The organism is Actinomadura flavalba DSM 45200 (assembly GCF_000374305.1).
Taxonomy (GTDB): Bacteria; Actinomycetota; Actinomycetes; order Streptosporangiales; family Streptosporangiaceae; genus Spirillospora; species Spirillospora flavalba.
In genome coordinates this window covers 339,379-453,476 of record NZ_KB894094.1, presented here as the reverse complement: position 1 = coordinate 453,476, position 114,098 = coordinate 339,379, and the positions used below count along the sequence as shown (strand labels likewise).

At 74.3% G+C, this 114,098-nt stretch carries 109 protein-coding genes (2 of these 109 only partly in view); 64 read left to right on the top strand and 45 right to left on the bottom strand.

The genetic code is table 11. From position 1 onward, the window contains the following. Positions 1-192, top strand: partial view of a hypothetical protein gene (locus C229_RS0111600; RefSeq protein ID WP_018655247.1) — the final stretch only. Its footprint begins 411 nt before the window's first position; 192 of the gene's 603 nt are visible here — the last part of the coding sequence; the start codon falls outside the window, past its left edge; it ends in the stop codon at positions 190-192. Here C229_RS0111600 and C229_RS0111595 read toward each other — a convergent pair. From C229_RS0111595 to C229_RS0111565, 7 genes are all read right to left on the bottom strand, one after another. Beyond that, positions 147-1,298: a hypothetical protein gene (locus C229_RS0111595; RefSeq protein WP_018655246.1), complete on the bottom strand. Its 1,152-nt coding sequence runs from the start codon at positions 1,296-1,298 to the stop codon at positions 147-149. The genes C229_RS0111600 and C229_RS0111595 overlap by 46 nt on opposite strands. Positions 1,299-1,421: 123 nt before the next feature. Beyond that, positions 1,422-2,264 (bottom strand): glutamate ABC transporter substrate-binding protein, encoded by an 843-nt coding sequence (locus C229_RS0111590; protein WP_018655245.1) that lies wholly within the window; start codon positions 2,262-2,264, stop codon positions 1,422-1,424. After that, complete coding sequence (locus C229_RS0111585; RefSeq protein ID WP_018655244.1) at positions 2,261-3,664, bottom strand: hypothetical protein; 1,404 nt, start codon at positions 3,662-3,664, stop codon at positions 2,261-2,263. Before C229_RS0111585 ends, C229_RS0111590 begins: the two co-directional genes overlap by 4 nt. Positions 3,665-3,669: 5 nt before the next feature. Beyond that, entirely contained in the window at positions 3,670-4,278 is a 609-nt protein-coding gene (locus tag C229_RS0111580; RefSeq protein ID WP_018655243.1) for an FHA domain-containing protein, read from the bottom strand. Between the two features lies 1 nt (position 4,279). Beyond that, positions 4,280-5,584: a vWA domain-containing protein gene (locus C229_RS0111575; protein WP_018655242.1), complete on the bottom strand. Its 1,305-nt coding sequence runs from the start codon at positions 5,582-5,584 to the stop codon at positions 4,280-4,282. Continuing rightward, entirely contained in the window at positions 5,581-6,627 is a 1,047-nt protein-coding gene (locus C229_RS0111570; protein WP_018655241.1) for a protein phosphatase 2C domain-containing protein, read from the bottom strand. The genes C229_RS0111575 and C229_RS0111570 overlap by 4 nt, the downstream gene beginning before the upstream one ends. A 14-nt stretch (positions 6,628-6,641) precedes the next feature. Next, positions 6,642-8,651 (bottom strand): serine/threonine-protein kinase, encoded by a 2,010-nt coding sequence (locus C229_RS0111565; protein ID WP_018655240.1) that lies wholly within the window; start codon positions 8,649-8,651, stop codon positions 6,642-6,644. A gap of 37 nt (positions 8,652-8,688) precedes the next feature. Here C229_RS0111565 and C229_RS35320 point away from each other — a divergent pair, with 37 nt between their 5' ends. From C229_RS35320 to C229_RS0111535, 5 genes are all read left to right on the top strand, one after another. Further along, a complete protein-coding gene (locus C229_RS35320; RefSeq protein ID WP_018655239.1) occupies positions 8,689-8,940 on the top strand; it encodes a hypothetical protein in 252 nt (83 codons plus the stop codon). Positions 8,941-9,561: 621 nt separating this feature from the next. Continuing rightward, complete coding sequence (locus C229_RS0111550; protein ID WP_051108938.1) at positions 9,562-10,059, top strand: helix-turn-helix transcriptional regulator; 498 nt, start codon at positions 9,562-9,564, stop codon at positions 10,057-10,059. Between the two features lie 151 nt (positions 10,060-10,210). Beyond that, positions 10,211-11,041: a TrmB family transcriptional regulator gene (locus C229_RS0111545; RefSeq protein WP_018655236.1), complete on the top strand. Its 831-nt coding sequence runs from the start codon at positions 10,211-10,213 to the stop codon at positions 11,039-11,041. Positions 11,042-11,342: 301 nt separating this feature from the next. Continuing rightward, positions 11,343-11,729, top strand: a complete 387-nt coding sequence (locus C229_RS0111540) for a hypothetical protein (RefSeq protein ID WP_018655235.1) — start codon at positions 11,343-11,345, stop codon at positions 11,727-11,729. 283 nt (positions 11,730-12,012) lie between these two features. Then, positions 12,013-13,212 (top strand): extracellular solute-binding protein, encoded by a 1,200-nt coding sequence (locus C229_RS0111535; RefSeq protein ID WP_155884765.1) that lies wholly within the window; start codon positions 12,013-12,015, stop codon positions 13,210-13,212. Positions 13,213-13,446: 234 nt separating this feature from the next. Here C229_RS0111535 and C229_RS30260 read toward each other — a convergent pair whose 3' ends face one another. Further along, a complete protein-coding gene (locus tag C229_RS30260; protein ID WP_018655233.1) occupies positions 13,447-13,716 on the bottom strand; it encodes a hypothetical protein in 270 nt (89 codons plus the stop codon). A gap of 183 nt (positions 13,717-13,899) precedes the next feature. Here C229_RS30260 and dxr point away from each other — a divergent pair, with 183 nt between their 5' ends. The 8 genes from dxr to C229_RS0111490 all read left to right on the top strand — a co-directional run bounded on the left by dxr (position 13,900) and on the right by C229_RS0111490 (position 23,977). Then, complete coding sequence (dxr, locus tag C229_RS0111525; RefSeq protein ID WP_018655232.1) at positions 13,900-15,114, top strand: 1-deoxy-D-xylulose-5-phosphate reductoisomerase; 1,215 nt, start codon at positions 13,900-13,902, stop codon at positions 15,112-15,114. A 13-nt stretch (positions 15,115-15,127) separates the two neighbouring features. Then, positions 15,128-16,306 (top strand): M50 family metallopeptidase, encoded by a 1,179-nt coding sequence (locus C229_RS0111520; RefSeq protein WP_018655231.1) that lies wholly within the window; start codon positions 15,128-15,130, stop codon positions 16,304-16,306. Between the two features lie 119 nt (positions 16,307-16,425). After that, entirely contained in the window at positions 16,426-17,616 is a 1,191-nt protein-coding gene (gene ispG / locus C229_RS0111515; protein WP_018655230.1) for a flavodoxin-dependent (E)-4-hydroxy-3-methylbut-2-enyl-diphosphate synthase, read from the top strand. A gap of 300 nt (positions 17,617-17,916) precedes the next feature. Next, positions 17,917-19,482, top strand: coding sequence for an alpha/beta hydrolase (locus tag C229_RS0111510; protein WP_240487212.1), 1,566 nt, complete (start codon positions 17,917-17,919; stop codon positions 19,480-19,482). A 132-nt stretch (positions 19,483-19,614) separates the two neighbouring features. Further along, positions 19,615-21,150 (top strand): alpha/beta hydrolase, encoded by a 1,536-nt coding sequence (locus C229_RS0111505; RefSeq protein WP_018655228.1) that lies wholly within the window; start codon positions 19,615-19,617, stop codon positions 21,148-21,150. An 89-nt stretch (positions 21,151-21,239) separates the two neighbouring features. Then, positions 21,240-22,082, top strand: a complete 843-nt coding sequence (locus tag C229_RS0111500; protein ID WP_018655227.1) for a GNAT family N-acetyltransferase — start codon at positions 21,240-21,242, stop codon at positions 22,080-22,082. Between the two features lie 35 nt (positions 22,083-22,117). Further along, positions 22,118-22,948 (top strand): hypothetical protein, encoded by an 831-nt coding sequence (locus tag C229_RS30255; RefSeq protein ID WP_018655226.1) that lies wholly within the window; start codon positions 22,118-22,120, stop codon positions 22,946-22,948. A 132-nt stretch (positions 22,949-23,080) separates the two neighbouring features. Continuing rightward, positions 23,081-23,977 carry a hypothetical protein gene (locus tag C229_RS0111490; protein ID WP_155884764.1) on the top strand — a complete coding sequence of 299 codons (897 nt, stop codon included), beginning with the start codon at positions 23,081-23,083 and terminating at the stop codon, positions 23,975-23,977. 1 nt (position 23,978) lies between these two features. Here C229_RS0111490 and C229_RS0111485 read toward each other — a convergent pair whose 3' ends face one another. Further along, the gene (locus tag C229_RS0111485; protein WP_018655224.1) at positions 23,979-24,386 is read right to left on the bottom strand and encodes a DUF3037 domain-containing protein; all 408 of its coding nucleotides are present in this window, start codon (positions 24,384-24,386) and stop codon (positions 23,979-23,981) included. A 34-nt stretch (positions 24,387-24,420) separates the two neighbouring features. Further along, positions 24,421-25,245: a HipA family kinase gene (locus C229_RS0111480; RefSeq protein WP_026313677.1), complete on the bottom strand. Its 825-nt coding sequence runs from the start codon at positions 25,243-25,245 to the stop codon at positions 24,421-24,423. Here C229_RS0111480 and C229_RS0111475 point away from each other — a divergent pair, their 5' ends adjacent. Both C229_RS0111475 and C229_RS0111470 read left to right on the top strand, forming a co-directional pair. After that, a complete protein-coding gene (locus tag C229_RS0111475; protein ID WP_026313676.1) occupies positions 25,246-25,926 on the top strand; it encodes a cyclase family protein in 681 nt (226 codons plus the stop codon). It abuts the gene before it with no gap. 47 nt (positions 25,927-25,973) lie between these two features. Beyond that, complete coding sequence (locus tag C229_RS0111470; protein WP_018655221.1) at positions 25,974-27,023, top strand: beta propeller repeat protein; 1,050 nt, start codon at positions 25,974-25,976, stop codon at positions 27,021-27,023. Here C229_RS0111470 and C229_RS0111465 read toward each other — a convergent pair. Genes C229_RS0111465 through C229_RS0111455 form a run of 3 tightly spaced genes read right to left on the bottom strand, consistent with a single transcriptional unit; the run spans position 27,010 to position 29,986 of the window. Further along, positions 27,010-27,894 carry a TIGR03619 family F420-dependent LLM class oxidoreductase gene (locus tag C229_RS0111465; RefSeq protein WP_018655220.1) on the bottom strand — a complete coding sequence of 295 codons (885 nt, stop codon included), beginning with the start codon at positions 27,892-27,894 and terminating at the stop codon, positions 27,010-27,012. The two genes, C229_RS0111470 and C229_RS0111465, sit on opposite strands and share 14 nt — an antisense overlap. 8 nt (positions 27,895-27,902) lie before the next feature. Further along, entirely contained in the window at positions 27,903-29,153 is a 1,251-nt protein-coding gene (locus C229_RS0111460; protein ID WP_018655219.1) for an LLM class flavin-dependent oxidoreductase, read from the bottom strand. After that, on the bottom strand, positions 29,150-29,986 hold the full coding sequence (locus tag C229_RS0111455) for an alpha/beta fold hydrolase (RefSeq protein WP_018655218.1): 837 nt from the start codon (positions 29,984-29,986) through the stop codon (positions 29,150-29,152). The genes C229_RS0111460 and C229_RS0111455 overlap by 4 nt, the downstream gene beginning before the upstream one ends. Before the next feature lie 92 nt (positions 29,987-30,078). Here C229_RS0111455 and C229_RS0111450 point away from each other — a divergent pair, with 92 nt between their 5' ends. Then, entirely contained in the window at positions 30,079-30,906 is an 828-nt protein-coding gene (locus C229_RS0111450; protein ID WP_018655217.1) for a TIGR03619 family F420-dependent LLM class oxidoreductase, read from the top strand. Here C229_RS0111450 and C229_RS0111445 read toward each other — a convergent pair. Both C229_RS0111445 and C229_RS0111440 read right to left on the bottom strand, forming a co-directional pair. After that, on the bottom strand, positions 30,903-31,475 hold the full coding sequence (locus C229_RS0111445; RefSeq protein ID WP_018655216.1) for a DUF4870 domain-containing protein: 573 nt from the start codon (positions 31,473-31,475) through the stop codon (positions 30,903-30,905). The genes C229_RS0111450 and C229_RS0111445 overlap by 4 nt on opposite strands. A 73-nt stretch (positions 31,476-31,548) precedes the next feature. Continuing rightward, complete coding sequence (locus C229_RS0111440; protein WP_033424301.1) at positions 31,549-32,646, bottom strand: alcohol dehydrogenase catalytic domain-containing protein; 1,098 nt, start codon at positions 32,644-32,646, stop codon at positions 31,549-31,551. Between the two features lie 160 nt (positions 32,647-32,806). Here C229_RS0111440 and C229_RS32785 point away from each other — a divergent pair, with 160 nt between their 5' ends. Beyond that, positions 32,807-33,760, top strand: a complete 954-nt coding sequence (locus tag C229_RS32785) for a DUF6891 domain-containing protein (RefSeq protein WP_018655214.1) — start codon at positions 32,807-32,809, stop codon at positions 33,758-33,760. 91 nt (positions 33,761-33,851) lie between these two features. Beyond that, complete coding sequence (locus C229_RS0111430; RefSeq protein ID WP_018655213.1) at positions 33,852-34,694, top strand: TIGR03619 family F420-dependent LLM class oxidoreductase; 843 nt, start codon at positions 33,852-33,854, stop codon at positions 34,692-34,694. On the opposite strand, the gene C229_RS30245 is transcribed toward C229_RS0111430, so the two are convergent. Continuing rightward, positions 34,682-35,077 (bottom strand): hypothetical protein, encoded by a 396-nt coding sequence (locus C229_RS30245; RefSeq protein ID WP_081639833.1) that lies wholly within the window; start codon positions 35,075-35,077, stop codon positions 34,682-34,684. The genes C229_RS0111430 and C229_RS30245 overlap by 13 nt on opposite strands. A 27-nt stretch (positions 35,078-35,104) precedes the next feature. On the opposite strand from C229_RS30245, the gene C229_RS0111420 reads away from it, so the two are divergent. Next, positions 35,105-35,785 (top strand): response regulator transcription factor, encoded by a 681-nt coding sequence (locus C229_RS0111420; protein WP_018655211.1) that lies wholly within the window; start codon positions 35,105-35,107, stop codon positions 35,783-35,785. Further along, positions 35,782-37,122 carry a sensor histidine kinase gene (locus tag C229_RS30240; RefSeq protein ID WP_018655210.1) on the top strand — a complete coding sequence of 447 codons (1,341 nt, stop codon included), beginning with the start codon at positions 35,782-35,784 and terminating at the stop codon, positions 37,120-37,122. Before C229_RS0111420 ends, C229_RS30240 begins: the two co-directional genes overlap by 4 nt. Here C229_RS30240 and C229_RS32300 read toward each other — a convergent pair. Beyond that, positions 37,112-38,398 (bottom strand): threonine/serine exporter family protein, encoded by a 1,287-nt coding sequence (locus tag C229_RS32300; RefSeq protein WP_018655209.1) that lies wholly within the window; start codon positions 38,396-38,398, stop codon positions 37,112-37,114. The genes C229_RS30240 and C229_RS32300 overlap by 11 nt on opposite strands. A 102-nt stretch (positions 38,399-38,500) precedes the next feature. Between C229_RS32300 and C229_RS0111405 the strand changes: the two genes are divergently transcribed. The 6 genes from C229_RS0111405 to C229_RS0111380 all read left to right on the top strand — a co-directional run bounded on the left by C229_RS0111405 (position 38,501) and on the right by C229_RS0111380 (position 44,339). Beyond that, positions 38,501-39,331 carry an NAD(P)-dependent oxidoreductase gene (locus tag C229_RS0111405; protein WP_018655208.1) on the top strand — a complete coding sequence of 277 codons (831 nt, stop codon included), beginning with the start codon at positions 38,501-38,503 and terminating at the stop codon, positions 39,329-39,331. A gap of 41 nt (positions 39,332-39,372) precedes the next feature. Beyond that, positions 39,373-39,918 carry a hypothetical protein gene (locus C229_RS0111400; protein ID WP_240487209.1) on the top strand — a complete coding sequence of 182 codons (546 nt, stop codon included), beginning with the start codon at positions 39,373-39,375 and terminating at the stop codon, positions 39,916-39,918. Beyond that, positions 39,915-40,895 (top strand): PrsW family intramembrane metalloprotease, encoded by a 981-nt coding sequence (locus C229_RS0111395; protein ID WP_018655206.1) that lies wholly within the window; start codon positions 39,915-39,917, stop codon positions 40,893-40,895. The genes C229_RS0111400 and C229_RS0111395 overlap by 4 nt, the downstream gene beginning before the upstream one ends. A gap of 108 nt (positions 40,896-41,003) precedes the next feature. Then, entirely contained in the window at positions 41,004-41,708 is a 705-nt protein-coding gene (locus C229_RS30230; RefSeq protein ID WP_018655205.1) for a helix-turn-helix domain-containing protein, read from the top strand. A 7-nt stretch (positions 41,709-41,715) separates the two neighbouring features. Beyond that, a complete protein-coding gene (locus tag C229_RS0111385) occupies positions 41,716-42,111 on the top strand; it encodes a VOC family protein (protein ID WP_018655204.1) in 396 nt (131 codons plus the stop codon). Between the two features lie 47 nt (positions 42,112-42,158). Continuing rightward, the gene (locus C229_RS0111380; protein WP_205624463.1) at positions 42,159-44,339 is read left to right on the top strand and encodes an AIPR family protein; all 2,181 of its coding nucleotides are present in this window, start codon (positions 42,159-42,161) and stop codon (positions 44,337-44,339) included. A 1,022-nt stretch (positions 44,340-45,361) separates the two neighbouring features. Here the strand turns inward: C229_RS0111380 and C229_RS30225 are convergent. Beyond that, entirely contained in the window at positions 45,362-45,949 is a 588-nt protein-coding gene (locus C229_RS30225) for a TetR/AcrR family transcriptional regulator (RefSeq protein ID WP_018655202.1), read from the bottom strand. A 75-nt stretch (positions 45,950-46,024) separates the two neighbouring features. Here C229_RS30225 and C229_RS0111370 point away from each other — a divergent pair, with 75 nt between their 5' ends. Next, a complete protein-coding gene (locus tag C229_RS0111370; protein ID WP_033424296.1) occupies positions 46,025-47,416 on the top strand; it encodes an amidase in 1,392 nt (463 codons plus the stop codon). Here the strand turns inward: C229_RS0111370 and C229_RS0111365 are convergent. Genes C229_RS0111365 through nfi form a run of 6 tightly spaced genes read right to left on the bottom strand, consistent with a single transcriptional unit; the run spans position 47,410 to position 53,353 of the window. Continuing rightward, on the bottom strand, positions 47,410-48,171 hold the full coding sequence (locus C229_RS0111365; RefSeq protein WP_018655200.1) for a glucose 1-dehydrogenase: 762 nt from the start codon (positions 48,169-48,171) through the stop codon (positions 47,410-47,412). The genes C229_RS0111370 and C229_RS0111365 overlap by 7 nt on opposite strands. Continuing rightward, positions 48,158-50,248: an acetate--CoA ligase family protein gene (locus C229_RS0111360; RefSeq protein WP_018655199.1), complete on the bottom strand. Its 2,091-nt coding sequence runs from the start codon at positions 50,246-50,248 to the stop codon at positions 48,158-48,160. Before C229_RS0111360 ends, C229_RS0111365 begins: the two co-directional genes overlap by 14 nt. Before the next feature lie 4 nt (positions 50,249-50,252). After that, on the bottom strand, positions 50,253-51,821 hold the full coding sequence (locus tag C229_RS0111355) for a class I adenylate-forming enzyme family protein (RefSeq protein WP_018655198.1): 1,569 nt from the start codon (positions 51,819-51,821) through the stop codon (positions 50,253-50,255). A gap of 25 nt (positions 51,822-51,846) precedes the next feature. Beyond that, positions 51,847-52,188, bottom strand: coding sequence for a VOC family protein (locus C229_RS0111350; protein WP_018655197.1), 342 nt, complete (start codon positions 52,186-52,188; stop codon positions 51,847-51,849). Beyond that, entirely contained in the window at positions 52,185-52,574 is a 390-nt protein-coding gene (locus tag C229_RS0111345; RefSeq protein WP_018655196.1) for a Zn-ribbon domain-containing OB-fold protein, read from the bottom strand. Before C229_RS0111345 ends, C229_RS0111350 begins: the two co-directional genes overlap by 4 nt. A gap of 26 nt (positions 52,575-52,600) precedes the next feature. Beyond that, positions 52,601-53,353, bottom strand: coding sequence for a deoxyribonuclease V (gene nfi, locus C229_RS0111340; RefSeq protein ID WP_018655195.1), 753 nt, complete (start codon positions 53,351-53,353; stop codon positions 52,601-52,603). Between the two features lie 59 nt (positions 53,354-53,412). On the opposite strand from nfi, the gene C229_RS0111335 reads away from it, so the two are divergent. Together C229_RS0111335 and C229_RS0111330 are read left to right on the top strand one after the other, a co-directional pair. Continuing rightward, positions 53,413-54,039: a cysteine hydrolase family protein gene (locus C229_RS0111335; protein WP_018655194.1), complete on the top strand. Its 627-nt coding sequence runs from the start codon at positions 53,413-53,415 to the stop codon at positions 54,037-54,039. An 82-nt stretch (positions 54,040-54,121) separates the two neighbouring features. Continuing rightward, positions 54,122-54,856, top strand: a complete 735-nt coding sequence (locus tag C229_RS0111330; RefSeq protein WP_018655193.1) for an SDR family NAD(P)-dependent oxidoreductase — start codon at positions 54,122-54,124, stop codon at positions 54,854-54,856. 2 nt (positions 54,857-54,858) lie between these two features. On the opposite strand, the gene C229_RS0111325 is transcribed toward C229_RS0111330, so the two are convergent. Then, the gene (locus C229_RS0111325; RefSeq protein ID WP_018655192.1) at positions 54,859-56,025 is read right to left on the bottom strand and encodes a serine hydrolase domain-containing protein; all 1,167 of its coding nucleotides are present in this window, start codon (positions 56,023-56,025) and stop codon (positions 54,859-54,861) included. A 35-nt stretch (positions 56,026-56,060) separates the two neighbouring features. Here C229_RS0111325 and C229_RS0111320 point away from each other — a divergent pair, with 35 nt between their 5' ends. Continuing rightward, positions 56,061-56,972 carry a cyclase family protein gene (locus tag C229_RS0111320; RefSeq protein WP_018655191.1) on the top strand — a complete coding sequence of 304 codons (912 nt, stop codon included), beginning with the start codon at positions 56,061-56,063 and terminating at the stop codon, positions 56,970-56,972. A gap of 4 nt (positions 56,973-56,976) precedes the next feature. Here the strand turns inward: C229_RS0111320 and C229_RS0111315 are convergent, their stop codons facing one another. Beyond that, positions 56,977-58,476, bottom strand: coding sequence for an AMP-binding protein (locus tag C229_RS0111315; RefSeq protein ID WP_018655190.1), 1,500 nt, complete (start codon positions 58,474-58,476; stop codon positions 56,977-56,979). Between the two features lie 32 nt (positions 58,477-58,508). Beyond that, positions 58,509-59,567 carry an LLM class flavin-dependent oxidoreductase gene (locus C229_RS0111310; RefSeq protein WP_018655189.1) on the bottom strand — a complete coding sequence of 353 codons (1,059 nt, stop codon included), beginning with the start codon at positions 59,565-59,567 and terminating at the stop codon, positions 58,509-58,511. Positions 59,568-59,701: 134 nt separating this feature from the next. Here C229_RS0111310 and C229_RS0111305 point away from each other — a divergent pair, with 134 nt between their 5' ends. Together C229_RS0111305 and C229_RS0111300 are read left to right on the top strand one after the other, a co-directional pair. Continuing rightward, positions 59,702-60,004: a Dabb family protein gene (locus C229_RS0111305; protein ID WP_033424232.1), complete on the top strand. Its 303-nt coding sequence runs from the start codon at positions 59,702-59,704 to the stop codon at positions 60,002-60,004. Between the two features lie 119 nt (positions 60,005-60,123). Then, positions 60,124-61,254, top strand: coding sequence for a thiolase C-terminal domain-containing protein (locus C229_RS0111300; RefSeq protein WP_018655187.1), 1,131 nt, complete (start codon positions 60,124-60,126; stop codon positions 61,252-61,254). 7 nt (positions 61,255-61,261) lie between these two features. Here the strand turns inward: C229_RS0111300 and C229_RS0111295 are convergent, their stop codons facing one another. After that, the gene (locus C229_RS0111295; RefSeq protein ID WP_018655186.1) at positions 61,262-61,489 is read right to left on the bottom strand and encodes a hypothetical protein; all 228 of its coding nucleotides are present in this window, start codon (positions 61,487-61,489) and stop codon (positions 61,262-61,264) included. Positions 61,490-61,739: 250 nt separating this feature from the next. Between C229_RS0111295 and C229_RS0111290 the strand changes: the two genes are divergently transcribed. Further along, a complete protein-coding gene (locus C229_RS0111290) occupies positions 61,740-63,884 on the top strand; it encodes an MMPL family transporter (protein WP_018655185.1) in 2,145 nt (714 codons plus the stop codon). Positions 63,885-63,932: 48 nt separating this feature from the next. Here the strand turns inward: C229_RS0111290 and C229_RS0111285 are convergent, their stop codons facing one another. Further along, positions 63,933-64,601 (bottom strand): TetR/AcrR family transcriptional regulator, encoded by a 669-nt coding sequence (locus C229_RS0111285; protein WP_018655184.1) that lies wholly within the window; start codon positions 64,599-64,601, stop codon positions 63,933-63,935. A 601-nt stretch (positions 64,602-65,202) separates the two neighbouring features. Here C229_RS0111285 and C229_RS0111280 point away from each other — a divergent pair. Continuing rightward, positions 65,203-66,510, top strand: a complete 1,308-nt coding sequence (locus C229_RS0111280; RefSeq protein ID WP_018655183.1) for a serine hydroxymethyltransferase — start codon at positions 65,203-65,205, stop codon at positions 66,508-66,510. Between the two features lie 6 nt (positions 66,511-66,516). Here C229_RS0111280 and C229_RS0111275 read toward each other — a convergent pair whose 3' ends face one another. Next, positions 66,517-67,599: a hypothetical protein gene (locus C229_RS0111275; protein WP_018655182.1), complete on the bottom strand. Its 1,083-nt coding sequence runs from the start codon at positions 67,597-67,599 to the stop codon at positions 66,517-66,519. Between the two features lie 140 nt (positions 67,600-67,739). Between C229_RS0111275 and C229_RS0111270 the strand changes: the two genes are divergently transcribed. After that, positions 67,740-68,411 (top strand): aminoacyl-tRNA hydrolase, encoded by a 672-nt coding sequence (locus C229_RS0111270; RefSeq protein ID WP_018655181.1) that lies wholly within the window; start codon positions 67,740-67,742, stop codon positions 68,409-68,411. 13 nt (positions 68,412-68,424) lie between these two features. Here C229_RS0111270 and C229_RS0111265 read toward each other — a convergent pair whose 3' ends face one another. Then, complete coding sequence (locus C229_RS0111265) at positions 68,425-69,435, bottom strand: hypothetical protein (protein WP_018655180.1); 1,011 nt, start codon at positions 69,433-69,435, stop codon at positions 68,425-68,427. Positions 69,436-69,644: 209 nt separating this feature from the next. Between C229_RS0111265 and C229_RS0111260 the strand changes: the two genes are divergently transcribed. The 6 genes from C229_RS0111260 (at position 69,645) to C229_RS0111235 (ending at position 75,673) form a co-directional block, all read left to right on the top strand. Then, positions 69,645-69,938 (top strand): hypothetical protein, encoded by a 294-nt coding sequence (locus tag C229_RS0111260; RefSeq protein ID WP_051108934.1) that lies wholly within the window; start codon positions 69,645-69,647, stop codon positions 69,936-69,938. A 364-nt stretch (positions 69,939-70,302) separates the two neighbouring features. Then, complete coding sequence (locus tag C229_RS0111255) at positions 70,303-71,376, top strand: sugar ABC transporter substrate-binding protein (protein ID WP_018655178.1); 1,074 nt, start codon at positions 70,303-70,305, stop codon at positions 71,374-71,376. Between the two features lie 101 nt (positions 71,377-71,477). After that, positions 71,478-72,299, top strand: a complete 822-nt coding sequence (locus C229_RS0111250) for an ATP-binding cassette domain-containing protein (protein WP_018655177.1) — start codon at positions 71,478-71,480, stop codon at positions 72,297-72,299. Positions 72,300-72,310: 11 nt separating this feature from the next. Next, on the top strand, positions 72,311-73,591 hold the full coding sequence (locus tag C229_RS0111245; RefSeq protein WP_018655176.1) for a sugar ABC transporter permease: 1,281 nt from the start codon (positions 72,311-72,313) through the stop codon (positions 73,589-73,591). 94 nt (positions 73,592-73,685) lie between these two features. Next, a complete protein-coding gene (locus C229_RS0111240) occupies positions 73,686-74,444 on the top strand; it encodes an ATP-binding cassette domain-containing protein (RefSeq protein ID WP_033424230.1) in 759 nt (252 codons plus the stop codon). Next, complete coding sequence (locus C229_RS0111235; RefSeq protein WP_018655174.1) at positions 74,441-75,673, top strand: ROK family transcriptional regulator; 1,233 nt, start codon at positions 74,441-74,443, stop codon at positions 75,671-75,673. The genes C229_RS0111240 and C229_RS0111235 overlap by 4 nt, the downstream gene beginning before the upstream one ends. 4 nt (positions 75,674-75,677) lie before the next feature. Here C229_RS0111235 and C229_RS0111230 read toward each other — a convergent pair whose 3' ends face one another. Then, positions 75,678-76,202, bottom strand: coding sequence for a flavin reductase family protein (locus C229_RS0111230; RefSeq protein ID WP_018655173.1), 525 nt, complete (start codon positions 76,200-76,202; stop codon positions 75,678-75,680). Positions 76,203-76,549: 347 nt separating this feature from the next. Between C229_RS0111230 and C229_RS0111225 the strand changes: the two genes are divergently transcribed. Both C229_RS0111225 and C229_RS0111220 read left to right on the top strand, forming a co-directional pair. Next, complete coding sequence (locus tag C229_RS0111225) at positions 76,550-77,725, top strand: thiolase C-terminal domain-containing protein (protein ID WP_018655172.1); 1,176 nt, start codon at positions 76,550-76,552, stop codon at positions 77,723-77,725. After that, positions 77,722-78,153, top strand: coding sequence for a Zn-ribbon domain-containing OB-fold protein (locus C229_RS0111220; RefSeq protein ID WP_018655171.1), 432 nt, complete (start codon positions 77,722-77,724; stop codon positions 78,151-78,153). Before C229_RS0111225 ends, C229_RS0111220 begins: the two co-directional genes overlap by 4 nt. On the opposite strand, the gene C229_RS0111215 is transcribed toward C229_RS0111220, so the two are convergent. The 5 genes from C229_RS0111215 to C229_RS0111195 all read right to left on the bottom strand — a co-directional run bounded on the left by C229_RS0111215 (position 78,150) and on the right by C229_RS0111195 (position 84,759). Continuing rightward, a complete protein-coding gene (locus C229_RS0111215) occupies positions 78,150-79,739 on the bottom strand; it encodes an AMP-binding protein (protein WP_018655170.1) in 1,590 nt (529 codons plus the stop codon). The genes C229_RS0111220 and C229_RS0111215 overlap by 4 nt on opposite strands. 9 nt (positions 79,740-79,748) lie before the next feature. Continuing rightward, positions 79,749-80,816 (bottom strand): hypothetical protein, encoded by a 1,068-nt coding sequence (locus tag C229_RS0111210; RefSeq protein ID WP_018655169.1) that lies wholly within the window; start codon positions 80,814-80,816, stop codon positions 79,749-79,751. Beyond that, positions 80,813-81,880: an LLM class flavin-dependent oxidoreductase gene (locus tag C229_RS0111205; RefSeq protein WP_018655168.1), complete on the bottom strand. Its 1,068-nt coding sequence runs from the start codon at positions 81,878-81,880 to the stop codon at positions 80,813-80,815. The genes C229_RS0111210 and C229_RS0111205 overlap by 4 nt, the downstream gene beginning before the upstream one ends. A gap of 92 nt (positions 81,881-81,972) precedes the next feature. Next, positions 81,973-83,106, bottom strand: coding sequence for a lysylphosphatidylglycerol synthase transmembrane domain-containing protein (locus C229_RS32780; protein ID WP_018655167.1), 1,134 nt, complete (start codon positions 83,104-83,106; stop codon positions 81,973-81,975). A gap of 102 nt (positions 83,107-83,208) precedes the next feature. After that, positions 83,209-84,759, bottom strand: coding sequence for a hypothetical protein (locus C229_RS0111195; protein ID WP_018655166.1), 1,551 nt, complete (start codon positions 84,757-84,759; stop codon positions 83,209-83,211). Between the two features lie 147 nt (positions 84,760-84,906). Between C229_RS0111195 and C229_RS0111190 the strand changes: the two genes are divergently transcribed. The 3 genes from C229_RS0111190 (at position 84,907) to C229_RS0111180 (ending at position 88,847) form a co-directional block, all read left to right on the top strand. After that, entirely contained in the window at positions 84,907-85,611 is a 705-nt protein-coding gene (locus C229_RS0111190) for an HAD family hydrolase (protein ID WP_018655165.1), read from the top strand. A 34-nt stretch (positions 85,612-85,645) separates the two neighbouring features. Further along, positions 85,646-86,908 (top strand): alpha/beta fold hydrolase, encoded by a 1,263-nt coding sequence (locus C229_RS0111185; protein WP_018655164.1) that lies wholly within the window; start codon positions 85,646-85,648, stop codon positions 86,906-86,908. A 148-nt stretch (positions 86,909-87,056) separates the two neighbouring features. Next, positions 87,057-88,847, top strand: a complete 1,791-nt coding sequence (locus tag C229_RS0111180; protein ID WP_018655163.1) for a TerD family protein — start codon at positions 87,057-87,059, stop codon at positions 88,845-88,847. A 9-nt stretch (positions 88,848-88,856) separates the two neighbouring features. On the opposite strand, the gene C229_RS34185 is transcribed toward C229_RS0111180, so the two are convergent. From C229_RS34185 to C229_RS0111160, 4 genes are all read right to left on the bottom strand, one after another. Further along, complete coding sequence (locus C229_RS34185; protein ID WP_018655162.1) at positions 88,857-89,315, bottom strand: DUF3237 domain-containing protein; 459 nt, start codon at positions 89,313-89,315, stop codon at positions 88,857-88,859. Next, positions 89,303-90,478 carry a flavin-dependent oxidoreductase gene (locus C229_RS0111170; protein WP_018655161.1) on the bottom strand — a complete coding sequence of 392 codons (1,176 nt, stop codon included), beginning with the start codon at positions 90,476-90,478 and terminating at the stop codon, positions 89,303-89,305. The genes C229_RS34185 and C229_RS0111170 overlap by 13 nt, the downstream gene beginning before the upstream one ends. Positions 90,479-90,565: 87 nt before the next feature. After that, positions 90,566-91,027 (bottom strand): DUF4439 domain-containing protein, encoded by a 462-nt coding sequence (locus C229_RS0111165; RefSeq protein ID WP_018655160.1) that lies wholly within the window; start codon positions 91,025-91,027, stop codon positions 90,566-90,568. Continuing rightward, positions 91,024-91,542 (bottom strand): hypothetical protein, encoded by a 519-nt coding sequence (locus C229_RS0111160; RefSeq protein ID WP_018655159.1) that lies wholly within the window; start codon positions 91,540-91,542, stop codon positions 91,024-91,026. The genes C229_RS0111165 and C229_RS0111160 overlap by 4 nt, the downstream gene beginning before the upstream one ends. Positions 91,543-91,738: 196 nt before the next feature. On the opposite strand from C229_RS0111160, the gene rimP reads away from it, so the two are divergent. The 16 genes from rimP (at position 91,739) to C229_RS0111080 (ending at position 107,975) form a co-directional block, all read left to right on the top strand. Next, positions 91,739-92,311: a ribosome maturation factor RimP gene (rimP, locus tag C229_RS0111155; RefSeq protein WP_018655158.1), complete on the top strand. Its 573-nt coding sequence runs from the start codon at positions 91,739-91,741 to the stop codon at positions 92,309-92,311. A gap of 23 nt (positions 92,312-92,334) precedes the next feature. Continuing rightward, entirely contained in the window at positions 92,335-93,366 is a 1,032-nt protein-coding gene (nusA, locus tag C229_RS0111150; protein ID WP_051108954.1) for a transcription termination factor NusA, read from the top strand. Positions 93,367-93,377: 11 nt separating this feature from the next. Then, positions 93,378-93,746, top strand: a complete 369-nt coding sequence (locus C229_RS0111145) for a YlxR family protein (RefSeq protein WP_081639831.1) — start codon at positions 93,378-93,380, stop codon at positions 93,744-93,746. A gap of 108 nt (positions 93,747-93,854) precedes the next feature. After that, the gene (gene infB, locus C229_RS32775; RefSeq protein ID WP_018655155.1) at positions 93,855-96,872 is read left to right on the top strand and encodes a translation initiation factor IF-2; all 3,018 of its coding nucleotides are present in this window, start codon (positions 93,855-93,857) and stop codon (positions 96,870-96,872) included. A gap of 180 nt (positions 96,873-97,052) precedes the next feature. Continuing rightward, a complete protein-coding gene (locus C229_RS0111135) occupies positions 97,053-97,361 on the top strand; it encodes a DUF503 domain-containing protein (protein ID WP_018655154.1) in 309 nt (102 codons plus the stop codon). 32 nt (positions 97,362-97,393) lie between these two features. Beyond that, positions 97,394-97,900 (top strand): 30S ribosome-binding factor RbfA, encoded by a 507-nt coding sequence (rbfA, locus tag C229_RS0111130; protein ID WP_018655153.1) that lies wholly within the window; start codon positions 97,394-97,396, stop codon positions 97,898-97,900. Next, complete coding sequence (locus C229_RS0111125) at positions 97,900-99,012, top strand: DHH family phosphoesterase (protein ID WP_018655152.1); 1,113 nt, start codon at positions 97,900-97,902, stop codon at positions 99,010-99,012. The genes rbfA and C229_RS0111125 overlap by 1 nt, the downstream gene beginning before the upstream one ends. After that, a complete protein-coding gene (gene truB / locus C229_RS0111120; RefSeq protein WP_018655151.1) occupies positions 99,009-99,893 on the top strand; it encodes a tRNA pseudouridine(55) synthase TruB in 885 nt (294 codons plus the stop codon). The genes C229_RS0111125 and truB overlap by 4 nt, the downstream gene beginning before the upstream one ends. A gap of 82 nt (positions 99,894-99,975) precedes the next feature. Then, on the top strand, positions 99,976-100,917 hold the full coding sequence (locus C229_RS0111115) for a bifunctional riboflavin kinase/FAD synthetase (protein WP_026313672.1): 942 nt from the start codon (positions 99,976-99,978) through the stop codon (positions 100,915-100,917). Positions 100,918-101,118: 201 nt separating this feature from the next. After that, positions 101,119-101,388, top strand: coding sequence for a 30S ribosomal protein S15 (gene rpsO / locus C229_RS0111110; protein WP_018655149.1), 270 nt, complete (start codon positions 101,119-101,121; stop codon positions 101,386-101,388). Positions 101,389-101,632: 244 nt separating this feature from the next. Beyond that, positions 101,633-103,951: a polyribonucleotide nucleotidyltransferase gene (locus tag C229_RS0111105; RefSeq protein WP_026313671.1), complete on the top strand. Its 2,319-nt coding sequence runs from the start codon at positions 101,633-101,635 to the stop codon at positions 103,949-103,951. 89 nt (positions 103,952-104,040) lie between these two features. Next, positions 104,041-105,369, top strand: coding sequence for a M16 family metallopeptidase (locus C229_RS0111100; protein WP_018655147.1), 1,329 nt, complete (start codon positions 104,041-104,043; stop codon positions 105,367-105,369). A 38-nt stretch (positions 105,370-105,407) separates the two neighbouring features. Continuing rightward, on the top strand, positions 105,408-105,779 hold the full coding sequence (locus C229_RS0111095) for a phage holin family protein (RefSeq protein ID WP_026313670.1): 372 nt from the start codon (positions 105,408-105,410) through the stop codon (positions 105,777-105,779). 51 nt (positions 105,780-105,830) lie between these two features. Beyond that, positions 105,831-106,571 carry a 4-hydroxy-tetrahydrodipicolinate reductase gene (dapB, locus tag C229_RS0111090; RefSeq protein ID WP_018655145.1) on the top strand — a complete coding sequence of 247 codons (741 nt, stop codon included), beginning with the start codon at positions 105,831-105,833 and terminating at the stop codon, positions 106,569-106,571. Then, the gene (locus tag C229_RS0111085; RefSeq protein WP_018655144.1) at positions 106,568-107,128 is read left to right on the top strand and encodes a transglutaminase-like domain-containing protein; all 561 of its coding nucleotides are present in this window, start codon (positions 106,568-106,570) and stop codon (positions 107,126-107,128) included. The genes dapB and C229_RS0111085 overlap by 4 nt, the downstream gene beginning before the upstream one ends. Positions 107,129-107,156: 28 nt before the next feature. Continuing rightward, on the top strand, positions 107,157-107,975 hold the full coding sequence (locus tag C229_RS0111080) for an SCO6745 family protein (RefSeq protein WP_018655143.1): 819 nt from the start codon (positions 107,157-107,159) through the stop codon (positions 107,973-107,975). Between the two features lie 13 nt (positions 107,976-107,988). On the opposite strand, the gene ftsH is transcribed toward C229_RS0111080, so the two are convergent. Together ftsH and C229_RS0111070 are read right to left on the bottom strand one after the other, a co-directional pair. Continuing rightward, entirely contained in the window at positions 107,989-109,980 is a 1,992-nt protein-coding gene (ftsH, locus tag C229_RS0111075) for an ATP-dependent zinc metalloprotease FtsH (RefSeq protein ID WP_018655142.1), read from the bottom strand. 93 nt (positions 109,981-110,073) lie between these two features. Next, positions 110,074-110,847 (bottom strand): substrate-binding domain-containing protein, encoded by a 774-nt coding sequence (locus C229_RS0111070; RefSeq protein WP_018655141.1) that lies wholly within the window; start codon positions 110,845-110,847, stop codon positions 110,074-110,076. A gap of 76 nt (positions 110,848-110,923) precedes the next feature. On the opposite strand from C229_RS0111070, the gene C229_RS0111065 reads away from it, so the two are divergent. Continuing rightward, positions 110,924-111,616: a uracil-DNA glycosylase gene (locus C229_RS0111065; protein WP_018655140.1), complete on the top strand. Its 693-nt coding sequence runs from the start codon at positions 110,924-110,926 to the stop codon at positions 111,614-111,616. Positions 111,617-111,757: 141 nt separating this feature from the next. Here the strand turns inward: C229_RS0111065 and C229_RS0111060 are convergent, their stop codons facing one another. After that, entirely contained in the window at positions 111,758-112,624 is an 867-nt protein-coding gene (locus C229_RS0111060; protein WP_018655139.1) for a 1,4-dihydroxy-2-naphthoate polyprenyltransferase, read from the bottom strand. 35 nt (positions 112,625-112,659) lie between these two features. Continuing rightward, positions 112,660-114,098, bottom strand: partial view of an MFS transporter gene (locus tag C229_RS0111055; RefSeq protein ID WP_240487208.1) — the 3' portion only. 229 nt of this gene lie beyond the right edge of the window; the window shows 1,439 of its 1,668 coding nt (coding positions 230-1,668); its start codon lies beyond the right edge, outside the window — the gene reads right to left on this strand; it ends in the stop codon at positions 112,660-112,662.

Below are 114,098 nucleotides of genomic sequence, written 5' to 3'. Positions count from 1 at the left end.
CGGGCGGCGCGGTCGGTGCGCAACGTCGTGCTGCTGGACCGCGCGGCGGGCGTGGGCCTGTGCGCCGAGGCCGACCCCGGCACCGGGACGGTGACGTCGCCGGTGTTCGTCCGCCTCGGACCGCCGCACGAGCGGACGGTCCGCGCCTACGCGCCCGATCCGGCACCCCAGGCCGTCAGGTCCCAGAACTGATGCGGCGGGAGCCGCCGCAGCCGCAGCGCGGCGGCGGACGGGTCCCAGAAGACCTCGTCGCTCTCCAGTTCCAGGGCCTGGTCGGGCGTCAGGACGGCGCACAGCAGCTCGTCGCGGGTCCGGACGGTCAGCAGCGGCCCGATCTGCGCGACGGCGCCGCTGGTCTCGTGCAGGGTGCGCAGCAGTGACTTGAGGGCGGCCTCGTCCTCGGGGGCGCGCACGGGTGCGACGCCGGGCGGCAGCGGGGCGCGGGCGAGGCCGCGTCCGCCGGAGGCCAGGTCGGTGCCGGTGGAGATGAGCAGGGCGGTGAACGCGCCGCCGAGGTCCTCGACGCGGCGTCCGCCGAGGAAGTAGCGGTGCCGGTCGGGTCCGTCGCCGGTGCGGAACCGGATGTCGAGGCGGCTGGCGCGGACGGCGCGTTCGTAGACCTCGGGGAGGACGTCCGCGAGCTGGTCGTCGCGCGTCCACAGCCGCCCGACGGCGCGGACGGCGGGGCCCTCGCCGGGTGGACGCCCGGCGAGCGCGGTGGCGACGGCGCCGTCGAGGTCGCCCTCCGCGAGGCGGAGCAGTTCCCCGACGACGTCCTCGACGTCCTCCAGCGTGCGGGTGAGGGCGCGCTGGAGTTCGAGCATCTCGGCGCCGCTGCGCTCCAGGTCGGTGAGGCGGCCGAGGGCGTCGTCGACCTTGCCCTCGGTGACGGCGGCGGCGGCGGAGTCGGACGCGCGGACCGTTCCCTCGATCTCGGCGAGCTTGCGGCGCAGCGCGGCGAGCGTGACGCGCTGCTGTTCGAGGTCGTGCAGCCGCCCGGCCTGGGCGCGGACGTACTCGTCGGCGCGGTGCACGACGGTGGCCAGCTCGTCGACGTGCCCGGTGGTGTCGCGCATCCGCGCGTCGAGTGCGGGCAGGACGTCCTGCTTGACGCGCGACAGCTCGGCGGTGAGCTGTTCCCCGACGGTGACGAGGACGTTGTTCTGCCGGACGACCTGATCGTTCAGTTCGTCGATGCGGCGCACGAACGCGCGCTGCTGTGCCCGGCTGCGCCGGCCCGCGTACAGTTCGAGCGCCCCGACCGCGACGCACATCACCACCAGGATGACGGTCGTCATGCCACTCCCTCGCCGCGAGTTCTGGTCGCGACCATAACTTACGATCACCGGAGCGGACCGGTACTTACGTAACCGCCTGAAATCAGTGACCACCCGGTCCGATAAGGCGTTGTTCCCGAAAAATCAGTCACATCCCTCGAACTGGGGAACGGTCGTGGTGACCTTCAGGCCGACCGGCCCGAACCAGGTGCGGAGCAGCTTCGCGGCGGTGCCGTCCTGGTACATCGTCGTGATGGCCTTGTTGACGGCTTCGCAGCCCGCCACGTCGTCGCGGGCGATGCCGACGCCGTAGGGCTCGTCGGAGATCGGCGCGTTGACGATCCGCAGCGGCTCGCCGCCCTTCTTCGCGGCCTCGGCCGCGAGCCCGGCCAGGATGAGGTCGTCGGTGGAGACCGCGTCCAGCTCGCCGCCCTGGAGCTTGGCCAGGCACCCCGCGTACCCGTCGGCCTTCACCGACTGCGCCGCGACGCCGCGCTCGCGGGTGACGCGCGGGAACGACACCGACCCCGGCACCTCGCAGAGCCGCTTGCCGCGCAGGTCGCGCACGTTCCGCACGGAGGTGTCCGCGCGGCGCACCAGGATGTCCTGGTGCGCGACGTAGTACGGCCCGGCGAACGCCACCCGCGTCTTGCGCTCGGGGGTGATCGAGTAGCTGGCGACGATGAGGTCGACGGCGCCGGACGTCAGCCGGTCCTCGCGCGTCGCCGAGGTGATCGGCTCGAACCGCACCCGGTCCGCCGCGACGCCGAGCCGCCGGGCGATCTCCTTGGCGATCTCGACGTCGAAGCCCGCGTAGGTGCCGCCGGTCCGCAGCGCGAGGCCCGGCTGGTCGCGGTTGACGCCGATGACCAGTTCGTCCTTGCCGGTGACGGAAGCGGCGTCGGCGCCCGCGATGCCGCACCCGGCGGCGCCGAGGGCGGCCGCCGCGAGGACGGCGGCGAGACGGCGGGGGATCGAGGGGTTCACCGGTACTCCGCGAGTCGGGGGCGTACGCCCAGCAGGACGAGGACGATCACGGCCAGGCCGGCGGCGGGCAGCCCGTACTCCCAGTACCGGCTGCCGTCCTCGCCGTCGCGGATCGCGTCGTCGAAGACGTCCTGGTGCAGCGCCGCGAGCCGGACGAGCGAGGCGTCGTAGGCGGCGAAGCCGCGCGCCTCACCGAGCCGGGCGGCGACGGCGCGGCCCCGCTCGCCCGCGCCGGTGAGCTGCCGGAGCCGCCGGTCGTCGGCCTGGAAGGCGCGGTAGCCGACGACGACCCGCGCCAGCGCCGCCCGCTGCCCGGGGATGCCCTGGCGGCCCGCCTCGACGCCGAGGAAGCCGAGGTAGCGGCCGTTGCCGGACTGCCGCTGCACAGCGTCGTTATAGGCGGCGAGGTTCCCGGCCCGCAGGTACAGCACCGACTGGGACTTGCTGAAGAACACCTGCTCGTAGGTGTCGGCGCGGCCGGGGTCGAGCAGGTAGCGGGTCTGGTCGGCGTACGCGCTGTTGCTGATGGCCCGGGTGCGCGACAGCGCGAGGATGGAGTCGAACCCGTCCTCCTTGGCGGTGCGCAGCCGTTCGGCCTGGCCGAGCAGCATGACGGTCGACAGCCCCGTCAGCCCGACGACGAGCAGCGTCGCCAGGGCCAGCGCCGGGTTGAGCAGGCGCCGGAACCGGACGGTCAGGAACACCTGCAACGCGACGAGCAGCGCCAGCAGCAGCACGCCGGTGACGACGACCGCGACCGTCCCGGCCCGCACCGCCGACCGCCGGTCCTCGTAGGTGTGCCGCACGAGCGTGCCGTTGTCGAGCGTCAGGTTGTACGCCTTGGGCAGCAGGTCCAGCTTCATCAGGTCGGTGGCCTGCCGGTACACGGCGGTGACGCGCGCGGACGGCGGCCCGGCGGCGTGCGCGTCCTGCTGGTCGAGCAGCAGAGCCTGGGAGGCGAGCCGCTCGTAGCGGCCGAGGCCGCTGAGCAGGTCGCGGGCGGTCTCCTCCTCCGAGCGCTCGTCGGCGAGCCGCGCGGCCGTCAGAAGCGCCGCCCCGGCGCGGGCCCGGTTGGCGTCGTAGCGGGCGATCGCGTCGGCGCGGCGGACGCCGAGGTCTTCGGCGCGGCCGATGAGCAGGGCGCTGGCGAGCTGGGCGTCCATGTCGGTGAGCTGGAAGTACAGGTCGCCGGTCGCGACGACCTGCGGGCCCGCGTCACGGCCGATGACGCGGACGCCGTCGCGGGCGTCCGCGACGGCCGCCCAGGTGACGGCGAGCGTGGCGGCGAGCGCGACGACGACGGCGGCGGCCAGCGCGCGGACCCGTCCGGCGGCCGTGCGCGGCAGCGCCCGCCGCACGCCGCGCCGCCCGGGTGCGGGCGGGGCGGGGGCCTGCTGCATGACGGTCAACGGTCCTCCCGCAGCGTGATCGTGGTCCAGGCGCCGACGTGGATGCGGTCGCCGTCGCCGACGGGCGTCTCCACGTTGGGCGCGATCGGGTCGGCGGCGCCGTTCAGGCAGGTGCCGTTGGTGGAGCCGGGGTCGACGAGCGCCCAGCCGTCCGCGCGGGGGAGCAGGACGGCGTGCAGCCCGGAGACGCCGGGGTCGCCGGGCGGATCGCGCAGGTCGATCTCGGGCGGGTCGCCGGCCGATCCGCGCCGCCCGATCCGGACCTGCGCACCGGACAGCCGGACCTCGCGGCGCGGCGCGTCCGGCGGGAAGGCCAGGCCGCCCGCGTCGGGGCCGTTCCCGGCGACGACGGTGGCGAAGTAGTCGCGGTCGGCGGCGATGACGGCGACCCAGCCGCCGGACGGCGCGGCCTGCGGGGTGGGGCGCCCGCCGCCGGTGGCGAAGTCGTAGCCGCACTCCTCGCAGAACCGGTCGTGCGCGGGCGTGCCGCAGTCGGGGCAGGACCGCTCGGCGGGCGCCGCGGGCGCGGCGGCGCCGATCTGCTCACCGCACACGTCGCAGTAGTCGGAGGTGCCGGACGTGTGCCCGGCGGGACAGGTCGGCATGTCAGCCCTCGCGCCGGCGGGTCCGGACGGTCTTGGTCGACCGGGTGTCGAGCGACATCTCGTCGGCCTTGGCCACGTCGCGGCGCAGCCGGACGGTGCCGGTGGCGGCGTCCTCGACGTCGACGACCTTGCGCAGCAGCGCGGTGATCGGGTCGTTGCCCGCCTCGTCCGCGAGCTGCACGGCGCGGCCGAGGCGCGCGGTGGCGGCGTCCAGGTCGCCGTCCTTGCGCGCCTGGAGACCCTGCTGGATCGCGTCGGCCAGCTCGGCCTGCCCGGTGTAGTGGGCGACGCGGGCGTTGATGCGGGTGGACCGCGCCTCGTCGTCGGTCCACGCCGCCAGGACGTTCGCGGTGGCGAGCACCCGCTCCTCCTCGCCCGCCGCGCCGGGCACGACGAGCTTCACCCACGCCGCGCGCAGCTCCTTGCCGACACCGGCGGACGGCACCTCGACGCACAGGTGGTAGTCGCGGCTCTCCGCGCCCCACGCGCCGAGCGGGTAGTCGCCCGCCTGCGGGCCGCCCTCGGCGCGGCGGCCGGTGAGGTCCTGCACCGCCGGCGCGACCTGCTTGACGAACCGCACCGTCGCGTTCTGCGGCGTCCACACGCGCAGCGCCACGTCCGCGACCGCCTTGCCCATCGCCGCCTCGGTCATCGCCCGGAAGTCGGTGACCAGGTCCTCGGGGTCGGCGACGATGTCGACGCCGCCGAGCAGCGCCGTCGACACCTTGCGCAGCTCGGCGACGTCCCAGTCGGTGCCGACGCCCCGGCAGTCCGCGACGAACCGGCCCGCGCAGCGGAACAGGACGGCGTCCAGCTCCTCGTCGGTCTCGTGCTGGTTCTTGCCGTCGGTGAGCACGATCGCGTGCCGGATGCCGTCCTGGTGGGCGTCGAACAGCTCGTCGGCCAGCCGCAGCCACGACCCGATCGCGGTGCCGCCCGCCGCCTGCACCTTGAGCAGCGCCGCCTTGGCGGCGGCGCGGTGCTCGGCGTCGGCCGGGACGAGCCGCTTGTCGCGCGGGTAGACCATCCGGGCCGTGTTGGCTCCGGCGACGATCGCGAAGTGCACCCCGTCGCGGAGCGTGTCCACGGCCGTCTGCGCGGCCGTGACCGCCGAGCGCAGCTTGCTCTCGGGGTAGGTCATCGACCCCGACGCGTCGAGGACGATCACCTCGGCGGCCGCCGCGGGCGCCGCCGCGACCGGCGCGCCGGTCGCCTCCACCGAGACGATCGCGTGCACCAGCGTCCCGTCCTCGGGCAGGTACTTGTTCTGGTCGACGCCCAGCGTGAACCGGGGCTCCTCGGTCATGGCCGCACTCCGTTCGTGGCGGTGACGGGCAGCAGCGTCACGGTGATGTTGTCGCGGCCGCCGGCCTCCAGGGCGTGCCCGACCAGGGCACGGGCGGCGTCCAGCGGCGTCGCGGGCGACCCGGCGGCGGCGCGCAGCGCGGCGGCGTCGGGCAGGTAGTTCCACAGGCCGTCGCTGCACACCACGACCGTGCCGGGACGGTCCACGCTGAACGTGCGGACGTGCGGCTCGACCTCGTCGGCGTCGGCGCCGAGCCACGCCGTGATGACGTGCGCGTTCGGGTGCGCCTCGGCCTCGGCCTCGCTCAGCGCGCCGCGCGCGACCATCAGCGCCGCCCACGAGTCGTCGTCGGTGAGCTGCCGGGAACCGGTCAGCGCGCTGGTGTCCTCGGTGTCCTCCGGGTCGCGCGGCGGCGGCTCGGACGCGGCGACCCAGTAGACGCGGCTGTCCCCGACCCAGCCCACCGTCACCTGGCCGGGCGACGCCACCGCCGACACGTACGTGCACGACGGCGCGTCCGCCGGGGACGGCGCCAGCGCCGCGACGGCGCGGGCCGCGTGCAGCGCCGCCGCGCGGGTCGCGGCGGCCGGGTCGTCCCCGGCGGCCAGGCGGTCGCGCAGCGCGGCCGCCCCGGCCTCGGCGGCGGCGCGGGACGCGGCGTCCGGATGCGGCGACGAGCCGACGCCGTCGCACACGACCCCGATCAGGTGCGGGGAGCAGGCCGCCAGCGCCAGATAGTCCTCGTTGCGGGGATAGCGGCGGCCCCGGTCGCTGACGCCGACGGCGGCCTGGCCGGGCAGCTCGATCTCCAGGTGGTCGCGCTCGGCGGGCTGCTTGAGGCCGCAGTGGCCGCAGTAGCCCTCGTCGTCCACGGCGGGCTCGCCGCAGTGCGCGCACGCCCGTGCGGGCGGCCCGGCGGCGGGCGGCGGGGCGGGCGGGGAGTCGCCGAGCCGGTGCCCGCACGCCTCGCAGAAGTCCTCGCCGGGGTACACGACCTCGCCGCAGGCGGGACAGGCCGCCTCGGCCGTCTGCACGGTGCTCATCCTCGTGTCTCCCGTCACAGCAGGGTCCTCGGGCGGACCGCGTTGGCGGCGTCGATGAGACGCCGCCGGTCCTCCCGGTCCCGGGCGTGCCGGGCCAGCGACCGGTAGGTGGCTTCGAGCCGGGCGCGCAGCGGGCCCTCGTCGAGGGGGACGCCGAACAGCGCGCCGCCGTTCGCGCCCGCGCCGCCGTGGCGCACCCAGCCGAGCGCGGCCTCCAGCACCTCGGCGGCCAGCCGGTCGCGGCGGCGCTCGTCCACGTCTAGGCGGGACAGCCGCTCCCCGGCGGCGAGCAGGTCGGCGGCGACCAGGTCGCCGCCGGGACGGCCGCGCACGGCGGTCGCGACGGCGGCGGCCTGCGCGGGCACGCGGCGCACCGACGCGGGCGGGACGGCGTCCAGCACCGCGATGGCCGACGAGCGGTCGCCCGCCGCCGCGTACACGCGGGCCAGGCCGAACGCCGCGTTGATGTGGCCGGGATCGGTGCGCCACACCAGGTCGTACAGGCGGGCCGCGTCGCGCGGCGCGGTCTGCTCCCGGCAGTACGCGAGCGCCAGCTTGGGGGCGGCCTCGCCGGGCAGCAGCCCGTAGAGCCGGTCGAAGCGGGCGTCGGCGTCGGCGACGCGGCCATCGGACAGCAGCGCGACGGCGCGGAACCACTCGACGCGCCAGTCGCCGGGCAGCTCGGCCTCGACCTCGTCCAGCAGCGTCCACGCCGACGCCGGGTCGCCCAGCTCGATCCGGACGCGGGCCAGCGTCAGCCGCGACTCGGGCGTCTGCCGGGGCAGGCCCGCGACGGCGCCCGCGATCTGCTCGGGCGGCAGCGAGGTCAGGCCCGCGAGGAACCCGGCGGCCGGGTCGGCGCCGTCGGCGAGCGGGACGGGCAGCGCGGCGGCGGCGTCGGCGGGGGCGACCGGGGGCAGCACCGGGCCCTTGTCCTCGTCGTCGGCGCCCTGCGTGCCCGGCGCGGACCGCTCGGGGCCGAACAGGCCCGAGGGGGAGGGGCGGGGGCGTCCGTCCTCGGCCGACAGGACCTCGCGCAGCACGCCGGTGAGCTGCTCGGCCATCTCGGCGGCGTCCTGGAAGCGGACGGCCGGGTCGCGGTGGGTGGCGCGGCGCAGGAACCGGTCGAACGACTCGTGCCGCGCCAGCACGGGGATCTCCTCGCGCGGCGGCAGGTCGGTCGCGTAGCGGCCGGTGTAGCCCCGGAACGGGAAGCTCAGCACGGCCAGCGTGCGGCCGACCGTGTACAGGTCGGAGGTGACAGACGGGCCCAGTTCGGAGATCTCGGGCGCCTGGTAGCCGACCGTGCCGTAGATCGCGGAGTCGTGGTCGTCGGTGCGGCGCACGCCGCCGAGGTCGATGAGCTGGAGCTGCTCCTCGGACTGGATGACGTTGTCGGGCTTGAAGTCGCAGTACAGCAGGCCCTGCGCGTGCAGGTAGCCGAACGCCTGGAGGACCTCCAGCGCGTAGGCGATCGACTGGGCGAGCGGCAGCGCCTCGGCGCCCGTCTCGCGGGCCGCCGACAGGATCTCTTTCAGCGACCGGCCGCCGACGTACTCCATGACGATGTAGCCGTCGCCGGTGTGCTGCACGAAGTTGTAGATCTTGACGATGTTGGGGTGCGACACCTCTGCGAGGAACGCGCGCTCGGCCGCGGCGGCGGCCATCGCGTCGGCGTCGCCGGTGTCCAGCAGGCCCTTGAGGACCACCCAGCGGTCGCTGACGTTGCGGTCCTTGGCGAGGTAGATCCAGCCGAGCCCGCCGTGCGCGAGGCAGCCGAGCACCTCGTACTGGCCGCCGACCAGGTCGCCCGCCGCGAGCTTGGGCGTGAACGAGAACGCGGTGCCGCAGCGCGGGCAGTACCCCTCGGTGCGGCCGGGACGGTCACCGCGCCCGCGTCCCACCTTCTCGCCGCATTTCGAGCAGAACCGCTTGTTCTCGGCGACCTTCGCGTCGGGCAGCAGCGCCGTCGACGGGTCGCGGTAGGGGACGCGCGGCACCTCGACCAGGCCCGCGCCGAGCATCCCGCGCCGCCCGGAGGACCGCGCCGAGCCGGTCCGCGTGCTCCCCGTCCGGACGCTGCCGGTCGCGTGGCTGCCGTACGAGCCGCCGCGCCCGGACACCACTGTCGCGGCGGCCGGGTGGCTGCGCGGCGCGGGCGTCCGCGTCGTCGGCGGCGCCCCCGCCCCGGGCGGCATCCCGCACCGGTCGCAGTACCCGTCGTGGACGTGCCCGCCGCACCCGGGCTGCGTGCACCGCGCGGGGACCGGCGGTGCGGCCGGGCCGGACGCCCCCTGCGGCGCGGACGGCTGAGGCGCGGACTGCGGGGCGGAGGGCGGCATGCCGCAGATGTCGCAGTAACCCTCGCGGACGTGGCCGCCGCAGCCGGGGCGGGTGCAGCGTGGCGGGCCGGACGGTGCGGAGCGGGTCGTCGGCGGGGCGGCGGGCGTCGACGGCGCGGTGAACGGGGTCGACGGGGGCATGCCGCACAGGTCGCAGTAGCCGTCGCGGACCGTGCCGGAGCAGCCGGGCCGGGCGCAGCGTGGCGGGCCGGACGGGGCGGAGCGCGTCGTGGGGGGAACGGCGGGCGGCATGCCGCATACGACGCAGTACCCGGCCTGGACGGTTCCGGAGCAGCCCGGGGCGGTACAGCGGATCAACGGTCCGGTCCTTTCGGGCGCGCGGCGCGGGCCTGCCGGTTCAGGGCCGCCCCGCAGCGGGCGTCGGACCGTCCGCGCGGCCCCGTGCGGCCGGGCAGGGCACGGGCGTCACACAACGGCACACCCCCGGTCGGCCTGGCAGTCGAGATCATTTCCCCTGGTTCAGGGAGTTTAGGGGGATCAGTCTCGCGCAGGGGGACCGGTCCGCTCAAGAGGCCGATGACCTGCCCGCAACCCCCTCGAAAATGTCAGTGTTCGAACATACAATCGAACCATGGCGAACGTTGCGATGCACCCCGACCGCGCCACCGACTCCGCGCTCACCGCCGCCGAGATCGCCTCGCTGGCGCTCTCGCTGGCCCACCTCGGCGCCGGCCCGCAGGCCGCGACCGCGCGCCGCGCCCTGAAGTCCCTGCTCGACGTCGAGGTCCACGACGACGTCGTCGCCGGCACCCTCGCCACCCTCACCGAGTCCCTCGACGCCGCCACCGCCGACCGCGCCCGCGTCGTCGCGGCGGCCATCACCGAGCACCGCGTCGTCCGGCTCTGCTACGGCGACGCCGCCGCCAACGTCACGATCCGCGAGGTCGAGCCCGTCACGTGCCTGGTCCACCGCGACCACTGGTACCTGGTCGGCTGGTGCCGGATGCGGCGCGGCGTCCGCGCCTTCCGGTTCGACCGCATCCTCGCCGTCGAGTCCACCGGCCTCCCGGCGCGGCCCCGCCGCGCCGACCGTTACCTCCCCTTCCAACGCCGCACGAAGGCGGCCTAAGAGCGGCGCCCCCGCCGGTCGCTCAGGGGAAGGAGCGGCGCAGGCGGCGGGTGCCCGTCGTCAGGCCCCGGCCGAGCCGCCCCAGCGGTGTCCGGCCGGGGTCGGACGACCGCCGTGGGCCGCGTCGTGGGCCGCCGTAGGATGACGCGTGATGAGCCGCACCGAGGACGTTCTCGCGCATCTCCAGCGGCTCGGCATGTCCGGCTACGAGGCCAAGGCGTACGTCGCGCTCGTGGCGGCGGGGCGGCCCGTCAACGGGTACGAGGTCGCCAAGCGGTCGGGGGTGCCGCGCAGCACCGTCTACGAGACGCTGGGCAAGCTCGTCACACGCGGGGCCGCGTTCGAGCTGCGCGGCGCGGGCGACGCCACCGACTACCTGCCGCTGCCGCCGGACGCGCTGCTCGACCGGCTGCGCCGCGAGTTCGACGGCTCGGTCGGCGTGCTGCGCGAGGCGCTGCCCGCCGTCGCCGCCGCCCCCGAACCGCACATGATCCACAACCTGCGCGACGGCGCCGCGCTGCTCGCCCGCGCGGGCGACGTCCTGGCCGGGGCGCGCCGCGACCTGTTCCTGTCGCTGTGGCCGCAGGAGGCCGGGCGGCTCGGCGCCGACGTGCGCGCCGCCGCCGGACGCGGCGTGGACGTCTCGCTCATGACGTTCGGCGCGGGCGGCGGCGACCTGCCCGGCGACGTCCACGAGCACCGGTACTCGGCGCCCGAGGCCGTCCTCCAGGACCTCGGCTACCGGTTGATCGTCGTGGTGGGGGACCGGCGCGAGGCGGTCGTCGGCGGGTTCGGCGACGACGGCGTCGCGTGGGGCATCTACACGGCCGACCCGGCGGTGGCGCTGATGGCGGCGGAGTACGTCCGGCAGGACATCGCGCTCCAGATCCTCGCCGAGCGGGTCGGCGCGGCGGAGCTGAACCGGCTGTTCGCGACCGACCCGGGTCTGCTGCGCCTGCTCGGCCGGCGCCCGGCGCAGTGACCGCTGCGCCGGATGTGTTCCTGCGTGGCGGCTGTTGTGAATGTTGCACCCGGGTGATGCTCTTCGTCCGAATCGAGACCGGTGACGCAGCGTGAGAATGGGCCGCTGAGCTGGGCGTGTGAGTTTCCGTCGGCGGAATGTTTTCGTCGTCAATCGGCGCCCCATGGGTATCGACAAATAGTAGCCACAGCGGTTGACTCGGTCTGTGGCGAACGACACAATCTGACGTGTCGCAATTAATTGCGACGCAATTACTCAAGGGGTCACGCCGGGCTCGCGACCCGCAGCAGGGAGCCGTGCAATGACTGCTGACGACCACGCCGCGGAGGTGGACGCGCTCCGCCGCCGCTTCCCCGGCTGGGCGGTGTGGTTCGGCCGCTCCACCCGGCACTGGTGGGCGCTGCCGCCGCGCGGGCGCGGCCCCGCCGACTTCGTCGAGGCCGACACCGCCCAGCGCCTCATCGCCCGGATCGAGGCGATCCGGGCGGGCGCCGAGACCCCCGCGCACGCCACGTCCGCGCAGGTCGGGACGGTGCCGCGCGCCGTGGCACCCGACGGCAGACCGCCGCCCCACGATCCCCGGGACGACACGCGACGCCCCTCGAATCTCCTCCGTATCGAGGGAACCACACCGTCGCCGTCGCACCGGGTCCCGATGGTCGCCTGGCCGGGCAGCACCGCGAGGTGATCCGCCGTTCCCACCAGGCCGCGGCCCTCGGGCCGGCGTGGCCCGGGACCGAACGGCGCCCGCCGCACCTCCTCTCCAGCACCCGCGTGCGGCGCGGACGCCGGTACCCACCGCCCTCCCGGGCCACGCCGGCGCTCATTAGCGAAACGCTCGAAATTGAGCCGGAACATCCACTGAAATTTGCGCGCGACGCTGTTGCATTTCGGCGGTTCCGTGCTCCCCGGTAAAGCGCGGCCGTCGCGCGGCGCCTCCCGCGCCCCGCGGAAGCCGCTACGCTGCGGCGATGGGCAGGATGCGGTGGAAGGTCACGCTGGCGGTCGCGACGGCGGCCGTCACGGTGCTGACCGGCTGTAGCGGGGGAGGCGCGGAGCCCACCGAGGCGGCCCGCGCCGGTGACCTGACCGGGCAGGGCGAGGGCGCGCTCAACCTGCTGACGCTCGCCGGGGACGTCGAGAACGGCAGCTCCGCCCCCCGCGTCGACTGGGTCACCCCCTTCGAGGAGCGCACGGGCTGCCGGGTGAGCTGGCGGGTCGCCCGCAGCACCCAGGACATGACCGCGATGATGAGCAACCCCGACCGGCGCTACGACGGCGTCGCCGCGCCGCCGGAGGTGTCGGGACGGCTGATCGCGGGCAGGCACGCGGCCCCCGTCCGGACCAGCGCCGTCGAAGGGTACAAGCGGCTCGACCCCAAGCTCCGCACCGTGCTCCGGCAGGAGGACGAGACGTACGGCGTCCCCTACCTGTGGGACGCCTCCCTCCTGCTGTACGACGTCAACGCGGTGCCGCAGCCGAACGGGTGGGAGGCCCTGTTCGAGCCGGGGCAGGCGCGCCGGCACGCCGGGCGCGTCGTCGTGCGCGACACGCCGCTGAGCATCGCCGAGGTCGCGCTGTACCTGAAGCGCGCGCAGCCGGGGCTGCGCATCGACGATCCGTACTCGCTCACGCCCAAGCAGCTCGCGGCGGTCCGCAAGGTGCTGGAGCGGCAGCGGCCGAGCGTCCAGACGTACTGGGCGGCACAGGCCGAGGCCGTCGCCGCGTTCGCGGGCGGCGAGGCGCGGCTCGGCGCGGGCACGCCGTACCAGGCCGACGTGCTGAGCCGCGCGGGGCGCGGCGTCCGCGCGGCCGTCCCCGCCGAGGGGGTGACCGGGCGGCTGACGTCGTGGATGGTCGGCGCCCGCGCGGTGAACCCGAACTGCATGTACAAGTGGCTGGGCTGGACGGCCTCCGCCGAGGTGCAGCGCCAGGCCGCCGTCTGGAACGGCACGGCCCCCGCCAACCCCGCCGCCTGCTCCGACGACCGCGCCACCGCCGCCCTCTGCGCGGCCTACCGCGTCGGCGACCGCACCGCCCTCGACGGCGTCACCTTCGCCCGCACTCCCGCCAAGCTCTGCCCGGCGGGCAAGAACCGGGGCGAGCGCACCTGCACGGACTACGTCGAGTGGTCCCGCATCTGGATCGAGACGACCAAGCTCGACCGCTGACCGGCACCGCATCTGAGCGTTCGCACTCGTCCCAAGAAGACAGACGCGTGTCGGCCGCCGACCGCGCGGTCCGTGCGCGCTCGGTCGTACGCGGCCGCAGTGCCGTGCGCCGGGGGTGAAGCTCTCCGGTGCGCCCGACCGCCCCCAGTCGGGCGCACCTCGCGGGGTGGTCCCGGGTCTCCCCCCGAAGCCCGGGTCACCCGTCTTCCTGGAGAGCTCGTTCGGGTGGCGGCCTTACCTGCGGGCCGCCACCTGGGCCGGGACCGGGACGGCGCCCGATCCACCGGCGTACGCGGGAGCCTCCTCGGAGCGCGTGCCCTCACGGGGGACGGGCAGGATCACCGCGCACTCGTCGCACGCGAAGACGCCACCGCCGCCCGGCACGTGGCCGACGCGCACCCGCGGACGCGGCCACTTCTTCCGGCAGACGACGCAGGCGTCGCCGTGGCGCTGGTCCGCGTTGAGCGGGCCGGGATCGAAGGCCAGCTCGTTCGCGTCGGTCATGTCGCCCCTCCTTCCGAAGGAGTCGCTCGCACGTGCCTCCTTTATATGTCGCCTTTCGTGTTGACTCGGATGCGGAAAGTGAAAGCGCGGGCAAAGGCTCGCCACCGCAGCCGTGCCGGGTCGCCTCCAAGATCGTCAAGTGCCGGGGCGGGCGCCGCGCGCGCCATACAGGACAATGACCCCGTGACTCCTGACTCCTCCGCGTCCGGCCGCGCCGTCGCCGTCCTCGGCTCGACCGGGTCCATCGGCACCCAGGCCCTCGACGTCGTCCGCCGCAACCCCGGCCGGTTCCGCGTCGCCGCGCTCGCCGCCGGGGGCGGACGCGTCGACCTGCTCGCCGCCCAGGCGATCGAGTTCCGCCCCGAGGTCGTCGCCGTCGCGCGGGCGTCGGCCGCGCAGGACCTCCAGCTCGCCCTGTACGCCGAGGCGCAGCGCCGCGGCTACGCCACCGGCGACCACGCCCTCCCCAAGATCCTCGCGGGCCCGGACGCGGTCGCCGAGGTCGCCGCGTGGCCGTGCGACGTCGTGCTCAACGGCGTCACCGGCGCGCTCGGCCTGGCGTCCACGCTGGCCGCGCTCGACGCCGGGCGCACCCTCGCGCTCGCCAACAAGGAGTCGCTGATCGTCGGCGGCCCGCTGGTGAAGGAGCGCGCCCGCCCCGGGCAGATCGTCCCCGTCGACTCCGAGCACTCCGCGCTCGCGCAGGCGCTGCGCGGCGGACGCGAGGACGAGGTGCGGCGGCTCGTCCTCACCGCGTCCGGCGGCCCGTTCCGCGGCCGCACCCGCGCCGAACTGGCCGACGTGACCCCCGAGCAGGCGCTGAACCACCCCACGTGGGACATGGGCCCCGTCGTCACGATCAACTCGGCGACGCTCGTCAACAAGGGCCTGGAGGTCATCGAGGCGCACCTGCTGTTCGACGTCCCGATGGACCGCATCGAGGTCATGGTGCACCCCCAGTCGGTGATCCACTCGATGGTGGAGTTCACCGACGGCTCCACCCTCGCCCAGGCGAGCCCGCCCGACATGCGGCTCCCCATCGCGCTCGGCATGGACTGGCCCGACCGCGTCCCGGACGCCGCCCCCGGCCTGGACTGGACGCGCGCCCACACCTGGGAGCTGTTCCCGCTGGACGACGCCGCCTTCCCCGCCGTCGCGCTCGCCCGCCGCGCCGGGACGCTCGGCGGCACGTTCCCGGCCGTCTACAACGCCTCCAACGAGGAGTGCGTGGAGGCGTTCCGGCAGGGACGGCTGCCCTTCACCGGGATAGTCGACACGATCACGCGGGTAGTGGACGAGCACGAGGCCGCGGGACCGGGCCGCGCCGCCACGCTCGACGACGTGCTCGCCGCCGACGCGTGGGCGCGCACCCGCGCCCGGGAGCTGACCATGGGCTGAGGGGGGACGCGAGGTGGCCTTCGCGCTCGGCGCGGCGGCGTTCGTCGTCGCGCTGCTGGTGTCGGTGATGCTGCACGAGGCGGGCCATCTCGTCACGGCCCGGCGGTTCGGGATGAAGGCCGCCGAGTACTTCGTCGGGTTCGGCCCGACGCTGTGGTCGCGGCGGCGCGGCGAGACCGAGTACGGCGTGAAGGCGATCCCGCTCGGCGGATACGTCCGGATCGTCGGTTACACGCCGCTGGAGGACGTGCCCGAGGCCGACCGCGACCGCGCCTTCTACCGGCAGCCCGCCGGGAGGCGCGCGGTGGTCATCGGGGCGGGCGTCGTGGTGAACCTCGTGTTCGCGTTCGTGCTGCTGGTGCTGATGGCGACGGCGCTGGGCGTGCCGCGGCCCGGCACCGCGACCACGACGATCGCGCGCGTCGCGCCGTGCGTGCCGGGCACGTGCGGCGAGGGCGCCGCGCCGTCCCCGGCGCGGGCGGCCGGACTGCGCCCGGGGGACCGGGTCGTCGCGTTCGGCGGGCGGCCCGTGCGGGACTGGGCGGAGCTGCGCGCCGCCATCGACGCCGCCCGTCCCGGCCGGGACGTCCCGGTGGAGATCGACCGGGACGGCGTCCGCTCGACCGTCCGGGTGCGCCCGGCCGACCTTGGGGGCGAGCCGTTCCTGGGGGTGACCTCCCGCGTCACCGGCGCCGGATACGACCGGCTCGGCCCCGTCGACGCCGCCGTGTTCGCGGGCCGCGCCATGGGCCGGACGATCGCCGGGATCGGCGGCGCCGTCGCCGACCTGCCCGCCGCCGTCCCGCGCCTGTTCTCGCCGGACCGCGCCGAGTCGCCGGGCGGCCAGGTCGGCAGCGTCGTCGGCGCCACCGGCATCTCCGGGCAGATCTTCGCGGGGGAGAGCTCGTGGCGCGACAAGGCCGTCCTGTATCTGTCGCTGGTCGTCTCGGTGAACATCTTCCTGGGCGTGCTCAACGTCGTGCCGTTGCTGCCGCTGGACGGCGGGCACCTGGCGGTGCTCGCCTACGAACGCGTCCGCGCCCGGGTGGCCCGCGCGCGGGGCCGCCCCGATCCGGGCCCGGTGAACATGGCGAAACTGATGCCGCTGACGTACCTGGTGGTCCTTCTCCTGGTGGGATTCGGCACACTGCTGATCGTCGCCGACCTGCTCAACCCGCTGGAGCTGCCCTGATGCCCCGCGCCCGGGGCGGCCACGTAACGTCACCGGACGGTCACGTAGTTCCTCCCTCGTTGTCGTCCTGACCGCCTCCCGGGGCACTTAGGCTGAGAGGGGCGAGGTAAGGGAGAGGGATGAGCGTTTCACTGGGTATACCGACGATCCGCGGCACCGGGGGCGAGACGGCGAAGGCATCGGTCGCGCCGCGCCGCGCGTCCCGGCAGATCATGGTCGGGAACGTGCCGGTCGGCGGCGATGCGCCGGTGTCCGTCCAGTCCATGACCACCACGCTGACCTCCGACGTGAACTCCACGCTCCAGCAGATCGCGGAGCTGACCGCTTCGGGCTGCCAGATCGTGCGGGTGGCGTGCCCCTCGCAGGACGACGCGGACGCCCTCCCGGCCATCGCCAGGAAGTCCCCGATCCCGGTCATCGCCGACATCCACTTCCAGCCCAAGTACGTCTTCGCCGCGATCGACGCCGGGTGCGCGGCCGTCCGCGTGAACCCGGGCAACATCAAGAAGTTCGACGACAAGGTCGGTGAGATCGCCCGCGCCGCCAAGGACGCCGGCGTCCCGATCCGCATCGGCGTCAACGCGGGCTCGCTCGACAAGCGGCTGCTGGAGAAGTACGGCAAGGCCACGCCCGAGGCGCTGGTGGAGTCGGCGCTGTGGGAGTGCTCGCTGTTCGAGGAGCACGACTTCCGCGACATCAAGATCTCCGTCAAGCACAACGACCCCGTCGTGATGATCGAGGCGTACCGGCAGCTCGCCGCCGCCTGCGACTATCCGCTGCACCTCGGCGTCACCGAGGCCGGGCCCGCGTTCCAGGGCACGATCAAGTCGGCCGTCGCGTTCGGCGCGCTGCTGTCGCAGGGCATCGGTGACACGATCCGCGTCTCGCTGTCGGCGCCTCCCGTCGAGGAGGTCAAGGTCGGCGCGCAGATCCTGGAGTCGCTCGGCCTGCGCGAGCGCGGCCTGGAGATCGTGTCGTGCCCGTCGTGCGGACGCGCCCAGGTGGACGTCTACACGCTGGCCGAGCAGGTCACCGCCGGGCTGAAGGACTTCCCCGTCCCGCTGCGCGTCGCCGTCATGGGCTGCGTCGTGAACGGCCCCGGTGAGGCCCGCGAGGCCGACCTCGGCGTCGCGTCCGGCAACGGCAAGGGCCAGATCTTCGTCAAGGGCGAGGTCATCAAGACCGTCCCCGAGTCGCAGATCGTCGAGACCCTGATCGAGGAGGCGATGCGCATCGCCGAGGAGATGGGCATCGAGGTCGGTGAGGACGGCTCGGTCTCCGGCCCCGGCGCCGAGGTCACGGTCGGCTAGGCGTTCCCCGGCACGGGACCGGTCCACGCGTGATCGCTCCGGCAGGTCACGAACGCGTCTCGCACGCGTCGCGTCCCGGTGACACTCGCCGGTGCGGTCGGGCCTGCGATCGGGCGCGGACGGCTCCGTCCTGATCACGTCGCGCAGCAGGACGTTCGGGCTGATCGCAACGCGCGGCATGTGGCGTGAGTTCCGGGCCGATGGTCACGATCGTGCATCCTCTCCGCCCGAGGGCTGCCGCGGCGTGTGCTGATAGTAGAAAAATCCCCACCGTTTGTGACATCTCACGGAGGGGGTCTGGTGAAGAGGCTCGTAGTGATCGCGGCCGCGCTGGCCGTCGGGGCGGGCGGCGTCGCCGCCACCACCGGCAGCGCCGCCGCAGCTCCGGCGCAGCCGGTCGCGCGCATCGCCTGGGGCGCGTGCCCCGCGGACGACCCCTACCTGGAGAACGCCGAGTGCGGGAAGCTCCAGGTGCCGCTGGACCACGCCAAGCCCGGCGGGCGCAAGATCTCCGTCGCCGTGTCGCGCGTCAAGCACACCGACACCAAGAACTACCGGGGCGTCCTGCTCGCCAACCCGGGCGGTCCCGGCGGCTCCGGCCTGTACCTGTCGGGCGGGCTGTCGTCCTGGCTGCCGCCCGAGGTCGCCGCCAAGTACGACGTCATCGGGTTCGACCCGCGCGGCGTCGGGGCGAGCGAGCCCGCGCTGACGTGCGACCCGAACTACGAGGCCCCGGTCCGCCCGGAGTACGAGCCGCGCTCGATCAAGGACGAGGCCGTCTGGCTCGCCAAGTCCAAGCGGTACGCCGACGCGTGCGCCAAGAAGTTCGGCTGGGTGCTGCCGTACATGCGCACCACCGACGCCGCCCGCGATGTCGACGCGATCCGCGCCGCGCTCGGCGCCGACAAGATCAACTACTACGGGTTCTCGTACGGCACCTACCTCGGCGCCACCTACGCGACCCTCTTCCCGAACCGCGTGAAGCGCATGGTCTGGGACGGCAACGTCGACAGCCGCGACGTCTGGTACAAGGGCCAGCTCTCGCAGAACGTCGCGTTCGAGCGGAACTTCAAGCTGTGGACGGCGTGGGTCGCCAAGTACGACTCGGTGTACCACCTCGGCGCGACGGCCAAGGCCGTCGAGGCGAAGTACTACGCGGTGCGCGCCGCCGCCCGCAAGGCCCCGATCGGCGGCAAGGTCGGCCCGTCCGAGCTGACGGACATCGTGCTCAACGCGGGCTACCACACCGGCTACTACCCGATCGTCGCGGGCGCGCTCGCCGCGTGGGTGAACGACAAGAACCCCACCCCGCTCGCGAGCCGGGTGAACCCCGGCGGTGACGACAACGGCTTCGCGGTCTACAACGCCGTGCAGGCCGTGGACGCGCCGTGGCCGTCGAGCTGGCGGACCTGGCACCGCGACGCGAGCCGCCAGTACGCCTCGGGCTCCGCGAAGTTCCTCGCGTGGAGCAACGTCTGGTTCAACGCGCCGATCCACTTCTGGCACGCCAAGGACCCGCGCAAGGCGTTCCCGATCGGTTCGGCCAAGGCCCCGGCGATCCTGCTGGTGCAGTCCACGCTCGACGCCGCGACCCCCTACGACGGCGGCCCGCAGATGCGGGCGCTGTTCCCGAAGGCGCGGCTCATCGCCGAGCAGGGCGGCAAGACGCACTCCAACACGCTGAACGGCAACGCCTGCCTGGACGACCGCGTCGCGGCGTACCTGGACTCCGGCGCGCTGCCGGCCCGCAAGCCCGGCCGCACGGCCGACGTGACGTGCCAGGCCCTGCCCGACCCGGTGCCCTCCGGCGCCACGGCCAAGTCGACGCAGAACCGGACGAAGGACCTGCCGGTCGGCCGCTGGTAGACCCCGTCCCCGAACCAGGACCGGCCGTGGCGATCCCTTCCGTCACGGCCGGTCCGTTCCTGTTCCGCCCGGAAACGCGGCGGATCTCCCGATGCCGGGGGAGAGGCGGGGGACAGCGATAGAAAGCGGAGCGTGCTGACCCTCGCAGGCAAGGGCGCCCTCGCGGGCGCCGCCGCACTCGCCGTCCTGGCCGCCGGGCTCGCCCCGGCCGCCGCCGCCCCGTCGATCACCTGGCGGGCGTGCCCCGACACCGACCCCGTCGAGGGCACGGCCCTCAAGGGGCTGGAGTGCGGCGACCTGAAGGTCCCGCTCGACCACGCGAACCCCGGCGGGCCGACCGTCACGCTCGCGCTGACCCGCGCCAAGCACACGGCGCGGCGCTCGCAGGGCGTCGTCCTGCTCAACCGGGGCGGTCCCGGCGCGCACGGCCGCGACCTGGCGGGCGGCTTCCAGCGCGGCATGCCCGACGACGTGGGCGCCGCCTACGACTGGATCGGCTTCGACCCGCGCGGCGTCGGCGCGAGCCGTCCCGCGCTGACGTGCGACACGTCCTACCAGGAGCCCGGCCGCCCCCGCGCCGACACCGTGCCCGCCGACGCCGCCGCCGAGGAGGCGTGGAAGGAGCGGGCCAAGCGGTTCGCCGACGACTGCGGACGCCGCTACGGGCGCCTGCTGCCGCACATGGGCACCGCCGCGTGGATCGAGGACATGGAGGCCATCCGCCGGGCGCTGGACGCGGATCGGCTCAACTACTTCGGCTACTCCTACGGCACCTACCTCGGCGCCGCGTACGCGACCCGCTACCCGCACCGGGTGCGGCGGATGGTGCTGGACAGCGTCGTCCGGCCGACCGGCGTCTGGTATCCGAGCCAGCTCGACCAGAACGTCGCGTTCGAACACCGCATCCGCGCCTACTTCGACTGGATCGCCCGCAACGACGCCCGCTACCGGCTCGGCACGTCCCGCGCGGCCGTCCAGCGCTCCTACGACCGGGCCCGCGCGAAGCTCGCGAAGACGCCGATCGACAAGCGGATTGGCGCGTCAGAACTCGACGACGTCTTCCTCGGCGACGGCTACGGCACCCGCACCTGGCCCGCGCACGCCAAGGCCCTCGCCGACTACCTGCGACGCCGCGACCCCGCCGGGCTGCGCGCCGCCTGGCAGAAGCCGGACGCGGTCGAGCAGAACACGTTCACGATGTACAACGCGGTCCAGTGCCGCGACGCCGTCTGGCCGCGCGACTGGTCGCGGTGGCACCGCGACGCCACACGCCAGTGGCGCGCGGGCTACCGCTTCGAGACCTGGGGCAACGTCTGGTACAACGCGCCGTGCGCGTTCTGGTCCGTGCCCGGCGGCACCCCGCCGGAGGTCGGCGGGGTCGCCGCGCCGCTGCTGATCCAGGCCACCGAGGACGCGGCCACCCCCTACGCCGGAGCGGTCGAGACGCACGGGCGGTTCCCCGCGTCGCGCCTCGTGGTGCAGCGGGGCGGCGGCGACCACGGCGTCACCTTCGGCGGCGACGCGTGCGTGGACGGCGCCGTCGCCGCCTATCTGCGCGACGGCACGATGCCGGAGAGCCGTCCCGGCCCGGACACCACCTGCACCGCGCCGCCCCCGCCCACCGCGCGGCAGGCGGCCTCGCCGCTCGCCGACGCGGCGTCACCGTGAGGATCACCGACGGCTTAGGCTGTGACCGTGGCAGGAACAGCGCCGTGGCCGCTCCGGACCCCGTGGGCAGGGGGCCGTTGACGATGCGCATGCTCGGCTCGCTGCCGGTCCGCGTCCTGGACGACCGGTACCGCGACGACGCCCTCGCCCTGCTCGACGCCGACCCGGTGACGAACGTCTTCGTGGGCTCGCGCGTGCACGCGTCCGGGCTCGATCCGCGCCGCCTCGGCGCCCAGATGTGGGGATATCTGCGCGACGGCCGCCTCGCCGCGCTGTGCTACGCGGGCGCCAACCTCATCCCCGTCGGCGCCGACGACGCGGCCGTCCGGGCGTTCGCCGAGCGGGCGCAGGCGCAGGGGCGCCGGTGCTCCTCCATCGTCGGGCCGGTCGGCGCGGTGAGCGGGATGTGGTCGTTCCTCGCGCCGTACTGGGGCCCGCCGCGCGCCGTGCGGGCCGCGCAGCCGGTGATGTGGACGGGGTCGCCCGCGCGGGTGCCCGCCGACCCGGCCGTCCGGCGCGTCACCATGGAGGACTTCGACCTGATCTATCCCGCCTGCGTGCAGATGTTCACCGAGGAGGTCGGCGTCTCGCCGAACACCGGCGACGGCGGCGTCCTGTACCGGGCGCGGGTCGCCGAGCTGATCCAGGCGGGCCGCGCGTTCGCCCGCATCGAGGACGGGCGCGTCATGTTCAAGGCGGAGATCGGCGCGGTCACGCCGCACGCCTGCCAGGTCCAGGGCGTGTGGGTGCCGCCGGACCTGCGGGGGCGCAGCCTGTCGGTCGGCGGCATGGCGGCGGTCGTGTCCGAGTCGCTGCGCGGGATCGCGCCGGTCGTCTCGCTGTACGTCAACGACTTCAACTCCCGGGCCCGCGCGACGTATCGGCGCGTCGGATTCACCGAGTCCACCGTGTTCATGTCCGTCCTGTTCTAGGCGGGAAGTCGCCGCTATGCCTTAGCATCCGGGCCGTGGAGTTCGCCGGTGCGCTGCGGAACGCGGTCCAGGAGTCGGGACTGACGCTGGAGCGCATCCGGCACCGTCTCGCGGGCCGCGGCCTGGCGGTGTCGGTCGCGACGCTCAGCTACTGGCAGCGCGGGCGGAGCCGGCCCCGCTCGCGGCCCGTCGTCGCGGCGCTGGAGGAGATCCTGGCACTGCCGCCCGGGACGCTCACGTCGCTGCTCGACGACGCCGCGCCCGGCACCCCCCGGCTCTGGCACGACATGGCCGGATACGCCCGGCTCGTCGGGCAGTTCGACCGGTCCGGCGACCACCGGCTCGAATGGCTCTCGGTGCACGACGTGTATGCGCTCGGGCCCGCCCGCCGGTCCGCCGGGCTCGCCGTCCGGACCGTCCTGCGGGCCGGGGCGGGCGGCATCGACCGCGTCATCTGCGTGCACGACGTCGGGCCCGGCCCCGGCGCCGAGCTGACCCGCACGCGGTACAGCCGGCCCGGCCGCGTCCGCACCGAGGGGCGGCTGCTCGGCTTCGAGCTGGTCTTCGACCGCGTCCTGGCGGCCGGGGACTGCGCCGTCGTCGAGTACGAGCTGACGCCGCGCGGCCCGCTCGGCGCCGTCGACCGGTACGCGCGGCCGTTCGCGCGGCCCGCCCGTGACTACGTCGCGGTCGTCCAGTTCGACGCGGCGACGCTGCCCGCCCGCTGCTACGGCTTCTCCGCCGGAACGGCCACCGCGCCCCGGCAGCGGCTCGGCGAACTGTGGGTGGGGACGTCGGGCAGCGCGCACCTCGCCGTGCCCGACGTGCGCGGCGGGATCGTCGGCGTCGAGTGGGAGTGGGACTGATCACCCCGGCGCCGGTGTCTTGGCATCGCGGCGCGCTCGCCTTACAGTGAGCGCGGGAGAAGCAAGCACGGTTGTCAGGGCCGTCACGGGGGCCGGCCGGAGTAGATCCGGAGGCCGAGAACGATGCTCGACGTGACCGACCACGACCTCGATCAGACGTTGCGCAAGGGCCCTTTCGACGTCGCCCTGCACGCCGCCATCCGCGCGCGCGGGCTGAGCCTGGAGACGCTGCGGCGGCGGCTGGCCGCGCAGGGCGTCGCCGTGAGCCTGTCCACGCTCAGCTACTGGCAGCGTGGCCGCACCCGGCCGGAACGGTCCGGCTCACTGCACGCCGTCCGCGGCCTGGAGGAGATCCTCGACCTGCCGCGCCACTCGCTGGTGACGCTGCTGCGGCCCGCGTCCGAGCGGACCGGCCCCTGGCGGACCCTGCCCGAACTCTGCCCCGAACCGGGCATCCGGGAGCTGCTGGACGAGATCGGCGGGCACGGCGACCGCCGCGTCACCGGTCTGTCCCTGCACGACCAGTACACGATCGGGCCGCGCCGGAGCATCGTCGAGACCCACACCCGGGCCGTGTACCAGGCGCAGCAACCCGGTGTGGACCGGTGGATCGTCGTCTACCACCATCCGCACGGCCTGCTGCCGTCGGCGCGGTCGGCGCGCGGCTGCCGGTTCGGCCGGGTCCGGACGGACGCGGCCAGCGGTCTCGTCGCGGCCGAGCTGCTGTTCGACCGCGCGCTGGACCGGGGCGAGACGTACCTGCTGGAGTACGGGTTCGCGTTCGACGAGTCGGGCGCGCCCGCCTGCGAGGAGGGGCGCGGCTTCCACACCCCGCAGCACGAGTACCTCATCGAGATCCGCTTCCACCCGTCGGCGCTTCCGGCGCGCTGCTACCGCACCTGGCGCCCGGACGCGCAGACGCGGCTGCGCGACACCGGCGACCTGCGGCTGTCGAGCTACCGCAGCGCGCACTTCATCGAGTTCGGCATGCCCGCCGGGTATCACGGCATCCGCTGGGAGTGGGACTGACTCACCCCCGTCCGCCGGGGACGAGCAGCGCCAGCAACCGATCGAGTTCGGCGGCCGGGTCGGTGGTGAGCCCGGCGTGCACGACACCGGGCTGCACGATGGTGCTGCGCGGCGCCGTCAGCCAGCGGAACCGCGCGCCCGGCGCCTCGGCGGCGGCCGGTCCGGCGGCGTCGCCCCCGGCGCACAGGGCCCGGACGCCCCCGAGCGCGGACCGCACGCCGCCGAGGTCGAGCGCCGGGTCGAGGGCGTGCAGGCGGGCTTCGTCCAGATGGGTGCGGCACCCGAGGTAGTCGAGGGCACGGCAGTAGACGACGACCCCGACGTTCATGCACTCACCCCGCTCAAGACTCGGCACGACCCGCAGCGCGGCGTACTCGAACACGGTCGAGGTGATGGCCCGGGCGCTCACGCGCGACCTCCGGACCCGAGGACGGGGCGGTGGGTCATGTGGGGCCTCCGAGCCAGTCGGGGCGGTTCTCGCCGCGGCGGGAGGCGGTGTCGGGGCGGGCGCGGACGTCGAGGGCGGGGAGCCAGGTACGGGGCTTGCCCGCGCGGGTGAGGAGGATGTCGACGTAGGCGGCGCGGACGGCGTCGGGATCGGCGAAGCCGGGCTCGCCTTCCAGCCAGGCGTCGGGGACCAGTGCGACGACCTCGCGCAGCGCCGCCTCGGTGATCTTCGGGGCGAACTCGGCCTCGGCGGCGGGCAGCTCGGTGGCGTACGGGGTGAGGACGTGGTCGTCCACGTCGTAGGGGCCGCTGAACAGCCGGGCGGCGTTGGCCCACGCGTGGTGGAAGATGAGGCTGGCGCCGTGGTCGATGAGCCAGACGTCGCCGTGCCAGACGAGCATGTTCGGGTTGCGCCACGACCGGTCGACGTTGCCGATGAACGCGTCGAACCACAGCACCCGCGACGCGAACGCGGCGTCGGCCTCCCACCCGAGCGGGTCGAACCCGAACGAACCCGGCAGGTAGTCGACGCCGAGGTTGGTGCCGGTGCTGGCCTTGAGGAGGTCCTGGACGTCGGGGTCGGGTTCGTGCCGTCCGATCAGGGGGTCGAGGTCCATGACGACCAGTTCGGGCGTGCGCAGGCCGAGCCGCCGTGCCAGCTCCCCGGCGATCACCTCGGCCACGAGCGCCTTGCGCCCCTGCCCGGCCCCGTGGAACTTCATGACGTACGTGCCGAGATCGTCGCCCTCGACGATCCCGGGCAACGACCCGCCCTCGCGCAACGGCGTCACATACCTGATCGCCTTCACCTCTGACAGCACGTGAGCACGCTATCGTGCGGCGACGTGCACCTGATCGACCTCACGCACCCTGTGGAAAACGCGATGCCCGTCTATCCGGGCGACCCGGAGGCGCTGATCGTCCCGGCCCTCACGGCGGCGTCCGACGGCGTCAACGTCCAGCGCCTCCACCTGGGCACCCACACCGGCACCCACGTCGACGCCCCCTTCCACGTGAACGACGCCTGGCCGCGCCTGCACGAACTCCCGCTGACCCGCTTCACCGGACCGGCCGTGATCCTCGACGCCCGCGACCTCCCGCCCCGCGCCCCGATCCCGCCGGACGCCGTCCCGGCGGGCCTGCGCGAGGGCGACGTCCTCCTGGTCATGACGGGCTGGTCGGTCCACTGGAACACCGACACCTACCTGGCCCATCCGTACCTCCCCGAGGAGACGGCGGCGGCGATCGTCGCGACGGGCGTCCGCACCGTCGCGATCGACGCGTTGAGCGTGGACCGCACCCCCGCGCCGGACGAGACGTCCTTCACCCTGGCCGCCCACCGCACCCTCTGCGGCGCGGGCGCCGTCATCGCCGAGAACCTGACCGCCCTCCACGAAGTCCACGAGGCCCGCACCGCCGGTCACCAGGTGGAGACCTCCCTCTTCCCCCTGGCCCTCACCGCCGACGGCGCCCCCATCCGCGCCATCGCGCGCGTCGGCTGAGTACGCGTACTCATGCGGCGGCCGGGCCGCCTTCCTAGATTGCGATCATGCTTCTGAGATCGGCCGCCGCGGCCACCGCGCTCACCCTCGCGCTCTGCCTCTGGTGGGCGGCGCCCCGGGCCCATGGGAACGACCGCTGGGAACTCGTCGCGGACGAGAAATCGGTCGCCTACGGTCGGGTCGTCGCCACGGGGGAGCGCGAGGCGTGGGCGTTCGGATGGAAAACCGTTGGCGTGGGCGCCTGGCTGCCGATGGCGGACGGCCCGCACCGGCCCACGGCCTTCCACTGGACGGGCGGTCGCTGGACGGAGCGCGACCTGCCGGTCGGACGGGGCCATATCGGGGCGGTCGCCGCGTCCGGCCCGTCGAACGTCTGGGCGCTGACCGGCGCGTCCGTCCTGCGCTGGGACGGACGCGCCTGGACGGTCATGCGCGAGCAGCCCGCCACGGCGGGCGGCCTCGCCGTGATCGCCGCCGACGACGTATGGATCTTCGGTGCCCGGAGGGCCTGGCACTACGACGGCAGGACCTGGTCCGAACGCCCCGTCCCCTTCACCGCCTTCCGCGTCAGCGCCCGCTCGTCGTCCGACATCTGGGCCCTCGACGACGTCCACCCGTGGGTCCACCACTTCGACGGCGGAACGTGGACCCGGACCGACCTGTCCGGGGTGCTCCCGAAGGCACCGCCCGCCTCCGGCGAGGCCCCGCCCGGCCCCCTGCACGCCGGGCTCGGCGCCATCACCGCCGACGCGTCCGGCGTCTGGATCACCGGCGAGATCGGGGCGTCATCGTTCCTCCTTCATGGCACGGGGTCCGGCTGGCGCAGTGAGAACACCTCCGCCACGGCGGGCCGCATGACCCGCGACGCCGCACCCCTCCCCGACGGCAGCGGCGGCCACTGGTTCCTCGGCTCCACCGACCCCAACGGCGACGCCTCCGCCCTGGCCCACCGCACCGCCACCGGCCACTGGACCCGAATCCCCACCGGCGGCGAACTCACCTCCCTCTCCACCACCCCGGGCGGCCCCCTCTTCGCCACCGGCACCATCGGCCGGGCGAGGGGTGTCTTCCGCAGCCTCGCGCTCACATCTTGGTGATGACCTCTTCGGCGAAGCGTTCCATCGTGGCGAGGCGCAGGGCGGGGGAGCGGCGGCCGTGTCGCTCTTTCTCAGCGGGGGTGGCGAGCCACCACGGGGCGGCCAGGGTGGCGTCGACGCCTTGGCCGTGCCATCTGCGGTAGAGGTCGGGGGTGGGGAGGGCGGCGATGGGGGCGACGATGTCCAGGTCGGCCAGGGTGCGGCCGTTCTGCCGGAGGAGGCCCTTCAGGCGGGACAGGAGGTCGGTGAGCTGGTCCTCGGTGTAGACGCGGTTGCCGATCCAGCCGTCGGCCAGGCGGGCGGCGCGGGTCAGGGCGGCGTCGCTGTCGCCGCCGATGTAGACGGGGATCGGCTCTGCCGGGGTCGGGGCGATGCTCAGGGGGCCGAAGTCGTAGTGGTCGCCGTGGTGTTCGACCGTGCCGCCCTGCCAGAGGGTGCGGAGGGCGGGGATCATCTCGTCCAGGCGGCGGCCCCTCGTGTGGAAGTCCTGGCCGGTCTGGAGGAACTCGTCCTTGCACCAGCCGACGCCCGTGCCGAGCGTCACGCGGTCGCCCGACAGGGCCGCCGCCGTCGAGACGGCCTTCGCCACCGTGAAGAGGTCCCGCGCCGGGGCGATGTAGACGTTCGTCGCGAAGCGGACGCGGGTCGTCGCCGCCGCCATCGCGCCGATCGTGACCCACGGATCGGGCCAGTGCGTGTCGGGACGGTACGGCGGAGCCCCGGTCTCGGAGTACGGGTACTCCGCAGCGTAGTCGGCGTAGAAGATGTGGTCCGAGACGGCGACGGTGTCGTAGCCGAGGGCGTCGGCCGCCCGGGCCAGCGGGACGAACTCGGCGGTGTCGACGAACGCGGCGCCCAGCCAGAAACGCATCGGCGGCCTCAGTCCTGGAACTCGGGGATGACCTTGGTGGCGAACATCTCCAGATTGCGCTTGACCGTGTCGAGCGGCAGGACACCCTGCTGGCCCTGCATGAACAGCCCGAACCACTCCAGGTCGGGCATGCGGTCGAGCATGCGCTGGATGCCGCGCTTGACGTCGTCGGGGGTGCCGAGCAGCGCCATCTCGACCTCGTTCATGCGCTTGAAGTCGCCCTTCTCCGGCGAGATCGGCTGATGCCGGTCGTCCTCCTTCTTGCGGAGCACCTCCAGGTAGCCGAACGGGCCGAAGAACGACGCGAAGTCCTTCTGCATGCCCGTGCCGTAGGTGGCGATGGCCTCCTCACGCGTGTCCGCCATGCCGACGATCTTGAGGATGCCGGTGTGCTCGCCGAGCTTGTAGTCCTTGCCCTGACGCGCGCACTCCTCCTGGTAGAGCTTGGCCTTGGCGGCGTGGTCGTCGGGGTTCGGGGTGAACATCCACGGCAGGATGCCCTCCTGCGCCGCGCGGACGACCGACCGGTCCGAGACGGTGAACGGCTGCCACAGCTCGGGGTGCGGGTTCTGGTACGGCTTGGGGCAGACCGAGACGGACCGGATGACGCCGTCGTCGTCGATCTCGCCGGGGGCGCCGAACGTCTTGGTCCACTCCTGCGCGGGCCAGCCCTCGATGCCGGAGAAGGGCGCGGGGACGGAGTAGTCCAGCACGTCGCTCTCGTAGCGGAGCGTGTCGTTCTCCCACGCCATCTTCATGATCTTCAGGATTTCGCCGAACACGTCGAAGTTGCGGTTGTCCGACGACGAGCCGTCCGACCGGGCCGCCGCCGCGTCCCAGCGCTGCCCGAGGACGTTCGCCCACCGCGCCTGGTAGCCGCGCGCGACGCCGAGCCGCAGCCGTCCCTTGCTGAAGTGGTCGAGCAGCGCGACGTCCTCGGCGGCCCGGATCGGGTCCCAGGCGGGCAGGACGAGCCCGAGCGGGGCGAGCAGGATGCGTTCGGTGCGGGCGGCGAGGTCGGTGAGGAACATCAGCGGGTTGACCGAGAACTCGAACCCCTCCGAGTGGAAGTGGTGCTCGGTCATCATCAGGGCGTCGAAGCCGATCCGGTCGGCGTGCACGGCGATCTCGCGGACCTCGTGCAGGAGCTTCTGGTACGACTCGACGTCACGGCCGATCGGCCGCCGGGCCTTGGCGTTCTCCTCGGCGGACCAGCCCGACCCGGGGATCTGCGGGTTGAGGAAGATCGAGAACTTCACGGGGACGTCTCCTTGTCGCGTGCGTCGAGCCAGGTCGTGAGGGTCAGCAGGAACTCGGCGGGACGTTCGGCGTGCAGGCGGTGCCCCGAGCCCGGCCACACCTGCGCGCGGGACGCCGGGTGCGTGAACACGCCGCGTTCCCAGTCGGCGGAGCCGGCCTGGGCGGCCGACCAGCAGGACAGGACGGGGCAGGCGCGCCGCGCGAGGTACGTCTCGGCGGCGGCGCGCAGGCCGAACTGGTCGGGCCCGTCGTAGAGGGCGGGGAACGCCTGGGCGAGCGCCTGCGGCGCGGTGGCGAGGATCTTGCGGGCGTGCCAGCCGCGCAGCCACGGCGGGGACGCGGGCGTGTAGCACCAGGCGTCGTTGGCGAGGGCGGTCGCGTACGGGTCGGGGCCGCGCAGCGCCGCGTACATGGGCGGGAACGCGGCGGCGACGGCGTCGGGCTGCCCGTAGCCGGGGTCGACGCAGACCAGCGACCGGACGCGTCCGGGGTGCTCGACGGCGAGGGCGCTAACGACGAGCGCGCCGAGCGAGTGCCCGACGGCGTCGACGGCGGGGACGCCGAGTGCGTCGAGCAGCCCGGCGAGGTCGGCGGCCAGGTCGCGCGGCGCGTAGCCGGACGGCGGCGCGGACGAGTGCCCGTGCCCGCGCAGGTCGGGGGCGAGGACGCGGCGGCGTTCGGTGAGCCCGGGGAGCTGGAAGATCCAGTCGTCGGAGTCGGCGCCGTAGCCGTGCACGAGCAGGACGGGCGGTCCGGCGGGGCGGGCGGGGGCGTCGTCGGTGTGGAACAGGCGCACGTCGCCGTGCGGTGAGGCGACGTCGGTGAACGGCATGCGGCACCCCCTGCGACCGGTGGACCGAACAAGCGCACGCTACATCAAAGCCACAATCCCTAGCAATCGCTTGGTCGGTTACGCTGACCGCCATGCGCCTCGGACTCACGATCTTCGCCACCGACCGCGTCATCGCCCCGCACGAGCTGGCCGTCGCCGCCGAGGAACGCGGCTTCGCCTCGCTCTACCTCCCCGAGCACACCCACATCCCGGTCGCGCGCGTCACCCCGCCGCCCACCGGCGACGCCACGCTGCCGGAGGAGTACGCCCGCACGCTCGATCCGCTGGTCGCGCTGGCGGCGGCGGCAGCGGTCACGAGCCGCATCACGCTCGGCACCGGCGTCAGCCTCGTCGCCCAGCGCGACCCGATCGTCACCGCGAAGGCGATCGCCACGCTCGACCGGCTGTCCGGCGGCCGGTTCGCCTACGGCATCGGCTTCGGCTGGAACCGCGAGGAGGGGGAGGCGCACGGCGTGCCGTGGCGCAAGCGGCGGGCGCTGGCCCGCGAGCACGTGCTGGCGATGCGGGCGCTGTGGGAGGACGAGCGGGCGTCCTACGCGGGCGAGTACGTGCGGCTGGCGCCGTCGTGGTCGTGGCCCAAGCCCGCCGGGCGCGTGCCGGTCCTGCTCGGCGGCGCGGCCGGACCGGCGCTGTTCGAGCACATCGCGGAGTACGGCGACGGCTGGCTGCCGATCGGCGGGGCGGGCGTGCGGGCCGCGCTGCCCGCGCTGGCCGGGGCGTGCGCGCGGCGGGGGCGTCCGCCGGTGCCGGTGATCCCGTTCGGGACGCTCCCGGACCCGGCGAAGCTGGCGTACTACGCCGATCTCGGCGTCGAGGAGGTCGTGCTCCGCGTCCCGGCCGGTGACCGGGACGCGGTCCTGCCGGTGCTGGACGACTACGCCCGCGCCCCCAGGGGCTAGCGGATCATCCGGAAGGAGAAGACCTTCGGGAACTCGTAGTACTCGCCCTTACCGGACTTCACGGCGCCGAGGATGAGGAACACCCACTGCGCGAAGGCGTGGAACAGCCAGATGACGATGGCCGGGGCCAGCAGCCACCACAGATCGGTCACGATCGCGATCGGCAGCAGCACGATGAGCGGCGCGAGCATCTGGATGAGGATCGTGATCTGGTAGTTGAGCGCCTGCGCCGCGTGGAACCGCACGAAGCGCGACTCGTTCCGCTTCACGAAGTAGATGATCAGCGGCGCGAGGAAGCCCAGGAGCAGGGTGCCGAGGTAGGCGAACATCGCCCACGTGGTGTCGTCGCCCTGGACGTGGGCGCGCGGCCCCTGCGCGCCGGGCGGGCCGTAGCCGCCGCCGGGCGGGTGGCCGTACGCGCCGCCGGGGTCGTGGCCGTAGCCCTCGGGGCCGGCGTAGGGGCTGCCGACGCCGGGGGTGCCGCCGTACGGCGAACCGTACGGCGGGGGCTGGGAGCCGGAGTCCGGCGGGGGGCCGCTGTCGGGAGGCGGCGGGATGTCGTCCTTCACAGCGACGTCCTTTCCGGGAGGTGTGTCCACGTTATCGGTAATGGGACGCGTGGAACCCGCCGCCGGTTCGGTCTCAGTCGAAAACGATCACCGACCGCGCCACCGCCCCCGACCGCACGTGGGCGATCGCGTCGTTGACGTCGTCCAGCGGCAGCCGCTCGGAGACGAGCCCGGCCAGGTCGAGCCGTCCGGCGCGGTGCAGGTCGGCCAGCAGCGGCAGGTCGCGGGCGGGGTTCGCATCGCCGCCCTGGGTGCCCATCAGCCGCCGGGAGCCGAACAGGACGCCCGGCGGGATCGCCAGGTCGCGTCCGGCGGCGGGGCTGCCGACCATGACGGTCGTGCCGCCGGGCTGCGTGGCGGCGAACGCGGCGGGCAGGACGGCCGGGACGCCGGTGACGTCGAAGGCGTAGTCGGCGCCGCCGCGCACGATCGCGCCGACCTGCTTGGGAAGGTCGTCGGAGAGCAGCGTGTGCGTGGCGCCGAACGTCTCGGCGAGGCGCAGCTTGGACGCGGCGACGTCCGCCGCGATGATCGTCGTCGCTCCGGCGAGCCGCGCGCCCTGCACGACGTTGAGGCCGACGCCGCCGCATCCGACGACGAGCACGCTGGACCCGGGCTCGACGCGGGCGACGTTGAGGACGGCGCCGACGCCGGTGACGACGGCGCAGGCGGTGAGCGCGAGCAGGTCGAGCGGGTCGCCGGCGCCGACCTTGACGCACATCGCCTCGGCGACGACGGCCTTCTCGGCGAACGACCCGATGCCGATGTAGGGCCGGACCGCCTCGCCGCCCGCCGACAGCCGCGTGCTCCCGTCTGCCGTCATGCCCATGATCGTGGTCATCCGGGACCGGCCCGAGCACAGGTGGACGCGTCCGCGCACGCAGTTGCGGCACCGTCCGCACGGCCCGTTCATCGCGATGACGACCCGGTCGCCGGGTTTGACGGACGTCACGCCCGGCCCGGTGGCCTCGACGGTGCCCGCGCTCTCGTGGCCGAGGACGCAGGGCAGGTGGGTGACGACGGGGCTGGTGCCGTCGATGCCCTTGAGGTCGGAGCCGCACACGCCGGAGGCGGCGATGCGGACCAGGACCTCGCCCGCCTCGGGCGGGGCGATCTCGATCTCGGTGACGTCGAGGGGCGCGCCGTACGCGCGGAGCAGGGCCGCCCGCATCGTGGTGGTCACGTCTGGTCCGCCTTCCGTCGCCGGGTCGCCGCACCGCACGCTAGCACCAAGCATTTGCTTGGTCGAGTGCTGACCGGATGCGGCCGGAAGACGGGCGTAACGCCGCGCACTCGCCGGTCTGTCAGAGGCCCCGGCCATAATCGCGCCCGTGGACGACGAGACGATGGACGAGCTGCTCCCGTACCTGGCGTCGGCGCTCGCGCGCGGCGAGGCCGGCTTCGCCGCCGTCGTCGCGGACGCGGCCGAGCACCTGGAGCTCTCCGCCGACGACCCGGCGCTGCACGAGGTCACCGACGGCGCGTTCGCCGCCTACCGCGCCGAGCAGGCCGGGTGGAGCGGGCTGCTGCCCGCCGAGGCGCTGCTGGCGGCCTGCCGCGACCTGGACGTGTCCGGCATCGTGGCCCGCACCGACTTCACCTGCTGCCAGACCTGCGGCGTCGCCGAGATCGGCGCCGAGACCGCGGCCGCCGCACGGGCGCGGGGCTACGCGTTCTGCCACGCCCAGGACGTCGACGCCTCCGCCGCCGGGCACGGCCTGCACCTGTCGTTCGGCACGGCCGGCGAGGACGGCGACGCGGCGGCGATCGGCCGCGAGGTCGTCGCGGCGCTGGCCGCGCGCGGCGTGGCGGCCGAGTGGGACGGCGACCCCGGGCGCCGCATCACCGTCCCGCTGACGTGGCGCCGCCGCCGGTACGCCTCGCTGGCGTGGTCGCCGTCGGCGGCGGCCGAGCCCGTCCCCGCGTCCGCGCCCCCCACGGTGCTCGTCACGTACTGCGACTATCCGGCCCACCGGTACGAGGACGAGGGCGCCGCGATGACGTTCGAGGAACTGCGCGGCGTCGCCTGCGCGCTCCTGCCCGTGGACGGCAACTTCCTCACCTGCCAGGACGCGGCGGGCACGATCGTGCAGGCGATGTGGGAGAAGAACGGCCGCCTCTGGCTGGAGATCCCCGACTCCGGCGCCGGGATGTCGCGCGGCCTGTACGCGACGCTCGACCGGCTCGTCGAGGTCGCGGGCGCGCTGGCGGCGGGCGAGATCATCGACCTGGACCGCTACGGCGAGGTCACGACGGTGCGGTGGAAGCCCGACCCGCTGGCCTAGCCGGTGGGCTTGCCCCGTGACGGCGCGCCGGTTAGCGTACCAAGCGCTCGCTAGGTTGGGCGATGTGTCCCGGCGCACCGGAGGTGACGGCGTGAAGTTCGGTGTCCCGCTCGGCCTGGTCCACCCCGCGACGTGGCGGGACCTGGCCGTCGCGGCCGACCGGCTCGGCTACGAGTCGGTGTGGCTGCCCGAGCACCTGGTGTTCACGACGGACCTGTCCACCGACCACTACCCCGGCGGCGCGAACCCGGGCATCCGGCCGCATACGCCGCTGTTCGACGCGCCCGCCTACCTGTGCGCGCTCGCCGCCGCGACCTCCCGCGTGCGGCTCGGCACGGCCGTCTACCTGTACGCGCTGCGGCACCCGCTCATCGCCGCCCGCGCGTTCGCCACGCTCGACCACGTGTCCGGCGGGCGCGCCATCGCGGGCGTCGGCGCGGGCTGGTACGCGGGGGAGTGGATCGCGGCGGGCGCGGACTTCACGACCCGGGGCCGCCGCCTGGACGAGGCCATCGCGGTGACGCGGCGCCTGTGGTCGGAGCCGGTCGTCGCGCACGACGGCGCCTTCTTCCCGTTCCCCGAGGTCGCGTTCGAGCCCAAGCCCGTGCAGGACCGGCTGCCGATCATCGCGGGCGGGGAGTCGCACGCGGCGCTGCGCCGCGCCGCGACGCTGTGCGACGGCTGGATCGGCATGCCGCACACGCTCGGCAGCGCCGCCGCGCAGGTCGCCCTGCTGCGCGAGCTGCGCGGCGACCGTCCGGGCCCGTTCGAGATCACGGTCCACACGTCCGGTGCGCCGGAGCCGGAGGAGGTCGCCGCCTGGTCGGACCTCGGCGTGCACCGCCTCATCGTCCGGCCCTGGACCCGCACCCGCGAGGCCGCCGAGGGCCTGGCGGCCTTCGCCGCCGGGCACGGGCTCGCTCAGGAGTCGTAGGTGCGCACGGCGGGGCGGTCCTGGTACCAGGTCGCGATGACCGACGACCCGTGCCGGTCGCGCAGGAAGTCCACGCGCAGCCAGCCCTCCGCGCGCGAGACGCGGACGCGGTAGCCCGGGGCGGCGTTGGCCGACACGAACGCCACCGCCGAAGAGGTCATCGTGAGGACGGCGCGCCCGCCGCGCGTCGAGTACGTCCGCAGGTCGTGGACCGGGCTCGGGCCGGGCGTCGGCACCGCCTGCGGCACCGGGACGGCGACCGGCGCGACGGCCCGATCGGACACCGCGTCCCGCACGACATCGCGGACTCCGAACCACGAAAGCATCACCGCGAGCGCCGTCAGCACCACCCACGGGGCAACATAGGACATCGCGCGACGCATGGGCACATGGTGGCATACGGTTCGCCCATGGCGAGTGTTCTGGTCGTCGAGGACGACGCGAGCCTGCGGGCCGCCCTGATCCGCGAACTGACCGCCCGTTCGCACGTCGTGCGCAGCGCCGGCACCGCCATGGACGCCCTCCGCGAGGTCACCCAGGCACCGCCCGACGTCGTCATCCTCGACCTCGGCCTGCCCGACCTCGACGGCGGCGAGGTGCTCAAGATGCTGCGCGGCGTCTCCGACGTCCCCGTCCTCATCGCCACCGCCCGCGAGGACGAACCCGAGATCGTCCGGCTGCTCAACGCCGGCGCCGACGACTACCTCATCAAGCCGTTCTCCGCCGAGGTGCTCAGCGCCCGCCTCGCCGCCGTGCTCCGCCGCGCCGCCCGCTCCGGCCCCGCCGCGACCCTGCGCGTCGGCGGCCTCGACATCGACCTGGACCGCCGCGAGGCCACCCTGGACGGCGCGCCGCTGGAGCTGACCCGCCGCGAGTTCGACCTGCTCGCCTACCTCGCCGCCCGGCCCGGCCGCGTCGTGGCCCGCCGCGAACTGCTCGCCGAGGTGTGGCGGCAGGCGTACGGCGACGACCAGACCATCGACGTCCACCTGTCGTGGCTGCGCCGCAAGCTCGGGGAGACGGCGGCGCGCCCCCGCTACCTGCACACGGTGCGCGGGGTCGGGGTCCGGTTGTCCGAGCCCCCCGCATGAGACGCACGCTCGTCCTGGTCTCGCTGGCGGTCACGTCGATGGTCGCGCTGGCGTTCCTCATCCCGCTCGCGCTGACCGTCCGGGAGATCGCCCGGGACCGGGCGCTGACGTCCGCCGAACGGCAGGCGGGCGCGCTCGGGCCGGTGCTCGTCGTCACCGAGGACCCGGCCGCGCTCGACCGCGCCGTCGCCAGCACGCAGGCCGGGGCGGCGCGGCGGATGACCGTGCACCTGCCCGACGGCGGCGTCGTGCCGCGCGGCGACGTCGTCGGCACCCGCGCCACCCCCGAGCAGCGCGCCGCCGCGATCCGGCGCGGCCGGTCGCACGCCGCGCGCGTCCCGGGCGGCTACGCGTTCCTGCAACCGGTGTGGCTGGACGCGGGCCGCACCGCCGTCGTCGAGGTGTTCCTGCCCGACGACGAGCTGTCGGAGGGCGTCGCCTCGGCGTGGCTGGTCATGACGGGCGTCGCGGCGGCGCTCGTCGCCGGATCGGTCGCCGTCGCGGACCGGCTCGGCCACCGCATGATCCGCTCCACCCGGCGGCTCGCGGACGCCGCCGCCGCGTTCGGTGACGGCGACCTGCGCGTCCGCCTCGACCCGGACGGGCCGCCCGAGCTGATCGAGGCGGCGCTGGCGTTCAACGCGATGGCCGACCACGTCGTGCAGCTCCTGGCGGCCGAACGGGAGATGGCCGCCGACCTGTCGCACCGGCTCCGCACGCCGCTGGCCGCGCTGCGGCTCAACGCCGAGGCGCTCGGGGACGGCCCCGTCGCGGACCAGACGCGCGAGGCCGTGGACCGCATCGAGCGGGAGGTCGACCAGATCATCCGGACCGTCCGCAAACCGACCGCGCGGGGGAGCTGCGACGCCGCCAAGGTGCTCCGCGAGCGCGTCGGGTTCTGGTCGGTGCTGGCCGAGGACGAGCGGCGCTCCTGCGAGCTGATCGGCGCCGAGGACGCGGCGCCGCTGCCGATCCCGGCGTCCGAGCTGGCCGCCGCCGTGGACGCGCTGCTCGGCAACGTCTTCCGGCACACCCCCGAGGGCACGGGCTTCGCGGTGACGCTGCACCGGGGGCAGGGCGTCACCGGCATCCTCGTCGCGGACGCGGGCACCGGCATCGCGGACCCGGGCGCCGCGCTGCGCCGGGGCGCCAGCGGCGGCGGCTCCACCGGCCTCGGCCTGGACATCGCCCGCCGCGCCGCCGAGGCGACCGGCGGCCACCTGCGCATCCACCGCTCGGTGCTCGGCGGCGCGCAGGTCCAGATGTGGCTGCGCACCCGCACGCCGACGCCCGGTCGCCGCGCCCGCCGTCAGCGGCTGCGCCGCGCTAGCCGGTGAAGGACGGCGCCACCTCCGCGCGGACGCGGCGCAGCCCGATGATGCTGCCGAGCACGGCGCCGACGCCGATCGCGGCCGTCGTCACGATCGCCGTGAGGAGCGACGACCCGGCGTCCGGCGCGCCCGTCGCGTACTTGACCAGGCTGAGGTAGACGTCCGGGCCGGGCAGCAGCGCGCCCGTCACGCCCGGGATGACCAGCACCGCCGACGGGATGCGCAGCCGCCGCGCGGCGAGCGTCGCCGCCCAGCCGAGCGCCGTCGCCGCGACGAGCACCGCGAGCGGCGGCACGGCGTGCAGCCCGGCCCGCAGGAGCTGGTTGACCGTCCCGGCCAGCAGCCCCGCCGCGACCCCCGCCGGGACGAGCCGCGCCGCGCCGCCGTTGAACAGCGTGTTCCCCGCCGCGCCGACCGCCGCCGACAGCACCGCGACGACCAGCGGCAGCGCGGCGAACCGCACGCCGTAGGCCATCTGCTCGAAGTCGCCCACGCGCAGCGCGACGCTCCCCGCGATGGCCGCGCCCGCGACGAGCCCGCCGATGAGCAGCACCACCGAGACCAGGCGGCTCGCCGCCATCAGGTTGAAGCCGGAGATGGCGTCCTCGGCGAGCGACACCACCGACAGGATCGGCAGCAGCAGCACCAGGTTCGCCGCCATCAGCCCCGCGACGGCCGCGCCGGAGAACCCCGCCTGGAACAGCCCGGCCCCGGCCAGCACGACCAGCATCGCCTGGATCGCCGTGATGTAGAACGGCGGCAGGCAGGTGGCGCCGAGCAGCCAGCCGGTCCGGTTGACGAGCGCCAGCAGCAGCGCCGCCGCGACCGCGCCCGCGACCGTCCCGCCCGCCTGGAGCGAGATCATCGCGGCCAGCACCGCGCCGCCCGCCATCCGCACCCACCACGGCCACCGCTCCTGCGCCCGGGTGATCGCCTCCAGCTCGGCGATGGCCTCGTCCACGTCCACCCGTCCCGCCACGATGCGCTCGATGAGCCGGTGGACGAGGTTCATCCGGTCGAGGTCGCGGGCGTCGTCGGTGCGGGCGACCCGCATCATCACCAGCGGGCGGCGGCCCGGCGGGCGCCACTGGAGGTGGATGGAGCGGGCCGTCAGGTCGCCCTCCAGATGCTCGACGTCGTAGCGGCGGGCGACGGCCTCCAGCGCCTCCTGCACCGAGCGCGTCTCGAACCCGGCGACGAACATCTCCTCACCGAGGCGCAGCGCGAGCTGCATGACGTCCTCGACGTGGCCCTCGTCGGCGTCCTCCGCGCTGCGCTCCATCCCTGCGACGTCGCCCGGAGCGGGTAAAAGGCACCCCGGGCACCCGGCAAGATCTGGCGGCGGGCCGTCCGGGCGGCGGGCGGCGCGGGTACGGCCCCGGGCATGACGACCGTGGCGGTGCTGGGCACCGGGATCATGGGATCGGCGATGGCGCGGACGCTGCTGCGCGACGGGCACGACGTGCGCGTCTGGAACCGCACGGCCGCCAGGGCGGCGCCGCTGGCCGCGTCGGGCGCGACGCTCGCGGGCGACGTGCCGGAGGCCGTGCGCGGCGCGGACGCGGTGCTGACGATGGTGCCGACGGGCGAGGTCGTGGCGTCCCTCGCCGACGCGCTGCTGCCGGAACTGGCCGAGGACGCCGTCTGGGTGCAGACCAGCACGGTCGGCGGCCCGTGGACCGACCGGCTGCTCGACCGGGCCCGCCGCGCCGGCCGGATGATGCTCGACAGCCCCGTCTCGGGCAGCAGCGGGCCCGCCGAGCAGGGCACGCTCACGATGATCGTGTCCGGGGAGGTGCCCGCGCTGGAGCGGGCGCGGCCCGTGCTCGACGCGCTCGGCTCGCGGACCGTGCACGTCGGCACGGGCGGCGAGGCGTCCCGGATCAAGCTGATCGTCAACGGCTGGATGACCGCGACCGTGCTCGCGATGGCCGACGCCCTGGACGCGTGCGGGCGGCTCGGCGTCGATCCGGCGCACGTCATGGACGTGGTCGACGGCGGCCCGCTGGCGATGCCGTACGCGCTGGACAAGGCGCGCGAGATCCTGCGCGGCGACTTCGCGCCCGGGTTCCCCGTCGACCTGGCCCGCAAGGACCTGCGGCTGCTCATCGACGAGCTGCCGGACGCGTCACCGCTGTACCGGACCGTCGAGGGGGCGCTCGGCGCGGCGTCCGACGCGGGACGCGGGCGGGCGGACGTCGCGGCCGTGCGGTGAGCTTTGCCGCTCCGTGGGCTTGATCACCTTCCATGCCGGACATGCAGGATCTTGTGAGAGCACGCACCCGCGGACTGATCGCGATCCTCGCGGCGGCCGTCCTGCTCGTCGGCGGCTGGCCGCTGCTGAACGCCGCCCTCGGCGACGAGACCGAACCGCTGCGCAACGGCGCCCGGCTGACGCTGGGCGACGCGGCCCGGTTCACGGTCGGGCCCGGCTGGACGCTGCGGACCGCCGAGTCCGATCCGGACAGCTCCTATCTCCTGGAGCGCGGCACCGTGCGGCTGCGCCTCTCGCTGGTGACGCCACCCCGGGACGCCACTCCGGCGCAGCTCTGGGAGGGGTTGGGCCGGGTCGCGGAGGCGTCCGGCGAGCACGTCGAGCTGGGCGAGCCGGTCCCGTTCGGGCGGCGCGGGCTGCGCGGCCCGGTCGCCGAGGGCCGCGCCGTCGGCACCGCGACCGTGCAGCGCGCGCCGGACGGCGGCGGCGCCGCCGAGACGACCGCGCTCGGCGAGCCCGGCACGGCCGCCGACCACCGGGCCGCCGACAACGTCGCGGCCTCCCTGCGCTGGCTGGAGGGCTCATGACGGCGGTGACGGCGACGCGGACCCGGAGCGTCGAGGCGACGGTCGTGGTCGCTCGCGTGCTGCTGGGCGCGGGCACGGCGGCGGGCGCGCTGGTGCTCGCGGCGGAACTGCTGGGGCAGGCGGCGGCGTTCCCGGTGACGTTCCTGCTGTCGGCGCTGCTGCAACTCGTGGTGCTGGTGGTGGGGTTCGCGGTGCTGCGCCGTATACGCCCGATTCACTCGCCGCCGTTCGGGGTGTCGGCGGTGGGCGTCCTGTGGGGCGGACTGGCGGCGACGGGCGGTGCGCTGCTCGCCAACGACGCGCTCGGCGGCGTCTGGGCCAAGGCGGTGTCGCCCGCGTTCGACGCCGCGTGGGGCGCGGCGCTGACAGCGCCGCTGAACGAGGAGGTGCTGAAGGTCGCGGGCGTGGGGCTGCTGGCGCTGGCGTTCCCGCTCGTGCTGCGCGGCCCGGTCGACGGCCTCGTCCTCGGCGCCCTGACGGGCCTGGGGTTTCAGGTGGTCGAGAACGTCCTGTACGGGCTGCGCACGGTGGAGGCGGCGGGCGGCGTCGGGGAGGTCGGGGCGGCGATCGAGACGTTCGTCGTCCGCGTCGGCGTGACCGGCCTGGGCTCGCACTGGGCGATGACCGCCGTGGCCGGGGCGGGCGTCGGTTTCATGGTCGCGCACCGGGTGGCCGCGGGCGTGTTCCTGATCGTCCTGGCGATGGCGATGCACTGGCTCTTCGACTCGCCCCTGCTCTCCTTCACCGGCGGCGTCGCCGTCAAGGTCGCCGTCAACTTCCTGATCTTCCTGGTCCTGTACTTCACCCTGCGCCGCACCTACCGCCGCCATGCCCGGCGCGCCCTCCACGCCGACGAGTCCACGACCCTCCTGACCCGCCACGCCCGCCGCAAGGCCCGCCGGCACGTCCCGGCCGGTCCCGAACGCGCCCGCGTCATCGCCTACCAGCGGTCCCGCCTCGCCACCCTCGACGAGTGAGCAGGTCACGCCGGGTCGTACGGTGGAGGAATGGTTCCGTTCGTTCTGGGATTGGCGGCCTACGATCTGGGGGCCGGTGGCCGGCATCGGGGGCTGCCTTCGGCGGCGGTGTCGATCACGGTTCCGGAGTCGGGCGCGGTCGAGATCGCGCGCGGCGGGCGTCGTGCGCGGTTCGAGGCCGTCGTGGGCGGGCTGCACCTGGACGCGGTCGAGGTGCGGCAGGCCGGGGGCGCGGGCGGGGTGCACCTGCGGTTGAGTCCGCCGGGGGTGCGGGCGTTGCTGGGGGTTCCGGCGGCGGAGCTGGCCGGGGAGGCCGCCGAGCTGGGCGACGTCGCCCCGGCGCTGCGCGACCTGCCGGAGCGGCTCGCGGCGTGCGGGACGTGGACGGAGCGGCGGGCGCTGGTCGAGGGGCTGCTGCTGGACGGGCTGGACGGCCGGGCGTGCCGCACCCCGGGCGGCGCCGCGCTGGCGGTCCTGGCCGAACACGGCCGGGTGCAGGACGCGGCGCGGACGCTCGGCTGCTCGCGGCGGCATCTCGGCGACGTGGTGCGCTCGGAGTTCGGGGTGACGCCGAAGCACTACCTGCGGCTCGTCCGGTTCGAGCGGGCCAGGGCGCGGGTCGCGGCGGCGGCGCGGGCCGGGCGGCCCGGCCTCGCGGGGGTGGCGGCCGCGTCGGGGTTCGCGGACCAGGCGCACCTGGCCCGCGAGTGGCGCGCCATGGCCGGGTGCACGCTGACCGAATGGCTGCGAACCGAGAGCCCGGCACCGCCGTTCCCGAATCTTCAAGACCAGCCGGACCGCGCACTCCGATGATGGACGCATGCCGTACACCACGCGCCTGGCGCCCCGTCTGATCGTCCCCGATCCGGACGCCGCGTCGGCCTTCTACCAGCGCACCCTGGAAGCCGAGCAGGTCTTCCGCGGCCCGGCGGGCGACGACGGCCGCCCGGTCGTCATCGAGCTGCGCGCGGGCGCCTCGTCGTTCCGCGTCTCCCCGTCGGTGGCCGCGTGGGGCTGGTCGCCCCCGGCGGAGGACGGCACCCCGCCCGTCCTCATCGAGATCGAGACCGAGGACCCCGACGCCGTCGCGTCCCGCATGACGACCCACGGCGCCGAGACCGTCGTCCCCATCGAGAACCGCCCCTACGGCAAACGCTCCGGCCGCATCCGCGACCCGTACGGCCACCTCTGGATCATCACCGGCCCCCTCCGCTGAGCTGAGGTGGTCGGGTCGCCGAAAAGTGCGCGGACCGCGTTCGGCGTGTGATCGAATGTGTCGATCCTGTCAACGGAGTGGTCAGTCGGGAGAAAGACGTGCCGGAGCCTTCAGCGGACACGATCACCACGCAGGTTCGGCATGTCCGTGCCGCGCTGCTGGAAAACTACTCCGGCCTGATCTTCGATGAGGATCTGCGCGGCTACGACCCGCGGGGGCGTGAACAGCGTTTCCTCTCCCGTGCCCTCGCCGCTGAAGCGATCCGGATCGCGACCGGTTGCGACTACGAGGCCGCGGCAGCGTCGGTGATCGACGGGGAGCGTGACCAGGGCATCGACGCGATCGCCGTCGGGGACAGCGGACCCGAGGTCGTGCTGGTCCAAGCCAAGTGGAGCGATGTCGGGAACGCCCGCCTCGACCGCGCCACCGCGCAGGCGCTCGCGGAGGGACTGCGGGCGATCGACAGCCGGCAGTTCGAACGCTTCAACGACCGTCTCACGCCGTTGCGTCCTCAGCTGGACGCGGCGATGGGTGACGCTCGTCTCCACATCACGTTGGTCTTGGCCGTGATGGGCCCCGCGAGCCTGGGCGAGGGCGCCAAGGACGTCATCGACACCTTGGTAAATGAGGCGAACCACAACGGGCCACTGCTGCGCCGAGAAGTGCTCGGCGCGGCCGACTTCCACCGTCGTCTGCGCCGTGACCTCGCGCCGGACCCTGTCGACGTCAGCGTCACCATGCGCGACTGGCTCCGTAAGACCGAGCCCTTCGACGCGTGGCAGGGCACGGTCGCGATCAGAGAGGTGGCGCGATGGTACGACGAGCATCGGGACGACCTCTACGAGCAGAATGTTCGCAAGTCGCTCGGCATCACGCGGATCAACACCGGCATCAAGGAAACGCTCCTCAAGGAGCCCGACAATTTCTGGTACTTCAACAACGGCATCACTGTCCTCTGCACCGAGATCGAGCCCCACTTCCTCGGCCGACGCAAGGGAGATGAGCCGGTCGAGCTGAGGCTCACGGGCGTCAGCGTCGTCAACGGTGCCCAGACCGTCACGGCGATCCACGAGGCGATGCGGCAGAACTCGGACGTGGCCGAGGACGCCGACGTCACTGTTCGTGTCTTCTCCCTCGGCGACGACCGCGAACGCTATGCGGCCCGCATCACCGAGACCACCAACACCCAGAACGACGTCTCTCGCCGCGACTTCATCGCGCTCGACCCCGTCCAGGCCGAGATCCGTGAGGACTTCTTGCTGTCCGGCCTCGGCAAGTACACCTACAAGCGCGGTGAGGCCGAACCCGGCTCCGACTCGGGCTGTTCGGTCGAACAGGCCGCCGTCGCCCTCGCCTGTGCCCACCGCACCCCCGAGCTGGCGGTACGAGCGAACCAGGACGTTGAGACGTTGTGGGAACGCGGTGCGCGAGGCGCCTACACTCGCCTGTTCAAAGAAGGTCCCAGCGCGCACCGCATCTGGCGTGCTGTCCAGGTCCGCCGCGAGGTGGGCAAAGCGCTGGAGATCGAGCGCAAGGAGCTGCACGGGCGCGCCGCCGAGATCGCACGACGCGGCGAGCTACTGGTCGTCCACCTGGTGTTCCAATGCCTCGATCAGGACGAGATGGACGACCCGGCGGCGAACTGGGACGCCGCCCTTGCCCGCGTCCCGGAGCTGACCGCCCGCAATTCGGCATGGCTGGTCCACCACCTCGACGCCACGTTCGGTGAGAAATCGCTGCTCGGCAGCACGTTCAACGACGAGACCCGATGCCGCACACTCGCGCGTGCCGTGCTCGCCGACGTGGAACGCGGTGCCGTCATTCCGGTGCTGCCCGCCGATTACCGGCCTCCCGCGCGCGGCACACGCACGTCGCGGCGTCCTAACACGGTTCCGACACTGGTCAATTCCGGCCGTATTCCGGACGGAACTCTCCTGCGCTATGTCTCACAGGGCGACGCCGAGACGGAAGCCGTCCAGCCATGGCTCGACGAGGACCCACGCCGTGCCACGGCCACGTGGGTCAACGACCGCGTCCGGTGCCTGCTGTGGGGATATGACGAGCAGGTGTACTCGGCCAGCGGCCTGGTGCAACGCATCTGGGAGCTCGCGGAGTACGAGAGCGCCCCGGTATCCGTCCAGGGCCCGCGCCGTTGGCTGCTGTCCGACGGAGCATCACTCTGGGATCGCGCGCTCCAGATCTACGCCGAGGAAGAGGAGGCGGGGTGAGCTCGGGGATGTGTCACCCGCGGGCTACATGCCACCGGGCCCGGTCAAGAAAGGCCGCGGCCTCGCGCGTTCGCTCGCCGACGACGACGTGGTCGTCGTAGAGATCGTCGAACACTGCCACCGCGGCGGCAGTGTCGCCGTCGGGAGGCGAGCAGGAGGCCGATGCTGCGCCGGATCTCGAGTGACAGTTCACCGGCGTCGCCATGGGCCGCGATGGCGTCGGCCAGATCGTCGAACTCGGGCATCGCGGCGCGAGCATCCCACCGACCTACCGGGTTGGCGCCAGCCGCCGATAGGCGCCCAAGACCTCTGGGCTCTCCGCGCCAAGGCGCGCGGTCACACGGCCGATGGCAAGAGCAACACGTCGGTGACCTGGGTGAAGCGCTCGTTTTCGGAAAGCCGCAGCGCGCACGATCGCCACGGCGACGTTCTTCCCGGTGCCGACGGCGGTGACGGCCGGGGCCGGCTCGCGATGTCGCGGGGCGAGACCACGCGGCGTGTTCGGGCGCCGATACAGCAGTGTCGGGCGGACATGGCCGGGTCGGTACCGAGGCCGGGGGTGGCGGCGACACGCCGGGGAGGTAGGGGAGCCCTTCGTGAACGGTGTAGGCGTCTTCCGGCCGCTGCGCGGGCCTTTTGCCGAGCAGGTCCAAGACTGGTGCCTCCAGTCTCTGGCCGTCCGGTCTGCTTCACCGGCACACTTCTCGGCCTCACCCGGGTCGAGGCCGCCGCCCGTATCGCGGTACTCGGCGCCGACACCGCCACCGGCGTCTCCAGCAAGGTCGACCTCGTCCGTCGCCGGAGACGTCAAGCCGTATCAGATGGCTCTGGGCGCGGTGCGGATTTCCCCGGGCGTCGGTCCGGCGCAGAAGCCGCGTGTCCGTGACATTCGTCTGGGCCATCCCTGCTGATGCGCGGCCGTGACGAGTCGAATGAGCAGGTGGCGAACAGCGGTCGAACTCGAAGGAGTCAGGCGCGATCCTGTCCTTCGGTCTGAGGTGACGCCGTGGGTGGCGGATTCGTCAGGCGGTTGGGGGAGTCCTGGGCGGGGCGGGGGCGAAGGTGCCTCGGAGGAGGGTGCGGAAGGCTTCGGCGGTGCCTTCTGCGGTGGTGTCGCCGGTGGCCAGGCGGCGGAGGGCCAGGCCGTAGAAGAGGGCGACGATCGCCGGGGCGTGGCGGGCCGGGTCGGGGACGTCCAGGGCGGTGAGGACGGCTTCGGCGAGGCGGTCGTAGGCGGCGATGGAGCGCGTCGACGTCTCGCGGACCTCGGGGTCGCGGGTGGCGTGCAGGTGGAGTTCGAGGTTCGCGATCTGCTCGGGGCCCGTCGCGAAGTCCAGGACGGCCTTCTCGACCTCGTCGGCGGCGCGCTCGGGGTCGTGGGCGGTGTCGCGGAGGGTGAGGACGCGGGCCCGGATGCGCTCGATCTCGGTGTCGACGTAGGTCTGGAGGGATTCGCGGAGAAGGTCCTGCTGGGACGGGAAGTGGTAGGTCAGCGAACCCAGCGAGACGCCCGCCGCCTTGGCGACGGCGCGGTTCGTCACCGCGCCGAGGCCCTGTTCGCCGATGAGGCGCAGGGTGGCGGCGAGGATGCGGTCACGGGGTGCGGTCACGCTGTGCAGTCTTCCATCCGGCGCCCGGGAGACCTATCGTTCGTACGAACGAACGATAGCGTGGGACGGGTGGAGATGCACGAGCTGGGACTGGCGGCACAGGTCGAGATGGCGGCGCGGGGGGAGGTGTCCTCGCGGGAGCTGGTGCTGGCGTCGCTGGAACGGATCGAGGCGTGCGCGCACCTCGGCGCGTTCCGCGTCGTGCGGGAGGCGGCGCTGAAGGAGGCCGACGAGGCGGACGCCCGGCTGCGCGACGGCGAGCGCCGCGCGCTGCTCGGCGTCCCGGTCGCCATCAAGGACGACACCGACATCGCGGGCGAGACCACCCCGTTCGCCGTCCAGGCCGAGCACGCGCCCGCCGAACGCGACGCCGAGATCGTCCGGAAGCTCCGCGACGCGGGCGCGATCATCGTTGGCAAGACCACGACGTGCGAGGTCGGCCTGTGGCCGTTCAGCGAGTCGCCCGGCTACGGCAGCGCCCGCAACCCGTGGAACCCCGCGCATACGCCCGGCGGGTCGTCGGGCGGATCGTCGGCGGCCGTCGCCGCGCAGATGGTGCCCGCCGCGATCGGCTCCGACGGCGCGGGCTCGATCCGCATCCCGGCCGCCTGGACGGACCTGGTCGGCATCAAGCCGCAGCGCGGCCGCGTCTCGGGCCACCCGCGCACCGACCCGTTCTACGGCATCACCGTCTGGGGCCCCATCGCCCGCAGCGTCGAGGACGCGGCGCTACTGCTCGACGCCGTCACCGGCAGCCACCCCGAGGACGCCTACCGGCTCGACCCGCCGATCACCCCGTTCGCCGCCGCCGCCCGCCGCGACCCGGGCCGCCTGCGCGTCGCCGTCTCGTTCCGCACCGCGTTCGGCGTCAGCGGGAGGCTGGACCCGCAGATCCGCCGGGCGGTCGAGCGGATCGCCCGCCGCCTCACCGACCTCGGCCACAGCGTGTTCCCCGCCGACCCCGACTACGGCCTGGTCGGGCTCGGCCTGATCCCGCGCGGCACCACCGGCGCCGCCGACTGGATCGACGGCATGACCGGCGCCCGCCCCGAGGCCCGCACCGTCACCGAGGCGCGCATCGGCCGCGTCGTCGGCCGCCGCCTGCTGCCGCTCGCCCGCCGCATGGACCCGGCGCTGCGGCACCGCGCCGGCAAGATCTTCCGGTACGCCGACGTCGTGCTCACCCCCGCGACCGCGCAGCTTCCGCTGAAGGTCGGCGCGTTCGACGGCGCGAACTACCGCCGCACCCAGTCCGGCGTCGCCGCCGCCTGCCCGTACGGCTGGCCGTGGAACGTCCTCGGCTGGCCCGGGATGAGCGTCCCGGCCGGGTTCAGCGCGGACGGGCTGCCGATCGGCGCGCAGCTCCTCGGCCCCGACTCCGGCGAGGCGACGCTGATCGCGCTCGCCGCGCAACTGGAGGCCCTGGAGGGCTGGGCCGACCGGCATCCGCCCGAGACGGCTCAGTAGCCCGAACCGGTGAGCAGGCCGCCGTCGACCTGCACCTCGCTGCCGGTGCAGTACGACGCCTCGTCCGACGCCAGGTAGACGACGAGCCCGGACACCTCCCGGCTGCGGCCGAGCCGCCGCAGCGGGAGGCCCTGGATCAGCGCCTCGGCGGCGGGCGCGGTCGCCTCGATGACGTCGTCCTGCATCGCCAGCGGCGTGATGATCCCGCCGGGATGGAGGGAGTTGACGCGGATGCCGTGCACGCCGAGTTCGCGCGCGGCCGACTTGGTGAGCCCCCGCACGCCGAACTTGCTGGCGCTGTAGGCGGCGAGCCCGGCCGCGCCGACGAACCCCTCGGTGGACGACACGTTGACGATCGACCCGCCGCCCGCGTCGCGCAGCGCGGGCGTGACGGACTTGATCCCGAGCCACTGCCCGACGAGGTTGACGTCGAGGATGCGCCGGAACTCGTCCAGGTCCATGTCCTCGATCTGCTTGTGCCGCAGGATGCCCGCGTTGTTCACCAGGACGTGCAGCGCGCCGAACGTGCCGACGGCCGTCTGGACGGCCGTGGCCCAGTCGTCGGGCGACGTCACGTCCATCGGGACGAACCGGACGTCGTCACCGAGGTCGGCGGCGAGCGCGCCGCCCTCGTCGGTGAGCACGTCGCCGAACACGACCTTGGCCCCCTCGGCGACGAATCGCCGCACGTGGGCCTTGCCCATGCCGCGCGCCCCGCCCGTGATGAGGGCGACCTTGCCGTCAAGCTGTCCCATCGGTGCTCCCTGCCGCGTGTCGCTGGATCGCGGCCACCGCGACGGCGGCGGCCTCCATGGTCCGGTAGACGGGGACGCCCGCGTCCCGCGCCGCCGCCCGTACCGCGCCCTTCACCCCGTCCGGCGCGCACTCGGCGTTGCGCAGCACGAGCCACACCCGCGCCGCCACCGCCCGCCGCAACGCCCCGAGCGCTTGCGCGTACGCGTGCAGCGGATCGAAGCCGTCCCCGAACGCCGCGTAGCTCTGCACGTTGACGTGCGCCACGATGTCCGGATACGTCCGCTCGGCGAGGATCGCGCGCACGGCGCGCCCGGCGAGCGCCGGGTCGGCCCGCGGCCCGAGCGGGATCTCCAGCGGATTGGCGAGCGAACTCCCCGCCCCCAGCCCGAGCCCCCGCAGCACCGGCAGCACGGCATCGGGCAACCCGGGCAGCTCCAGCCCCGCGTCATCGAGGACATCGGCGGCGAGCACCCCGGCACCCCCGCTCGGCCCGATCACGAGCACCCCCCGCGCGGCGTGCGGTGCTCGCTCGCGCCGTGCCGCGTGCAGGTCGAAGGCATCCAGGACGCCGATGAGGTCGTCCTGGCTCGTGACGAGGGCGGCTCCCGCCTGGGCGGCGAGGGCGGGCCAGACGCGGGCGTCGCCGACCATGCCGCCGGTGTGGGAGGCGGCGGCGCGGCGGCCGCGCGCGGACCGGCCGCCGACGAGCAGCGCGACGGGCTTGCTCGTCGCCGCGATCGCGTCGTACAGGGCGCGGCCGTCGCGCGGGCCTTCCAGGTAGAGGCCGACGGCGCTGACGCCGGGGTCGGCGGCCAGGTGGCGGACGAGTTCGGCGGGCGCGACGTCGGCGCTGTTGCCGACCGTGGCGACCTTCGCGAACCGGAGCCCGCGCCCCTCACCGACGCGGACGACCTCCCCGGCGAGCCCCCCGCTCTGCGACACCAGCGCGATCCGCCCGGGGAGCCCGGGCCGCCCGCCGAGGAACGTCTGGCCTCCGGCGGGGGAGTAGACCCCGAGGCAGTTCGGACCGAGCAGACGGCATCCGGCCTCGCGCGCGGCCGCCACGAGTTCCGCTTCGAGGTCCGGCCGTCCCGTCTCGGCGAACCCGCTGCTCATCACCTGCACGAACGGGACGCCCCGCGCCTCCCGGACGACGGCGGCGCACCGGTCGGCGGGCACGGCGACGAGCGCGTAGTCCGCGTCGGCGTCCGCGAGCGACGGCACGCACGGCACGCCGTCGATCTCGGACGCGGTGGGATGCACCGCCACGAGCCGCCCGGAGAAGACGTCCCGGTAGAAGCCGAGGAACATGTTCCCGAAGTTCGGCTTCCGCGCCGACGCGCCCACGACCGCGATCCCGCGCGGCGCGAACAGCCGGTCGAAACCGGCGTCGCCGGGCGCGGGCGGCGGAGCCGGGGGAGCGTCGGCGTCGATCCGCCGGGCGTCCACCGCGATCGCGCCGGACCCCGTGACGATCACCGGGTTCAGCTCGAACTCGCCGAGCCGGTCGCCCAGCGCCTCGACGGCACCGCCCGCGCCGCCGATCGTCAGGATCAGCTTCACGAGCGCGTCGAGATCGACGTCCTGACCCCGGTATCCGTCCAGCAGCGGCGCTCCGCGCAGTTCGCGCAGCATCTCGCGCACGTCCGCCTCGGTGACCGGGCACAGCCGCAGCGCCGTGTCGTCCAGCGCCTCGGCGAAGATCCCGCCGAGCCCCGCGAGCAGCACGGGCCCGAACACCGGGTCGCGGACCGCGCCGACGATGACCTCCAGCCCCGCCTCGGCCTGCTCCTCGACGAGGAAACCGTCCGGGACGACGCCCTCGCTCGCGATCTCCCGGTGCATCTCGATCGTGGCGGCGGCGGCCGACCCGGCGGAGGCCAGGCCGAGCCGGACGCCGCCGACGCCGGTCTTGTGCAGCAGCCCGGGCCCATATGCCTTCACCACCAGCGGCGGCGTCAGCGCGGCGGCGGCCCGCTCGATCTCCTCGGGGGTCCGGCCGGTGACGCCGCGCGGCACGCGGACGCCGAACCCCGAGATCCACGCCTTCACCTCGTGCTCGGGCGGATGCGCCATGCGCTCAGCCGGCCGCGTGGGCGTCGCGGATGCCGCGCCGCAGCAGCTTGCCCGGCCCACCCGACGCGTCCTGCATGTGCGGCAGTTCGGCCGTGACGACGACGCGGTCCGGCGCCCGGTGCGGCGGAAGCCGGTCGGCGAGGGCGGCGCGGACGGCGTCGCCGTCCAGGGTCGTCCCCGCGCGGGGCACGACGGCGAGCAGGATCGTCTGCTCCACCGCGTCCGCGCCCTCGGGATGCGCGGGAACGCCCACGGCCCCGGCCTCCGCGACGCCGTCCACCTCGATCGCGGCCTCCTCGACCTGGGCGGGCTGCGACCACCGGCCGTGCTTGAGGATCGCGTCCTCCCGGCGGCCGAGCACGTACACGAACCCGGCGGCGTCCATCCGGCCGAGGTCGCCGCCGACGTACCAGCCGTCGCGCAGCACCCCGGCGGTCTTGTCCGGCTCCCCGTCGTAGCCGGTCATGACGTTCGGCCCGGCCAGGTTGATCTCACCGACCTCGTCCACGACGCGCCGCCCGTCGGGGCCGGTGATCCGCACCGCGCACGACATCCGCGCCCGGCCGGCCGACGCGATCTCCTGGCTGCCGTCGTCCTGGCGGCCGAAGCAGGTGTAGGGCGCCTCGGTCTGCCCGTAGTAGCTGTAGATCGCGGCGCCCGGCAGCCGCTTCATGACCCGTTCGCGCAGGCCGGGCAGCAGCGGCTCGCCGCCGAGGACGATCGACGTCAGCGACGACAGGTCGGCGTCCGCGTGGTCGTCCGAGCCGAGGAGCGCGGCGAAGAAGCTCGGGATGAGGCTGACGTGCGTGACCTTCTCTCGGGGCACCACCCTGAGGAAGTTCGCCGGACCCCAGTCCTGTTCGAGGACGAGCGTCATCCCCGCGTAGAACGCCGGGCCGACCAGCGCGGGGAACCCGATGCCCCAGATGATCGCGCCGGTGCCCATGACCGAGCCGGGGTCGCGGTCGACCTCCAGCCAGATCTGCGCGCTGGCGAGGGCGCTCGCGTGCGTGTGCCGGACGGCCTTGGGCAGGCCCGTCGTGCCGGAGGTGTAGAAGAGGGCGAGCAGGTCGTCGCCGGAGCCGCCGAGCGGGGGTTCGTCCTCGCTCGCGGTCGCCGCGAGGGCGTCCACGTCGAGCGCGCCGTCCGCCGCGCCGCCGACGCGCAGCCAGAGCGTGACGCCGGGCAGCGCGGGCCGGATCTCGGCGACGAGCCCGTCCACGGTCGCGTCGTAGACGAACGCGGTGCAGCCGGATTTCTCCACCACCTGCCGGAGCGTGTCGGCGGGCCAGTACGGGTTCAGCGCCGCGACCGTCGAGCCGATCTTCATCTGCGCGAGGTACGCCTCGGCGACGTGCAGGGTCTCGTTGAGCAGCGACGCGACGCGCGTCCCAGGCCGCACTCCGGCGGCCAGCAGGGCGTGCGCGACGCGGTTCACGCGGCGGTTCAGCTCGTCGTAGGTGAACCGCTGGTCGCCGCAGTAGGTGAGCGCGACCTTGTCGGGCGTGCGCAGGGCGCTCGCGGTGAGGACGGCGTAGGCGTAGTTGCTGAAGGGGGAGTGGTGTCGCGCCACGGCTCGGCTCCTTGCGGGCGGACGGCTACGCGCGGGCCGCGTAGATCACGAACGGGTGCCCGGCCGGGTCGCGCAGCACGGCGCGGACCTCGTGCGGGCCTTCGTCGGGGCCGCGCACCAGCTCGGCGCCGGCGGCGGTGAGGCGGTCGACGGTCGCGGCGACGTCCTCGACCTTGAACGCGGCGGCGGGGGCGCCGACGACGTCCTCCTCCCGGGCGGCGAGGCCGAGCGTGACGCCGCCGCCGTCGAGGGCGGCGTAGCGGCCGCCGTCCTGGAACTTGACGGGCAGGCCGAGCGCGTCGCGGTAGAACGCGAGCGCGACTTCGAGGTCCTGGGCGGGGTAGAGCACGGTGCCGACGCGGGTCACGGGACGGGCCTCCAGGAGGGGATCGGGCCGAAGCCCGCGCGAACGGGGAAGTGCACCCTGACCCGCTGCCCGATATGCACGGCGCCGGTGACGTCGCCGAAGACGCGGGCGCCCTCGGGCAGGTCGATCCAGGCGAGGGTGTACGGGGTGGCGAAACCGGGGAGGAACGTGCGGTGCACCTCGGTATGGGTGTGCACGATGCCTTCGCCGGAGACGGCCCGGTACGGCAGCTCGGTACCGCCGCAGAACGGGCAGGCCGGTTCGGGGAAGTGGACGATCCGCCCGCAGCCCGCGCAGTGCTGGAGAGCCAGCTCACCGGAGCGGGCGGCCTCCCAGTACGGGGCGGTGAGCGGGCCGGGGGCGGGTGCGGGGCGCGGGTCGTCCATCGCTGCCCAACCTAGCGCACGCTTGGTTAGTCGACAAGGGCGTCCCGGGACAGCCGGTCCGCACGCCGCGTGGTCTCCGGAAGGCGGTACTCGGGGGTCAGGCGGAGCGTGAGCGCGCAGGCGGTGTCGAGGTCGATCCGGTGGCCGATCGAGACGAACACCGGCCGCACGCCGGTTCGCGTGCGCAGCGCGGCGCCCACCTCGTCGCCCTCGTGGACGAGCGGCGCGCGGGCGCCGCGCTCGGGGCCGGGCGGCTCGTGCGCGCCGATGAACCCCGTCTTGGCGACGCCGAACGTGGGCAGCCCCGTCAGGACGCCGACGTGGCAGGCCAGCCCGAACCGGCGCGGGTGCGCGAGGCCGTAGCCGTCGCAGACCAGCACGTCCGGGGTGAGGGGGAGGGCGCGCAGCGCGTCCAGCAGCGCGGGCACCTCGCGGAACCCCAGAAGGCCGGGGATGTAGGGGAAGGCGGCCCGCCCCTCCACGACCGACTCGGCGACGACCTCCAGCGTCTCCGCGTCCAGCACGACCACCGCCGCCGCGAGCCGTTCGCTCCCCGGCTCGTACGACACGTCCAGCCCGGCGATCGTCGCGGGAGCGGCATCGCTCCGGGCCGGGAGGGCGCCGCCCGGCGTCTCCGGCCCGGTGGACGTCGTGCGTGCGGCGTCCGGGGCCGTCGCGCGGGCGGTGCCGGGGAGGTCGAGGCGCGCGCGCAGGGCGTCCTGGACGGCCTCCGCCTCGGTGGGGGTGCGGGGCCAGGGGCCGAGGTCGGGGAGGTCCATGGGCGCGAGGTTATCGGGACGACTACCCAAGCAAATGCTAGGTCGGTATCGTCGGCGGGGTGGCGATCGAACTGAGCGAACTGGCCCGCCCCGCGCATACCGCGCTGCTCATCATGGAAGTCCAGCGCGGCGTCGCGGGTGACCTGGCCGCCTTCCCCGACCTGGCCCGGATCTGCGCCGAACGCGGCGTCGTCCGCAACACGGCGCGCGCGGCGGACGCCGCACGCGGCGCGGGCGTCCCGGTCGTGCAGTGCACGGCCGCCTTCCGCGCCGACCGCGCGGGGAGCCATGCCGACAACTGCGGATTCATCCGCAACCTGCTGCGCGACCCCGACCACATGCGGGAGGGCACCGGCGCGGTCGAGGTCGTCCCCGAGGTCGCGGCGCCCTCCGACCTGGAAAGCCGCCGCTACCACGGCTTCTCCCCGTTCACCGGCACCTCGCTGGACACGCTCCTGCGCTCGCTCCGCGTCCGGACCGTCGTGGCCGCCGGGCTGTCGCTCAATCTCGGCATCCCGGGCCTCTGCCTGGAGGCGGTCAACCTCGGCTACCGCGTCGTCGTCCTCACCGACGCCGTGGCGGGCATCCCGGCTGACTACGGCGACGCCGTCCTGGCGCACACCGTGAGCCTCCTCGCCACCCGCACGACGAGCGCACAACTGGCGCAGGCGTGGGGCAAGGCGTGACGGGGCTCGACCGGGGCGACGCGGCGCCGGTGAACTCCGCGCGCGCGACGAGCGCGCAACCGGCGCAGACTCGGGGGAAGGCGTGAAGGGGCTCGGGCTGGAGGGGCGGGTCGCCGTGGTCACCGGGGGCGCGGGTGGGATCGGGGCGGCGATCTGCGCGGATCTGGCCGGGCTGGGGGCGCACGTCGTCGTCGCGGACGTGGAGCGCGACGCCGCCGCGGCCGTCGCGGACGGGCTCGGCGGCACGGCCGCCTACGTCGATCTCGGTGACCCGGACGGCATCGACGCCTTCACCGCCGACGTGGGGCCGGTGGACGTGCTCGTCCACAACGCCGGGATCTCGATCGTCGAGCCGTTCACCGAGAGCGACCCCGCGCACTGGGACCTCATGTGGCGGATCAACCTGCGCGCCCCGATGCAGCTCACCCGCGCGCTGCTGCCCGGCATGACGGCGCGCGGCTGGGGACGGCTGGTGTTCGTCTCGTCCGACGGCGCGCGCGCCGGGTCGGGCGGCGAGGGCGCCTACGCCGCCACCAAGGCCGGCCTGTTCGGCCTCGCCAAGACCCTCGCCCGCGAGGCGGCGCGCGGCGGCGTCACCAGCAACGTCGTCTGCCCCGGCCCCACCGACACCCCGATGGTCCGCCGCGTCGCCGAGCGGCACCCGGACCTGCTGGACCGGCTCGCCCGCCAGGTCCCGCTGCGCCGCATCGGCACGCCCGACGACGTGGCGGGCCTCGTCGCGTTCCTGTGCACCGGCCGCGCCGGTTACATCACCGGCCAGACGCTCTCGGTCAGCGGCGGGATCACGATGCAATGACGTCACAGCGACGCGTACGCGGCCTCCGTCAGCCGGTAGGAGCGCAGGTCGCCGGTGAGCTGCTCGCCCATGAGGTTCGGGAGGTAGGCCAGCGCGAGCCCGGCGGCGGGGTCGCCCAGGCCGAGCGAGCCGCCCGCCCCGGCGTGGCCGAACGCCGTGGCGCGGGCTGCCTCGGGCATGTGGAAGACCTCGGCGGGCAGCATGTAGCCGAGCCCGAAGGCGCTGTGGGCGAGCAGCGTGCGGTCCGGCCCCCGGACGTGCGCGCGGACGGCCTCCGCCAGCGTCTCCGGCCGCAGGATGCGCCCCGCGATCAGGTCGCGGTAGAACGCGCCGAAGGCCGCCGCCGTCGTGAGCATCCCCGCCGACGGCCAGCCCGCGCGCAGCACGACGGGGTTGTTGTAGCCGCCCTTGCCGGGGCTCGGGACGTTCAGGGACCGGTTCAGCGCGCTCGCCGGGTCGGTGAACGCCGCGACGAGGCCGCCCAGCGTGGCGTCGTCCACGGGGAGCGTTCCGGCGCCCGGCTCGTTGGTCGCGCCGCGTCCGGCCGAGAGCCGGGCGGCCCGCTCGATCACCGCGTCGGGGGCGCCGATCCACAGGTCGAGACCGCCCGCGAACTCCTGCCGGACGAACTCACCGACCGTCCGGCCGGTGTTCCGGCGGACGATCTCCCCGGCGAGCCAGCCGTGCGTCAGCGCGTGGTAGCCGTGCGCGGTGCCGGGCTCCCACTCGGGCGTCTGCGCGGCGAGCAGCGCGGACGCGGCGGCGGGGTCCGCGACGTCCTGCGCGGTGACGGGCTCGGTGAAGGCGGGCAGCCCGGCCTGGTGGGTGAGGAAGTGCGCGGCCGTCGTGCCGTCCTTGCCGTGCGCGCCGTACTCGGGCCACCAGCCGGTCACCGGCGCGTCCAGGTCGACGGCGCCGCGCTCGGCGGCCAGCAGCGCGGCCGTCGCGGTGACGGCCTTGGTGCAGGAGAACCCGAAGGCGGGGGTGTCGGGCGCCCAGGCGCGGCCGGAGCGCTTGTCGGCGATGCCGCCGTAGAGGTCCACGACGAGCCGCCCGTCCGCGTAGACGGCGATCGCCGCCCCCAGTTCGCGTCCTTCGGCGAACCCCGCCGCGAACGTCTCCCGGACCGCACCGAACGCGGGATCGCAGTAACCCTCGACCGTGGCCATGCCCGCCGTCCTCTCGAAAGGTGTGAAACCGCATCATGCTGGATGAACCGAACAATTGGGGACGGTGGGGTGCCTCCGACGAGCGCGGCACCCTCAACCTGCTCACCCCCGAGGCGGTGCTGGCCGCCGTCGGCTGCGTCCGCGAGGGCCGCGTCCTGGACCTGGCGCTCCCGATCCGCGGCGCGACGTCCTCCCCGGCGCCCACGACGGTCCCGCACCTGCGCGGACGCCCGCTCCCGCAGCACTTCATGTCGGTGGACGGCGGCGACTACGCGGCGGGCACCCGCCCGATCGGCGCGGGCCTGCGCATGGCCGACGACGCGCTGATCGTCACCCCGCACGGCACCACGACGCACCTGGACGCGCTCTGCCACATGTGGACCGGCGACACCCTCTACAACGGCCACCCGGCGGCGCGCGTCCGCTCGTACGGCGCGGGCCGCTGCGGCATCGACAAGGCGGGCCCGATCGTCGCGCGGGGCGTGCTCTTCGACGTCCCGCGCCTGCGCGGCGTGCCCCGCCTGGACGCGGCCGACCGCGTCGAGCCCGCCGACCTGGAGGCGTGCGGCGTGGACCTGCGCCCCGGCGACGCGGCCCTCGTCCGCACGGGCTGGCCCCTGGCCTGGGACGACGGCCCGGACGTCTACTGGTCCGGCCAGCCGGGCCTGTCGGCCGACGCGGGCCGCTGGCTCGCCGCCCGCGACGTCAGCGTCGTGGCCAGTGACAACGCCGCCATCGGCGCCCTGAACGCCCGCCAGTCGGCCGACGAGGACCTCCCCGACGACCTCCACCTCACCCTCCTCTGGCGCCACGGCGTCCATCTGGCCGAGATGCTCCACCTTGAGGCCCTCTCGGCCACCGCCCGCACCGACTTCCTCTTCATCGCGACCCCCCTCCGCATCGAAGGCGGCACCGCCAGCCCCATCACCCCGATCGCCGTCCTCTAGCCGGTCAGGCGCCGGGGTAGGCGCCGCCGCCGTGGGTTCGGTCGAGGGTGTCGTAGTCCGGGGTGTGGCCGCGTTTCAGGATGGCGGGGACGAACTCGACGTCGCGCGGCTTCTTGTACGACGCGATCTCGGTGCGGACGTGGTCGATGACCTGGTCCGCCGTCAGGTCGGCGCCTTCTGCGAGGACCACGAGCGCCTTCGGGGACTGGCCGAAGCGGTCGTCGGGGACGCCGATCACGGCCGCGTCCGCGATGGCCGGGTGGGACTTCAGCGCGCGTTCCACCTCGGCCGGGTAGATGTTCTCGTTCCCCGACTTGATCATGCGCAGGCGGGGGCCGATGAAGGTGAGCGTGCCGTCCGGTTCGCGGCGGCCCAGGTCGCCGGTGTGGTGCCAGCCGCCCGCCGACTTCGCCGCGTTGAGGCCGGGCCGGTTCCAGTAGCCGGAGAAGATCGCGGGACCGCGCGCGCAGATCTCGCCCACCTCGCCGGGCGCCACCTCGGCGCCGGACGGGTCCAGGAGCCGGACGTGGGCCAGCGGCGACGTCCGGCCCGCGCCCCCGGCGCCGCCCATGCCGAGGCCGAGGAACGTCAGCATCCCGCCCACCTCCGTCTGCCCGTAGCCGCCCATCCCGGACGCGCACCACGGGCTGTCGTCGACGGTGATCATGGCGTCCCACGCGGGGGAGCGGGCGACGAAGCGCAGCGACGACAGGTCGTAGGCCCCCTCGCTGTTCGCCGCCACCAGGCCGTCGATCATCGGCCCGAACAGGAACGCCTGCGTGCAGCGCTCCGCCTCGATCAGGCGGCAGACCTCGACCGGCTCGTAGGCGGGGGTGAACACCAGGGTGCCGCCGAGCTGCACCGTGGCGAGCGTGAACATCACCGTGCCGACGTGGAACAGCGGCCCGCACGCGAGGAACGTGAAGCCGTCCTCCATCTGGCGGACGTGCAGCAGCGCCGCGCTGTGCGCGACGAGCGCGGCATGGCTCAGCAGCGCCGCGTTCGGGCGGCCGTCGAACGCGGCCGTGTAGAGCGCCAGGACGGGCGCGTCCGCCGGAACCTCCGCCTCGGGAAGCGGCGCGGCCCCGGCGGCGAACGTCTCGTACTCCTCGCCCGACGCGATCCACCGCGCGTCCCCGCCGCGCCCGCGCGCCTTCCCGACCGCCTCGGACTCCTCGAACACCACGACGGCGGGTGCCAGGTCGTCCAGGACGAACGCCAGCTCGTCCGCGCTCTGCCGCCAGTTCGCCGGGCACAGCACGGCCCCGAGCCGCGCGGCGGCCAGCAGCAGTTCCAGCACCCGGAACGAGTTCTGCCCGAGCCACAGCACCCGGTCGCCCGCGCCCACGCCGGACGCCGCGAGCGCACCGGCGAGCCGCGCGACGCGGTCGTCCAGCTCGGGCCAGGTGAGGCGGACGTCGCCGTCCACGACGGCGGTGCCGAGCGGGCGGCCGCGCCGGTGCTCGGCCAGGACGTCTGCGAGAGTGAGCCGGTGGACGGACATCGCGCCTCCTCGGGCGGGTACTGCGGGGGGTGTCAGCGGAACGCGGGCATGACCTCGGCGGCGAAGAAGCGGAGCACCCGGCGCATCTCGTCCAGCGGCAGCGGACGTGTCGAGCCGAAGTCGCACATGAGGTTCGTGAACCCCATCTCCCGGATCGCCGCGATCTGCCCGATGACGCGTTCGGGGTCACCGATGACCTCCAGCTGGTTCCAGCGGAACTCGTTGTCGACCGAGCCGCCCTTGAGGTAGCGGTCCTGGTAGAACTCGAAGCCCTTGGCGGCCCTGCCGGTCGCCGGGTCGATCGGCGCGCTGGCCGCGTTGAAGATCCGCGACCGGTCGAAGCCCGCCTCGAACCGGGCCTGGTCGGCGCGGGCCTGCTCGGCGGTCGGCGCCACGTACACCGACCGGCTCGCGACCAGTTCGGCCCCGGCGGTGTCGACGCCGTGCGCGGCGGCCGTCGCGTGCCACGTCCGCGCGGCCTCGGCGATCTTCTTGAACGGCGCGGCGGGGTCCGCGAGGATCGGGAGCCCGCGCGCCGCGTAGCGCTCGACGGTCTCGGGGCTGACGGCGGCGACGTGCAGCGGCGGGTGCGGGCGCTGCACCGGCTTGGGCATGAGCGTCAGCGGGTGCGTCGTCTTGTGGAAGCGGCCCTTGTACTCGAACGGCTCCTGCGTCCACAGCCCGACGATCATGTCGAGGCACTCGTCGAACCGGTCGCGGGCCTCGGCGAGGTCGAGCCCGAAGTTCTCGAACTCGGCGCTCTGGTAGCCGCGCCCGATGCCGAGCTGGAGCCGGCCGCCCGACAGCAGGTCCACCATCGCGGCCTCCTCGGCCACGTGGATCGGGTTGTGCAGGGGCAGGACGACGATGCCGGTGCCGAGCCGCAGCCGCTCGGTGCGGGCGGCGAGGTTCGACAGCAGCGTGAAGACGTTGGGCACGACGCCGTAGTCCCGGAAGTGGTGCTCGGCGATCCACACGCCGTCGAACCCGAGTTCTTCCAGCAGCTCGACGACTTCGAGCTGGTAGTCGTACACCTCCCGGGCGGTCTGCCCGGCGAACTGGTGGAACAGGTGGAAGGTCGAGAACTTCACGTGCACGGCTCCTTCTCCAGCGGACGGCCCGGCGAGCGCGCCGCGCCACGCCGGCGTACGACGCCGCGCCCATTCTGACGTACCAAGCGCTCGCTTGGGAAGGGATCGCCCGCACGGCTCGGTACGGTGAGCGCATGAGCAGCGGATTCAGGCACGTGGTGATGTTCGTGTGGGCCGAGGGGACGACGGTCGCGCAGCAGGAGGAGGTGGCGGCCAAGCTCGCGGAACTTCCCGGGCAGATCCCGCAGATCGCCGCGTACAGCACCGGCATCGACGCGGGCGTCAACCCGAACACCTGGGACTTCGTCGTCGTGGCCGACTTCGCCGACCGGGACGCCTACCTCGTCTACCGCGACCACCCGGCCCACCGCGACGTCATCGACGCCTACATCACGCCGATCGCCGCGCAGCGCGCCTCGGTCCAGTACGACACCTAGCAAGCGCTTGTCTAAGACGACTCCGGCGGGTTAGCGTCGGCGGACACCGCCCGCCGGGGTCGGATCGCGCCCCCTCCCCGGCGGGCGGCCCGCACCACCGGCACGGTGAGGGAGACGCGATGACGGGACGGCAGGGCTTCTCCGGACGGGCGGCCGTCGCCGGGGTCGGCATGACGACGCCCACGCGCGCCTCCGGCGTCACCGTCCCGGTGCTCGCCGCCCGCGCCTGCCGGGCCGCGCTCGACGACGCGGGCCTCGACCGTCCCGACGCGATCCTCACCTACCACCTCGGCGACGGCGCGCCCGTCCCGTACGTCGCCCGCGAACTCGGCCTGGACGACCTGGGCTGGCACAACGAGATCTCCGGCGGCGGCAGCCAGTGCGCCTCGATCCTCGGTGACGCCGCGATGCTGGTGGACGCCGGGATCGCCCGGTCCGTCCTGGTCTACCGGGCGCTGAACGGCCGCTCGGGACACCGCGTCACCACCACCGGCCTCCGCCTGGGGGAGGGCACCGAGGAAGAGTTCACCCGCCCCTACGGCCTGGCCGGGCCCGTCCACCAGTTCGCCCTCGCCGCCCAGCGGTACCTGCACGACACCCTCCTCACGGAGGAGCACACCCATGCCGTGGTCGCACAGTCGCGCGAGCACGCCGCCGCCAACCCGCGCGCGCTGCGCCGCGACCCCCTCCTCTTGGAGGACTACCGCGCCGAGCCGATGGTCGCCTCACCCGTGCGCCGCGCCGACTGCTGCCAGGAGACCGACGCCGCCTGCGCGCTCGTCGTCACCCGCGCGCAGGACGCCCCGGACGCGCCGCGCGTCCACGCCGTCGTGCGCGGCGGCGCGCCGAACCGGATGGACCGCACCGACGACGTCACCCGCGTGTTCTCCGCGCACGTCGCCGCGCCGCTCTACGCGGCGGCCGGGATGCGTCCCGCCGACGTGCGGCTCGCGCTGCTCTACGACGCCTACTCCTGGCTCGTCCCGCGCCAGCTCGAAGACTTCGGCCTGGTGGAACGCCCCGACCTGGGCGGATTCCTGCTCGCGCGCGGCCACGCGGCCGCAGGGGAGGTCCCGGTGAACCCGCACGGCGGGCTGCTGTCCGAGGGCTACGTGCACGGCCTCAACAACGTCGCCGAGGCCGTCCGCCAGCTTCGCGGCGCGGGGACGAACCCGACCGGAGCGGACGTCGCGCTGTGCACCGGCTTCGGCGGCGGCCACGGCGCCGCCGCCCTGCTCACCGCCCCCTGAGCGGCGCTCACCCCGCCGCCCGCACCTGCATGATCGAGTCGCGCAGCGCCTGCGGCTGCGCGGCCTCCAGCAGCCGGGAACCGCCGCCCAGCGGCACCATCGCCCACCACGAACCCGTCGCCCTGCCGTACCAGACGCGCACCCCGGGGAACTGTTCCTGCAACCCCCGCACCGTCGCCGCCTGCGCGGCGGGCGAGGGCTCCTCCTGACTCGCGGCGCCACGTTGTACCGTCATGCCGCCTCCCCCCGTTCACCTTTTGGATACAGCGTCCCCAGGATCGAAAACGTCACCCTTGATCGACAAAGTGTGATGAAGGACACGATGTCATCCTCAAGGACGGCGCGCATGGCGGATCGGAGGAACGACCGGACCGTTGTGTACGCCCACAGGCGTACACCGGTTGACATCGTCCGCCGGATGCCCCGGGCCGTCCCCGGACACCAGGCTCGAAGCCGTACCGATCGTGCTTCCCGAAGGTGACCCCATGACCGCACCACCGCCCACCGGCCCGCTCGCCGCGCTCGCCCGCCGCTGCCACCGCGGGCGCCGCCTCACCCTCGCCGCCTGGATCACCGGGACGATCGCCGTCCTCGTGCTCGGCTTCGGCTTCGGCGCCGAACCGCTCAACGACTTCGCCGGCGGGAACAGCGAGTCCGGCCGCGCCCAGCGGGTGCTGGACGACCACTTCCCCGGCGCGGGCGGCGACAGCATCACGATGGCCGTCCGCGCCGACGGCGACGTCCGCGCCCCCGCCGCCCGCGCCAAGGTGCAGGCCGCGCTGGACCGGCTGGCCGAGACGCCGCACGTCACGTCCGTCGGCTCCCCCTACACCACGCCCGGCCAGATCTCCGGCGACGGACGCTCGGCGTTCGCGTCCGCGCAGCTCGACGTCGCCACCGACGACATGCCGAAGGCGGCGGTCGCCGCGCTGCTCAAGGACGCCCGCGCCCCCGACGGCCCCGTGCGGATCGAGTTCGGCGGCGCCGCCGTCGACCTCGCTGAGACGCCCGGCGGCGGCTCGGCCGAGGGCGTCGGGCTGCTCGCCGCGATCGTCATCCTGCTCATCGCGTTCGGGTCCGTGCTGGCGATGGGGCTGCCGATCGTCACCGCGCTGTTCGGCATCGGCACCGGCCTCGCGCTCATCATGCTGCTCGGGCACCTCCTGCCCGCGCCGTCGTTCAGCCCGATCGTCGCCGCGCTCATCGGGCTCGGCGTCGGCATCGACTACGCGCTGTTCATCGTCACCCGCTACCGCGAGGGCCTGCACGACGGCCTCGACCCCGAGGACAGCACCGTCCTCGCGATCACGACGGCCGGACGCGCGGTGCTGTTCGCCGGGACGACCGTCATCATCGCGCTGCTCGGCCTGCTCGTCATGCGGCAGGAACTGCTCAACGGCGTCGCCGTCGCCGCCGGGCTCGCCGTGCTGATGACGATGCTCGCCGCCGTCACGCTGCTGCCCGCCCTGCTCGGCTTCACCGGCCGCCACATCGACCGGTTCAAGGTGCCCGGCCTCGGCCGCGCCCGCCGCCCGCTCGCCGAGCGCTGGGCGCGGACGGTGCAGCGCCGCCCGCTGCTCACCGGCGCCGTCGCCGCCGGGGTGCTGCTCCTGCTGGCCGTGCCCGCGCTGTCGATGCGGCTCGCGCTGCCCGACTCCAGCGTCCAGCCGCGCGACACCAGCGGCTACGCCGCCCACACGATCGTCTCCGAGGCGTTCGGGCCGGGCACCTCGGCGCCGCTGGTGATCGTCGCCACCGGCGGCGACCTGGCGCCCGTCGCGCGGGCCGTCCGGGAGACGCCCGGGATCGCGGCCGTGCAGCCGCCCGTGCCGAGCCGCGACGGCGCCGCCGCGCTGCTCGTCGCCTTCCCCGCGACCGGCGCGCTCGACGCGAGGACCGCCGACCTCGTCCACACGCTGCGCGACGACGTCATCCCCCGCGCCACCGCCGGAACGGACCTGGACGTGCACGTCGGCGGCCCGAACGCGGGCTCGATCGACTTCGCCGAGAACGTCCGCGACCGGCTGCCGTGGCTCATCGCGGTCGTCGTCGGGCTGTCGCTGCTGCTGCTCGTCGCGATGGTCCGCTCGGTGACGATCGCGCTCCAGGCCGCGCTGATGAACCTGCTGTCGGTCGGCGCCGCCTACGGGGTGCTGACCGCCGTCGTGCAGTGGGGCTGGGCCGGGAGACTGCTCGGCTTCCCCACGGACATGCCGGTCACCACGTGGGTGCCGCTGATGATGTTCCCGATCCTGTTCGGGCTCTCCATGGACTACGAGGTGTTCCTGGTGTCCCGCGTCCGCGAACTGTACGAGCGGGGCGTGGAGACCCGCGAGGCCGTCGCGCAGGGGCTCGCCCGGACCGCCCGCGTCATCACCGCCGCCGCCGCGATCATGGTGATGATCTTCCTGTCGGTGCTGCTCGGACCCGACCTCCAGGTCAAGCAGATCGGCCTCGGCCTCGCCGTGGCGATCCTGGTGGACGCGACGATCGTCCGGATGGTGCTGGTACCGGCGCTGATGGAACTGTGCGGCAAGGCCAACTGGTGGCTGCCGCGCCCGCTCGCCCGCGTCCTGCCCTCGGCGCTGGCCGCCGAGCGGACCGAGGGCAAGGAGCCCGCCGGAGTCTGAGCCCCGGTACGCGACCGCCGTCCCGCGCGGGACGGCGGTCGCCCGCGCCTAGTGCGTGTTGATGCCGTCGAACATGACCTTGAGGTAGTGGTCCGCGAGACCCTCGGCGTTGAGACGGCCGCCGGGCTTGAACCAGCGGACCGCGACCCAGACGGTGTCGCGGATCATCCGGTACGTCAGCTTGGGGTCGATGTCGGCGCGGAAGTCTCCGCTGTCCTGCCCCGCCTTGATCGCCGTGACCCACATCGCCTCCACGTCGTCCTCGGAGCGGGTGAGGTAGGCGAAGCGCTCCATGCCCTGGAGGTAGCTCCAGTCGTTCTGCATGACGGTGATCGCCGCGCGGTGCGGCTCCAGCGTGCCGAACGCGATGCGGACCAGGCCCGCGATCGTCGCGCGCGGATCGTCGCCCCGGTCGATGACGCCCCGGTACGCCGCCATGATCTCCTCGAAGAAGCCCGAGAGGATCTCGTCGACGATCGACTCCTTGGAGTCGAAGTGGTGGTAGAGGCTGCCCGACAGGATGCCGGCCTCCTTGGCGATGTCGCGGACCGTCGTCGCCTGGAACCCCTTCTCGGCGAACAGGTCGGCCGCCAGGCGCACCAGGTGGTCGCGCCGCTCGGACGCCAGCGCGCTCGCGCCGCGCCCACGACGACGCGGCGCCTCCTCCTGCGTGCTCGGCGTACGGGTCCGGCCGGAATTCGCGTTCGTGGTGGTCACCCCCCCATTATGCCCGCCCACCCGAACGCTTGCTCTGTTTATGGCCGCGACTCCGTCGCGGCGGGGGTCAGGGCCCTTTTGGCACCGCCGCAGAGGGCATGATCATCCTCCCTTCGGTCCGGATGATCATGCCCTCTGCGGCGGCGCGGCCCTGACCCGTGACGGTTGGCGTCTTGTCGGCCGGACCTTCGTGGTCGTGGTGCCGCGGTGGCTGAACCCTGATGGTCATGGTGCCGGGGTGGTTGGAGCTTGGTGGTCGTGGTGCCGCGGTGGTTGGAGCGTGAAGGCGTGAAGGCGTGAAGGCGTGAAGGTTGGGGCTTGGGTGTGGGGTGGTGTGGTGGCTGGAGCTGTGGCGCGTGGAGGCGTGGTGGTTGGGGCTTGGGTGTCGCGGTGGTGTGGTGGCTGGAGCTCGGGGGCGTGGTGGCTGGTGCCGGGGTGGGTGGGTGGTGCGGTGGCTGGGTGGTGTGAGGGTGCGGTGGTTGGGGGCGGTGTGGTGGCGGGTGGTGGGTGTTGTGGGTGGTTTTGGGATGTTGGTGGCGTTTGGCTCTGGCGTGGGGGGTGTCCGTTCCGTACGTTTCGGTCAGGACTCTAAGGAGCAGACATGACTTACGAGACGGCGCCGTGGGCGTCTTCGGCCGCACGTGCCCGCATCGCCGACGTCGCCGCGGGGCTCGGTGCGCCTACGCCCGAGGGGGTCGCCGCGACCGTGCGGACGGCGCTGAGCGACCACGCCCGCCGCTTCGACGCCGAGGGCATCGTCCTGTACGCCGGGACCAACCTCATGAGCCCCGCCGCGCGCGCCGTCGCGGACGCCCCCGTCGGCGGACGGCCCAGCATGGGCTGGCCCGGCGAGAAGTACCAGTCCGGCCTGGACCACCTCGACACCCTCGAAGTGCTCACGCCGGCGCTCATGGCCCGGCTGCTCGGCGCCCGGTTCGCCGAGGTCCGCGCGCACAGCGCCACGATGGCCAACCTCGCCGTCTACACGGCCGTGACCGAGCCCGGCGACACGATCGCCGTGCTGCCCGAACGCGCGGGCGGCCACACCAGCCACCACGCCGTCGGCGCGCCCGGCGTGCGCGGGCTGCGCGTCGTCGACCTGCCCTACGACGCCGCCGCCTACGACGTCGACGTGCCCGCGCTGCCGGAGTTCCTGGACCGCGAGGGGCCCCGGCTCGTCGTCATCGGCGCGAGCCTGCTGCTGTTCCCGCACCGCGTCGCGGAGATCGCGGAGGCCGTCCACGCGGCCGGGGCGACGCTGCTGTACGACGCGTCCCACATGGCGGGCCTCGTCGCCGCCGGGCGGTTCCAGCGCCCGCTGGCCGAGGGCGCCGACCTGCTGACGTTCTCCACCTACAAGTCGTTCGGCGGCCCGCCCGGCGGCGTCGTCGCCACCGACGACGCCGAGCTCGCCGAAGCCGTGTCCGCCGCCGTCTTCCCCGGCCTGACGGCCAACTACGACATCGCCCGCCTCGCGCCGCTGGCCGTCACCGCCGCCGAAATCCTCGCCGATGACGGCGCCTACGCCGACGCCTGCGTCGCGGCGGCGCAGACCCTCGCCGCCGCCCTGCACGCCGAGGGCGTCACCGTCGCGGGCGCCGACCGGGGCTTCACCGCCTCGCACCACGTCGCCCTGGACGTCGCGGACCTCGGCGGGGGACGCGCCGCCATGGACCGTCTCGCGGAGGCCGGCGTCTACCTCAGCGCGATCGGCCTGCCCTGGCAGGAACCCGGCGAACCCGACCGCGGCCTGCGCCTCGGCACCCAGGAACTCGTCCGCCGCGGCTTCACCCACGACGACCTGCGCCGCGTCGCCGCCCTCGTCGCGGACGTGCTCCTGCGCGACGCCGCGCCCGGGCCCGTCCGCAAGTCCGCGGCGGCGCTGCGCGCCGAGATCGCCCGGCGCTGAGCGGGGTCAGCGCTCGTCGGGCGGCGGGGGAGGGAGCTCGTCGGCCGCCTCGGCGGCGGCGGCGAGGCGGTCGTTGAGCTTGCGGACGAGCGCGTCGCCCTGCTCGGTGAGGCGCTCGATCGCCGGGACGGCGAGGTCGTCGCGGACGGCGTCGGCGACGAGCTCGTCGTACTCGTGCGCGTTGGCGGTCAGCTCCTCCAGGCGGCGCCGGGCGCGCAGCGCGTCGTCGGCGGCCGTCGCGCGCTCGGCGTACCGTTCCAGGGCCTCGACCCGGCGGGTCACCGCCCGGACCGAGACGTCCAGCTTGTCGCGGAGCGGGCGGAGGGCCGCCGCGATCTCCGGGCGCTCCTCCGCCTCGCCCACGGCGTCCTGCTCGATGCGCAGCCGCGACTGCCGGGCGAGGATGTGCGCGATCTCCCACTCGTGCCGGGGCAGCGTCACCGCGTTGTCGATCGTGTCGAGCAGCCCTTCCCGGTTGACCTCCGACTCGGTGACGGTGTCGATCGCGCGCTGCGCCCGGACGAGCAGCACGAGCGCGTCGTGGTCGAGGTCCTCGGGGACGACGTAGCGGTCGCGGTGGTGCTCCAGCTCGCGGGCGCGGGCCAGGTCGAGCGTGACGCCCGGGGTGCCGAACGCCAGCATCGTCGCGAGCATCCCGAGCGCGAGCATCCACACGGCGCCGAAGACGAAGCCGCCCGTCACGCCGACCAGCAGCACCAGCGCCGGGACGAGCCACACCAGCGGCTTGCGCCGCGCCACGACCCGGTCCAGCTCGCCCCTGAGCGCCGGGTCGGCGACCGGGCGCGGCTCGGTGGTGCGCAGTCCCGGCGCCGCGGGCAGCGGCGCGCCGACCCGCCGCCAGTCGGTGCCGACGTGCGTCTCGAACGCGAAGTCGGTGGGGGAGATCTCCACCTCGGCCGGACCCGGCGGCAGTGGCCACGAACCGACCGGGTCGCCGCCGCCCGGACCGGTGAACCGCACCCACCAGCCGTTCTTGGCGTCGGCGCAGCGGTACCGGCCGGGCGCCACGTCGATTCCCACGAAGAACGTGCCCGTGCCCGGAATGTTCTCGGTCGTGCCGTTGCTCACCGCCGGCCTCCGCCCCGACCCGGCCCGTTCCGCCGTGTCTGCTGCCATTGTCGCGCGCGCCCCGGCCCGTGGCACGTCCCCGACTCTCCGGGCGTACCCGCGACCGGGGCGGTGAGTCGCGGGGTGGAATACTCCGGCGGGTGCGACCCGACTACGACCCGCGCGACGATCCGCCCTGGGCGATGCAGCTCGTGGCCCGCGTGGAGAAGACCGACCCGCCCGGCTCCGGCGCCGTCTGCGCCGCCACCGCGCACGCCGTCGTGCGGCTGCTCACCGACCCGCGCGCCGCCGAGCGCGACGGGGAGTGGCGGGCCGCCGTCGCCGAGTGGGAGGCGCGGCGCATCCGCAAGGTGACCCGCCGCGCCCGGGGCGTGCGCTGGCCGGACGTGCAGGAGCTGCCCGGCGTGACGGTCCGCGTCGGTGGCGCCGAGGTGCGCGCCTTCGTGCCCGGGCCCGTCGACGACGTCCCGCCGCAGATCGCCAAGCTCCAGGTCGCGGGCCTGGACCTGCCCGCCGAGGAGACGCCGCCCGCCCCGCCCGCGCGCCCGTACGCCGCGCTGGCCCTCAACCCCGCCGTCACGATGACGACGGGCAAGGCCGCGGCGCAGTGCGGTCATGCCGCCCAGATCCTCCTGCGCGACCTCGGCCGCCGTAAGCGGGCGGCGTGGATCGACGGCGGGCTCGCCGTGCACATCGAGCCGGACGCCGACTGGGACCGGTGCGTCAAGGACGCGACGGTGCTGGTCCGCGACGGCGGCTTCACCGAGGTGCCGCCCGGCACGCTGACGGCCGTCGCGCGCCTGGTGACCTGATACCGCCCGCCGGTCATGACGCCGGCGGCCCGCCGTCGGCGTCGGGCCGCGTACGCGGCTCCCCGAACACCGTGTCACCCGGCCGCTCGGGCAACGACAACGGAGCCGTGCGGTGGGGCCGGGGCAGCGGTGCCGCCTGGGTGGCCTCGGTGTCGGCGCCGCCGCCCGGCGCGTCCCGGGGCTGCGGCGCGTCCACGATCGTGCGCCCGGCCGCGGGCGCGTCGCCCGGCGGAGCCGGAGCGGGTACGGCGTCGCGGTCGCGTGCCGAACCGGGATCCACCGCGGTCGCGGACGGCGGCCCCGGAGTGTGCGCCGCGCCCCGGTCGGGCGCGGACGCGGGGGAGGGCGCCGGGTGGGGAGGCGGTGCCGCGTCGCGGACGGGTGCGCCGGGGGCGTGCGCCGCGTCCGGCCCGGGTGCCCGCGCGGGCGGGCGGGCTCGTTGCAGGGCGGCCAGGGCCATCTCCTGGGTGCGCGTGAGGCGTGGGGAGGCGGGGGCGGCCGGGCCGCGCCGCTCACCGACGCGGGCCTTGACGCTCAGGCTGTAGGCGAGGGCCAGCAGGAGCGCGAAGCCCAGGACGTACAGGACGCGCACCGCCAGCGTGCCCCATTCGCCGTTGATCGCGGAGAACGCGGTGAACACGCCGTATCCGACGGTCCAGAGCGCGAGCGCGGGCAGGAACCAGAAGTCCCGCCGCCGCACCAGCGCGACCACCGCCGCCGCGACGAGCAGCACCTGCACGGCCGTCGCGAGCCCCAGCAGCGGCAGCGCGAGCCCCGCCCCGACGACGTCGGCCAGGGCCGCCCGCCGGTCGGACCAGGCCAGGCCGGTCGCGGCCACCGACGTCACGCCGAACGCGACGAGGAACGCCCCGACCGGGTAGTGGAACCGGTGCCAGTTCTCCGGCCGCGCGGCCGGAGGCGGCCCGGCGGGCGCGTCCGGGAAGGTCGGCGCCTCGCCCTGCGGGCGGGGCAGCGGCTGGTCGGGCCGGGTCCATTCCGGGCTCGTTCCCCCACGGACCGTCATACGTCCCCCTGCATCGCACCCTGTACGTCCCTCGCAACCTATCCCGAAGCGGGCGCATGCGGTGGATGGGTCGGTGGACGATTCGCCGGACCTCACACCCGATACCGCGCTGACCTGCCCGAAGTGCTTGCACACGGACGTCGCGCGGGTCAGGCTTGGCCGTGTCGGGCCACGCGGAGTCCACGGAGCGACCCACGGGAGCGACAAGGATGACGCCTGACGAAACGGGAACCGCCGCGGTGGTGACGTCGCGGCTCGAACTGCTGGAGGCGCTGGGCGCCGAACTGGCCGGCCGGGGCTACCGCACACGGATCACGCCCCGCGACCACGCACCCAGCCTGCATGTGATGAATCCGGACGCGTCCTCACTCGCGGAGAACATCCTGGCGGAGGAGGGCACGGACGGCTGGTGGTTCTGGTGGTCGTGGGCCGAGCGGATCGGACCGGCGCACGACCTGACGGCGGCGGCGAACCGCGTCGCCCTCGTACTGACCGCTCAGTGACGGTCGCGTGATCATGCGGTGCGCCGTGGCGTACCCGCCCGGCTCGCTGCATGATCACGCTTCTCGGGGCAGGCGCCGCCCCGGAATGTTGGCGCACTCAACATATGCCCGGACGCCGTCCGGACGATCTTCGCGCGCCCGCGACCAGCGCGTTCGCCCGGCCCACGTCTCTGACCTGGTCCGCGACGCGCGTTACGGCATTGTTACTGCACACAACAAATTCCCCCTGTCGGACCTCTGGTGCAATCCGGGCGGACCCGTTTAAGTTGCCGGGTACAACATTCAGCCGTGTGACCCCGGTCACCGGTGGGCCCCACCCCCGATGGCCGCCACGTCGCGGCCCGCCCAGAAAGGACCCGGCCTCATGCGCAAGGGCATCCTCGGCTTCGCGGCCGTCTCCGTCGCCGCGGCGCTCTCGCTCACCGCCTGCGGTGGCGACGACGACGGCGGCTCGGGCGGCGACAAGCAGGGCAAGATCGGCGTGATCCTGCCCGACACCGCCTCGTCCGACCGCTACGAGAGCTTCGACCGTCCGTACCTGGAGCAGGCGTTCAAGGCCGCGGGCGTCCAGTACGACATCCAGAACGCCGAAGGCTCGACGCAGCGCTTCCAGACGATCGCCGACCAGATGATCACCAACGGCGCGACCGTCCTCGTGCTCGACGGCATCGACTCCAACTCCGCCGCCGCCGTGCAGCGCAAGGCGCAGGCCGGCGGTGTGAAGACGATCGACTACGACCGGCTCGCGCTCGGCGGCGTCTCCGACTACTACGTCTCCTTCGACAACGCGAAGGTCGGCGAGGAGCTCGGCAAGGGCCTCCAGAAGTGCCTGGGCGACAAGAACGCCAACATCGCCTACCTCAACGGCGCGCCCACCGACAACAACGCCACCCTCTTCGCCCAGGGCGCGCACAGCGTCCTGGACAAGGTCACCACCTACAAGAAGGTCGCCGAGCAGGCCGTCCCCGAGTGGGACAACCAGCGCGCCGCCACGATCTTCGAGCAGATGTGGACGCAGCAGGGCGGCAAGATCGACGGCGTGCTCGCCGCCAACGACGGCGTCGGCAACTCCGCCATCTCGATCCTGAAGAAGAACGGCGCCGCGGGCAAGGTGCCCGTCACCGGCCAGGACGCCACCCTCCAGGGCCTCCAGAACATCCTGGACGGCAACCAGTGCATGACGGTCTACAAGCCGATCAAGCAGGAGGCCGACGCCGCCGCCAAGCTCGCCATCGCCGTCCTCAAGGGCGAGAAGCCCGAGACGACCGGCACCGTGAACGACCCCGAGGGCAAGCGCGACGTGCCCTCGGTGCTGCTCGCCCCGATCGGCGTCTTCAAGGAGAACGTCAAGCAGGTCGTGGACGACGGCTTCGTGAAGAAGGACGACCTGTGCAAGGGCGACTACGCGGCCAAGTGCAAGGCCGCCGGGATCGAGTGACGTCCCCGGGCTGAGCCCGCACCACCCGCACGCTCCGCCCCCGGGCCGGGTCCGTCCACGCGGCGGACTCGGCCCGGCCGAGGGACCGCAAGGAGGTTCCCATGTCGCAGTCCCTGTCGAAGTCCTCACCCGGGGACGACCCGGAGCACGGCGATCCCGTGCTGCGCCTGACCGGGCTCAACAAGAGCTTCGGCCCCGTGCACGTCCTGCACGACGTCGACTTCGCGCTGCGGCGCGGCGAGGTGATGGCGCTCGTCGGTGACAACGGCGCCGGCAAGTCCACGCTCATCAAGTGCATCGCGGGCATCCACCCGATCGACTCCGGGCGGATCGTCTTCGACGGCCGTCCCGTCACGATCGGCACGCCCCGCGACGCCGCCGCGCTCGGCATCGAGGTCGTCTACCAGGACCTCGCCCTGGCCGACAACCTCGACATCGTGCAGAACATGTTCCTCGGCCGCGAACGCCGCAAGGGCATCGTGCTGGACGAGATGGCGATGGAGGAGGCCGCCCGCGACACCCTCGCCAAGCTGTCGGTGCGCACCGTGCGGTCCGTGCGGCAGCGCGTCGCGAGCCTGTCGGGCGGGCAGCGGCAGACCGTCGCGATCGCCAAGGCCGCGCTGTGGGACTCCACCGTCGTCATCCTGGACGAGCCCACCGCCGCGCTCGGCGTCGCGCAGACGCAGCAGGTGCTGGACCTGGTCCGGCGGCTCGCCGACACCGGCCACGCCGTCGTGCTGATCTCCCACAACATGAACGACGTGTTCGCCGTCGCCGACCGCATCACGGCCCTGTACCTGGGCCGGGTCGCGGCGGAGGTGCGCCGCGAGGACGTCACGACCGGTCAGGTCGTCGAGCTGATCACCGCCGGCCGGTCGGGCGACCTCGGGCTCGCCCCGGCGACCGCCGCCGAGAACATCTGATAGGGGCCTTGATGTCCACCGACCTCCCCAAGAGCGAGAAGCCCGCGGTGAAGTTCGCCGCCGGCGACTTCGCGGGCGACCGGCCGCCGGGCGACATGCGCTCGGCGGCGCTGGACGCCTGGCAGCGCGTGCGCTCCGGCGACCTCGGCGCGACGCCGGCGATCCTCGGCCTGCTCGGGCTGATCGTCCTGTTCACCGCGCTGCGTCCCGAGACGTTCCTGTCCAAGGGCAACATCGCGAACCTGTTCACCCAGGCGCTGCCGATCACGATCCTCGCCATGGGGCTCGTGTTCGTGCTGCTGCTCGGCGAGATCGACCTGTCGGCGGGCGTGGCCAGCGGCGTGTGCGCCGCCGTCATGGCCAAGCTGCTGGTGGACGCCGGGCAGCCCTGGTACGTGGCGGTGCTCGCGGCCGTTGCCGTCGGCATCGTCATCGGCACCGCGCTCGGCGCCTTCGTCGCGCTGGTGCGGATACCGTCGTTCGTCGTCTCCCTCGCGCTGTTCCTCGGCCTCCAGGGCATCACGCTGCGGCTGATCGGCGAGGGCGGCACCGTACCCGTCCGCGACGACGTGATCAACGCGCTGGCCAACAAGAACATGCCCGTCGGCCTCGGCTGGGCGCTGGCCGCCGCCGTGATCGTCGGCTACGCGGCGACCGAGTTCCTGCGCTGGCGCGGCCAGCACGCGCGCGGCCTGGCGGCCCGGCCGATCCAGTTCGTCGGCGCCCGGGTCGGCGTGGTGACGCTCGCGGTCCTCGGCGGCACCTACCTGCTCAGCCAGGACCGCGCGCCGGGCCCGATCGTGCTCGCGGGCGTCCCGTGGGGCGTGCTGCTCGTCGCGGTGCTGCTCATCATCTGCACGTTCGTCCTCGGCCGGACCCGGTACGGGCGGCACGTCTACGCCGTCGGCGGCAACGCCGAGGCGGCCCGCCGCGCGGGCATCAACGTGACCCGCATCCGCGTCTCGGTGTTCATGATCGCCTCGACGCTGGCAGCGATCAGCGGCATCGTCGCGGCGTCCCGGCTCAGCTCGGTCGCCACGAACTCCGGCGCGGGCAACACCCTGCTGTACGCGGTCGGCGCCGCCGTCATCGGCGGCACCAGCCTGTTCGGCGGGCGCGGCAAGGCGCGCGACGCCGTGCTGGGCGGTCTCGTCATCGCCGTCATCGACAACGGCCTGGGCCTGCTCGGCACCAAGGCGTACCTCAACTTCCTCATCACCGGCGTGGTCCTCCTCCTCGCCGCGAGCATCGACGCCACCGCCCGGCGCCGCCGCTCGGAGATGGGGAGATGAGGAAGGGCGCGTGGCCCGCCCGCCGGGCAGGTCACGCGCCCGCGCAGGGGCTTGGGACTACGATGGGACGAATTTCAGCAGGAGCCCCCCTTTGATGCCAGCGACACCTGTTCTCGAACTCCGCGGCGTGGACAAGAGCTTCGGTCCCGTCAAGGTGCTGCACGACGTCTCGTTCACCGCGCACGCCGGTGAGGTGACCGCGCTCGTCGGCGACAACGGGGCCGGGAAGACCACGCTGGTCAAGGGCATCGGCGGCGTGCACGCGTTCGACCGGGGCGTCTACCGCTTCGACGGGCGTCCGGTGCGGCCGCGCAGCCCCCGGGACGCGGCGGCGCTCGGCATCGAGATCGTCCACCAGGACCTCGCGCTCTGCGAGAACCTCGACATCGTCGAGAACATGTTCCTCGGGCGCGAGCGCAGCCACGGGATCGCGCTGGACGAGGCCGCGATGGAGGAGGCCGCCGCCGCGACGCTGTCGCGGCTGTCGGTGCGCACGGTCGGGTCGGTGCGGCGGCGCGTGTCGGAACTGTCGGGCGGGCAGCGGCAGACGGTCGCCATCGCGCGCGCCGCCCTGTGGGACAGCCGCCTCGTCGTGCTGGACGAGCCGTCGGCGGCGCTCGGCGTCGCGCAGACGCAGCAGGTCCTGGAACTGGTGCGGCGGCTGGCCGACCGGGGCCTGGCCGTCGTGCTCATCTCGCACAACATGAACGACGTGTTCGCCGTCTCCGACCGCGTCGCCGCGCTCTACCTCGGCCGGACGGTCGCGCAGGTCCGCACCGCCGACGTCACGCACCGGCAGGTCGTCGAGCTGATCACGTCGGGCCGCAGCGGCGACCTCGGGCCGCGCGCATGAAGGCGGGCCCGTCGCCGGAGGAGATCCGCCGGCACAACCTCGGCACGCTGCTGCGCTTCGTGCACCTGCGCGGCCCGGCGTCGCGGGCCGTGCTGGCCGAGTCGCTGGGGCTCAACCGCAGCACGATCATGGCGCTGACCGCCGACCTCACCGCCGCCGGGCTCGTCCGCGAGGAGCTGCCGCGCAGCCCCGGCCGCCGGGCCGGACGGCCGTCGCTGGTGGTGCGGCCCGAGTCGACCCGCGTGTACGTGCTGGCGTTCGACGTCGGCGTGGACCGGCTCGTCGTCGCGCGGGTCGGGCTCGGCGGCACGGTCCTGGCCCGGCGCAGCACCGACCTGCCGCGCGGCGACGTCGACCCCGGCGACCTGGTCGGGGCGCTGGCGTCGTCGGCGCGGGCGCTGGTGCGCAAGGCGGGCCGGGACGCGGTGTGCGTCGGCGCGGCGCTCGGGTTCCCCGGCATCGTGCGCCGCGCGGACGGCCGCATCATCTTCGGCCCGAACATCCACCTGCACGACCTCGACCTCGGGACGGCGCTGGCGCGGCGGCTCGGGCTCGGCGTGCCGGTGCGGGTCGCCAACGACGCCGACCTCGGCGCGCTGGCCGAGCACGAGCGCGGCACCGGGATGGGCTGCGACAACCTGGTCTACCTGCACGGCGACGTCGGCATCGGCGGCGGCATCATCGTCGGCGGGCGGCTGCTCGGCGGCGAGGAGGGCTTCGGCGGCGAGATCGGGCACATGGTCGTCAACCCGAACGGGCGCGCGTGCGCGTGCGGCGCGCGCGGCTGCCTGGACGCCGAGGTCGGTGAACCGACCCTGCTCGACTACGCGGGCCGCGTGCAGGCGCCGGGCCAGGCGGGCCGCGAGGCCGTCCGCGCCGTGGTGGACGCCGCCGACCGGGGCGACGCCGAGGCGCGCGAGGCGCTGCACCGCGTCGGCACCTGGCTGGGGTTCGCCGTGGCGAACCTCGTCAACATCTTCAACCCGGCGATGGTCGTGTTCGGCGGCACGCTCCGCGACGTCTACCTCGGCTCGGCCGCGCAGGTCCGCAGCATGGTCGCCACCAGCGCGCTCGCGGCCCCGCGCGACCGCGTGAAGCTCCGCACCGCCGAACTCGGGGACGACGCCCCGCTGATCGGGGCCGCCGAGTTCGCCTTCACCGACCTGCTCGCGGACCCCCTCCAGGTCCCGGCGCGGCTCCGCGAGGCCGAGGAGACCCCGGTCTCCTGACGGCTCAGACGCTGAAACGTCCGTAGGCGCCGCCGTAGAAGACCAGCGGCTCGCCCGGGTGGGTCTCCGCGAGGTCGTGGACGCGGGCCACGACGATCATGTGATCGCCCGCGACGTGCTCCTGCTCGATCTCGGCGTCGATCCAGGCGAGGGCGCCGTCGATGACGGGCGCGCCGGCGGGGGAGCGGGTCCAGGTGAGACCGGCGAACTTGTCGCCGCCCCGGGTGGCGAGGCTGGCGCAGACGGACTGCTGGGCGGCGCCGAGGATGTTGACGCAGACGCGGCCCGCCCGGCGGAGCTTGGGCCAGGTCGAGCTGGTGTGGGCGACGCAGAAGGCGACGAGCGGCGGGTCCAGCGACACCGAGGTGAAGGAGTTGGCGGCCAGCCCGGCGGGGGCGCCGGTGCCGGGGTCGAGTGCGGTGACGGCGACGACGCCGGTGGCGAAGCGCCCGAGCACCGCGCGGAAGCGGGACGCGTCCGGTCCGGCCGCCTGCGGTGTCGGGGCGGAGCCGTTCGGCGAACCGTGCATGCGGTGTCCCGTTCTGTGGGGCAGGGGCCGGGGCGCCGGGGTGCGCGGCGCGGCGGCGATGCGGGCCGAGCTGGCACGTGCGGCCATCGTCCGTCCCTTTCTCTTAGCCAAGCGCTTGCTTGGACGATAAGGCGGCCCGTTCGCGAGTGTCAAGCGGGCCCGGTTTCGTCCACGCTCCATCTCACCCGGTCGCGACCGGCCCGGGTCGCCGGAAGGGCCGTTCGGGGCACATCTCGGCCGAAAGTCCCATCCCGGTCTAGGTCCCCGGACGGAACTCGGGGCCGTTGACGGCCCGCCCGCCGCCGTCTACCGTCTTGCACAAGCGTTTGCTTGTTTGAGGGAGGACCGTGAGCGGCTTCCGGGACCGCACGGCCATCGCCGGCGTCGGCTACACCCCGTTCAGCGCGAACTCGGGCGTGTCCACGCTCAGCCTCGCCGTCGACGCCGTCCTCGCCGCCCTCGACGACGCGGGCCTGACCGTCGACGACGTGGACGCCCTCGCCACCCACCGCGTCGGTGACTCCACCCCGCCTTGGGTCGTCGCCCCGGCCCTCGGCGTCCCCGAGGTCACCTGGTACCTCGACCAGTTCGGCGGCGGCAGCGTCTCGCACGCCGTCCTCGGCCAGGCCGCGATGGCGGTCGCGTCCGGCGTGGCGCGCACCGTCGTCTGCTACCGCGCGATCAACGCCCGGTCCGAGTTCCGCATGGGCGGCACCGGGCGCGGCCCCGCCCCCGTCTTCGACGCCCAGTACCAGGCCCCCTACGGCCACCTCGCCCCGCCGCAGCAGTTCGCGATGGCCGCCCGCGCCCACATGAACGCCTACGGCACCACCGCCGAACAGCTCGGCGCCATCGCCGTCACCCAGCGCGGCAACGCGGTGAAGAACCCCCGTGCCCGCAAACGCGACCCGATCACGCTGGACGACTACCTCGCCTCCCGCTGGATCGCCGAGCCGCTGCGGCTGCTGGACTGCTGCCTGGAGACCGACGGCGCCTGCGCCGTCGTCATCACCTCCGCCGACCGCGCCCACGACCTGCGCCACGACCCCGTGCTGATCTCCGGCGCCGCCTGGGGCGGCGGCGACACCTTCCTGTCCGGCGCGGGCAGCGGCCCCGCCGGGACCGACCTCACCGTCACCGAGGCCGCCCGCCTCGCCCCCCGCCTGTACGCGGCGGCGGGCGTCGGGCCGGACGACATCGACGTCGCCGAGCTGTACGACTGCTTCACCTACTCCGTCCTCGTGCAACTGGAGGACTACGGGTTCTGCGCGAAGGGCGAGGGCGGCCCGTTCGCCGCGTCGGGGGCCATCGGCCCCGGCGGGACGCTGCCGGTCAACACCCACGGCGGTTTCCTGTCCGAGGGCTACGTGCACGGCATCAACCACGTCGCGGAGGCCGTCGCGCAACTGCGCGGCACGGCGGGCGACCGGCAGGTGGCGGGCGCGTGCGTCGCCCTGTCCACCGCCCAGCCCGGCTACGTGCTGGCGGGCACCTCCGCCCTCATCCTCAGGAGCGACCGTTGAGCCTGTCGGAGCGTCCCCGGCCCGAGCCCGACCGCGACTCCGCCCCGTGGTGGGAGGCCGTCCGGCGGCACGAACTGATCGTGCAGCGTTGCGACGGCTGTGCGGCGCTGCGCTTTCCGGCGCGCTCGGTCTGCAACCGGTGCCGGTCGCGGAACTGGACGTGGGTGCCCGCCTCCGGCACCGGCCGGGTCTACTCGTGGATCATCACGCACCAGGTGTTCCTCAAGGGCCTGGCCGACGAGGTTCCGTTCCTGGTGCTGCTCGTCCGGCTGGACGACGGCGACGATCTGCTCATGTACGGCGGCCTCGTCGGCGCCGGGGCCGACGTCCTGCGCCCGGGCCTCCCGGTGGAGGCGGTCTTCACCGACGTCCCCGGCGAGGACGGCACCACGCTCGTCCAGTGGAAGCCCCGGGACCTGGTCTCCTAGCGCGCGGCCAGGGCGTGCAGGGCGGGCTTGTCGATCTTGCCGTTGGCGTTGACGGGGAGGTCGTCCACGAAGATCACCCGGCGGGGGACCTTGTAGTTCGACAGGTTCGCCCGCGCCCAGCCGATCACGTCGTCCGGCGCGGGGGAGGTCCCGGCCGCCGGGACGACGTACGCCCAGCCGACCTCGCCGTGCCGCTCGTCGGGCACGCCGATGACGGCGACGCGGCCGACGAGCGGGCAGCGCAGCAGCAGCGCTTCGATCTCGGCCGGGTAGGCGTTGAAGCCGGAGACGATGAACATCTCCTTCTTGCGGTCCACGATCGCGAGGTTGCCGTCCGCGTCCAGCGTGCCGATGTCGCCGGTGCGCAGCCACCCGTCGGCGTCCACGGCCTCGGCGGTGCGGGCCGGGTCGCGCCAGTAGCCGCGCATGACGCCGTACCCGCCGACGAGGATCTCCCCGGGCTCGCCCACGCCGGTGTCGGCGCCCGCGTCGTCCACGACGCGCACGCGCACGCCCGGCACCGGGCGGCCGGTCGTGGCCGCGACGACCTCGACCGGGTCACCGGCCCGCGTCATCGACACGACCGTGCCCTCCATCAGCCCGTACGCGTTGATCATCCGTTCCACGCCCGCCCGGTCGCGCAGCCGCCGGATCAGCTCGGGCGGCACGGCGGCGGCGCCGCAGATCGCCACCCGCAGCGACGACACGTCGCGCCCGTCGAGCCGGTCGAGGAGCTGCCAGAACATCGGCGGCGCCCCGGCGAGCACGCTGACCCGGTCCCGTTCGACGAGGTCCAGCAGTTCGCCCGGGTCGAACACGGCGATCGGCAGCATCGTCGCGCGCCGCAGCACGCACGCCAGCAGCCCGGCGTTCAGCCCGAAGCCGTGCGAGAACGGCGCGATGATCGGATACCGGTCACCGGGCCCGAGCGTGACGATCTCCGCCCAGTCCCAGTAGCCCCGGAGCAACTGGACGTGGTGCAGCATCACGCCCTTGGGCGCGCCGGTCGTGCCGGACGTCGCCATGATCTCCGCGAGGTCGTCCGGGCCCACGGACGCGGCGCGCCGCTCCGCCGCCGCGTCCGGCACGCGGGCGCCGCACGCCAGGAACGCCGCCCAGCGCGGCCCGCCGTCCAGTACGGCGACGTGCGCGAGGTCGGCCAGACCGGCGAACGGGCGCTCGTCGGTGGGCGGCCCGGCCGCCTCGGCGAGCATCCCGAGGTAGGACGTCCCGAGGAACCCCTCGGCGACGAGCAGCACCGACGCGCCGCACGCGCGGAGCTGCCCGGCGGCCTCCAGCCCCCTGAACCGCGTGGACAGCGGCACGATGATCGCGCCCGCGTCCCAGATCCCGTAGGCGGCGACGACCCAGTCCGGTCCGTTCGGCGCCCACACCGCGACGCGGTCGCCGCGCTCGACGCCGAGCGCCAGCAGCGCCCGCGCGACGCCGCGCGCGCCGTCGGCCAGCTCCCGCAGCGTCAGCCGGGCCGCGCCCGACGCGACGACCTCGGCGTCCGGATGCCCTTCCGCCTGGTCGCGCAGCATCCGGGGGATCGTGCCCCACGCGGGCACGGGTGCCGCCTCCATCGGGCCTCCTCAGCCGAGCGCGGCGCGGTCGCGGCCGAGATGGTGGCCGCGGGCGTCGGTGACGGTGCCGGGCCGCCGCTCCCCGACGACGTCCGGTTCGACGGCGACCTCGACGGCGACGGGCGTCAGCGCCCGCAGCGCCTCGGTGATCCGGCCCTTCCACATGGGGTTGCGGACGAGCGTGTCGCGGGCGAACGTGACGTGCAGCGCGGCGGCGTCGAGCGTCCCCGCGCGGGTGACGCGCAGGTCCCAGCGGCTCACGCCGTCGATCCGGGCGAGGGCGGCCCCGACGGCCGGGACCGACAGCCAGCGTCCGCGCACCAGGACGTGGTCGCCCACGGTGTGCGCCACGGCCGGGATCGCGTCCTCGCCGCCGTCCAGCCGCACGACGTGGCCGGTGCGCAGCACGGTGCCGCCGAGATCGGGATGCCATGCGGGCGTGACGACGATCTCCGCGAGCCCGGCCGGGTAGGGGGCGTCGAGCCGCGCGTCCTTGCCGAGCGGCGCGAGCGCGAGCAGCCCGTCGCGGACGGGCGTGAACGCGCCGTCGCCGCGCCAGGCGACCGGCACGCCGAAGCACGGGTCGGCGTACAGCTCGCGGACCTGAGCGCCGAACTCGGCGGCGAGCTGCGCGGCGGTGCCCGGCGAGGCGATCTCCCCGACGAGCAGGATGCGGTCCAGTTCCAGGTCGAGCGGGTCCAGCAGGAACTCCAGGTGCAGCCGGGCCAGCAGGTCCATCGCGCCGGTCGGGGTGATGACCAGCGTCGTCGCGCCGACCGCCTCCAGCGCGGCGTGCAGCCGGACGCGCCCGCGCGGGCCGGTGGACGCGGCGGCCTCCGCGACCCGCGCGGCGGCGCGGGCCAGCAGCGCCCCGGCGGCCTCGCCGTCGTCGTTGAGCGCGACGACCACGCGGTCCGACGCGGTGACGCCCGCCGCGCGCAGCGTCTCGGCGGCCAGCTCCGCGGCGGCCTCGCCGTCTCCGAGCGAGGCGACCATGCCGCCCTCGGGGGAGACCTGGAGCAGGCCGGTGGCGCGCCGCCCGGCCGGGAACGCGCTCCGGGTGAGCCAGCCGCTCACGCCATCACCTCCCGCATGAACCGCTTCATCGACTCGCACACGTGCTCGTGCGGGAGCCCGCCCACCTGGGCCTGGAGGATGAGGTCGGTGGCGCCCGCCGCCGCGATGCGCCGGGCGGCCTCGCGCGAGCCGTCCACGTCGTCGAGCACGACCATCGTCTCGTCCCGCAGCACGGCCATCGCCTCCTCGGGCGGCAGCCCGGCGGCCTGCTGGCCGAGGACGCGGTGGGTGGCGTGCCGGGCGTCGGTGTAGCCGGGGGGAGCGACGAGGTTGATCTGCCGGCGCAGGTACCACAGCACCGGGTCGGCGGCGGTGTCCACGGCCTCCTGCCGGGTCGGCGCGACGTACCAGGGGACCATCAGCGCGATCCGCCGCGACGCGGGGTCGAACCCGTTCTCGGCCAGGCACTCCTTGTAGGCGGCGATGTCGGCGGCGACCTCGTCCAGGCCCTTGAGCATCGTCATGCCGAGCAGGTGGTAGCCCTGCTTCGCGGCGGCGAGGTACCCCTCCAGCGACGTGGACGCCACCCAGACCGGCGGGTGCGGGTCCTGGACCGGGCGCGGGTACACCGCGACGTCGGGGACCTCGAAGAAGCGGCCGGAGCGGGTGACCGGCGCGCCGTCGGCGTTCCAGATCGCCAGCACGGCCTCCAGCGACTCCTCCCACAGCTCGCGCGACTGCTCGAACGGCCGCTGGAACGCCTGGTACTCCAGCGGCGACGCGCCGCGCCCGGTGCCGAACTCGACGCGGCCGCCGGAGATGACGTCGAGGGTGGCGACGCGTTCGGCGGTGCGGATCGGCGACTGGAACGGCAGCAGCACGACGCCGAGCCCGAGGCGGATGCGCTCGGTCCGCTGGGAGAGCCCCGCCAGGACGAGGTCGGGCGCCGAGGAGTGCGAGAACCCCCGGGTGAAGTGGTGCTCGACGAACCAGGCGGTGTCGAAGCCGAGCCCGTCGGCCAGGACGACCTGGTCCATCACGTTCTGGAACGCCTGCCGCTCCACGTCGCGGGAGCGCCCGCGCACTTCCAGCTCGTAGCCCAGGCTGATCCGTAGGGACGTCATCGCGCCTCCGAGAAGGGTCCACCGTGTTAACCAAGCGCTCGCTTGGGAGCGTAGCAGCCGGAAACGCGACCGAACAAGGGAGGGACGGACGATCAGGAGCGGTGGGGCTCGCTCACCGGACACGGCGCGGACTGCGCGGCGGCCGTGCGCAGCCCCGCCAACGTGGCCCGGCCCGCGCCGGCCGCCAGCGCCCGCGCCTTCGCCGGAACGCGCGGGCCGTCGTGCAGCGCCAGCCACGCGAGGTACCCGACCGCGACGACCGACCAGAACGACGCCAGCCGGTACACCGCCACCGCGGCGGCGGCCGGGGTCAGCGCGGCGCCGAGCGCGACCAGCGCCGCCGCCATGCTGCCCTCGATCGCGCCGAGCCCGCCCGGCAGCACCGGAAGCATCGAGCCCGCCGCCTGCGCGGCGAAGTACACCAGCGTCGCCGTCACCGGCGAGATGTCGAGCCCGACCGCCCGCACCGCCGCGTACAGCGCCAGGATGTCGAAGACCCAGTTCAGCGCCGCGAACAGCACCAGCGCGCCCCAGTCACGGCGCGTGGGGCGCAGCATCGCCAGCCCGTCGCGCAGCCGCTCGGCCCAGGGCGCGATCCTGCGGTGCGCCAGGACCGCCCGCACGGGGACGGCCAGCCGCCGCCGGACCGGACGCGGCCACGCCGCCAGCACCAGCGCCACCGGGACGGCCAGCCCCGCCAGCGCGGCGAGCCGCACGCGCGGCTCGGCCAGCAGCGCCACCAGCGCGATCGCCGTGTACGCCGCGCTCGTCACGAGCCCGCCGACGATGATCACGGCGGTGGCCAGGCGGGCGTTCGCGCCGCCGCGCCGGAACTGCTGGAACGTGTAGACGACGCTGACCGCCGGACCCGCCGGAAGCGTCGTGGACAGCGCGTTGCCCGCGAACGTGATCGCCGTCATCCGGCGGCCCGACATCCGCACGCCGCCGATCCGCAGCAGCCGCCGCTGGATCCAGGCGAACATGCCCATCGACGCCGCCGCGCCCGCGATCACGACGGTCAGCCAGACCGGGTGCGCGGTCGTCGCCGCGCTCCACATCGCGCGGGGGTCGGGCAGCTTGTTCCAGACGAACGGGAGCAGCGCCACGACGACGAGCACCATGGCCCAGCGCAGCACGCGCCCGGCCGGGAAGCGGCGCGACGGGGCCTGCGGCGCCGGTGCGGGCACGACCGCGACCGCCGCGTCCTGCGCCACGCCCACCGTCACGTCCGGCCACCTCTCCGGTCCCGCCCTTCGGGGCAACTTTCACGTCGAGGTGTCCATTCCCTCTTGCGAGGTTAAAATTCGCGGCGTGATCCGGGTCACGGGCTAGGGGCGGTCCCGGACGGCGACGAGCCCGCCGAGAACGCCCACGTAGGCGGTGCCGTCCGGGCCGAGCGTGATCGGCGCCCAGTTGTTGTCGAACCACTTGCCCGTCCCGGTGAGGACCTTGAACACCGTCCGGCCCGTGTGCGCGTCCACGGCCGTGAGGTACCAGGCGTCGATCAGGTCGCGGCGCGGCTCCTTGGTGTACAGGTAGACCAGCCCGGCCGGGACCGACGCCTTGGCCACCGTGGACGGCGAGCGCTCGGCGCTCGTCCACGCGACGCGGCAGCCGTCCGCGCGGACGTCCACCCGGCTCACGCCGCCGGTGGACGAACCGCCCGGCGGCAGCTCGAAGAAGTTCCGGTAGCCGTGGTTGTTCTCCACGAACAGGCTGTTCCCGTAGCCGATGAGCGAGTTGTCCGTGGCGCTCCGCCCCGACGCGAACACCGGCACCCGGCAGACCTCGCGCCCGTCGCTCGCGCGGTGGACGAGCACGTGCATCCGGTCGTCGGCGTTGTCGGTGATCGCCACGAGGCCGTCGCCGAAGAACGTCGGCGTCGTGCCCGAACCCTGGTCGAGCTGGCCGACCTTGCGGCCCGAGCCCCGGTCGTAGGGCCGCCGCCACAGGATCGCCGGGGTGCCGTCGGGCGCCGCGCGGAGCTGGTAGAGGGCGTGGTCGGAGACGATCGACACCCCGCTGCGCGCCGCCGCGAACGAGTTCTGGACGCCCTCGCCGTCGAGCCGGATCGCCTTGATCCGGCCGGTGGCGGGTTCGATCGTGCCTATCCGGCCGCGCTTGGTGATCCACCAGATGAGGCCGGTCCAGTCCGGGCCGACGGCGGTGATCGGGTCGCACTCGCCCTTCGGCCACGGGTTCGTCCACGTCGGGCAGGCGTGCGGGAGGTAGCCGCGCAGGTCCCAGTCGTCGGTGACGCGGAACCGCCAGGCGCCGTCCGGGCCCCGCTCATGCGCGAAGCGCCGCACGTGGAACGCCGCGTCGGCGACGACGGCGCGGTCCTGCGGGTCGAGGTAGTAGTAGGCGCCGCCGGAGGTGTCGGTGAGGACCTTGTCCAGGTCCAGCCCGAACACGGCCTGGACGGTCGAGGGGCGCGGCGGGAGCGGGAACGTCGCCAGGTCCTTGAGCGTCGCCGGGTCGATGAGGCGCAGCGTGAACTCCTGGCCCCGCGTGCACTGGGCGACGATCAGTCCCGTCCGGCGGGCGAACGTGACGGTCGAGCACAGGCCGGGCAGGCCGCCGCCCTTGGCCTCCGACACCACCGACGGGTTCCGTCCCAGCGGGCCGAGGAACGGGTAGGTGTCGCTGGCGTGGCTGTCGGCGTGCATCGACGACCAGCCGACCGGCCCCTGGTACGGGTTGGCCGGGACGGGCGTGCCCGGCAGCGGCCTCGGCGTCGCGGGCGCGCCGAGGTAAGCGGGGAGCAGGCCGCGTCCGGGGCCGTCCGGGACGGGGGCGGCGGACGCGGGCGGGGCGCCGAGCAGGGCACCGGCCAGGACGACGGCGCAGACCGCCGCCAGGGCCCGGGGGAGGGGCATGCCGTAAACCTATCTTTCCGGTAGGAAATACGACGGTCATGGTAGGGGTCCATGCGCCGCCCCCCGCTGTGATACGCGGCACATCGTAGGCCGACCGCTCCCCGGTGGCCAGATGCGCCCGGCCGCGTCCGGGGTTACCCTCCGGGCATGGCGATCGACGCGGTCATCTTCGACTGGGGCGGCACGCTCACCCCCTGGCACGACATCGACCTCGGGGACATCTGGCGCGGCGTCTGCGCGTCCGGGCTCGACCCCGACCGGGTCGAGGCCGCCGCCACCGCGCTGCTGGACGCGGAACAGGAACTGTGGCGCCGCTGCCGCGACGAGCACCGCAGCGGCACCCTCGACGAGGTGTTCGCCCTCGCCGGAGTCGAACCCACCGAGGCGCTGCTGGCCGCCAAGTTCGACGCCTGGACGCCGCACACCTACATCGACCCCGCCGTCCCCGGGCTGCTCGCCGAACTGCGCGGGCGCGGCATCCGCGTCGGCGTCCTGTCCAACACGATCTGGTCGCGCGACTGGCACGAGCGGATCTTCGCCCGCGACGGCGTCCTCGACCTGCTCGACGGCGCCGTCTACAGCAGCGAGATCCCCTACACCAAGCCGCACCGCGAGGCGTTCCGGGCCGCGCTCGCCGCCGTCGGCGCGACCGACCCCGCCACGGCGGTCTTCGTCGGAGACCGGCCCTACGACGACATCCACGGCGCCAAGTCCGCCGGGATGCGCGGCGTCCTCGTCCCGAACAGCACCGTCCCCGCGTGGGACGCGACGCCGCCCGACGCCGTCATCGGCGGGCTCGACGAGCTCCTGCCGCACATCGACCGCTGGTCCGGCCGACGCGGGGGCCGGTGACCGTCTTCGCGCAGGTCGGCGCGATAGTGGAGACATGGTCACCTTCCGCCGCCCCGGATACGTCTGCACCGACCACGTCGTCACGGTGCCGCTCGACCACGCGCGCCCGGACGGCGCCACGATCGAGGTCTACGCCCGCGAGGTCGTCGCACCGGCCCGCGCCCGCGACGACCTGCCGTGGCTGCTGTACCTCCAGGGCGGGCCGGGGCACCGGGCGCCCCGGCCGGGCGCGTCGGCGGCGGCCTGGCTCGACCGGGCGCTGCGCGACTACCGGGTGCTGCTGCTGGACCAGCGCGGCACGGGACGCAGCACGCCCGCGAACCGGCGGACGCTCCCGGCCGACCCGGCGCGCGCGGCGGACTACCTGGCGCACTTCCGCGCCGACGCGATCGTCCGCGACGCCGAGGTGCTGCGCCGCCGCGTCGCCGGTGACCGGCCGTGGACGGTGCTCGGGCAGAGCTTCGGCGGGTTCTGCGCCGTCACCTATCTGTCGATCGCGCCCGAGGGGATGCGCGAGGCGATCATCACCGGCGGCCTGCCGAGCCTGACGGCCACCGCCGACGAGGTGTACCGGGCGGCGTACCCGCGCGTCCTGGCGCACAACGAGCGCTACTTCGCCCGGTATCCCGGCGACGAGGCGCTCGCGGCCCGCGTCGCGAGCCACCTGGCCGTCGCCGACGAACGCCTCCCGACGGGGGAGCGCCTCACCCCGCACCGCTTCCAGACCCTCGGCCTGGCGTTCGGGTCGTCGGCGCAGTTCGACACGCTGCACTACCTGCTGGAGGAGGCGTTCTGCGGCCGGGAGCTGTCGGACACGTTCCTGACGGGCGTCCAGGCGGCGGTCTCGTTCGCGCCGCACCCGCTCTACGCCGTCCTGCACGAGGCCATCTACGCCCAGGGCGCGGCGACGGACTGGGCCGCGCACCGCGTCCGCGACGAGTTCCCCGCCTTCGCGCTCACCGACGGCCCCGTCCGCTTCACCGGCGAGATGATCTACCCCTGGCACTTCACCGAGGACCCGGCCCTGCGCCCCCTCCGCACCGCCGCGGGCCTCCTCGCGGCCCGCACCGACTGGCCCGCCCTCTACGACGAGGACGTCCTCGCCACCAACACCGTCCCGGTCGCCGCCGCCATCTACCACGACGACATGTACGTCGACCGCGAAGCCTCCCTCCGCACCGCCGCCACCATCCGCGACCTCCGCCCCTGGATCACCAGCACCCACGCCCACAACGCCCTCTCCGCCGACCCATCCGTCCTGACCCACCTCCTGGCGATCCTCCACGACGAGATCTGACGGGATCGCCGCGTCGCCGGATCTCGGTGACCTGCCCGGGCGTGCGCCTGCGCCGTGCGGCGTCGTGACGAGAATGTGACCGTCCGCATCCGGCCGTCGCGGTGCGTATCGCCCATGGGGCGACGTGGCAGGTGTTTCGCTTGGCGGTATGCGGAACGAGCGGGCGTGGGCGATCGTGGACGTGGAGACCTCCGGGCTGCGAGCGGCGCAGCACCGGGTGCTGTCGGTGGCCGTGGTGACGGCGGCGGCGGACGGGACGCCGCAGGGCGAGTACGCGACGCTGCTCGATCCCGGCTGCGATCCCGGGCCGGTGCACATCCACGGGCTGACGCCCGCGCGCCTGCGGGGCGCGCCCCGGTTCGAGCAGGTCGCGGGGCGGGTGGCGGAACTGCTCGCCGGGCGGGTGCTGGTCGCGCACAACGCGCACTTCGACCACGGGTTCCTCGCGCAGGAGTTCGCCCGCGCGGGGACGAACTGGCCGGTCGCCGAACGGCTCTGCACGCTCGCGCTGCACCGGCGGCTCGCCCCGCCGACCCCCGACCTGCGGCTCGGCACGCTGGCCGCCCACTACGGCGTCGCCCACGACCGCGCCCACGACGCCCTCGCCGACGCGCGGGCACTCGCCGGGATCTTCCGGTACTCGCTGCGCGAGGCCGGTCGCCTCGGCCTCGACCTGCCGGTCGTGCCCTGCGCGCCGCCGGGCCCCCGGTACGCGCCGCCCATCCCCAAGGTGCACTGCCCGTACCGCGGCCCCGGCCGCTACGTTCCCGGCGGGCCGCTCGTGCAGGGAATGAAGGTCGCCGTCACCGGCGAGACCGCGCTGCCGCGGCCGGAGCTGTGCGCGGCGGGGTCGGCGGCCGGGCTCGACATGATGCAGGCGGTGAGTGGGCGGACGAGTGCTCTGGTCGTCGGGCATGGTGCTGGTGGGTTCGCGAAGGCTCGGCGGGCGGTGGACGAGGGGGTGCCGGTGCTCGGGGAGGCCGAGTTTCTGCGGCTGCTCGCCGACGTGCGGCCGGGCGCGCTCAAGGAGGCGGGGGTCGACGTTCCGGCGCCGCGCCGCGCGATCGCCCCGGTGCGCGGGCGGGCCGCGGGGCCGCTGGGCGGGCGGCGTGTGCTCGTGCTCGGAGGGACGCACGCGGAGGCCGCCGGTGCGCGGGCGCGGGTGGCGGAGCTGGGCGGCGCGGCGGCCGTGAACCTGTCGGCGAGCGTCACCGACGTCGTCGCGCTGCGCGGCGGCCGCGAGGACCGCCGCTTCCCTCGCGTCCAAGCCCTCGACCTGCCCGTACACACCGAGAACTGGCTCACCCGCCCCGCCGACGACCCGCGCACCCCACGACCGTCGCCCGCGCGCGGCGACGTTCCGCGCGGCCCACGACCGGAACCGTCGCCCGAGCGCGACGTGGGCGGGGTCGGTGCGCCGGTGGTGCTGGTGCGGGGCGCGGTGATCGATCTTCCCGACGACGGGCGCTGGACGCTGTCCGCGTCCTGGGAGGCTCGCGACGGGTGCGAGGTGGACGTCGTCGCGTTCGCGCTCGACGGCGCCGGAAGGGTCGCCGGGGACGACGACTTCGTCTTCTACGGCGCGCCCGAGGGCCCCGACGGCGCCGTGCGGCTCGTCGTCGACGGGCCGGCCGAGCAGTCCGTCGCGCTCGACCTCGCGGCGCTGCCCGCCGACGTCCGGACGGTCACGGTCGCGGCCGCCGTGGACGGCGGTACGTTCGGCGGTCTGGGCGCGGTCCGCGTCGTCGTCGCGCCCGGCGCGGCGGCGGCGCCGCACGCCGAGGCGACGCTGGACGCGGCCACCAGTGAGCGCGCCCTGCTCCTCGCCGAGGTCTACCGGCGCGGGCCGGTGTGGCGGCTGCGCGCGGTCGGGCAGGGGTTCGACCACGGCCTCGCCGGGCTCGCGACCGCGTTCGGCGTCGAGGTCGAGGACGCCTGAGACCGGCGGCTAGGCGAGGGTCGCCGCCTCGTATACGACGGCCGAGGGGTCGCGGCGGGCGGTGGCGACGGTCAGGGTGCGGCCGAGCCAGGCGTAGGCGGGTGCGCTCGTCTCGAAGTGGACGAACAGCCGGAAGTAGTACGTCGCCGGGTCGACGTCCTCCCCGGCGGCGAGTCGTTCCAGGACCTCGGGCGGGCCGTGCCGGACGCCCTCGGTGCGCAGGTAGAGCAGCGCGCCGTCGTGGGTGCGGACGGTCGAGCGCGTGTCGATCGAGGCCGTGCCGTCGGCGTGGACGAGCTGCCAGTCGGCGCCGCCGGGCAGGATCTCGCCGCGCAGCCGCGCCCCCTCGACCGTCCCGCCGACGATCGGGACGATCCGCCGATCGCCGCGCGGGGTGTCCCCGAGCCGCAGCATCGGGTCGAGCCGGACGCGGAACGTCGCCAGCGGCTCCAGACTCAGACCGACCACGACGCCCGCTCGTTCAGCAGCGCCGGATCGAACCCGGCCGTCTTCTTGTAGGCGGCGGCGATCTCGGTGCGCTCGGCGAGCGGGATCACGGCGTCGACGTCGGTGAAGCCCTCCGGCGCGCGCTCCCGCGCCAGCCGCATCACGACCTCCGGGCCCATCTTGCGGTTCGCCAGCGCGATCGCCGTCGTCGGCGGGCGCCGCTCGGCCTCGTACGCCTCGGCGCCGCGCCCGGTCGCGAGCGCGTGCGCCAGCACCCGCGCGTCCAGGATGGCCTGCGACGCGCCGTTCGACCCGATCGGGTACATGGCGTGCGCGGCGTCGCCGAGCAGCGTGACGTCGCCGAACGTCCAGCGGGGGAGCGGGTCGCGGTCCACCATCGGGTACTCGAACACCTCGCCCGCCGCCTCGATGACGCCGGGGACGTCGAGCCAGTCGAACCGCCAGTCCGCGAAGTGCGGCAGGAACGTCGCCGGGTCGACCCGCCGGTTCCAGTCGCCGCGCGACGCCGCCTCCTCGGCGGGCCGCTCGGCGATCCAGTTGATCAGCACGTCGCCGTTCCGGTCCGGCGCGCTGATCGGGTAGGCGACGAACTTCTGCTCCCCGTCCCCGGCCATGATCATCGACCGGCCGGTGCGGAAGGGGCGGCCCCGCGTCGTCCCGCGCCACAGCACGAGACCGTTCCACGGCGGCGGCCCCTCGTCCGGGTACAGCGCGGCGCGGACCGTCGAGCGGATGCCGTCGGCGGCGATCAGCAGGTCGCCGTCGTGCCCGGCCCCGCGCACGGGCGAGGACGTGCGGACCGCGCCCGCCCCCAGCCGGTCGACGACGGCCTCCAGCAGCAGCATCTGGAGCGCGCCGCGCGGCACCGAGTACTGCGGCCAGTGGTAGCCCGCGTCGAGCCCGCGCGGCTCGGCCCAGATCTCCTGCCCGAACGCGTTGAAGTAGGCGAGTTCGGCGGTCGGGACGCCGATGCCCGCCAGCGGCCCGGCCAGCCCGATCTCGGTCAGTTCCCGGACGGCGTGCGGGAGCAGGTTGATCCCGACGCCGAGCGGCCGGATCGACGGGACCGCCTCGTGCACCACCACGTCGGTGATCCCGGCGGCGTGCAGGCTCAGCGCGGTCGCGAGCCCGCCGATGCCGCCGCCTGCGATCGTCACGCGCATCGTGCCGTCCTCGCGAAAGAGACCATTCGGGCATGACCATCTTGCTGAACAGGAACGATCTTCGCAATGGAGCAGGACCGGCCGGGATCAGGCGTCGCCCGGCTGCGGCTTGGGCGCCAGCGCCCCGGCGGGAAGACCGGGGAACGCCGGAGCGGCGGCCGGGGCGCCCGCGCGGCGGCGCCACTCGACGGCCCGCGTGGCGGCCTCCTGCATGGTGCGGGCGGCGAGGGTGCGGAGCCCGGCGTCCGGCGAGCCCGCCAGACCCGCATAGGCGCGGACGACGTCGTCCTCCAGCGCCGCCGCCAGCCCGGCCGCCGTGCGGGCCGAGGTGACCTCCACCGGCAGCCGGTAGACCGGCGCGGCGGCGGGCACCGGCGCGCCCGCCGCGGCCAGCCGGGCGGCCAGGGCGTCGCGGGCGGCGCGGTGCGCGTTCCATCCGTCCATCGCCGTCCGCTGCGACGGCGGGCGCAGCCGCGCCCCGACGACGCCGTACCCGTGGACGGCCGCGTGCTCGGCCTTCAGCGCCTCGGCCAGCGCGCGCGTGCTCACGCCGGTGCCTCCGCTGCGAGGACCGCCGCGTGCCCGGCCTCGCAGGCGCCGATGGACGCCAGCACCTGCGCCAGCCCCGGCGACGTGCGGGCGACCTCGGCGAGCCGCGCCCGCGCGGCGCCCGCCTCCGCCTCGCGCAGCGCCCGCACCAGCTCGGCCCGCCCGGCGGGCACCTGCTGCGTGACGGGGACCGGCATCGCGCCGCCCTCCTCCGCCCGCCGTCCCGACCCGGGCACGTACAGCCGCCGCAGCGCGGCCAGGTGCTCGCGGTGGTGCGCCAGCGCCGCGCCGACGTGCGCGGTGAGCGCGGGCGTGAGGTCGCCGCCCCCGGCCGCCTCGTACAGGCCGACGAGCCGCTGCTCGGCGGCGATGGCGCCGAGCAGCACCGGAAGCTGCGCGTGCGCGGCGGCCGACCGCGCCGGAGCCTCGTCCGCGCAGCCCCCGGCCAGCGGCACCGCCGCGACGGCGGCGCCCAGCACGGCCCGCCGCGAGACGGGAAGAAGCGGAAGGGGCACGGGTGTTCCTCACCAGGCGGTTCACGGGTGACGCGGCCTCGCGCCGGCCGGTCCCAGCATTCCACACCCGGCACGCCGCCGGGCGCTCCGATCGGCCGTCCCGGTCCCCGGCTGTCGATACCCTGTGGGTACACAGTTCGTGCCGTACAGCACCACCGGTCCCGCATGCGCGCGACCGGTCGCACAAGGAGGTCCCATGAGCGCCGAGTCCGGCGGTGACCGCGCTCAGCGGGGCACACCGCGCGGCGGCCGTGACGCCACGGCCGCCGAGATCACCCGCCTGCTCGCCCCCGCCGTCGAGGCCACCGGCCTCGACCTGGAGGAGGTGGACGTCCGCCCCGCGGGCCGCCGCCGCCTCGTCAAGATCGTGATCGACGGCGACGACGGCGTCGCCCTCGACGACGTCGCCGAGATCAGCCGGGCCGCCTCCGACGTCCTGGACGCCTCGGACGTGATGGGCACCGCGCCCTACGTCCTGGAGGTCACCTCGCCCGGCGTCGACCGCCCCCTCACCGAGCCCCGCCACTGGCGCCGCGCGACCGGCCGCATGGTCGTCGCGCCGCTGACGGCGGGCGGGCAGGTGGAGGGCCGCGTGATCGAGGCCGACGACGCGGGCGTCGCGCTCGACGTCGTCACCAAGGGCAAGGGCAAGGCGCCGGGCAGGCCCGCGCGCCGCCGCTTCGACTTCACCGAGATCGGCCGCGGTCGCGTGCAGGTCGAGTTCCGCCGCGCGGACGACCCCGCGCCGTCCTCGGCCGGCCAGGAATAAGGGGGGACACCGTGGACATCGACATGAGCGCGCTGCGCGTACTGGAGAGCGAGAAGGACATCTCGCTCGACGTGGCCGTCAAGGCCATCGAGGACGCGCTGCTGATCGCCTACCACCGCACCGAGGGCGCCGCCCAGCGCGCCCGCGTCGAGCTGGACCGCGCCACCGGGCACGTCACCGTGTGGGCGACCGAGGTCGACGAGGAGGGCGAGCCGGGCCGCGAGTACGACGACACCCCGACGGGGTTCGGGCGCATCGCGGCGACGACCGCCAAGCAGGTCATCCTGCAACGCCTGCGCGACGCCGAGGACGAGCTGACGTTCGGCGAGTACGCGGGCCGCGAGGGCGACATCGTCTCCGGCGTGATCCAGCAGGGCAACGACCCCCGCAGCGTCCTGGTCGACCTCGGCAAGATCGAGGCGGTGCTCCAGCCGCAGGAGCAGGTGCCGGGCGAGCGCTACCAGCACGGCGAGCGGCTGCGCGCCTACGTGGTGCAGGTCCGCAAGGGCCACCGCGGCCCGTCGGTGCAGCTCTCGCGCACGCACCCGAACCTGGTCCGCAAGCTGTTCGCCCTGGAGGTCCCCGAGATCGCCGACGGCACGGTGGAGATCGCGGCCATCGCCCGCGAGGCCGGGCACCGCACCAAGATCGCCGTCCGCTCGCGCAAGCCGGGCGTCAACGCCAAGGGCGCCTGCATCGGCCCGCTGGGCAGCCGCGTCCGCAACGTGATGGCCGAGCTGCACGGTGAGAAGATCGACATCGTCGACTGGTCGGACGAGCCCGCCGAGCTGGTCGGCAACGCGCTGTCGCCGGCGCGGGTCTCGGCCGTCGAGGTGGTGGACGCCGAGGCGCGGGTCGCCCGCGTGATCGTCCCCGACTACCAGCTCTCCCTCGCCATCGGCAAGGAAGGGCAGAACGCCCGGCTCGCGGCGCGGCTCACCGGCTGGCGGATCGACATCCGGTCCGACACCGAGAAGCCCGAGCCGCCCGCCGGGGAGACCCCCGCGACCGGCGCCGACGCACCCGCCGAAACCGGGGCGAACGGCACCGAGTAAGCCAGGAGAGCATGCGACAGGTCCCGCCGACGCCGCGGCGCGGTAGACTTCAAGAACGTGACCGGGCGGTCCCGCAGCGCACCTGCGTGGGCTGCCGGGTTCGCACGGCCAAGTCCGAACTGCTGCGCCTGGTGGTGGTCGAGGGCGTCATCGTCCCCGATCCGGCCGGGCGGCTGCCGGGCCGGGGTGCGCATCTGCACCCCGATCCGGCCTGTCTCGCACTCGCCGAGCGCCGTCGCGCGTTCCCCCGGGCCTTCCGCCTGGCCGGGCCGCTCGACGCCGCCGCGGTGCAAGATCGGCTTGCGGTGATCGCCGCGCGGCAGCAGGATGGCCGAAACGGTATGTACCCCGCACCCGCGGGGCTGGTCCGCGACGTCTAGTCGGAAGCAGGTCGAGATTGCTATGAGCGCTCGATGAGCACGCCGCGATGAGTACGGCAAGTTAACGACGGTCCGGTGGCCGCACCCCCGGACCGAGTAGGGAGTGCAGTGGCCAAGGTCCGGGTATACGAACTCGCCAAAGAGTTCGGCGTCGAGAGCAAGGTCGTCATGGCCAAGCTCCAGGAGATGGGCGAGTTCGTCCGTTCGGCGTCCTCCACGATCGAGGCGCCGGTCGTCCGCAGACTGACCGAAGCGTTCAACAACGGTTCCTCCGGCAAGTCCGGCGGGAAGCCGGGGGCCAAGCGTCCGCAGGGCGCCGGGCCCCGCCCGTCCGCGCCCCGTCCGGGTCCGCCCGGCGAGCAGGGCGCCCGTCCCGCGCCGCCCAAGCCGGCGGCGCCGCGTCCGGCGGGTCCGCCCGCCGCGCGTCCCGGCCCCGGTGCCGGTCCGCGTCCGGGCCCGCGCCCGGGTCCGGTCCCGCCCGCGCCGGGCACCCCGGCCGCTCCGGCGGCCGACAGCGCCCCGCCGGCCCCGGCGGCTCCGCGCGAGGACGCCCCCGCCGCCCCGCAGGGCGGCCAGGAGGCCCCGGCCGCGCAGGCCGGTCCGTCCGCCAGTGCTCCGGCGGCCGGCAAGCCGGGTCCGCGTTCGCCCAAGCCGGGCCCGCGTCCCGGGCCGCGCCCCGAGCGCGGCCGTGGCGGCGGCGCCCCGCGTCCGGGCAACAACCCGTTCAGCTCGACCAACACCGGCATGGGCCAGGCGCCCAAGCCGGGTCCGCGCCCCGGGCCGCGTCCCGCGCCCGGTGGCGACCGTCCCGGCGGCGACCGGCGCGACGACCGCGCCGGCGGCCCGCGTCCGGCCGGTGGCCGCGGCCCGGGCGGCCCCGGTGCCGGTGGCCCGCGTCCGGGCGGTCCCCGCCCGAGCCCGGGCGGCATGCCCCCGCGTCCGGCGGGTGGCGGCGGTCCACGTCCGAGCCCGATGAACATGCCGTCCTCGCGGCCGGCCGGCGCCCCCGGGCGCGGCGGGCCCGGCGGTGGCGGCCGTCCCGGTGGCGGTGGCCGTCCCGGTGGCGGCGGCGGTCGCCCGGGTGGCGGCGGTCGTCCCGGTGGCGGCGGCGGTGGCTTCGGCGCACCGCGCGCCGGCGGTGGCGGTCGTCCCGGCGGCTTCGGCCCCCGTCCCGGTGGCGGCGGTCGCGGTCGCGGCGGCACGCAGGGTGCGTTCGGCCGTCCCGGCGGACGTCCCACGCGCGGTCGCAAGAGCAAGAAGCAGCGGCGTCAAGAGTTCGACCAGATGCAGGCGCCCGCGGCCGGTGGCGTTTCGGCGCCCCGCGGCAACGGCAAGAGCATCCGGCTGCCGCAGGGCGCGACGCTGACCGACTTCGCGGAGAAGATCAACGCGAACCCCGCGTCGCTCGTCGCGATCATGATGCACCTCGGCAAGATGGTGACCGCCACGCAGTCGGTCTCCAACGAGGACCTCGAACTCCTCGGCGTCGAGCTGGACTTCGACGTCCAGATCGTCTCGCCCGAGGACGAGGACCGCGCGCTGCTGGAGTCCTTCGACATCGAGTACGGCGAGGACGAGGGCGGCGAGGAGAACCTCCAGCCCCGTCCGCCGGTGGTGACCGTCATGGGTCACGTCGACCACGGTAAGACCAAGCTGCTGGACGCCATCCGGTCGGCGAACGTGGTCGCGGGCGAGGCCGGCGGCATCACCCAGCACATCGGCGCCTACCAGGTCGAGACCGTCGTCGACGGTGAAGACCGCAAGATCACCTTCATCGACACCCCGGGTCACGAGGCGTTCACCGCCATGCGTGCCCGCGGTGCCGACACCACCGACCTGGTGGTGCTGGTGGTCGCGGCCGACGACGGCGTCAAGCCGCAGACCACCGAGGCGATCGACCACGCGACGGCGGCCGGCGTGCCGATCGTCGTGGCGGTCAACAAGATCGACAAGGAGGGCGCCGACCCGCAGCGCGTCCGGGCCCAGCTCACCGAGTACGGCCTGGTCGCCGAGGAGTTCGGCGGCACCACGCAGTTCGTCGACGTGTCGGCCCGCGAGCTGATCAACATCGACGGCCTGCTGGAGTCCATCGTCCTCACGGCGGACGCCGAGCTGGAACTGTCCGCCAACCCGGACATGCCCGCCCAGGGCTCCGCGATCGAGGCGCACCTCGACAAGGGCCGCGGCGCCGTGGCGACCGTGCTGGTCCAGCGCGGCACGCTGCGCGTCGGTGACTCCATCGTCTGCGGCGTGGCCTACGGCCGCGTCCGGGCGATGCTCGACGAGAACGGCAACAACGTCGAGGAGGCCGGGCCGTCGCGTCCGGTGCTGGTCCTCGGCCTGACGGCCGTTCCGGGTGCCGGCGACAACTTCCTGGTCGTCGACGACGACCGCGTCGCCCGGCAGATCGCCGACAAGCGCACCGCGCGCAAGCGCAACGCCGAACTCCTGCGCAGCCGCAAGAGCAGCTCGCTGGAGGAGCTCTTCAAGGACCTGGAGCGCGGCGAGCGGGACGAGCTGCTGCTCATCCTCAAGGGCGACGTGTCCGGTTCGGTGGAGGCCCTGGAAGACTCGCTCCTCAAGATCGACGTGGGCGACGAGGTCAGCCTGCGGGTCATCCGGCGCGGTGTCGGTGCGATCACGCAGGACGACGTCAACCTGTCGCTGGCGTCCGAGGGCGCGGTCATCATCGGCTTCAACGTCCGGCCCGAGCGCAACGCGCAGGAACTGGCCGACCGCGAAGGCGTCGACATCCGGTACTACTCGGTCATCTACCAGGCGATCGAAGAGGTCGAGGCGGCCCTCAAGGGCATGCTCAAGCCGGAGTTCGAAGAGGCGCAGCTCGGCACCGCCGAGGTCCGCGAGGTCTTCAAGGTGCCGCGCATCGGCAACATCGCCGGTTCGATGGTCACCTCGGGCATCATCCAGCGCAACGCCAAGGCGCGCCTCGTCCGCGACGGCGTCGTGGTGTCGGACAACCTCACGGTGTCCTCGCTGCGCCGCTTCAAGGACGACGCCACCGAGGTCCGCGAGGGCTTCGAGTGCGGTATCGGCGTCGGCTACAACGACATCAAGCTCGGTGATGTCATCGAGTGCTTCGAGATGCGGGAGAAGCCCCGCATCTGACGCACGGGGACGGGCGGTCTGCGCGCAGGCCGCCCGTTCCGGTCAACGCACATGCGACGCCAGGTAGATCGTCAACGCCTGGCGTCGCCGCATTCCCGGTACCCCCCGGCCCGGCGCGCGCGACCCGGGCCCGGGAACACGCGGCGTCCGCGCCGTCGTTCCAACGAAGAGAAACACGAGGTGATCGGCCAGGTGTACGTGGGTGCGCTGACACTCGACCTGCTGCTCGGCGACGTACGGTCGCTGAAGCAGAAGCGCTCGGTGGTGCGTCCGGTCGTCGCGGAGGTGCGCAAGCACTTCCCCGGGGTAGCGGTCGCGGAGACGGGGGACAACGACCTGCACCGCCGCGCGGAACTCGGCATCGCGGTGGTCTCGGCCACGGCGGCCAACTGCGAGCAGGTGCTGGACCGATGTGAGCGCCTCGTGGCCGGTCGCCCGGAGATCGAGCTGCTGTCCGCGCGGCGGCGGCTCTACACCGACGAGGACTGACCTCCTCGCCCGACCAGAAAGGGAGTGCGCTCATGGTGGACGCAGCGCGGGCGCGCAAGCTCGCCGACCGCATCCAGCAGATCGTCGCCGAGATGCTGGAGCGCCGGATCAAGGACCCCCGGCTCGGCTTCGTGACCGTGACCGACACCCGCATCACCAACGACCTGCGCGACGCCACCGTCTACTACACGGTGTACGGGTCGGAGAAGGAGCGGGCGGAGTCCGCGGCGGCGCTGGAGAGCGCCAAGGGCGTCATCCGGTCGGAGGTCGGCAAGCAGACGGGCGTGCGGCACACGCCGAGCATCACCTTCGTGCTCGACGCGCTCATGGAGAACGCCGAGCACATCAACGAGCTGCTCGCCAAGGCGCGGGAGCGGGACGCGGAGGTCGCGGCGGCCGCCAGGGACGCCAAGCCCGCCGGCGACGCCAACCCGTACCGCACCGACGACGAGGACGACGAGGACGACGAGGCGTCCGCCGAGGACACCGGCACGAGCGGCGGGGGATCGGCGGACGGCCCCGCGGGACGCCGGTCCTGATGCGGGGGCCGGTGGCGTCCTGCACGGTCGTCCGCGCCGCCGCCCCGGGCGTGCCCGGGGGCGGCGGGCCGGCGCGGCGGCGCCCGGCGGACGGGCCGTGGCGGCCCGGTCTGGACTGGGAGCGTGCGCTGCGGGTGATCGACGCGGCCGACGAGATCTGCCTGGCGTGCCACGTCGTCCCCGACGGCGACGCGCTCGGCTCGATGCTGGCGCTCACCCAGGCGCTGCGCGGGCTGGGCAAGCGCTGCGTGGCGTCGTTCGGCGAGCCGTTCGTGATCCCGGCGAGCCTGCGCTTCCTGCCCGGTCAGGAGCTGCTGGCCGATCCGGCGACGGTGCCCTCGGCGCCGCAGCTCATGATCGCGCTCGACTCGGCGGGGCCGGAGCGGCTGGGGTCGCTGGCGGGCCCGGCGACGTCGGCGGCCGAGCTGATCGTCGTCGACCACCACGCGACCGGCAGCGACTTCGGCACGGTCCGCCTGGTCGATCCGGGCGCCGCCGCGACGGCCGTCCTGGTGGACGAGCTGATCCGCCGCCTCGGCGCGCCGCTCACCCACGACATCGCCGAGGGCCTGTACGCGGGGCTGGCGAGCGACACCGGCTCGTTCAAGTACCCGTGCACGACCCCGCAGGTGCACGATCTGGCGGGGCGGCTGCTGGAGGTCGGCGTCCGGCCGGAGACGGTCAGCCGCGAGCTGTGGGACCGTGCCCCGTTCGGGTACCTCCAGGTGCTCGCGGGGGCGCTGGCCCGCGCCCGGCTGGAGCGGGACGCCGCCGGCGGGCTGGGCCTGGTCTGGACGACGATCGCCCTCGCCGACCGCGCCGCCCGGGACGTCCCGTTCGACCAACTCGAAGGCGTCATCGACCAGCTCCGCCGCACCGACGAGGCGGAGGTCGCGGTCGTCCTCAAGGAGACCGACGCGGGCGAGTGGTACGTGTCCACGCGGGCCAAGGGCCGCGTGGACGTGGGCTCCGCCTGCTCCGCCCTCGGCGGCGGCGGGCACCGCGACGCCGCCGCCTACACCGCCTCCGGCGACCCGGAGGACCTCATCGACGGGCTGCGCGCGGCACTGCGCCCGCTCGGCACCACCGACCCCGCGGAGAGCGTGACGTGACCGACGGACCGGCCGAATCCGGCCTGGTGATCGTGGACAAGGCGAGCGGCTGGACGTCGCACGACGTCGTGGCGCGGATGCGCCGCCTGGCGCGCACCCGCAAGGTCGGGCACGCGGGCACGCTGGACCCGATGGCGACGGGCGTGCTCGTCGTCGGCGTCGGCAAGGCGACGCGGCTGCTCGGCCATCTGGCGCTGACGGAGAAGGGCTACGACGCCACGATCCGGCTCGGCGCGTCCACCAACACCGACGACGCCGAGGGCGAGGTCACCGCGACGGCGTCGGCGGCGGCGGTCACCGACGCCGCGCTGGCCGAGGGCATCGCGGCCCTCACCGGCACGATCCAGCAGGTTCCGCCGCAGGTCAGCGCGATCAAGGTGAACGGCGAGCGGGCGTACAAGAAGGCGCGCGCGGGGGAGGAGGTCGCGCTGAAGGCGCGGCCCGTCACGGTGCCGGAGTTCGCGGTCACCGGCGTGCGCCGCGACGGCGACGTCCTCGACGTGGACGCGTCGATCACGTGCTCGTCCGGCACCTACATCCGCGCCCTGGCCCGCGACCTGGGCGCCTCCCTCGGCTGCGGCGGCCACCTCACGGCGCTGCGCCGCACCCGCGTCGGCCCCTACGGCCTCGACGCCGCCCGCACGCTGGAGCGGCACGCCGAGGACCTGGCCGTGCTGCCGATCGGCGCCGCCGTCGCCGCCGCCTTCCCGCGCCGCGACGTGGACGCCGACGACGCCCGCAAGGTCGTGCACGGCGGCCGCCTCACCGCCCTCGGCCTCGGGCCTGGCCCGGTCGGCGTCTTCGGGCCGGACGGCGAACTGCTCGCGCTCGTCGAGGAGCAGGGCCGCGGCGCCAAGCCGCTCGCCGTCTTCGCGGGGTGACCGCCCCCTGGCCCCGCCGCGCGGAGGCGCGGCATTTAGACTCGTGCTGCACATTCGGGCAGTCGGACGCAGGGAGTACATGGTGCGGCGCTGGCACGGCCTCGACGAGGTTCCCGCCGACTGGGGCAGGTCGGTCGTCACCATCGGGGTGTTCGACGGGGTGCACCGCGGCCACGAGCGCATCGTGCGCGCGGCGGCCGACGAGGCCCGCGAGCGGGGGCTGCGCTCGGTCGTGATCACGTTCGACCCGCACCCCGACGAGGTGGTGCGCCCCGGCACGCATCCGCCGTTGCTGGCGTCCACGCGGCGCCGCATCGAGCTGCTGGAGGGTCTCGGCACCGACGCGGTGGCCGTGGTGCCGTTCACGCTGGAGCTGTCGCAGGTCCCGCCGGACGAGTTCGTCCGGTCCGTCCTGGTCGAGCGGCTGCACGCCGCGCACGTGATCGTCGGTGAGGACTTCCGGTTCGGGCACAAGGCCAAGGGCGACGTCCCGCTGCTGCGCGAGCTGGGGGAGAAGTACGACTTCACCGCCGAGGGCGTGCCGCTGGTCGCCAACGGCGGCACGATCTCCTCGACGTCGATCCGGGGCGCGCTGGAGTCGGGCGACGTCGCGGCCGCCGCCGAGGCGCTGGGCCGTCCGCACCGGGTGGAGGGCGTCGTCGTGCGCGGCCACCAGCGCGGGCGCGCGCTCGGCTTCCCGACGGCGAACCTGGAGACGGTCCCGCACACGGCGATCCCGGCCGACGGCGTCTACGCGGGCTGGCTCGTCTGCGACTCCGAGCGCTATCCGGACGCCCGCTGGCCCGCCGCCATCTCCATCGGCACGAACCCGACGTTCGAGGGCGCGGGGGAGCGCACCGTCGAGGCGTACGCGCTGGACCGCGACGACCTCGACCTTTACGGCGAGCACATGGCCGTCGACTTCCTCGCTCGCATCCGCGACACGCTCAAGTTCGACTCGGTCGAGGCGCTCGTCGAGGCGATGAACAACGACGTGGACCGTGCCCGCGACCTGACCCGCTGATCCGCTGACCCGCCGGTCACGGTGGGTGGTGCCCCGTAACGCGGGGGCTTTCAGGCGTGGTACGGTGAATAGTCGCCGGGTAAGAGCCCGGTTCTGACGTGCTGCACCCTCATGCGGCACGTCACTTCCACAACGCATCATGCGGATTCCTCTGGCCAGGCGGCCGTGATCTGCGGGTGACGATCCCACTGAAGGAGCCACGTGTCGCTCGACACCGCCACCAAGAACAAGATCATCGAAGAGTACGCGACCACTGAGGGTGACACCGGCTCCCCGGAAGTCCAGGTCGCGCTGCTCACCCGGCGGATCAACGATCTGACCGAGCACCTCAAGGAGCACAAGCACGACCACCACAGCCGCCGCGGCCTCCTGCTGCTGGTCGGCCGTCGTCGCCGCCTCCTGAAGTACCTGTCCAACAAGGACATCAACCGCTACCGGGCGCTCATCGAGCGCCTCGGCCTGCGCCGCTGACACGGTGAGGGGCGCGGCCCGCACGGGGCCGCGCCCCTCACACCGGTCTACCGGCCACAACTGAACAGAACAACGCTTATTACCCCGCGGACACCGTTGGTGCGGCCGGTCCTCGGTAGTGGCGTCCGGATCGAGGAGCGATCCGTATGCTTCGATCGAAGACCGGCACTGCGTGAAAAGCCACGGGTAACGGCCGCGGGGACCATTCCAGACCTGGAGGTCCTCCGTGACAGAAGCTCCGCGCATCGAAGGCGCCATGAGCACCGAAGCCGTGATCGACAACGGGTCCTTCGGCACCCGCACGATCCGCTTCGAGACGGGCCGTCTGGCCCGTCAGGCGGCCGGTTCGGCCGTCGCCTACCTGGACGACGAGACGATGGTGCTGTCGGCCACCACCGCGTCCAAGAAGCCCAAGGACAACCTGGACTTCTTCCCGCTCACCGTCGACATCGAGGAGCGGATGTACGCCGCCGGGCGCATCCCCGGCTCGTTCTTCCGCCGCGAGGGCCGTCCCTCCGAGGACGCCATCCTCACCTGCCGGCTGATCGACCGCCCGCTGCGCCCCTCGTTCGTCAAGGGCCTGCGCAACGAGATCCAGGTCGTCGGCACGATCATGTCGCTGCACCCCGACGACCTGTACGACGTCGTCGCGATCAACGCCGCGTCGCTGTCCACGCAGCTCGCCGGGCTGCCCTTCTCGGGTCCGATCGGCGGCGTGCGCGTCGCGCTGATCGACGGCCAGTGGGTCGCGTTCCCGCGCCACTCCGAGCTGGAGCGCGCCACGTTCGACATGGTCGTCGCGGGCCGCACCCTGGAGGACGGCGACGTCGCGATCATGATGGTCGAGGCCGAGTCCACCAAGGACACGATCAAGCTCGTCGGCGAGGGCGGCACCGCCCCCACCGAGGAGACGGTCGCGCAGGGCCTGGACGCCGCCAAGCCGTTCATCAAGGTGCTCTGCCAGGCGCAGGCCGCGCTGGCCGCCGAGGCCGCCAAGGAGACCGGTGAGTACCCGATCTTCCTGGACTACGAGCAGGACGTCCTGGACGCCGTCACCGCCGCCGTCTCCAAGGAGCTGGCCGAGGCGCTGACGATCCCCGGCAAGCAGGACCGCGAGTCCCGCCTGGACGAGATCAAGGCCGGCGCCGTCGAGTGGCTCGCCGCCGACTTCGAGGGCCGGGAGAAGGAGATCTCCGCCGCCTACCGCGCCGTCACCAAGAAGCTGATCCGCGAGCGCGTCGTCCGCGACGGCCTGCGCATGGACGGCCGCGGCGTCAAGGACATCCGGCAGCTCACCGCCGAGGCCCACGTGCTGCCGCGCGTGCACGGCTCGGCGATCTTCGAGCGTGGTGAGACCCAGATCCTCGGCGTCACGACGCTGAACATGCTCCGCATGGAGCAGACGATCGACACGCTCAACCCGGACAAGACCAAGCGGTACATGCACAACTACAACTTCCCGCCTTACTCGACCGGTGAGACCGGCCGCGTGGGTTCGCCGAAGCGGCGCGAGATCGGGCACGGCGCGCTCGCCGAGCGCGCCCTGATCCCGGTGCTGCCGGCGCGCGAGGAGTTCCCGTACGCGATCCGGCAGGTCTCCGAGGCGCTGGGCTCCAACGGCTCGACGTCGATGGGCTCGGTCTGCGCGTCCACGATGGCGCTGCTCGACGCGGGCGTCCCGCTGCGGCAGATGGTCGCGGGCATCGCGATGGGCCTCATCCACGAGGGCGGCGAGTACGTCACGCTGACCGACATCCTCGGCGCCGAGGACGCGTTCGGCGACATGGACTTCAAGGTCGCCGGCACCCGTGACCTCATCACCGCGCTCCAGCTCGACACCAAGCTCGACGGCATCCCCGCCTCGGTGCTGACGGCCGCGCTGAAGCAGGCCAAGGGCGCCCGGCTGGCGATCCTGGACGTCATGAACGAGGCCATCGAGGCGCCCGCCGAGATGAGCCCGTTCGCGCCGCGCATCATCACGATCAAGGTCCCGGTGGACAAGATCGGTGAGGTCATCGGCCCGAAGGGCAAGATGATCAACTCGATCCAGGACGACACCGGCGCGGACATCTCGATCGAGGACGACGGCACCATCTACGTCGGCGCGACCGACGGCCCGTCCGCCGAGGCGGCGCGGCAGGCGATCAACGCGATCGCCAACCCGCACATGCCCGAGGTCGGGGAGCGGTTCCTCGGCACCGTCGTGAAGACGACGACGTTCGGCGCGTTCGTGTCGCTGCTGCCCGGCAAGGACGGCCTGCTGCACGTCTCGCAGATCCGCAAGCTGCACGGCGGCGCGCGGATCGAGAACGTCGAGGACGTCATCAAGGTCGGTGAGAAGGTCCAGGTCGAGGTGACCGAGATCGACCAGCGCGGCAAGCTGTCGCTGGTCCCGGTCGAGGTCGTCGAGCGCGAGGCCGCCGCCAAGGCCGAGGGCGGCGACGCCCCGGAGGGCCAGGCCGACGCCGCCGACTCCGGCGACGGTGACGGCGGACGCGGCGGCGCTCCGCGCCGTCGTCGCAGCCGCAGCCCCCGCGACGAGGGCGGCACACGCAACTCCTGACGCTCTGCGTCACACGACCGGTCCGTCCCTTTTCCGGGGCGGGCCGGTCGGCCCGTTTCTCCCGTCGAACACCAGATTGCGAGAGTTCCGTGACGCTGTCGGCGCGGGCGCAGGAGCCCGGCTCCACCCTGATCCTCCACCCCGGCGCGGACGGCTCCGGCGTCGTCCGGCGCACGGTGCTGCCCGGCGGGCTGCGCGTCATCACCGAGGAGATCCCGGGGGTGCGGTCGGCGGCGTTCGGGATCTGGGCGAACGTCGGGTCGCGCGACGAGACCCCGGCGGACGCGGGCGCCAGCCACTTCCTGGAGCACGTCCTGTTCAAGGGGACGCCGCGCCGGTCCGCGCTGGAGATCAGCGCGGCGATCGACGCGGTCGGCGGCGACCTCAACGCGTTCACCGCCAAGGAGTACACCTGCTACTACGCGCGGGTGCTCGACGCCGACCTGCCGCTGGCGGTCGACGTCGTCGCCGACATGGTGGCGGCGTCGCTGAACCGTCCCGAGGACGTGGACGCCGAGCGCGGCGTGATCCTCGAAGAGATCCACATGCGCGACGACGACCCGGGCGACCTCATCCACGACGAGTTCTCCACCGCGCTGTACGGCGACGTCCCGATCGGCCGCCCGATCCTCGGCACGATCGACTCGATCAACGCGCTGTCGCGCGACGCCGTGCACGCCTACTACCGGCGGCACTACGTCCCGTCGAACCTGGTGGTGTCGGCGGCGGGCAACCTCGACCACGACACGGTCGTGCGGCTCGTCGCGGACGCGTTCGCGCCCCACCTGGACCCGTCCGGCCCGCCGCCGGCGCCGCCCCGCCTGGGCGGCGACCCGGTCGCGGTGTCCCCGACGACGGTGGTCCTCGACAAGGACACCGAGCAGGCGCACATCGTGCTCGGCGGCGCGGGCCTGGCCCGCACGGACGAGCGCCGGTTCGCGCTGGGCGTGCTGAACGCCGCGCTGGGCGGCGGCATGTCGTCGCGGCTGTTCCAGGAGATCCGGGAGAAGCGCGGCCTGGCGTACTCGGTGTACAGCTACACGGCGCAGTACGCGGACACGGGCGTGTTCGGCGTCTACGCGGGCTGCCAGCCGGGCAAGGCCGACGAGGTGCTGTCGCTGTGCCGGGACGGCGTCGCGGAGGTCGCGGCGAACGGGCTCACCGCCGAGGAGCTGGAGCGGGGCAAGGGCCAGGCGCGCGGCGGGATGGTGCTCGGCCTGGAGGACACCGGGTCGCGGATGAGCCGGATCGGCAAGAGCGAGCTGGTCTACGAGACGCTGCTCCCGGTGGACGAGGTCATCGCCCGCATCGACGCGGTCACGCTGGACGACGTCGCGGCGGTCGCCGCCGACGTGCTGACCCGCCCGCAGGCGCTCACCGTCATCGGTCCCGTCGAGGACGGCGCTTTCACGCTTTGATCGGCGTCCCTTGACCCGTTCCCGGGGAAGGGATGATCATGAAGTTCCTCATCCGGGTCGCCGTGTCGGCGATCGCGCTGTGGGCGGCGACGGCCCTGGTGGACGGCGTGGACGTCACGGCCGCGTCCACCGGCCGCCAGGTGCTGACGCTGCTCGCGGTCGCCGTGATCTTCGGGCTCGTCAACGCGTTCCTCAAGCCGCTGATCCAGGCGTTCGGCTGCGCGTTCTACGTGCTGACGCTCGGCCTGTTCGCGCTCGTGGTCAACGCGGCGCTGCTCGTGCTGACGAGCGGCCTGGCCAACGCGCTGCGGCTGCCGTTCCACGTCGAGTGGTTCTGGCCCGCGTTCTGGGGCGCGCTGATCGTCTCGGTGGTGAGCTGGCTGCTGAACCTGCTCGTCGCCGACGACTGAGCGGACCGGTAGTCTTCGACCTCCGGGACGGGCAGGCCAGGAGGAACGAACGTGATCAAGGTCGGGGTGCTGGGCGCGAAGGGCCGGATGGGCACCGAGGTGTGCCGGGCCGTCGAGGGCGCCGACGACATGGAGCTGGTCGCCACCGTCGACGACGGCGACAGCCTCGACGTCCTCAAGGGCGCCGACGTCGCGGTGGACTTCACCCACCCGGGCGTCGTCATGGACAACGTCCGCTGGTGCGTCGAGCACGGCGTGCACGCCGTCGTCGGGACGAGCGGGTTCGACCCGTCCCGCACCGACCAGGTGCGGTCGTGGCTGGCGGCCACGCCGGGCGCCAAGGTGCTCATCGCGCCGAACTTCGGCATCGGCGCCGTCCTGATGATGGACTTCGCGCAGCGCGCGGCCCCGTTCTTCGAGTCCGTCGAGATCGTCGAGCTGCACCACCCGAACAAGGCCGACGCCCCGTCCGGCACCGCCTACCGGACGGCCGAGCTGGTCGCGGCGGTCCGTGCCGAGAAGGGCGTGGCGCCCTCGCCGGACGCGACCGTCTCCGAGCTGGACGGCGCCCGCGGCACCGACGTGGAGGGCGTCCGCGTGCACGCGGTGCGGCTGTCGGGCGCGATCGCCCACCAGGAGGTGCTGCTGGGCGGGCACGGCGAGCTGTTCTCCATCCGGCACGACTCGATGAACCGCACGTCGTTCATGCCGGGCGTGCTGCTCGGCGTCCGCGAGGTCGGCGGGCTGCCCGAGCCGCTGACGGTGGGGCTCGAATCGCTGCTCGGCCTGTGATCCGGTTCGACGCCGAGCCCTGGGAGTACCTCGGCTCCGACGACGTCGTGGACGTCGACCACCCGCTCGTGCAGACGATCGCGGCGCGGCTGCGCACCGGCGACGACGTGACGTACGCGCGGCTGGCGTTCGAGCACGTCCGCGACGAGGTGACGCACTCGGTCGACGCGGGCGACCGCCGCGTCACCTGGCGCGCGTCCGACGTCCTGGAGGCGGGGACGGGCCTGTGCTACGCCAAGTCGCACGCGCTGGTGGCGCTGCTGCGGGCGGGCGGCGTCCAGGCGGGCCTGGCCTACCAGCGGCTCCGCTCCGGCGACGACCTGGTGCTGCACGGCCTGACGGCGGTGCTCGCCGACGACCGGTGGGTGCTGCTCGACGCGCGGACGGGCGTGGAGTTCTCCGCCGCCGACGACCGGCTCCTGTACCCGGCGGACGGCGCGGGGGAGACGACGTACCCGACGGTGCACGCCGCGACGCCCCCGGTCGTGCTGGCTGCGCTGCGCGGCGCGGACGACGCGCTGGAGCTGGCGGCGTCGGGCCTACCCCGGGAGCTGTGAGGACGCGGCCAGGGTGCAGAATGCCGGGATGGACGAGGTCTTCGCACGCGACATGTACACGGTGATCGAGCCGCTGAGCGTCGTCACCTACTTCTCCCCGGAGAGCCGCGCGGCGTACAAGGAGGCGGGCCTGCGCGGCTACTGGATGGGCTACTTCGCCGGGCGCGCGGCGCCGCTCGGCGCGGCGGGCCCGGGCACGGTCGAGGCGCTGTTCCACAGCTTCAACGCCCGGCTGGTGTACCGCGCCCTGCCCGACGCGTGGTCGTTCGCGTCGCCGCAGGACGTCCTGACGGCCCGCTGGGCGGGGGTGGCGGCGGCGCTGCGCCGTCTCGTCCCCGACATCGAGAAGATCGCCGAGGCGGTCACGGCGCCGCTGGAGACCGTCGTCGCGGCGGCCGACCCGACGGGCCGCGCGCTGTTCGCCGCGAACCGCGACCTGCCGGCCCCGGCCGACCCCGTCGCCCGCCTCTGGCAGGCGACGAGCGCCCTGCGCGAGCACCGCGGCGACGGCCACGTCGCCCTGCTCACCGCCGACTCCCTGAACGGCGTCGAGGCCAACCGCCTCGCGATGGCCGTCCGCGAGGGCACCGAGCAGTGGTACCGCGAGAGCCGCGGCCACTCCGAGGAGGACTGGCAGCAGGCCACCGAAACCCTCCGGGCAAGGGGCTTCCTCACCGAGGAAGGCACCGCCACCGACACGGCCCGCACCTTCCACGCGTCCCTGGAACACCGCACCGACACCCTCGCGGCCCCGCCCTACACGGCCCTCACCAACCCCCACGAGATCCGCGAGATCCTCCGCCCAGCAGCCCAGGCCGTCACCGCCTCCGGCGAACTCCCGTTCTGAGGCGCGCGCGTGGTCAGTCGGTGGGTTTGGTGAGGCGGGGGATGCCTGCCGCCTCGTAGGCGGCGTTCTCGTCGAGGGTCTCCTCCTGGAGGAGGGTGGTGGCGAGGGATTCGAGTTTGTCGCGGTTGGCGCGGAGCAGGTGGAGGGCTTCGGCGTAGCACTCCTCGACGATGCGGCGGGCCTCCTCGTCCACGACGTCCAGGGTGCCCTGCGAGGCGTACTGGGCCATCGGGTCGGCGCCGTCGGGGGGCAGGACCGACAGGGGGCCCACGCGGGTGGACATGCCCCAGCGGCCCGCCATGCCGCGCGCGATGCGGGTGACCTGTTCCAGGTCGCTCTCGGCGCCGGTCGTGACGACGCCGAAGACGAGGTCCTCGGCGGCCATGCCGCCCAGCGCGCCGGTGATGCGGGACTTCAGGTAGCGCTCGTCGTAGGCGTAGCGGTCGCCCTCGGGGGTCGAGACGGTGACGCCCATCGCGCGCCCGTGCGGCACGATGGTGATCTTGCGGACGGGGTCGGCGCCCGGCAGCAGCATCCCCAGCAGCGCGTGACCCGACTCGTGGTAGGACGTGCGGCGGCGCTCGTTCGGCGGCATCACGAGCGAACGGCGCGTGCCGAGCTGCACCTTCTCCAGCGCGGTGTGCATGTCGGCCATGTCCACCGCCGTCTTGCCGCGCTTCACCGCCAGCAGCGCCGCCTCGTTCACCAGGTTCGCCAGCTCCGCGCCCGTCATCCCGGGCGTCATCTTCGCGACGGCGCGCAGGTCGAGCGCCGGGTCGAGCGGAACGTCCCGCGTGTGCACCCGGAGGATCTGGACGCGGCCGTCCAGGTCGGGCGCCGACACCGCCACCGTCCGGTCGAACCGGCCCGGACGCAGCAGCGCCGGGTCGAGGATGTCCGGCCGGTTCGTCGCGGCGATCACCACGACGCCCTCCGAGCCGGAGAAGCCGTCCATCTCGGTGAGGATCTGGTTCAGCGTCTGCTCGCGCTCGTCGTGCCCGCCCATCGACGCCCCGCTGCCCCGGGTGCGGCCGATCGTGTCGATCTCGTCGATGAAGATGATCGACGGCGCCGTCTTGCGGGCCTCGGCGAACAGCTCCCGGACGCGGGCCGCGCCGACGCCGACGACCATCTCGATGAACTCCGACGCCGCCGCCGAGTAGAACGGCACGTCGGCCTCGCCCGCCACGGCCCGCGCCAGCAGCGTCTTGCCGGTGCCGGGCGGCCCGGTGAGCAGGACGCCGCGCGGCACGCGGGCGCCCATCTTGCGGTACTTGCCGGGGTCGCGCAGGAAGTCGACGACCTCGCTCAGCTCCTCCTCGACCTCGTCGATCCCGGCGACGTCGGCGAACGTGGCGCGCTTCTCGTCCGGCGTGACGGGCTTGGGGGAGCGGCCGAAGCCGCCCATCAGCCCGCCCGCGCCGCCCCCGCCGCGCATCCGCCGCTGAATCCACACCAGCGCCGCGATCCACAGCCCGACGAACAGCAGCACCGGCAGCAGCGACAGCAGCAGGTTCGCGACGAGCCCGCGGTCCTCGGCGGGTTCGGCGTTGACGACGACGCCGTGCCGCACCATCCGCGCGTACACGTCGTCGTCGGCGAACGCGGGACGCAGCGTCTCGAAGTCGGTGTAGGTGCGAGACTCGTCGCTCTGCCCGGGGATCTGCCGGGCCTCCTTCAGCCGTCCCTCGATGGCGTAGCCGCGCGTGTAGACCTCGCGGACGTTCCCGGCGTCGACCTGCTGGGTGAAGCTCGTGTACGGGACGGTCTCGCGCTCGGTCCGCCCGGACATCGTCATGGACGCGTAGCTGAGCGCGAACACGGCGATGAGCAGCAGCCAGAAGAACGTGTTGCGGCCGGGCCGGAAGCCGCGCCCCCGGAAGCCGTGGGGCCGGTCGCCGCGCCGCCGCTCCGGGACGCCCTCGGCCCGCCACGGCCGGTCGCCGCGGTCGTCCGGCGGTGCGCCGCGGCGCTGGTCCTCATCTCGCGGTGACGTGGACGGCACCTGGCAATCTCCCCCGCAAGCGCGAAACGTCGTGCGGCCCCCCGACCGGCAGTGATCAAGACCTGCCCCCGCGCCGACCGGCGAAAACCTGCCTCACCGGGGCGGGACGGGCGTGGCGAAGCCGTGCTTGCGGAACAGCCGCGCGGCCGACGGCGCGGCCAGCCACGCCACGAACGCGGCGGCCTCCTTCTCGTGCGGGCCCTCGACGACGGCGGCGGGGAACGACGCGGTGACGTTGTCGGCGGCGGCGATCGGCACGCTGGCCGCCGCCGCGCCCGCCGAGCGCAGGTCGGTGACGTAGACGATCCCGGCGTCGGCCTGGCCGCCGCGGACGCGGTCCAGGACGGCGCGGGAGCTGACCTCCTCGGCCGCGCGGGGGACGCTGACGCCCGCCCGGGTGAACATCTGCCGCGCGTACCGGCCGGACGGGATGACGCGCGCGCCGATCACGACGCGGACGCGGGACCGGGCGAGGTCGCCGGGGCCGCGTACCCGCAGCGGGTTGCCGGGCGCGACGGCGATGGTGAGGCCGGTGTGCGCGACGATGCGGGGCCGCCCGGTGAGCTGGTCGGCGGCGTCCTTGAGCGCGGCGACGTCGTCGGTGATCAGCACTTCGGCGGGTTCGCGGTCGGCGACGCGCCCGGTCATCTCGTTCGTGCCGCCGAACCGGGGGACGATCCGGACGCGGGGCCGTTCGTGCCGGTACAGGACGGCGAGCTCGCTCAGCACCTCGGTCACCGACGACGACGCGAGCACGGTCAGCGTCACGGACTCGGGCTCGCCGCAGCCCGTTCCGGCCGCCGCGAGGCCGAGCACGAGGACACCGGCGGACGCGACGCGGCGCCGCCACCGGGGGGAGTCGGGCATATGCCGTCATCCTACGCGGCGACGGGCTTGCGGGAGTGCCCGGAAACCGTCGGTGGCGGGCGTTAGGGTCGGCGGCATGTCCCTCGATCTGATGGAGGCGCTGCCCGCTGACTGGCGTGCGCGTCTCGACCCCCTCCTCGACCCGGCGCACACGGCCGCGCTGAACGCGTTCGTCGCCGGTGAGTACGCCGGGCACACGGTCTACCCGCCCCGGGAGGACCTGTTCAGCGCGTTCCGGCACTGCTCGTACGACGACGCCCGGGTCCTGATCCTCGGCCAGGACCCGTACCACGGGCCCGGGCAGGCGCACGGGCTGAGCTTCAGCGTCCGCGCGGGGGTGCGGCTGCCGCCGTCGCTGCGCAACATCTACAAGGAGCTGGCGAGCGATCTGGACGTCCCGCCCGCCACGACGGGCGAGCTGATCCCCTGGGCCGACCAGGGCGTCCTGCTGCTCAACGCGGTGCTGACGGTCCGCGCGGGCGAGGCGAACTCGCACGCGGGCCAGGGCTGGGAGGAGTTCACCGACGCCGCCATCCGCGCCCTGAACGCCAAGGAGGAGCGCGTCGTCTTCGTCCTGTGGGGCGCCTACGCCCGCAAGAAGGCCCGCCTGGTCACCGGCCCGCAGCACACGATCATCGAGTCGGCCCACCCCAGCCCGCTGAGCGCCAAGAAGTTCTTCGGCACGGCCCCCTTCAGCAAGGTCAACAAGGCCCTCGCCGACGCGGGCCGCCCCGAGATCGACTGGAACCCGGCTCCGTCGCCCCGCTGACCACCGCGCGGACGTGGACCTGGCCGGTGCGGCGACGCCGAAGGCGAGCCGCACCGGCCAGATCGCGAAGCGATGCGCGTCCGCACCTTCCCGGTCAGGGCGCGAGCCGCCAGGCGAGCGGCCGTGGGCCGGGAAGGCGATCTATAGGGCGAGGCCGATCGCGAGCAGGGTGCCGTAGGCGATCTGGAGGCGGCCGGTCTCGCCCAGGACGGGGATGAGGGCGGGGCCGTCGGCGCCACCGAGGATCTTCTGCGTCGGCGGGACGGACAGCGGCGCCGCCAGCAGCGCCAGCAACGCCCACGGGTGGGCGGCGGCGAGGGCGAGCACGAACAGGAACGGCATCGCCGTGCAGATCGTGTACAGGATGCGGGTGTTGCGGTCGCCGAGCACGACGGCGAGCGTGCGCTTGCCCGAGACGCGGTCGGTGGGGATGTCGCGCAGGTTGTTGGCGACGAGCAGCGCGCACGCCAGCAGCCCGATCGGGATCGCCGCCGCCCACGCCTCCGCCGGCAGCGCCTCCAGTTGCACGTAGACGGTGCCGACGACGGCGACGAGCCCGAAGAACACGAACACCGAGATCTCACCGAACGCGCGGTACCCGTACGGGTTCTTGCCGCCGGTGTAGAACCACGCGGCCAGGATGGCGAACGCGCCGACGAGCAGCAGCCACCAGGTCGTCACGGCGGCGAGCACCAGCCCCGCGACGGCCGCGAGCAGGAAGCACGCCAGCGCCGCCGCCAGCACCTGCCTGGGCCTGGCGACGCCCGATCCGACCAGCCGCAGCGGCCCGACGCGGTCCTCGTCGGTGCCGCGCACGCCGTCGCTGTAGTCGTTGGAGTAGTTGACGCCGATCTGGAGGATCAGCGCGACGAACGCCGCGAGCGCGGCGCGCCACCAGACCGCGCCGCCGGCGCCGGCGGCGACGCCGGTGCCGACGACGACCGGGACGAGCGAGGTGGGCAGGGTGCGGGGCCGGGAGCCGGCGACCCACTGGGAGAGCGTGGCCACGTGTTACCGCTGTTCTGCTAGGTGCGGACGGGGAACTATGCCGCTGATTCTTCCGGACGCCGGGCACCGCCCGGGCGCAGCCGCAGCGACAGCAGCAGGCCTCCGGCGAGGATGGCGGCGGTGACGAGCGCGCCGTCGCGGGCGGCGGCGGCCAGGGCGGTGTCGGCGGCGGCGGCCTCGACGGCCCGCGCGGGGTCGTCGTGCAGGTCGCGGGCGGCGGTTCCGGCGCTCTGCCGCAGGTCATGGGCGAGGACGGCGGCGCGTTCGGCGGGGACGCCGGTGCCCTCCAGCTCGCGGGCCATCGTGTGGCCGAGGCTGGTGGCGAACACCGTCCCGATGAGCGCGATGCCGAGCGCGGCGCCGACCTGCCGCGCCGTGGACTGCGTGCCGGACGCCTGCCCGGACTGCGCGGGCGGCACGTCGGCGAGGGACACGTTGGTGAGCTGCGCGGACGTCAGCCCGAGCCCGATCCCGTAGAGCAGCATCCACGGGGCGAGCCCGAGCCCGGACGTGGTGGGCGACAGGGTGAGGGCGAGGGCCAGGACGGCGCCGACCTCCAGCGCCATGCCGATCCGGACGACGCGGTGTGCGCCGCGCCGGGCGGCGAGCCGTCCGGCCATGCCGCCGGACAGGAACGCGCCGAGCGCCAGCGGCAGGATCGCCAGGCTGATCTGGATCGGGGACGTGCCGTGCACGCCGAGCAGGAACAGCGGGAGGACGAACAGCAGCCCGAGTTCCCCGACGTTGATCAGCGCGGACGCGAGGTTGCCGTGCCGGAAGTTCGGGATGCGGAACAGCGTGAGGTCGAGCAGGACGGGGCGTCCGGCGGCGGCCCGCGCCCGTTCGACGAGGACGAGCGCGACGAGCAGCACGGCGCCGAGCGTGAGCACGATCGGCACCGGGGACGGCCCGCCGACGGGCCAGTCGGCTCCGGCGAAGCGGAACGGCTCGGTGGCCGTCCACCAGCCGTAGGTCTGGCCCTCGATGACGCCGCAGACGAGCGCGCCGAGCCCGAGCGCGGACAGGGCGCCGCCGAGCCAGTCGATCTGCCGCAGCAGCGCGCGTCCGCGCGCGGTGGCGGCGCGGGTCTCGGGCATGAGGGCGAGCGCCCCGGCGATGAGCGCGGCGCCGAGCGGCAGGTTGACCCCGAACGCCCAGCGCCAGCCGCCGCCGGTGGCCAGGGCGCCGCCGAGCAGCGGGCCGAGCGCGGCCATGCCGCTGAGCATGGAGCCCCAGATGCCGAAGGCGATGTGCCGGTCGCGGCCGGTGAACAGCGTGTTCAGCGTGGACAGCGCCGCGGGCATGATCATGGACGCGCCGACGCCCTGGAGCGCCCGCGCGCCGATGAGCCCCGAGCCGTCCTGCGCGAGGGCGGCCAGCAGGCTGGCGCCGGTGAAGACGGCGACGCCGAGCACGAACATCCGGCGGCGTCCGAGCAGGTCGCCCGCGCGCCCGAAGGGGATGAGCAGCGCCG

Coding starts and splice junctions, on each gene's coding strand:
- C229_RS0111595 (WP_018655246.1), bottom strand. CDS start 1,298: ATGACGACCGTCATCCTGGTGGTGATGTGCGTCGCGGTCGGGGCGCTC.
- C229_RS0111585 (WP_018655244.1), bottom strand. CDS start 3,664: ATGCAGCAGGCCCCCGCCCCGCCCGCACCCGGGCGGCGCGGCGTGCGG.
- C229_RS0111580 (WP_018655243.1), bottom strand. CDS start 4,278: ATGCCGACCTGTCCCGCCGGGCACACGTCCGGCACCTCCGACTACTGC.
- C229_RS0111575 (WP_018655242.1), bottom strand. CDS start 5,584: ATGACCGAGGAGCCCCGGTTCACGCTGGGCGTCGACCAGAACAAGTAC.
- C229_RS0111570 (WP_018655241.1), bottom strand. CDS start 6,627: ATGAGCACCGTGCAGACGGCCGAGGCGGCCTGTCCCGCCTGCGGCGAG.
- C229_RS0111565 (WP_018655240.1), bottom strand. CDS start 8,651: ATGCTCGGCGCGGGCCTGGTCGAGGTGCCGCGCGTCCCCTACCGCGAC.
- C229_RS0111550 (WP_051108938.1), top strand. CDS start 9,562: ATGGCGAACGTTGCGATGCACCCCGACCGCGCCACCGACTCCGCGCTC.
- C229_RS0111545 (WP_018655236.1), top strand. CDS start 10,211: ATGAGCCGCACCGAGGACGTTCTCGCGCATCTCCAGCGGCTCGGCATG.
- C229_RS0111540 (WP_018655235.1), top strand. CDS start 11,343: ATGACTGCTGACGACCACGCCGCGGAGGTGGACGCGCTCCGCCGCCGC.
- C229_RS0111535 (WP_155884765.1), top strand. CDS start 12,013: ATGGGCAGGATGCGGTGGAAGGTCACGCTGGCGGTCGCGACGGCGGCC.
- C229_RS30260 (WP_018655233.1), bottom strand. CDS start 13,716: ATGACCGACGCGAACGAGCTGGCCTTCGATCCCGGCCCGCTCAACGCG.
- ispG (WP_018655230.1), top strand. CDS start 16,426: ATGAGCGTTTCACTGGGTATACCGACGATCCGCGGCACCGGGGGCGAG.
- C229_RS0111500 (WP_018655227.1), top strand. CDS start 21,240: ATGCTCGGCTCGCTGCCGGTCCGCGTCCTGGACGACCGGTACCGCGAC.
- C229_RS0111470 (WP_018655221.1), top strand. CDS start 25,974: ATGCTTCTGAGATCGGCCGCCGCGGCCACCGCGCTCACCCTCGCGCTC.
- C229_RS0111465 (WP_018655220.1), bottom strand. CDS start 27,894: ATGCGTTTCTGGCTGGGCGCCGCGTTCGTCGACACCGCCGAGTTCGTC.
- C229_RS0111455 (WP_018655218.1), bottom strand. CDS start 29,986: ATGCCGTTCACCGACGTCGCCTCACCGCACGGCGACGTGCGCCTGTTC.
- C229_RS0111450 (WP_018655217.1), top strand. CDS start 30,079: ATGCGCCTCGGACTCACGATCTTCGCCACCGACCGCGTCATCGCCCCG.
- C229_RS0111440 (WP_033424301.1), bottom strand. CDS start 32,646: ATGCGGGCGGCCCTGCTCCGCGCGTACGGCGCGCCCCTCGACGTCACC.
- C229_RS30245 (WP_081639833.1), bottom strand. CDS start 35,077: ATGCGTCGCGCGATGTCCTATGTTGCCCCGTGGGTGGTGCTGACGGCG.
- C229_RS0111420 (WP_018655211.1), top strand. CDS start 35,105: ATGGCGAGTGTTCTGGTCGTCGAGGACGACGCGAGCCTGCGGGCCGCC.
- C229_RS30240 (WP_018655210.1), top strand. CDS start 35,782: ATGAGACGCACGCTCGTCCTGGTCTCGCTGGCGGTCACGTCGATGGTC.
- C229_RS32300 (WP_018655209.1), bottom strand. CDS start 38,398: ATGGAGCGCAGCGCGGAGGACGCCGACGAGGGCCACGTCGAGGACGTC.
- C229_RS0111405 (WP_018655208.1), top strand. CDS start 38,501: ATGACGACCGTGGCGGTGCTGGGCACCGGGATCATGGGATCGGCGATG.
- C229_RS0111400 (WP_240487209.1), top strand. CDS start 39,373: ATGCAGGATCTTGTGAGAGCACGCACCCGCGGACTGATCGCGATCCTC.
- C229_RS0111395 (WP_018655206.1), top strand. CDS start 39,915: ATGACGGCGGTGACGGCGACGCGGACCCGGAGCGTCGAGGCGACGGTC.
- C229_RS0111385 (WP_018655204.1), top strand. CDS start 41,716: ATGCCGTACACCACGCGCCTGGCGCCCCGTCTGATCGTCCCCGATCCG.
- C229_RS0111370 (WP_033424296.1), top strand. CDS start 46,025: ATGCACGAGCTGGGACTGGCGGCACAGGTCGAGATGGCGGCGCGGGGG.
- C229_RS0111365 (WP_018655200.1), bottom strand. CDS start 48,171: ATGGGACAGCTTGACGGCAAGGTCGCCCTCATCACGGGCGGGGCGCGC.
- C229_RS0111360 (WP_018655199.1), bottom strand. CDS start 50,248: ATGGCGCATCCGCCCGAGCACGAGGTGAAGGCGTGGATCTCGGGGTTC.
- C229_RS0111345 (WP_018655196.1), bottom strand. CDS start 52,574: ATGGACGACCCGCGCCCCGCACCCGCCCCCGGCCCGCTCACCGCCCCG.
- nfi (WP_018655195.1), bottom strand. CDS start 53,353: ATGGACCTCCCCGACCTCGGCCCCTGGCCCCGCACCCCCACCGAGGCG.
- C229_RS0111325 (WP_018655192.1), bottom strand. CDS start 56,025: ATGGCCACGGTCGAGGGTTACTGCGATCCCGCGTTCGGTGCGGTCCGG.
- C229_RS0111320 (WP_018655191.1), top strand. CDS start 56,061: ATGCTGGATGAACCGAACAATTGGGGACGGTGGGGTGCCTCCGACGAG.
- C229_RS0111315 (WP_018655190.1), bottom strand. CDS start 58,476: ATGTCCGTCCACCGGCTCACTCTCGCAGACGTCCTGGCCGAGCACCGG.
- C229_RS0111305 (WP_033424232.1), top strand. CDS start 59,702: ATGAGCAGCGGATTCAGGCACGTGGTGATGTTCGTGTGGGCCGAGGGG.
- C229_RS0111300 (WP_018655187.1), top strand. CDS start 60,124: ATGACGGGACGGCAGGGCTTCTCCGGACGGGCGGCCGTCGCCGGGGTC.
- C229_RS0111295 (WP_018655186.1), bottom strand. CDS start 61,489: ATGACGGTACAACGTGGCGCCGCGAGTCAGGAGGAGCCCTCGCCCGCC.
- C229_RS0111290 (WP_018655185.1), top strand. CDS start 61,740: ATGACCGCACCACCGCCCACCGGCCCGCTCGCCGCGCTCGCCCGCCGC.
- C229_RS0111280 (WP_018655183.1), top strand. CDS start 65,203: ATGACTTACGAGACGGCGCCGTGGGCGTCTTCGGCCGCACGTGCCCGC.
- C229_RS0111265 (WP_018655180.1), bottom strand. CDS start 69,435: ATGACGGTCCGTGGGGGAACGAGCCCGGAATGGACCCGGCCCGACCAG.
- C229_RS0111260 (WP_051108934.1), top strand. CDS start 69,645: ATGACGCCTGACGAAACGGGAACCGCCGCGGTGGTGACGTCGCGGCTC.
- C229_RS0111255 (WP_018655178.1), top strand. CDS start 70,303: ATGCGCAAGGGCATCCTCGGCTTCGCGGCCGTCTCCGTCGCCGCGGCG.
- C229_RS0111250 (WP_018655177.1), top strand. CDS start 71,478: ATGTCGCAGTCCCTGTCGAAGTCCTCACCCGGGGACGACCCGGAGCAC.
- C229_RS0111245 (WP_018655176.1), top strand. CDS start 72,311: ATGTCCACCGACCTCCCCAAGAGCGAGAAGCCCGCGGTGAAGTTCGCC.
- C229_RS0111240 (WP_033424230.1), top strand. CDS start 73,686: ATGCCAGCGACACCTGTTCTCGAACTCCGCGGCGTGGACAAGAGCTTC.
- C229_RS0111235 (WP_018655174.1), top strand. CDS start 74,441: ATGAAGGCGGGCCCGTCGCCGGAGGAGATCCGCCGGCACAACCTCGGC.
- C229_RS0111230 (WP_018655173.1), bottom strand. CDS start 76,202: ATGCACGGTTCGCCGAACGGCTCCGCCCCGACACCGCAGGCGGCCGGA.
- C229_RS0111215 (WP_018655170.1), bottom strand. CDS start 79,739: ATGGAGGCGGCACCCGTGCCCGCGTGGGGCACGATCCCCCGGATGCTG.
- C229_RS0111205 (WP_018655168.1), bottom strand. CDS start 81,880: ATGACGTCCCTACGGATCAGCCTGGGCTACGAGCTGGAAGTGCGCGGG.
- C229_RS0111195 (WP_018655166.1), bottom strand. CDS start 84,759: ATGCCCCTCCCCCGGGCCCTGGCGGCGGTCTGCGCCGTCGTCCTGGCC.
- C229_RS0111190 (WP_018655165.1), top strand. CDS start 84,907: ATGGCGATCGACGCGGTCATCTTCGACTGGGGCGGCACGCTCACCCCC.
- C229_RS0111185 (WP_018655164.1), top strand. CDS start 85,646: ATGGTCACCTTCCGCCGCCCCGGATACGTCTGCACCGACCACGTCGTC.
- C229_RS0111180 (WP_018655163.1), top strand. CDS start 87,057: ATGCGGAACGAGCGGGCGTGGGCGATCGTGGACGTGGAGACCTCCGGG.
- C229_RS0111170 (WP_018655161.1), bottom strand. CDS start 90,478: ATGCGCGTGACGATCGCAGGCGGCGGCATCGGCGGGCTCGCGACCGCG.
- rimP (WP_018655158.1), top strand. CDS start 91,739: ATGAGCGCCGAGTCCGGCGGTGACCGCGCTCAGCGGGGCACACCGCGC.
- nusA (WP_051108954.1), top strand. CDS start 92,335: ATGAGCGCGCTGCGCGTACTGGAGAGCGAGAAGGACATCTCGCTCGAC.
- C229_RS0111145 (WP_081639831.1), top strand. CDS start 93,378: ATGCGACAGGTCCCGCCGACGCCGCGGCGCGGTAGACTTCAAGAACGT.
- rbfA (WP_018655153.1), top strand. CDS start 97,394: ATGGTGGACGCAGCGCGGGCGCGCAAGCTCGCCGACCGCATCCAGCAG.
- C229_RS0111125 (WP_018655152.1), top strand. CDS start 97,900: ATGCGGGGGCCGGTGGCGTCCTGCACGGTCGTCCGCGCCGCCGCCCCG.
- C229_RS0111095 (WP_026313670.1), top strand. CDS start 105,408: ATGAAGTTCCTCATCCGGGTCGCCGTGTCGGCGATCGCGCTGTGGGCG.
- C229_RS0111080 (WP_018655143.1), top strand. CDS start 107,157: ATGGACGAGGTCTTCGCACGCGACATGTACACGGTGATCGAGCCGCTG.
- C229_RS0111070 (WP_018655141.1), bottom strand. CDS start 110,847: ATGCCCGACTCCCCCCGGTGGCGGCGCCGCGTCGCGTCCGCCGGTGTC.
- C229_RS0111065 (WP_018655140.1), top strand. CDS start 110,924: ATGTCCCTCGATCTGATGGAGGCGCTGCCCGCTGACTGGCGTGCGCGT.